This window comes from Streptomyces sp. NPDC030840 (assembly GCF_055572015.1).
The window spans coordinates 1-115343 of sequence record NZ_JBVIEE010000008.1 but is presented as its reverse complement, the minus strand read 5'-3'; the positions used below and the strand labels follow the sequence as shown (position 1 = coordinate 115343).

The 115343-nt window shown below is 71.3% G+C and carries 77 protein-coding genes and 7 pseudogenes (1 of these 84 running past the window's edge); 36 read left to right on the top strand and 48 right to left on the bottom strand.

The window, feature by feature from the left end; translation table 11 throughout:
• Positions 1–145 carry the 5' portion of a hypothetical protein gene (locus ACZ49J_RS19310; RefSeq protein ID WP_467449793.1) on the bottom strand. Its footprint begins 53 nt before the window's first position, so the window shows 145 of its 198 coding nt (coding positions 1–145); the start codon lies at positions 143–145; the stop codon falls past the left edge of the window.
• On the opposite strand from ACZ49J_RS19310, the pseudogene ACZ49J_RS19305 reads away from it, so the two are divergent.
• Positions 98–235: pseudogene (locus tag ACZ49J_RS19305) on the top strand (tyrosine-type recombinase/integrase); the annotation flags it as partial. The gene ACZ49J_RS19310 and the pseudogene ACZ49J_RS19305 sit on opposite strands and share 48 nt — an antisense overlap.
• Before the next feature lie 49 nt (positions 236–284).
• On the opposite strand, the gene ACZ49J_RS19300 reads toward ACZ49J_RS19305, so the two are convergent.
• Positions 285–1784, bottom strand: coding sequence for an FUSC family protein (locus tag ACZ49J_RS19300; protein ID WP_467449753.1), 1500 nt, complete (start codon positions 1782–1784; stop codon positions 285–287).
• A 355-nt stretch (positions 1785–2139) separates the two neighbouring features.
• Positions 2140–2325, bottom strand: coding sequence for a hypothetical protein (locus tag ACZ49J_RS19295; protein WP_468349539.1), 186 nt, complete (start codon positions 2323–2325; stop codon positions 2140–2142).
• 132 nt (positions 2326–2457) lie between these two features.
• Here ACZ49J_RS19295 and ACZ49J_RS19290 point away from each other — a divergent pair, with 132 nt between their 5' ends.
• Together ACZ49J_RS19290 and ACZ49J_RS19285 are read left to right on the top strand one after the other, a co-directional pair.
• A complete protein-coding gene (locus ACZ49J_RS19290; RefSeq protein ID WP_467449421.1) occupies positions 2458–2775 on the top strand; it encodes a hypothetical protein in 318 nt (105 codons plus the stop codon).
• A gap of 313 nt (positions 2776–3088) precedes the next feature.
• Positions 3089–3279: pseudogene (locus ACZ49J_RS19285) on the top strand (hypothetical protein); the annotation flags it as partial.
• Positions 3280–3555: 276 nt separating this feature from the next.
• Here ACZ49J_RS19285 and ACZ49J_RS19280 read toward each other — a convergent pair.
• Positions 3556–3948 (bottom strand): hypothetical protein, encoded by a 393-nt coding sequence (locus ACZ49J_RS19280; protein WP_467449420.1) that lies wholly within the window; start codon positions 3946–3948, stop codon positions 3556–3558.
• 199 nt (positions 3949–4147) lie between these two features.
• Between ACZ49J_RS19280 and ACZ49J_RS19275 the strand changes: the two genes are divergently transcribed.
• A complete protein-coding gene (locus ACZ49J_RS19275; RefSeq protein WP_467449418.1) occupies positions 4148–4756 on the top strand; it encodes a TetR/AcrR family transcriptional regulator in 609 nt (202 codons plus the stop codon).
• Between the two features lie 26 nt (positions 4757–4782).
• On the opposite strand, the gene ACZ49J_RS19270 is transcribed toward ACZ49J_RS19275, so the two are convergent.
• From ACZ49J_RS19270 to ACZ49J_RS19260, 3 genes are read right to left on the bottom strand one after another with little or no spacing between them, the layout of a single operon-like run.
• On the bottom strand, positions 4783–5445 hold the full coding sequence (locus ACZ49J_RS19270) for a TetR/AcrR family transcriptional regulator (protein WP_468349535.1): 663 nt from the start codon (positions 5443–5445) through the stop codon (positions 4783–4785).
• A complete protein-coding gene (locus ACZ49J_RS19265) occupies positions 5438–6865 on the bottom strand; it encodes a salicylate synthase (protein ID WP_467449415.1) in 1428 nt (475 codons plus the stop codon). The genes ACZ49J_RS19270 and ACZ49J_RS19265 overlap by 8 nt, the downstream gene beginning before the upstream one ends.
• Before the next feature lie 55 nt (positions 6866–6920).
• A complete protein-coding gene (locus tag ACZ49J_RS19260; protein ID WP_467449414.1) occupies positions 6921–8552 on the bottom strand; it encodes a (2,3-dihydroxybenzoyl)adenylate synthase in 1632 nt (543 codons plus the stop codon).
• A 324-nt stretch (positions 8553–8876) separates the two neighbouring features.
• Here ACZ49J_RS19260 and ACZ49J_RS19255 point away from each other — a divergent pair, with 324 nt between their 5' ends.
• The 4 genes from ACZ49J_RS19255 (at position 8877) to ACZ49J_RS19240 (ending at position 16319) form a co-directional block, all read left to right on the top strand.
• Complete coding sequence (locus ACZ49J_RS19255; protein WP_467449413.1) at positions 8877–13568, top strand: non-ribosomal peptide synthetase; 4692 nt, start codon at positions 8877–8879, stop codon at positions 13566–13568.
• The gene (locus ACZ49J_RS19250; protein ID WP_467449412.1) at positions 13565–14368 is read left to right on the top strand and encodes a thioesterase II family protein; all 804 of its coding nucleotides are present in this window, start codon (positions 13565–13567) and stop codon (positions 14366–14368) included. Before ACZ49J_RS19255 ends, ACZ49J_RS19250 begins: the two co-directional genes overlap by 4 nt.
• Positions 14369–14494: 126 nt before the next feature.
• The gene (purF, locus tag ACZ49J_RS19245; RefSeq protein WP_467449411.1) at positions 14495–15904 is read left to right on the top strand and encodes an amidophosphoribosyltransferase; all 1410 of its coding nucleotides are present in this window, start codon (positions 14495–14497) and stop codon (positions 15902–15904) included.
• Between the two features lie 49 nt (positions 15905–15953).
• On the top strand, positions 15954–16319 hold the full coding sequence (locus ACZ49J_RS19240; RefSeq protein ID WP_467449409.1) for a BlaI/MecI/CopY family transcriptional regulator: 366 nt from the start codon (positions 15954–15956) through the stop codon (positions 16317–16319).
• Here ACZ49J_RS19240 and ACZ49J_RS19235 read toward each other — a convergent pair.
• From ACZ49J_RS19235 to ACZ49J_RS19200, 8 genes are read right to left on the bottom strand one after another with little or no spacing between them, the layout of a single operon-like run.
• Positions 16299–20327 (bottom strand): type I polyketide synthase, encoded by a 4029-nt coding sequence (locus ACZ49J_RS19235; RefSeq protein WP_467449407.1) that lies wholly within the window; start codon positions 20325–20327, stop codon positions 16299–16301. The two genes, ACZ49J_RS19240 and ACZ49J_RS19235, sit on opposite strands and share 21 nt — an antisense overlap.
• On the bottom strand, positions 20324–24322 hold the full coding sequence (locus ACZ49J_RS19230; RefSeq protein ID WP_467449406.1) for an SDR family NAD(P)-dependent oxidoreductase: 3999 nt from the start codon (positions 24320–24322) through the stop codon (positions 20324–20326). Before ACZ49J_RS19230 ends, ACZ49J_RS19235 begins: the two co-directional genes overlap by 4 nt.
• Positions 24322–25170, bottom strand: a complete 849-nt coding sequence (locus ACZ49J_RS19225; RefSeq protein WP_467449405.1) for an LLM class F420-dependent oxidoreductase — start codon at positions 25168–25170, stop codon at positions 24322–24324. Before ACZ49J_RS19225 ends, ACZ49J_RS19230 begins: the two co-directional genes overlap by 1 nt.
• A gap of 7 nt (positions 25171–25177) precedes the next feature.
• Positions 25178–26773, bottom strand: a complete 1596-nt coding sequence (locus ACZ49J_RS19220; RefSeq protein ID WP_467449403.1) for a type I polyketide synthase — start codon at positions 26771–26773, stop codon at positions 25178–25180.
• Entirely contained in the window at positions 26770–28539 is a 1770-nt protein-coding gene (locus ACZ49J_RS19215; protein WP_467449401.1) for a fatty acyl-AMP ligase, read from the bottom strand. Before ACZ49J_RS19215 ends, ACZ49J_RS19220 begins: the two co-directional genes overlap by 4 nt.
• Complete coding sequence (locus ACZ49J_RS19210; RefSeq protein ID WP_467449399.1) at positions 28524–29036, bottom strand: hypothetical protein; 513 nt, start codon at positions 29034–29036, stop codon at positions 28524–28526. Before ACZ49J_RS19210 ends, ACZ49J_RS19215 begins: the two co-directional genes overlap by 16 nt.
• Positions 29033–29893: a hypothetical protein gene (locus ACZ49J_RS19205; protein ID WP_467449396.1), complete on the bottom strand. Its 861-nt coding sequence runs from the start codon at positions 29891–29893 to the stop codon at positions 29033–29035. The genes ACZ49J_RS19210 and ACZ49J_RS19205 overlap by 4 nt, the downstream gene beginning before the upstream one ends.
• The gene (locus ACZ49J_RS19200) at positions 29890–30519 is read right to left on the bottom strand and encodes a class I SAM-dependent methyltransferase (protein ID WP_467449393.1); all 630 of its coding nucleotides are present in this window, start codon (positions 30517–30519) and stop codon (positions 29890–29892) included. The genes ACZ49J_RS19205 and ACZ49J_RS19200 overlap by 4 nt, the downstream gene beginning before the upstream one ends.
• Positions 30520–30674: 155 nt before the next feature.
• On the opposite strand from ACZ49J_RS19200, the gene ACZ49J_RS19195 reads away from it, so the two are divergent.
• Genes ACZ49J_RS19195 through ACZ49J_RS19185 form a run of 3 tightly spaced genes read left to right on the top strand, consistent with a single transcriptional unit; the run spans position 30675 to position 33719 of the window.
• Positions 30675–31838 carry an MDR/zinc-dependent alcohol dehydrogenase-like family protein gene (locus ACZ49J_RS19195; RefSeq protein ID WP_467449392.1) on the top strand — a complete coding sequence of 388 codons (1164 nt, stop codon included), beginning with the start codon at positions 30675–30677 and terminating at the stop codon, positions 31836–31838.
• Between the two features lie 56 nt (positions 31839–31894).
• Complete coding sequence (locus tag ACZ49J_RS19190) at positions 31895–32947, top strand: 3-oxoacyl-ACP synthase III family protein (protein WP_467449391.1); 1053 nt, start codon at positions 31895–31897, stop codon at positions 32945–32947.
• 34 nt (positions 32948–32981) lie between these two features.
• Positions 32982–33719 carry an SDR family oxidoreductase gene (locus ACZ49J_RS19185; RefSeq protein ID WP_467449390.1) on the top strand — a complete coding sequence of 246 codons (738 nt, stop codon included), beginning with the start codon at positions 32982–32984 and terminating at the stop codon, positions 33717–33719.
• A gap of 37 nt (positions 33720–33756) precedes the next feature.
• Here the strand turns inward: ACZ49J_RS19185 and ACZ49J_RS19180 are convergent, their stop codons facing one another.
• Positions 33757–35346 carry a DHA2 family efflux MFS transporter permease subunit gene (locus tag ACZ49J_RS19180; RefSeq protein ID WP_467449389.1) on the bottom strand — a complete coding sequence of 530 codons (1590 nt, stop codon included), beginning with the start codon at positions 35344–35346 and terminating at the stop codon, positions 33757–33759.
• A gap of 144 nt (positions 35347–35490) precedes the next feature.
• Between ACZ49J_RS19180 and ACZ49J_RS19175 the strand changes: the two genes are divergently transcribed.
• On the top strand, positions 35491–35946 hold the full coding sequence (locus tag ACZ49J_RS19175) for a nuclear transport factor 2 family protein (protein ID WP_467449388.1): 456 nt from the start codon (positions 35491–35493) through the stop codon (positions 35944–35946).
• A gap of 30 nt (positions 35947–35976) precedes the next feature.
• Here ACZ49J_RS19175 and ACZ49J_RS19170 read toward each other — a convergent pair whose 3' ends face one another.
• Positions 35977–36627, bottom strand: coding sequence for a TetR/AcrR family transcriptional regulator (locus ACZ49J_RS19170; protein ID WP_467449387.1), 651 nt, complete (start codon positions 36625–36627; stop codon positions 35977–35979).
• 171 nt (positions 36628–36798) lie between these two features.
• Between ACZ49J_RS19170 and ACZ49J_RS19165 the strand changes: the two genes are divergently transcribed.
• The 5 genes and pseudogenes from ACZ49J_RS19165 to ACZ49J_RS19145 all read left to right on the top strand — a co-directional run bounded on the left by ACZ49J_RS19165 (position 36799) and on the right by ACZ49J_RS19145 (position 40683).
• Positions 36799–38292 carry an MFS transporter gene (locus ACZ49J_RS19165; protein WP_467449386.1) on the top strand — a complete coding sequence of 498 codons (1494 nt, stop codon included), beginning with the start codon at positions 36799–36801 and terminating at the stop codon, positions 38290–38292.
• Between the two features lie 253 nt (positions 38293–38545).
• The gene (locus tag ACZ49J_RS19160) at positions 38546–39304 is read left to right on the top strand and encodes a helix-turn-helix transcriptional regulator (RefSeq protein ID WP_467449385.1); all 759 of its coding nucleotides are present in this window, start codon (positions 38546–38548) and stop codon (positions 39302–39304) included.
• Positions 39301–39459 (top strand): annotated as a pseudogene (locus tag ACZ49J_RS19155) (hypothetical protein); the annotation flags it as partial. The gene ACZ49J_RS19160 and the pseudogene ACZ49J_RS19155, both read left to right, overlap by 4 nt.
• Positions 39460–39586: 127 nt before the next feature.
• On the top strand, positions 39587–39826 hold the full coding sequence (locus ACZ49J_RS19150) for a hypothetical protein (RefSeq protein WP_467449751.1): 240 nt from the start codon (positions 39587–39589) through the stop codon (positions 39824–39826).
• Positions 39827–40326: 500 nt separating this feature from the next.
• Complete coding sequence (locus ACZ49J_RS19145; RefSeq protein WP_467449384.1) at positions 40327–40683, top strand: NADH-quinone oxidoreductase subunit A; 357 nt, start codon at positions 40327–40329, stop codon at positions 40681–40683.
• On the opposite strand, the gene ACZ49J_RS19140 is transcribed toward ACZ49J_RS19145, so the two are convergent.
• On the bottom strand, positions 40647–41423 hold the full coding sequence (locus ACZ49J_RS19140; RefSeq protein WP_467449383.1) for a hypothetical protein: 777 nt from the start codon (positions 41421–41423) through the stop codon (positions 40647–40649). The two genes, ACZ49J_RS19145 and ACZ49J_RS19140, sit on opposite strands and share 37 nt — an antisense overlap.
• A 51-nt stretch (positions 41424–41474) precedes the next feature.
• Between ACZ49J_RS19140 and ACZ49J_RS19135 the strand changes: the two genes are divergently transcribed.
• The 7 genes from ACZ49J_RS19135 to ACZ49J_RS19105 are packed head-to-tail and all read left to right on the top strand — an operon-like array spanning position 41475 to position 48757.
• Complete coding sequence (locus ACZ49J_RS19135; protein WP_467449382.1) at positions 41475–42146, top strand: hypothetical protein; 672 nt, start codon at positions 41475–41477, stop codon at positions 42144–42146.
• Positions 42139–43083, top strand: a complete 945-nt coding sequence (locus tag ACZ49J_RS19130; protein WP_467449381.1) for a complex I subunit 1 family protein — start codon at positions 42139–42141, stop codon at positions 43081–43083. The genes ACZ49J_RS19135 and ACZ49J_RS19130 overlap by 8 nt, the downstream gene beginning before the upstream one ends.
• 41 nt (positions 43084–43124) lie before the next feature.
• Positions 43125–43685: an NADH-quinone oxidoreductase subunit J gene (locus ACZ49J_RS19125; RefSeq protein ID WP_467449380.1), complete on the top strand. Its 561-nt coding sequence runs from the start codon at positions 43125–43127 to the stop codon at positions 43683–43685.
• Positions 43682–43987, top strand: coding sequence for an NADH-quinone oxidoreductase subunit NuoK (nuoK, locus tag ACZ49J_RS19120; protein WP_467449378.1), 306 nt, complete (start codon positions 43682–43684; stop codon positions 43985–43987). The genes ACZ49J_RS19125 and nuoK overlap by 4 nt, the downstream gene beginning before the upstream one ends.
• Positions 43984–45831 carry an NADH-quinone oxidoreductase subunit 5 family protein gene (locus ACZ49J_RS19115; protein WP_467449377.1) on the top strand — a complete coding sequence of 616 codons (1848 nt, stop codon included), beginning with the start codon at positions 43984–43986 and terminating at the stop codon, positions 45829–45831. The genes nuoK and ACZ49J_RS19115 overlap by 4 nt, the downstream gene beginning before the upstream one ends.
• Before the next feature lie 5 nt (positions 45832–45836).
• Positions 45837–47342 carry a complex I subunit 4 family protein gene (locus tag ACZ49J_RS19110; protein WP_467449376.1) on the top strand — a complete coding sequence of 502 codons (1506 nt, stop codon included), beginning with the start codon at positions 45837–45839 and terminating at the stop codon, positions 47340–47342.
• Positions 47339–48757, top strand: coding sequence for an NADH-quinone oxidoreductase subunit N (locus tag ACZ49J_RS19105; RefSeq protein ID WP_467449375.1), 1419 nt, complete (start codon positions 47339–47341; stop codon positions 48755–48757). Before ACZ49J_RS19110 ends, ACZ49J_RS19105 begins: the two co-directional genes overlap by 4 nt.
• A gap of 205 nt (positions 48758–48962) precedes the next feature.
• Here the strand turns inward: ACZ49J_RS19105 and ACZ49J_RS19100 are convergent.
• Positions 48963–49451: pseudogene (locus tag ACZ49J_RS19100) on the bottom strand (FUSC family protein); the annotation flags it as partial.
• Positions 49452–49727: 276 nt separating this feature from the next.
• Here ACZ49J_RS19100 and ACZ49J_RS19095 point away from each other — a divergent pair.
• On the top strand, positions 49728–50204 hold the full coding sequence (locus ACZ49J_RS19095; protein ID WP_467449374.1) for an Lrp/AsnC family transcriptional regulator: 477 nt from the start codon (positions 49728–49730) through the stop codon (positions 50202–50204).
• A 19-nt stretch (positions 50205–50223) separates the two neighbouring features.
• Positions 50224–50919: an HAD family hydrolase gene (locus tag ACZ49J_RS19090; protein WP_467449373.1), complete on the top strand. Its 696-nt coding sequence runs from the start codon at positions 50224–50226 to the stop codon at positions 50917–50919.
• 42 nt (positions 50920–50961) lie between these two features.
• Here ACZ49J_RS19090 and ACZ49J_RS19085 read toward each other — a convergent pair whose 3' ends face one another.
• The 4 genes from ACZ49J_RS19085 to ACZ49J_RS19070 form a co-directional block, all read right to left on the bottom strand.
• The gene (locus ACZ49J_RS19085; protein WP_467449372.1) at positions 50962–54048 is read right to left on the bottom strand and encodes an FAD-binding and (Fe-S)-binding domain-containing protein; all 3087 of its coding nucleotides are present in this window, start codon (positions 54046–54048) and stop codon (positions 50962–50964) included.
• Positions 54049–54135: 87 nt separating this feature from the next.
• Positions 54136–54609, bottom strand: a complete 474-nt coding sequence (locus ACZ49J_RS19080; RefSeq protein WP_467449371.1) for a TIGR03668 family PPOX class F420-dependent oxidoreductase — start codon at positions 54607–54609, stop codon at positions 54136–54138.
• 25 nt (positions 54610–54634) lie between these two features.
• Positions 54635–55276 (bottom strand): phosphoribosyltransferase, encoded by a 642-nt coding sequence (locus tag ACZ49J_RS19075; protein WP_467449370.1) that lies wholly within the window; start codon positions 55274–55276, stop codon positions 54635–54637.
• Between the two features lie 140 nt (positions 55277–55416).
• Positions 55417–56763 carry a lysine N(6)-hydroxylase/L-ornithine N(5)-oxygenase family protein gene (locus tag ACZ49J_RS19070; RefSeq protein ID WP_467449369.1) on the bottom strand — a complete coding sequence of 449 codons (1347 nt, stop codon included), beginning with the start codon at positions 56761–56763 and terminating at the stop codon, positions 55417–55419.
• A 122-nt stretch (positions 56764–56885) separates the two neighbouring features.
• Between ACZ49J_RS19070 and ACZ49J_RS19065 the strand changes: the two genes are divergently transcribed.
• Entirely contained in the window at positions 56886–57833 is a 948-nt protein-coding gene (locus ACZ49J_RS19065; RefSeq protein ID WP_467449368.1) for a methionyl-tRNA formyltransferase, read from the top strand.
• 31 nt (positions 57834–57864) lie between these two features.
• Here the strand turns inward: ACZ49J_RS19065 and ACZ49J_RS19060 are convergent, their stop codons facing one another.
• The 3 genes from ACZ49J_RS19060 to ACZ49J_RS19050 are packed head-to-tail and all read right to left on the bottom strand — an operon-like array spanning position 57865 to position 60947.
• A complete protein-coding gene (locus tag ACZ49J_RS19060; RefSeq protein WP_467449749.1) occupies positions 57865–58737 on the bottom strand; it encodes an ABC transporter ATP-binding protein in 873 nt (290 codons plus the stop codon).
• A gap of 40 nt (positions 58738–58777) precedes the next feature.
• Entirely contained in the window at positions 58778–59902 is a 1125-nt protein-coding gene (locus tag ACZ49J_RS19055; protein WP_467449366.1) for a FecCD family ABC transporter permease, read from the bottom strand.
• A gap of 4 nt (positions 59903–59906) precedes the next feature.
• Entirely contained in the window at positions 59907–60947 is a 1041-nt protein-coding gene (locus tag ACZ49J_RS19050; protein ID WP_467449365.1) for a FecCD family ABC transporter permease, read from the bottom strand.
• A 171-nt stretch (positions 60948–61118) separates the two neighbouring features.
• On the opposite strand from ACZ49J_RS19050, the gene ACZ49J_RS19045 reads away from it, so the two are divergent.
• Positions 61119–79898: an amino acid adenylation domain-containing protein gene (locus ACZ49J_RS19045; protein ID WP_467449364.1), complete on the top strand. Its 18780-nt coding sequence runs from the start codon at positions 61119–61121 to the stop codon at positions 79896–79898.
• A 23-nt stretch (positions 79899–79921) separates the two neighbouring features.
• Positions 79922–80131, top strand: a complete 210-nt coding sequence (locus ACZ49J_RS19040; protein ID WP_467449363.1) for an MbtH family protein — start codon at positions 79922–79924, stop codon at positions 80129–80131.
• Positions 80132–80234: 103 nt separating this feature from the next.
• Here the strand turns inward: ACZ49J_RS19040 and ACZ49J_RS19035 are convergent, their stop codons facing one another.
• From ACZ49J_RS19035 to ACZ49J_RS19005, 7 genes are all read right to left on the bottom strand, one after another.
• Positions 80235–81305 carry an iron-siderophore ABC transporter substrate-binding protein gene (locus ACZ49J_RS19035; protein WP_467449362.1) on the bottom strand — a complete coding sequence of 357 codons (1071 nt, stop codon included), beginning with the start codon at positions 81303–81305 and terminating at the stop codon, positions 80235–80237.
• Between the two features lie 100 nt (positions 81306–81405).
• Positions 81406–83229: an ABC transporter ATP-binding protein gene (locus ACZ49J_RS19030; protein WP_467449361.1), complete on the bottom strand. Its 1824-nt coding sequence runs from the start codon at positions 83227–83229 to the stop codon at positions 81406–81408.
• Positions 83226–84929: an ABC transporter ATP-binding protein gene (locus ACZ49J_RS19025; protein ID WP_467449360.1), complete on the bottom strand. Its 1704-nt coding sequence runs from the start codon at positions 84927–84929 to the stop codon at positions 83226–83228. The genes ACZ49J_RS19030 and ACZ49J_RS19025 overlap by 4 nt, the downstream gene beginning before the upstream one ends.
• A gap of 147 nt (positions 84930–85076) precedes the next feature.
• Positions 85077–85847: a methyltransferase domain-containing protein gene (locus ACZ49J_RS19020; protein WP_467449359.1), complete on the bottom strand. Its 771-nt coding sequence runs from the start codon at positions 85845–85847 to the stop codon at positions 85077–85079.
• A 129-nt stretch (positions 85848–85976) separates the two neighbouring features.
• Entirely contained in the window at positions 85977–87218 is a 1242-nt protein-coding gene (locus ACZ49J_RS19015; RefSeq protein ID WP_467449748.1) for an aminotransferase class V-fold PLP-dependent enzyme, read from the bottom strand.
• A complete protein-coding gene (locus ACZ49J_RS19010) occupies positions 87215–88543 on the bottom strand; it encodes a pyridoxal-phosphate dependent enzyme (RefSeq protein WP_467449358.1) in 1329 nt (442 codons plus the stop codon). Before ACZ49J_RS19010 ends, ACZ49J_RS19015 begins: the two co-directional genes overlap by 4 nt.
• Entirely contained in the window at positions 88540–90042 is a 1503-nt protein-coding gene (locus tag ACZ49J_RS19005) for a Y4yA family PLP-dependent enzyme (RefSeq protein WP_467449357.1), read from the bottom strand. Before ACZ49J_RS19005 ends, ACZ49J_RS19010 begins: the two co-directional genes overlap by 4 nt.
• Before the next feature lie 721 nt (positions 90043–90763).
• Here ACZ49J_RS19005 and ACZ49J_RS19000 point away from each other — a divergent pair.
• The 3 genes and pseudogenes from ACZ49J_RS19000 to ACZ49J_RS18990 form a co-directional block, all read left to right on the top strand.
• Positions 90764–91129, top strand: a pseudogene (locus ACZ49J_RS19000) (Crp/Fnr family transcriptional regulator); the annotation flags it as partial.
• A pseudogene (locus ACZ49J_RS18995) lies at positions 91104–91674 on the top strand (SAM-dependent methyltransferase); the annotation flags it as partial. The pseudogenes ACZ49J_RS19000 and ACZ49J_RS18995, both read left to right, overlap by 26 nt.
• 334 nt (positions 91675–92008) lie before the next feature.
• Positions 92009–93958 carry an APC family permease gene (locus tag ACZ49J_RS18990; protein ID WP_467449356.1) on the top strand — a complete coding sequence of 650 codons (1950 nt, stop codon included), beginning with the start codon at positions 92009–92011 and terminating at the stop codon, positions 93956–93958.
• Between the two features lie 3 nt (positions 93959–93961).
• Here ACZ49J_RS18990 and ACZ49J_RS18985 read toward each other — a convergent pair whose 3' ends face one another.
• The 8 genes from ACZ49J_RS18985 to ACZ49J_RS18950 form a co-directional block, all read right to left on the bottom strand.
• Positions 93962–95260 (bottom strand): hypothetical protein, encoded by a 1299-nt coding sequence (locus ACZ49J_RS18985; protein ID WP_467449354.1) that lies wholly within the window; start codon positions 95258–95260, stop codon positions 93962–93964.
• 62 nt (positions 95261–95322) lie between these two features.
• Positions 95323–96147, bottom strand: coding sequence for an IclR family transcriptional regulator (locus ACZ49J_RS18980; protein ID WP_467449353.1), 825 nt, complete (start codon positions 96145–96147; stop codon positions 95323–95325).
• A 36-nt stretch (positions 96148–96183) separates the two neighbouring features.
• Positions 96184–96912 carry an MBL fold metallo-hydrolase gene (locus tag ACZ49J_RS18975; RefSeq protein ID WP_467449351.1) on the bottom strand — a complete coding sequence of 243 codons (729 nt, stop codon included), beginning with the start codon at positions 96910–96912 and terminating at the stop codon, positions 96184–96186.
• A complete protein-coding gene (locus ACZ49J_RS18970; RefSeq protein ID WP_467449350.1) occupies positions 96903–98102 on the bottom strand; it encodes a M20 family metallopeptidase in 1200 nt (399 codons plus the stop codon). The genes ACZ49J_RS18975 and ACZ49J_RS18970 overlap by 10 nt, the downstream gene beginning before the upstream one ends.
• The gene (locus ACZ49J_RS18965) at positions 98099–99046 is read right to left on the bottom strand and encodes an ABC transporter permease (protein WP_467449349.1); all 948 of its coding nucleotides are present in this window, start codon (positions 99044–99046) and stop codon (positions 98099–98101) included. The genes ACZ49J_RS18970 and ACZ49J_RS18965 overlap by 4 nt, the downstream gene beginning before the upstream one ends.
• Positions 99043–99996: an ABC transporter permease gene (locus ACZ49J_RS18960; protein WP_467449348.1), complete on the bottom strand. Its 954-nt coding sequence runs from the start codon at positions 99994–99996 to the stop codon at positions 99043–99045. Before ACZ49J_RS18960 ends, ACZ49J_RS18965 begins: the two co-directional genes overlap by 4 nt.
• On the bottom strand, positions 99989–101650 hold the full coding sequence (locus ACZ49J_RS18955) for a sugar ABC transporter ATP-binding protein (protein WP_467449347.1): 1662 nt from the start codon (positions 101648–101650) through the stop codon (positions 99989–99991). Before ACZ49J_RS18955 ends, ACZ49J_RS18960 begins: the two co-directional genes overlap by 8 nt.
• Positions 101647–102714, bottom strand: a complete 1068-nt coding sequence (locus ACZ49J_RS18950; RefSeq protein WP_467449345.1) for a substrate-binding domain-containing protein — start codon at positions 102712–102714, stop codon at positions 101647–101649. Before ACZ49J_RS18950 ends, ACZ49J_RS18955 begins: the two co-directional genes overlap by 4 nt.
• A gap of 420 nt (positions 102715–103134) precedes the next feature.
• On the opposite strand from ACZ49J_RS18950, the gene ACZ49J_RS18945 reads away from it, so the two are divergent.
• Positions 103135–104184, top strand: coding sequence for an NAD-dependent epimerase/dehydratase family protein (locus ACZ49J_RS18945; RefSeq protein WP_467449746.1), 1050 nt, complete (start codon positions 103135–103137; stop codon positions 104182–104184).
• Between the two features lie 249 nt (positions 104185–104433).
• On the opposite strand, the gene ACZ49J_RS18940 is transcribed toward ACZ49J_RS18945, so the two are convergent.
• From ACZ49J_RS18940 to ACZ49J_RS18910, 7 genes are all read right to left on the bottom strand, one after another.
• Positions 104434–104892 carry an RrF2 family transcriptional regulator gene (locus ACZ49J_RS18940; protein ID WP_467449343.1) on the bottom strand — a complete coding sequence of 153 codons (459 nt, stop codon included), beginning with the start codon at positions 104890–104892 and terminating at the stop codon, positions 104434–104436.
• A gap of 7 nt (positions 104893–104899) precedes the next feature.
• On the bottom strand, positions 104900–105040 hold the full coding sequence (locus ACZ49J_RS18935) for a hypothetical protein (protein ID WP_467449342.1): 141 nt from the start codon (positions 105038–105040) through the stop codon (positions 104900–104902).
• A 375-nt stretch (positions 105041–105415) separates the two neighbouring features.
• Complete coding sequence (locus ACZ49J_RS18930; RefSeq protein WP_467449341.1) at positions 105416–106972, bottom strand: MFS transporter; 1557 nt, start codon at positions 106970–106972, stop codon at positions 105416–105418.
• 462 nt (positions 106973–107434) lie between these two features.
• Positions 107435–108577, bottom strand: a complete 1143-nt coding sequence (locus ACZ49J_RS18925) for an XdhC family protein (protein WP_467449340.1) — start codon at positions 108575–108577, stop codon at positions 107435–107437.
• On the bottom strand, positions 108570–110696 hold the full coding sequence (locus ACZ49J_RS18920; protein ID WP_467449338.1) for a xanthine dehydrogenase family protein molybdopterin-binding subunit: 2127 nt from the start codon (positions 110694–110696) through the stop codon (positions 108570–108572). The genes ACZ49J_RS18925 and ACZ49J_RS18920 overlap by 8 nt, the downstream gene beginning before the upstream one ends.
• A complete protein-coding gene (locus ACZ49J_RS18915; RefSeq protein ID WP_467449337.1) occupies positions 110693–111685 on the bottom strand; it encodes an FAD binding domain-containing protein in 993 nt (330 codons plus the stop codon). Before ACZ49J_RS18915 ends, ACZ49J_RS18920 begins: the two co-directional genes overlap by 4 nt.
• Complete coding sequence (locus tag ACZ49J_RS18910) at positions 111682–112257, bottom strand: (2Fe-2S)-binding protein (RefSeq protein WP_467449335.1); 576 nt, start codon at positions 112255–112257, stop codon at positions 111682–111684. Before ACZ49J_RS18910 ends, ACZ49J_RS18915 begins: the two co-directional genes overlap by 4 nt.
• Before the next feature lie 273 nt (positions 112258–112530).
• Here ACZ49J_RS18910 and ACZ49J_RS18905 point away from each other — a divergent pair, with 273 nt between their 5' ends.
• The 3 genes and pseudogenes from ACZ49J_RS18905 to ACZ49J_RS18895 form a co-directional block, all read left to right on the top strand.
• Positions 112531–113121, top strand: a complete 591-nt coding sequence (locus ACZ49J_RS18905; protein WP_467449334.1) for a TetR/AcrR family transcriptional regulator — start codon at positions 112531–112533, stop codon at positions 113119–113121.
• A gap of 13 nt (positions 113122–113134) precedes the next feature.
• Positions 113135–114083, top strand: a pseudogene (locus ACZ49J_RS18900) (MFS transporter); the annotation flags it as partial.
• Between the two features lie 203 nt (positions 114084–114286).
• Positions 114287–115343: homoserine dehydrogenase (locus ACZ49J_RS18895; RefSeq protein ID WP_467449333.1), on the top strand; the 1057-nt coding region annotated here is incomplete at its 3' end.

Genomic DNA, 115343 nt, shown 5'->3' with positions numbered 1-115343 from the left:
ACGGCGGCACGGCGCCACGCGGTACGGCGCCGAGCAGCGTCTCGACCGCCGACTCGACGCGCAGGCACGCGACCGTGAGGCGGGCGTCGTGCGAGGCCTTGCCCACGGCATTCCCATCACTGATGTCGCCGAGTGGATGGGACACAAAACAATCGAGGTCACGTACCGGAACTACCGGCACCTCGTGCCGGGCTCCATCACGAGGGCAGCCGGGGTCCTCAACGAGCGGCTATGAGCCGCCTGGCAGAAAGGGTCGCACTGTAGGTCGAGGCTCTTTCTCCCGTTCAGGAATGGGCAAGTGGAGGGCGCGGAGACGGCCCGAGAGACATCGCCAGCTCCGACAGAGCCTTCTCCAAGCCGCGCAGATGCGCGAGGGCCGACTCCGTCTCGTCCTGCTGAGGCATCTCGCCGGAAGCGGACGCGACTCGTCTGCGCCCCAGGTCGCCGGCAGTGAGTGATTCCACCGCTGCCTCGGCGCGCCAGCAGGCAGCGACCAGACGCGCGTCGTGCGACGCGACAGGATCGGCAGCAACAAACACCAAGCCCCGCACTTCGCGGGCGCAGTCGTCGAGCAGCTCAATGACCTGGCGGGCACGGGCCTTCCGAGCACGGAAGGGAGCCAAGGGGTGCATCAATGGAGCAAGTGCCATCCGTACCCGGCCGAGCAGCAGCTCCAGCTCAGCGGCGTGCGGGGCAGGGTCGGCCTTCGGGTCTCCAGCGAGGCGAGCGGTCGCCTCCGCCGTGGCAGCGTGCACGCAGTGGAGTGCCCGCTGGATCCAGGCCTCGTTCGTGGCGTGCGTGGTGACCGGCAGAACCAGGGTCACGGCCAATGCGGCACACAGTGCGCCCACACCGGTCTCTGCGAGACGGAGCCCCAGCAGGCTGGGGTCCAGCACGCCCAGCAGGCCGTAGAGCAAGCTGACCATGACCGTCACCGCCAGCATCATCCAGGAATACGAGACGGCGGCGGTGTAGAAGATGCCGAAGACACAGACGGCAACCAGGGCGGCCGTTGGTGCGGGCGCGCCGTGCAGCGGGATGGCGATCAGCAGGCCGACGGCGATACCGATCACAGTTCCGAGGATCCGGCGGAATCCACGGACCAGGGTTTCGCCGCGAGAAGCCGTGTTGACGAAGATCCACCAGACAGTACCGACGGCCCAGTACCAACGCTCTTCTGAGAGCAGCTGGCCGATCAGAAGCGCTAGAGCCGAGGCAGCAGTGGCCTGGAAGGCTTGCCGGGTGGTGGGCCGCGCCAATCCGCTGCCGGGCAGGGCCGGGGGAGCTGCCGCGGGTGGGGTGTGCCGCTCGATGGGCCAGAGAACGAAGCGCGTGGCGCCGGCCGCGAGGAGGGCAAGGCCCACGGCGGTGTACAGCTCGGGCAGCTGAGCGGGCACCGCGTGCAGGAACTGCGCGATGAAGAAGTTCATGAACGCGAAGATCCCGAGCGCGTGGCCCCGCGGGCCCCAGCGACGGGCATAGACCCCACAGAAGACGACGGCGAGGAACGCGGCGTCACGGGCCGGGGTGATGCCGTGCAGTGTGGTGGCGAGCGCCAGCACGGGGAATCCGGCCATGGGAAGCAGGGCGGTGGTGATCCGCTGGTCACGGACGGTCGCATCGGTGACCGTGAAGAGGGCGAGCAGTGCCGCGAGCCCTCCGGTGATCGATGCGGTGAGCGACAGCCTGCACAGTCCCGAAACGGCGACGGCGGCGGAGACACCGATGACAGCGCGAGTCGCGTTCCGCAGCCTCAGGTGCCCCGGGTCCGGAGCCACGAACATCCTCTTCACGGCGGTGAGCCGCCCCCCTTGCGGTGGTACGCGTCCCGCCCACGGTTGTCCCGGGTGGCGGACAACAAGCAGGCACGACGAGGCACCGCGGTCCGGACCGGCCTCGTCGCCGTCCGGCGCTACGCGGCGCCGCAAGTACATGGATAGGGCAAAGATAACCACCTTCGGGCCCGCTGGCTCAACTGTCCTGCCATTGACTGCGCCAATGGCACAGCTGATCAGTCCTGGATGTCGGCCGATGGTAGGCCAATGGATCAGACGTTACCCAGCCCCAGGGCCGCAGGTGGCCTGCCTCATCCGACACTGGTAGCCACGCGGTAGCCCATGAAGACGTCGCGATCGCGGCTCACAGCGAGCCCATCCCTCCAGCGCCCGTGAACCGACCGTCCATAAACCTCACCCGCACAGGCAGAGGCACGTCCCGATACTCGCCCACCTTGCGATGCTTGAACCGCTCGTACTGACAGGGGGTGCGATTGACCTGTTCGGTAATGCGGCAGACGTCGTCGGCGACGATGGTGGGCCACAGCATCGAGGACCGCATGGGCGACATCCGCTTCGCGCTGTTCCACGTCGCCTACGGGTACGCAGCTGCGTACGGTTTCGCCCTTGCGAACTCGGATTCAGCACTTGCCTCGCCAGCACCGGTCCCGCCACCTCGCCGGTGGACATCGGCACGAAGGGCGGCCGACTGACCTTCTCGTCGCACTTCGACGGCTGGGGCTGTGTCCACCTCTACCGCAACAAGGGCGGCAAAGCGGCCTCCGGCGTCCGGCCCGACCCGGCTTACTTCGCCTACTACGCGGGCGGATTCCGGGTCACGAGGGTCAAGCACGACGAGCTTGTGGAGGTCGGCCGCTTCGCTGACGAGGGCGGCGACAACGTCTGGGGCGCGGAGTCCTTCAACTCCTTCGGGAGGGAGTACGTCGCGGCCTCTGACCGTGACTTCGGGCTCTACATCTTCGAGTACACGGGGCACTGAGCCGATCTGAGCGCGGCGGGGCCCTGATGCAAGACGGCACGCGGGACCCCGCCCCGCACCGGGGCTTCCCTACGACTCCGCCCCGACGCCTACCGCGCCGATGCAGGACAGCCCCCGGACAAGACGACGCGCAGCTTCAAACACAGACCGAACATCTTCTTGATCACGACGATTTCAGCAGCCCCCACCCCACACACCGATCGGCAGGGGCGGCTCGAGGGAGTCAGCGAGAGCTCTCCTACGCGCATGAAGCAGAGCATACCCCCTGGGGGTAAGGCGAAAGCATCAGATGCTGCGGTGAGTTCACGAGCCCGCCGCGCACACGATCCTCGTCGCCGAGGGGACCTGGGATGAGGGGGACTGGGCGGAGCTGGAGGAAACGGATCGCAGGATCACCCGGGCGGGTGGTGGATGGACCAGCGCGACGCAGACTGCGCTGACCTGCTCGAACTGCTCGACGCAGCCACCAAGGCGGACCGCGGAACGGAAAACCCGTTCCGATGACGCCGGCGCACCATGGCCGAGGGTCACCGCCCGGCGAGCAGGTGTCGTACTCAAGTGCGTGGTCGACGTTGACCGTTGGGGCGAAGCGACGCATGTGGTGACTCCCTCCTGGCACACCCCGAGCCCACGCGTGCCAGCCCGATCACAGCCGTCCGGCTTCTTCCGCGTTCGTTGGCGGAGACTGTGCGAGGGATGCCTCCCTCCTGCGATCCGCGCGAGCGCGCGACCTGCGTCGGAGCGCGACGACCAGGGCAGTGATCCCGGCCACGATCCACATCAGGAACCGCCCTGTCCGAGGCGCCCGTCGAGCCACGCCCGGGCCGAGACCGGGCGCTCGGCCGCCAGGGTGGGACAGCCCCACACCTTGTCACCCGACCGGATCACCTTGGCCCGCGCCTCCTGGTCCCCGGTCGGCATCACGAACGCCAGTCCGCGGCAGCGCTCGGCCAGGCCGGGGCGCAACCGGCGCACGGCGCGGACCTGCTCGACCGCGTCACCCTCTTGCGAGCCACCCGGGACACCGGGAGGCATCTCCACCATGGCGGCGAATGGCACTCCCCGCCCCAGGGCTTCGTCAAGGGCCTGAATGACAAGTGCGCGGGCCTCGCCGTGCGGCAGGCCCGCCGCACGAATCTCCACCCGGGGCCATGCCGACCATTCGACAGACATCCTTCTCCCCTCGCCGCCGGAGCGTGGCGCCAGCACGTCGCCATCGAGCCTGGTTAGGTGAACCTAAGTCTTGCGGACACGCGTCCGCAAGTGCCTCGCGTACGGTTCCCTCATGAGTTCTTCGGGTGGCAGGACCGCCGAGGCCAAGGAGGCGGCACCTCAACGACGCGCGTGGGGCAGTCTGAGCCGAGAGCAGATCGTGGCAGCCGGCCTGGAAATCGCGCGCGAGGAAGGTATGCAGGCGCTGACCATCCGGCGGCTCGCAGCGCGTCTGAACGCTTCTCGCATGGCTCTCTACCGGCATGTTCCGAACAAGGAGGCGCTGGTGGACCTGGTCATGGACGCCATCGCCGAATACGACCTGGTACCACACGGAACCGGCGAAGGGCCCTGGCAGGCGCGTCTGCGCTCGATCGCCGACAGCATGCGCCGGGAGCTGACCGCTCGGCCCGGAATGGTGGACGTACTGATGGTTCATGCCCACCACGGTTCCGGCGCGCTGCACCTCGTCGATTCGGTGCTGGCCGTCCTCGCCGACGCCGGCCTCGACGAGCGCCAGGCGGTGCGCCACTACCTGATCTTCGTCGACCTGGTCTTGGGCCGTCTTCATCGGGAACTGCACGGTGACCCCGTCGACAACCACCGCGAGGCCAGTGTGCTCGCCCTGGCCGAGGAAGAGGGATCCGGCGACTATCCGCATCTACGCGCCGCGGCTCATCACCTCAGAGAGATGTCGTCGACGCAGGTCTTCGACGCCGAGCTCGACATGCTCATCCTGGCCATCGACGCCGCCGCGGGCCGCAGATGAGCCCACGCCGGGCGCGAGCCGTGACGTCACGGCTCGCGCCCGGCCACCGGGGACTCGGGGTTCCTCAGCGCGGCGAGCAGGGTGCGCTCCAGCACGGAAGGGGCCTCCTTCGCCCGCAGACGGCGCCCCTCGGTCTCGGTGACCGTGGCGTGCAGCAGGCTGTAGAAGACCGTGACCAGCCAGGTGCGGGGGACGTCGGTGCGGAAATAGCCTTCCTCCTGCCCGCGTGCGATGAGGCGTTCCACTCGTTCCAGGACCTTGCGGTGCTGCCGACGACGACGCGGCTCGCCGACCAGGCCCGCGGAGGCGGTCACGAGGAAGGAATGCTGGTCGAGAAGACGCCAGCAGGAGCGCACCATGCGGACCATCGCCTCATCGGCGGGCCCGGTGTCCAGGTCCTGGGCCTCCAGCGCCATGTCGGCCTCGCTCACGGAATAGCCGAGTACGGCCTCGAACAGATCCTCACGCGAGGGGAAGTGCGCATACAGCGTCACCCGGCTGACGCCCGCGGCACGCGCGACCGCGGTCATGCTCGCATTCGGATCCTGGCGGAAGCACTCGAGTCCGGCCGCGACGATGGAGGTGATGCTCCGCTCGGCGTCGGCGCGTCGTCGAGTGGCTCCGGAGGCGTCGGAGGACGACGCGGACACGCCGCCCTGCTGCACGGTGCGGCTGGGGGTCCTACGCATGCTGGGAGCCTACGGCAACGCCCCCGTCCTCCTCCAGGACGGCCGTCGCGGCCTCATCGGACCCTGCCATCGAGCCGCTCGCCGGCACGAGGTGTCCTGAGACACTGCGCAACTTCTCGCAGGTCTCCTCGAATTCGCGCTCCGGGAGGGAATCGCCGACGATGCCCGCGCCCGCACGCAACCACGTGCGGCCTTCCCGTCGGTAGACGGTGCGCAGGACCAGGGCGGCATCCAGTTCGCCTTCGCTTCCCACCGTCAGGACTGCGCCGCTGTAAAGCCCCCGTGGCTCCGCCTCGTAACGGCGGATCACGTCGTACGCCGCGATCTTCGGCACGCCGGACGCCGTCACGGCCGGGAACACGGCGGAGAGTGCGGACCAGGGGCCTTCCGTGCGGTCGGCGAGGCCACCGGTGACGCGGGAGGCGATGTGCTGGACACTGCCTCGCTGCTTGATCTGCATGAACTCCTCCACCCGCACAGATCCCGGGATGCAGACGGCAAGCATCTCGTCCCAGGCGACCTGTACGGAGATCGCGTGCTCGTAGATTTCTTTGGCATCGGTGAGCAGTTCGGAGCGCAGGCGCGCGTCCCGGTCGGCGTCGCCAGTCAGGGCCCGTGTGCCGGCGAGCGGCTGGGTGGAGACAGTGCCGTCCGCGGCCACCTCGACGACCGTTTCGGGGCTGAATCCCGCCGCCTGCAGCCCGCCGAGATTCAACAGGAAGGACCGCGCCGGACTGTTGGCCCGGCGCCCCGTCACATACGTGCCGACCACATCGATGTCCTGCTGCACCTCGACGGTCCGGGAGAGGATGACCTTCCGCAGGTCACCGCTGCGTATGGCGGACACCGCGGCGGAGACGGCCTCCTGGTAGGAGTCCCGCCCGCGGCCCGTGACATCGACAGGGAGCGTGGACGGCGGCACCGGCCCGGAACCGCGGACACGGCCGGCCAACACAGCACGGACCTTGTCCGCCGCGGCCCGTTCGGTACATCGGATGAGTGCCTCTCCCCCGCGTAAACGCACCTCCACAGCGGGGATGAACAGGTGCAGCAGCGGTTCCTCGGGCGACGTCCCCTCTTTGTCCTGCACGCCGGCGAGAGCGTACGACAGCTCGAACGACGCCCACCCGTAGGCACGCCAGTCGGCGAGCGGCAGGCCTGCCAGCAGCCGACGTACCTGCCGCAGCGGTTCGTCCGTCCACGGCTCGGTGGTCCGTTCCGCACCCGTCAGCAGGACGACACCATCTCGCGAGAGGGTGAGCTCGGCCTCGGCTCCCGCCGCGTAGCACCACTCGTCCTTGCCCTCGTACACCATGTAGTGCTCGTAGGGGCCGCCGCGGGCCAGGCGGGCGGTGAGGAGCAGGGGGTCACCGCCCTGGATCGGCACGGTGTGTTCGACATAGTGCTGCCGCTGGGCCATGGCTGTCCTCCGGTTCGTCAACGGTCTGGTCCGATCGCCGTCGCGCGGTGGGGGGTCATCGGGAGGTGGCGTCCGGCCACGCCACGCCGAGCTGCTCGGCGACGGCCTGGGCGAGCGCGCGCTTGTCGACCTTCCCCACACTCGTCAGCGGGAAGGAGTCGCGGATCTGCACCACGTCGGGGATCTTGTACGCCGCGAGCCCTCGGTTCTTGAGGAAACCGGCCAGGTCGGAGGCCTCCTCGTGACCGGCGCGCAGAATCAGGCAGGCGCAGGTGCGCTCCCCCAGATACTGGTCCGGGACGGGAACCACTGCGGCGTCCAGGACCGCGGGGTGCGCCCGCAGATGGTTCTGCAGTTCGTCGGCGGAGACCTTGTCGCCGCCCCGGTTCACCAGGTCCTTCTCACGACCCTCGACGACGAGCCGACCCTCCGCGGTGCGTCTGACCAGATCGCCGGTGCGGTAGAACCCGTCGGCCGTGAAGGCCCGGAGGTTGTGCTCGGGTGCGCGGTAGTAACCGCGGAGGGTGTACGGGCCGCGGGTGAGCAAGCTGCCGACGCTGCCGGGCGGGACCTCTTGGTCCTCCTCGTCGACGATACGTATCTCGTCGTCGGGGCTGAGTGGGAACCCCTGCGTGGTGGCGGCGGTCTCCGGGTCGTCCCCGCGCCGTGTATAGCTGAGCAGCCCCTCGGCCATGCCGAACACCTGCTGCAGTTCGCAGCCGAGAGCCGGGCCGATGCGCTGTGCCACGTCCGGGGAGAGCCGGGCGCCACCCACCTGGAGAAGTTCCAGGCTTCCGATGTCCGCTGTGCTCCATTCAGCGGCTTGTGACCACAGGGCGGCCAACGGCGGCACCACTGCCGTGACGGTCACTGCGAACTTCTCGATGGCGGCGAAGGCGACCTCGGGGCTGGGTGAGGGAGACAGGGCGACCGCGCCGCCCGCGTGCAGCACACCGAGAACGCCGGGGCAGGCGAGCGGGAAGTTGTGGCCCATGGGAAGAACCGCGAGGTAGACACTGCGCTCGTCCAGACGGCAGACCTCGGCGCTGGCACGGAGGTTGTAGTGGTAGTCGTCGTGGGTCCGGGGGATCAGCTTCGGCAGACCCGTGGTGCCGCCGGAGACGAGGAGCAGCGCCGGTGCGCCGGCGTCGGGCGCGCGCAGCGGGCGCGGGGCGGCGTCGACATGGCGCAGGTCCGTGTACGGTCCGGGTTCGCCCACGACGAACACGTGCCGCAATGAAGGGGACTTGGACAGCACTTCGGCGGCCAGTTCCCGGTAGTCGAAGCCGCCGTGCGGGTCCGTGTCGGGGATGACGTACGCGACGGCGTCCGTGCTCCGGCACAGATGCACGGCTTCGCTTCTGCGATAGGCCGGCAGCCCGAGAACGGGCAGGGCACCGAGCCGGAAGAGGGCGAACAGCAGCGTCAGGAACTCGGGGACGTTGGGCAGTTGGACCACGACTCGGTCACCCGCCCGGACGCCCATGTCCGCCAGTCCGGCGGCGAGCCGGTCGCTGCGGCGGTCCAGCTCGGCGTAGGTCCACATGAGGTCGTCGGCGAGCAGCGCCCGGGCCTCGGGACGCTCGTCCGCCGTGCGGCGCAGCAGTTCGCCCAGCGGCCGTCCCTGCCAGTGGCCGGCACTTCGGTACCGTTCGGCGAATTCCTCGGGCCACGGAACGAAGTCCATGAACAACCCACCCCTAAATCAACTCTTACCCGCGAACCAAACTCTTACTCGGTCGTAAAGTATAGGAGTTCATCGAATGCCCCAGGTCAATAATGAGAAGGTAAACAATCGGCAAAGCAGCAGCAATGAGTGCCCGTTTTCCAGTGGTATTTATCTGCCTATGACAGACAAGTCGGACATACCCCAGACGGGTACTATCCCTTTGAGCACATTCCTTTGATCGCGCCGCATCAACCTCTTACTCTGAGGCGACGAATTTCCCATCCGCGTCCATTCACAAATCGCCTGCAAATCTGTCGGTGAAGCACCGAAGAGAGGACAGCGATGACGCACCACGCACCCGACGCAGCGCGCCAGATCCGCACAGCCGTGTCCGAGGTACTGGGCCTCCCGCCCGACGCCCTGGCCGACGCGGACAACCTGATCTCGCACGGGCTCGACTCGATCCGCACCATGGCGCTCGTCGGACGCTGGCGCTCCGCCGGAGCCGAGGTCGACTACGAAGAGCTGGCCAGGGAACCGACCATCGAGGCCTGGACGAGACTGCTCGCGGAGCGCCTCGCCGGCACCCCGGCGCCGGAGACCGGTCATCGCACCGACGGCGGGGACACGCCGACCGGGGTGAACAGCGACGAAGAGGCCGCCTTTCCGCTCACCCCGGTGCAGCAGGCGTACTGGATCGGGCGCCGGGACGGCCAGCCCCTCGGTGGCAACGGATGCCACGCGTACATGGAGTTCGACGGTCGCGACGTACGCGCCGACCGTCTCGAAGCCGCCGTGCGCACCCTCGTGGCACGCCACGGAATGCTCCGGGCCCGGTTCGGGGACGACGGGACGCAGCGGGTGACGCCCACCTCGCCATGGCCCGGGCTGACCGTGCACGACCTGCGGGAGCTGTCCGCTCACGCGACGGAACGCGCCTTGCTCGAGGTGCGGGAAGAGCTGTCCCATCGCCGGTTCGACGTCTTCGCCGGCCATGTCTTCGACGTTCAGCTGTCCTTGTGTCCCGCAGGGACCACCCGGATCCATGTCGGGATCGACCTGCTCGTCGCCGACGTGCTGAGCATCCAGCAGCTGCTCGCCGAGATGGCCCTGTACTACGCGCAGCCGGCTGCGGAGTCCGATTCCGCGCCGGGAACTCCGTACTCCTTCCACCGCTATCTGACCGATCTCGCCGCACGACGCAGTGCCTCCAAGGAAAAGGCCCGCACCTACTGGCAGAGCCGACTCCCCGACCTGCCGGGCGGGCCGGCACTGCCGCTGGCCGTGGACCCGGATCAGGTGGAGCGGCCCCGGTTCGCCCGTCGACTCGCCAGGCTGACGCCCGACGCGTGGGAGGGATTCTCGCGACGGGCCCGCGCGCACGCGGTGACCCCCGCCATGGCGCTGGCCGCCGCCTATGCCGAGGTCCTGGGAGCCTGGAGCTCCCAGCAGTGCTTCGCCCTCAACCTCCCCCTCTTCGACCGGCAGCCCCTGCATCCCGACGTCGGTGCACTGGTCGCCGACTTCACCAACCTCGTGCTGGTGACCGCGGACACGTCCGACGAGGCGCCGTTCGTCGACCACGCCAGGCGGCTGCAGAGTCAGTTCCAGCGCGACGTGGTGCATGCCGAGTACTCGGCGGTCGAGGTGCTGCGCGATCTGGCACGCGCCCGGCCCGGGGAGCGGGCGGCCGCTCCCGTCGTGTTCGCCAGCAACATCGGATCCGAGTTCATCGGCGAGCAGTTCCGCAGCACGCTCGGTGAGTTCGGCTGGATGGTCTCCCAGACCCCGCAGGTGTGGCTCGACCACCAGGTGTACGAGGACGCCGGGGGGCTGCTGCTGGCCTGGGACGCCGCGGAGGAACTGTTCCCGCCCGGCTTGATGGACACCATGTTCGGCGCCTACGAACGACTCGTGCGGAACCTCGCCACCACGGACGACGCGTGGTCGTCCCCCGTGCCCGCTCTGCTGCCCGACGGGCAGCGTTCCGTCCGGGAACGGGTCAACGACACCCGGGCAGCCGAGCCCGGACGGCTGCTGCACGACGCCGTGGTGGAGACAGCGCTCCTGCACGGGCAGCGCATCGCGCTGCGCTGGGGCACGGACGGACGCATGACGTACGACGAACTCCTGCGGCGTGCTCTGGCCGTGTCACGGGAACTGCGGGGGCACGGGATACGGCCCGGTGAGCCGGTCGGCGTCATCCTCGACAAGGGCTGGGAACAGGTCGTCGCCGTCCTTGGCATCCTGCTCGCAGGCGGCGCCTACCTGCCGGTGGACACCAACCAGCCTCCGGCCAGGCGCGACATCATGCTGGCCGACGCGGCGGTTCGCGTGGTGCTCACGCACTCCCGGTCGGCCGCGGCAACGGGCATTCCCAGCAAGCCCCACACGCTGGACGTCGACACCCTGGAACCGCCGGCCTCCGCGATGGAACTGTCCTCCTCGCCGGCGAGCGGAGACGATCTCGCCTACGTCATCTACACCTCGGGGTCGACCGGCCGTCCCAAAGGCGTGATGATCAGCCACCGCAGCGCGGTGAACACCGTCATGGACATCAACCAGCGGTTCGGAATCACCGACGCGGACCGCGGGCTCGCCCTCGCCGCTCTGGGATTCGACCTGTCCGTGTACGACATCTTCGGCCTGCTCGCGGCCGGTGGCAGCCTCGTCCTGCCCGACCCCGAACGGCGTGGTGATCCCTCGCACTGGGCGGAGCTCGTCGCCCGGCACGGTGTCACGGTGTGGAACTCGGTGCCGGCCCAGCTCCAGATGCTCCAGCACTTCATGGAGAGCGAACCGGAGCTGAAGCTTCCCACGCTCCGGCTGGCCCTGCTGTCCGGAGACTGGATCCCCGTGAACCTTCCCGACGCCGTACGCCGTCGATGTCCCGGCCTTGAGCTGATCAGCCTCGGCGGCGCCACCGAAGCGGCGATCTGGTCGATCTACCACCCGATCGGCGAGGTGCCCCCCGGGTGGCGCAGCATCCCCTACGGCAAGCCGCTGGCGAACCAGACCTTCCACGTGCTGGACGCGTCTCTACGTGATCGCCCCGACCTCGTGCCCGGCGAGCTGTGGATCGGAGGCATCGGCGTCGCCATGGGGTATCTCGGCGACGAACAGCGCACCGCCGAGCGGTTCGTCGTCCGTCCGGCCACCGGCGAACGGCTCTACCGGACCGGCGACCTGGGACGCTACCTGCCGGACGGCACCATCGAGTTCCTCGGTCGTGAGGATTCGCAGGTCAAGGTGCGCGGACATCGGATCGAACTGGCGGAGATCGAGGCCGCGCTGCTCTCCCACCCGGACGTCGGAACGGCGGCGGTCGTCGTGGACGGCGCGGACTCGGCGAACCGGCGTATCGCCGCCGTGGTGACCGGCAGGCGCCGTGAGGACGCCGCCCCGGTCGCCGATGTCGCCGACCGGCTCGCCACAGCGGCCCACGCGGCAGGCGTCCGAGCCGTGGAGCGGGCCGGACTCGGGAACGTCGAGGCCCAGCTCCGGCGACTGAACCACGTCGCCTTCACCGCCATGGCGGCCGCGCTGCGCACCCTGGGAGCCTTCCCACCGGGCGCTGAACCGCCCACAGCGGAACAGGCGGTGCGACGCGCAGGGGTGCCCTCGCGATTCCACCGCATCGTCCGGCGCTGGCTCACGGCGCTCGAAGGCGAGGGCCTGGTACGCCAGGACCCAGCCACGGGCCGCTACTCGCGTCTCATGCCGGCCGACGCCGGGCTGCTCGCCAAGGAACTGCAGCAGCTGGAGACCGACGGGTGCGCACCCCTGTGGCCCGCGCCCGTGGTGCGGTTGCTCACGCAGAGCATGCGGCACCTGCCCGAGCTGTTGCGCGGAGAGCTGGACCAGGTCCGGCTGTTGTTCCCCGACGGTGAGCTGAACTCCGCACGGGCGCTGTACGCGGACAACGCGATCATGCGGTATCTCAACCGTGCCGCGGCCGCCTTCGCCGCCGCCCTCACCGCGGCCGCCGCACCGGGGCGCCCCCTACGCGTCCTGGAAGCCGGAGCCGGCGTCGGGGCCACCACGGACCAGATGGTCGCGGCGCTTCCCTCGAGCACGGGCGTGGAACCCGACTACCTCTTCACGGACGTCTCGCACTTCTTCCTCAACGAAGCACGCGCCCGCTTCGCCGCCCACCCATGGCTGCACTACGGCCTGTTCGACCTCAACGCCGACTTCCGCAGCCAGGGCCTGCGACCGCAGAGCTTCGACCTGATCGTGATCGCGAACGCGTTGCACAACGCACGGGACATCGACACGGCGCTGGCCGGGCTGCGGGGACTCCTCGCGCCCGGCGGCTGGTTGGTCTTCACCGAGCTGACCGTGGACCGGCCCGACCTGATGACCTGGATGGAGTTCCTCATCCAACTCGAGAGCGACACGCCAGGTGAGGAAGGCGACTTCAACGACCGGCGCCGGGGGCGTGACCAGACATTCTTCGGCGTGGACGAGTGGTGCACCGTGCTCACAGAGGCAGGCGCGCAGGCGGTCGTCGTACTCCCCGAGCGCGACGGGGACCTGGGCTCGTTCGGCCAGCACCTGATAGCGGCCACCTTCAAACGGGACCAGGCGGACATCGATCTGGAGGACCTGTACGACCACCTCGCCGCACAGCTGCCCGAGTACATGATCCCCGCCCACATCGAGTCGGTGGAGGCCCTGCCGCTCGGTGCCAACGGCAAGGTCGACCGCAAGACCGTCCTGACCTGGGTCTCCGACGCCCGCCCCGAGGACGCGGTGCGGTCGGCGCCGCCACTGGACGAGCTCGAACTCCGCCTCGCTCGCATGTGGGAGGAACTGCTCGCCGTGCACGGTGTCACACGCGACGACGACTTCTACGAACTCGGCGGGGACTCCCTGCTCGTCGCCCAGTTCATCAGCCGCCTCCGCAAGGAGGTGCCCGCGGCCGGTGCGATCTCTTTCGACGAACTGCTGCGGACCATGGTGCGCCGCCCCACTCTCGCGGCGGTCGCCGAACGACTGCGGCAGGCCGACACGGAGGAGCCGCTTCGATGAAGAGCACGGTCACCGGGCTCACCGGACTCGCACAGAAGTGGCTGCGGTGCCCCCGGCCCCGGCGCCGCCCGCGGCTGCGCATGATCTGCTTCCCCCACGCCGGCGGATCGGCCCGCTTCTTCTACCCGTGGCTGAGGGAGGTGCCTGCCACAGTGGAGTTGCTCGCCGTTCAGTACCCCGGCCGCGACGACCGTCTGGACGAACCTGTTGTGGACCGGATGGAACTGCTGGCCGACCCGCTCGGCGAGGCCGTCGCGGAAGTCGCCGACGTGCCGCTGGTCCTGTTCGGGCACAGCATGGGTGCGTCCGTCGCCTTCGAAGTGGCACGCCGTCTCGACCACCGGTCCCCGGACCTCGTGCACCACCTGTTCCTCTCGGCGCGTCCCGCTCCCTTCACCGCGGCTTCCGCCTCGTCCGTCGAGCCGCGTGACGACGAAGCCCTGGTGAGGGACCTGGCCCAGCTCGGTGGCACGGACCCGACGCTGTTCGACGACCCGGAGATACGTGCCGCACTGCTGCCGGCCATCCGCGGCGACTACCGGTTGATCGAGCGCTACCGCTACCGCCCGGGGCCTCCGCTCTCCTGCCCGACGACCGCCCTGGTGGGCAGCCACGACCCCGAGGTGCCCCACCGGCTCGCCGAGGAGTGGCAGGCGTGCACGACCGGGAGTTTCTCGCTGCGGTCCTTCCGGGGCGGTCACTTCTATCTGACCGAGCGCCGGACCCAGGTGATCGCCTACCTGCTCACCACCCTGGGAGTGCGTGGTGACCTCCGCGGCGGTTCGGCCTCGACACCCTGACAGCGAAGCTGTCGTGCGACCCAGGACCGGCAATCAGCATCCGACCGATGTTCATGGAGGACGTGTGAGCGGGCTCGGCCCAGACGGAAACGAGGCGGAGCGCACACCGGGGAACGGCGGTTCCCGGTGACGGATCCACTGGACAAGCCCCGCGAGTCGTGCGGCGTGGCCGGTGCCTGGGGCCCGGCCACCCCGGTCCTGCGCACCCTGCTGATCGCACTCCAGCACCGGGGCCAGCAGAGTGCGGGCATCGCCGTCCGCCGAGGCCCGGCCATCCAACGCCATGCCGGACCCGGCCGGGTGACGGACGTCTTCCCGGACTCGGAGCCGCATGCGCTGAGGGCCGCGTCCGGCGCCATCGGACACGTGCGGTACGCGACGTCCGGCGGCGCGGGCCTCGACGGCGAGCTGGCCCAGCCGATCGTCACGGGCGGGCCGGGCGGCGCCATCGCGCTGGCGCACAACGGCACGCTCGTGAACATGAAGGGAGCCCGGGCGGCGCTCGGGCTGTCCGCCGGGGCCACGGACACCGCCGTACTCGGCGCACTGCTGGCCTCGGCCATGGAGAGTGGTGCCGTAACCCTGTCCCAGGCCCTGCGCCACGTCCTTCCCGCGATCACGGGCGCGTACTCGCTCGTCCTCATGGACGGCCACCACATGTACGGCGTCCGCGACCCGCAGGCGTTCCGCCCCCTGTGTCTGGGCCGGCTGGCGGACACCTGGCTCCTGGCCTCGGAATCCGCCGCGGTGAGCGCGGTGGGAGGAACGTTCGTCCGGGAACTGGAACCCGGCGAGGTGCTGGAGGTCGGCAGCGACGGCATCCGCAGCAGCCGACTCGACGTGCCGGGGGCACGGCGTGCGACCTGTCTCTTCGAGCACGTGTACTTCGCCCGCGCCGATTCACGCATCGGCGGCCGGAGTGTGTACGAGGCACGATACGCGTCCGGCCGGGCACTGGCCCGCTGCGCGCCTCCTCCCCAGGACGCCGATGTCGTGGTGGCCGTGCCCGACACCGCCCGGGTGGCGGCCGACGGCTACGCCTGGCAGGCGGGGCTGCCCACCGTGCAGGGGCTTCTGCGGCACGAAGGGGTGGGCCGCTCGTTCATCGCGGGTAATCGAGCCCGCCGCGATGCGGCTGTCCGGCAGAAGCTGACCGCCGTATCCTCCGCCGTCGCCGGACGCACCGTCGTCCTCGTCGACGACTCGATCGTGCGGGGCACCACCATGGCCACGGTCGTCGCCCTGCTCCGTGCGGCGGGGGCGCGTGCCGTCCATCTCCGCATCGCCTCCCCACCACACCGGTGGCCCTGCTTCTACGGCATCGACACCGGACGCGGGGACACGCTGCTCGGCGCCGAAGTGCCCTCGGGCCGGCTGGCGGCTCATCTGAACTGCGAGAGCGCTGAGTTCCTGCCGCTCGACGCGCTGCTCGACGCGGTAGGCGGTACCTCCGACACATACTGCACCGCTTGTCTCGACGGCCGGTTCCCCACCGCGGTGAACCTCGCGGACGAATCCACGGTGCACCCGCGGTGACCGCCCCGCCGTACATCGGCTCGTCCCATCGCCATGGAAGGAAGAGAGCATGGGCACTTCACTGCAGGTACGCGTTCTGAACCTTCTCTCCTCCGCCGGACGCCCCATGCCGGGACGGGAGGTGCAGGAGCGGCTCAACGAGGACCGGGAGGAGCGACTCGCTTACACGACGGTCCTGACGGTGCTGACCAGGCTGGTGCAGAGCGGTGCCGCCCACCGCCAGCGCCGTGGACGGCACTACGTCTATCACGCCACGTGCCGGGACGAAGTGGGCCTGGCCGTCCGAAAAGTGTTCACCAGTTTCGGAGTCGACGCGGTGGCCCACTTCGTGGACCAGGCGTACGCCGATCCCGCGCTGCGGGCGAAGCTTCGCCTGGCCGTCGACGGGTCGGCGCTACGACACGAATCCTCCTAGGGTGTCCAGGGCCCGCTCGCTGAGCCGCCGCACCGTTTCCTGCGACAGGCGTCCGCTGTCGTACCACCAGTCGACGTGGATCCGCCCGGACTGCCGGTAGGTGCGCACATCGAGCGCATGGCCCCGGCACACCGCGGGTTCGCCCATGGGCGCCTCGGTCGGCCGCACGAGCTGTAGCGGTGTGCGACGTTCGATCGTCGCGGGGAGCAAGCCGCTGTCGGAGAAGGTCACCTCGGCGGCCGGTAGCGCCCTGAGGGCTGCGGCGGTCTGCGGGTGGAGGTGACGCAGCACGCCATAGTGCACACCGTTGTAGGGGATGTCGTCGAGAGCCTGGCGGGTCTCGCTCAGCAGACCCGCCACATCGGCACGGTGGCGACCCATGACGAGAGGATGCGTCGAGGCGCAGCGGCCCACGGTCCGGCTCAGGTCGATGCCCGCGAAGTCACCGCCGCGGGCACTGGTCGCGATGTCGATGAGGGCGCTCTCGCCATCCGTCTCCGTGGAGAGCGCGTGCGACAGTGCCGCGAGCACCAGGGGTCCCGCGCTCATGCGCCACTGCTTCTGGACCGTTCGCAGCGCGCCCGTGAGACTCGGATCGAGCGTGTTGCGCACCAGGCGTACTGCATGCCGGTCGGCCGGCGCCGTGGCCGTCTGCGCGTCTGCGAGCCTCGCCTCCATGTCCGCCCGGCGGGCCAGGTCCAGCCAGAAGGGGCGTTCCAGCAGCACGGCGTCGTCGAGTGCCCATGTTGTCAGGCAGTCGGACCAGGTCTGCCACGACGTGGCGACCGGGGGCAGATTCACCGGTCGCCCGGCCAGCAGCTGCCGGCACGCGGTCGTGAGGTCCTCGGCGAGAAGGCGCTGCGAGACGAGGTCGGTCACGGTGGCATGCACGAAGAGCACCAGATGACGGGGGCCGTCCTTGCCTGCGTCGACGAGCACGGCCTCCACGGCGGCGCGCTTTCCGGGCACCCGGCCCCGCCGCGCCTCGGCAGCTGCGGCGGCGACCGTCGTCTCGAGGTCGTCGGAGCCGCCTTCCTCTCGCGAGACGAGCGTCAGCAGGAGACCGGCGGGTTCCGCCCACCGCTGCTCCCACAGTCCGGACCGCTCGACCAGCTCGGTGCACAGCGCGTCGTGATGGCCCACGGCTCGCCGGAGTGCTTCCTCCAGCACGTCCGCGGTGACCTCCTCGCCGACCCGCAGGACCAGGGGAACATCGAGGTCTGTCACGACCTCAGGGTCGGTGGTGAGCTCCAGCTGAGCCGGTACTTGAGGGAGCACCTGCGCCTCGGACACCTTCGCGGCAGGAGCGGCCACCGAAACCGGTCCCCTCTCCGGTCCGGCCGGGTGGGGGCCCACCGCGTCGGTCAAGGCACGCAGAGTGGGATTCTGGAAGATCACGCGTGGGCTGAACCGGAGCCCGGCCGAACGCGCACGACCCGAGACCTGCGCGGCCATCACGGAGTCACCGCCCAGCAGGAAGAAGTCGTCGTCGGGTCCGATCGACTCGATCCCGAGCACATCGGCCCACAGCGCGGCGAGGATCTCTTCGGTCGTCCCTCCACCCGCAGCCGGGGACGCGGCCGTGCCCGTGGTCGTCGGCTCCCGCGGACCCAACGGCTCGGCGTCCGCGTACGCCGACTCCAGCCAGTGCCGCTTCCGCTGGAACGGATACCCGGGCAGGGAGGTCCGATGGTGACCCGCCCGCAGAGGAGTCCAGTCCACGGCCACTCCGCGCGTCCAGAGCCGTCCCAGGGCCTCCCGGAAGGCCTCCAGATCGTCACCGTCCTCGTCGGAACCGGAGAGGAGGTGCAGGTCGGCACGGGGCTCGGATCCCGGTCCGGCGTGCACCAGCAGAAGACGTGTGTCGGCGAAGGCCGTGTCGAGGGCCGAATCCCGGCGTGTGGGCGCGCCCAGCGCCGACCACCGACCGCGATCGGCAGCCTCGGCGGGGCTCAGCCAGGTGCCGGTCGCCGCGGAGAGGAGGGGGAGGGTCGGCTCCGCAAGCGTGCTGTCCGTCATGTCCCCCGACCGATTGTCCACGGCTGTGTCGGATGCGCACCGCCGGGCGACGAAGCCGATGGCGTCCGCGAGACTCATCACTCCCGCCACGTGGGCGGCGACGTACTCGCCGACTCCTGCGCCGGCGACCGCCGCCGGGCGCACGCCCCATGCTCCCAGCGTGCGGGCCAGCGCGTGCTGCACGCAGAACGCCCGGGCTTCCGCCGCTTCGGGACTGTCGAGATCGGCTGAGAGCTTGTCGGCGAACAGCCTGGCGCAGTCCTCGAAGTGCCGCGCGAAGAGGGGGTCGCCCGCGCGGAGTCCCGCCGCGACGTTGGGAGGGGCTTCCTCCGCGCCGGAGAACACCAGCATCACGTCAGGTTCCTCCTCGGCGGACTCGCCGAGACTGCCGGCATCGGCCCGCAGGAACGCCGCCGCTGCCTGCGCACCGTCCCGGGCCACCACGGCCCGGCGGTGGCGGAACGCGCGGCGCCCCTCCGCCAGGGTGAGGGCGGCATCGGCCAGGTCCGTCTCCGGCCGCTGCCTCAGATGGGCCGCGAGCCGCGTGCTCATGTCCTCCAGGGCCGGCCGGGTCCGCGCGCTGAGTACGAGCACCTGCGGCTGCGGGTGGACGGCTGCGGGCGAGTGCGCCGCGCGCTGCGGCGCCTCCTCCAGCACCACGTGCGCGTTGGTGCCACCCGCGCCGAGCGAGGTGACCCCGGCGATCCGGGGCCGGTCACCGGCCCACTCGGTCAGCTTGTCCTGGATGAAGAAGGGGCCGTCCGCGAGTTCGAGTTCGGGATTGGGCTCGGTGAAGTGGAGGGTCGGCACGAGCGTGCGGTTCTCCAGGCACAGCACGGTCTTGATGAGGCCGACGACACCGGCCGCGGTCTCGCAGTGGCCCACGTTCCCCTTCACCGATCCGAGTCCGCACCAGGCGGCCTCTTCCGGCCGCTCGCCGAACGCCCGCCGAAGAGCGGCCACTTCGACCGGGTCACCCAACGCGGTGCCCGTTCCGTGCGCTTCCACGTATCCGACACTGCGCGGATCCACCCCGGCGACAGCGAGGGCTTCGCGGATCACCGCGGCCTGCATGTCGACGCTGGGCGCGGTGTAGCCCATCTTCAGCGAGCCGTCGTTGTTGATGGCCGAGCCGCGGATGACGGCCCTGATGTCGTCGCCGTCGGCGAGGGCGTCGCTGAGGCGTTTCAGCGCGACCACTCCGCCACCGCTGGTGAAGACCGTGCCGCTGGACTTCGCGTCGAACGGCCGGCAGTGGCCGTCCTGCGACATCACCGAGTCCAGGTCGCGGAAGTAGCCGACACGGTGCGGGACCTTGACGGACATACCGCCGGCCAGCGCCATGTCGGACTCTCCGCACAGCAGGCTCTGGCATGCCAGGTGCACGGCTGTCAGCGCGCTGGAACACGCCGTCTGCACGCTCAGCGCCGGGCCGTGCAGGTCGAAGGCGTGCGCGATCCGGGTCGCGTAGAAATTGACGTCGTTCGCCGACCACAGCGACATCTGCGCGGAGGACGTCCCCGCGCCGAGCAGGACGCGCGGATCGTGCCGGGACAGCACGTGGTAGGGGTAGTACCCGCACGCGGATCCGGAGACGAAGACGCCGATCGCACCGTCGTGACGTCCGGGATCGCACCCGGCGTCCTCGAGCGCGTGCCACGAGCACTCGAGCAGCAGTTTCAGCTGCGGATCCATGGTGGCCGCGAGGCTGGGCGCGAAGCCGAAGAACTCAGCGTCGAACTCCTCGATCCGGTCGAGGGTTCCGGCCCGTCGCATATAGGTGGAATCACCGAGAACGGAGTCGGGTACGCCCTGTCGACGCAGTTCGGCGTCGTCCAGGGTCTCCAGGCATTCCCTGCCCTCCGTCAGGTTCTTCCAGAAGTCGGCGACGGTGGGCGCCATCGGAAAGCGGCCTGCCATTCCGATGACGGCGATGCCCTCCGGCGGGTCCTCCATGGCGTCCGTGTCCTGTGTACGTCCGGCGTTCATTGCGGCCTTCTCCTCCTCGCCTGCTTCGCCATCCGTGTACGACGGCTCCGGGACCGCTGCTCGGCCTGTTCCCGGGCCCGGTCCGCCGCCTGCCCCTGGGTGTCCGTCAGCTCGGCCGAGATCTCGGTGGCCAGGTCGGCCACGCTTGAGCCCTGCAGGAGGCGGGATACGGGGATGTCGAGCCCGAAGTCCTCCCGGACGGCGTTCTTGATCCGTACGGCGGCCAGGGAGTCGAGCCCCAGGTGGACCAGAGGTTCGCCGAGCGGCAGGGACGTGCCCGTATGCCGGAGCACCGGGCGGATCCGCTCGCTCAGCCGGTCGGTGACCGAGCGACGCATCTCCTTGTGGTTCATACGGCGAAGCGCCTGAAGATCGAACGGGGCTGGACCTGCGAGGTCCCGGGCGAATCCTGAGACGGCCCGTGCGAAGTAGGAGGAACCACGGGTCTCGGGGAACACCGTGAGGTAGTCGTGCCCGAGGCGGACCACACCGGACTGGGTGTGTCCGCCGGTGATCAGTTCCTCCAGCGCGGCGAAAGCCTCACGGGGGCGAATCTTGCCCAGGCCGCTGATCCGTGCGTCGCGCGCTCCGCCGATCTCGGCCCAGGGCCCCCAGTTGACGGACAGCGCGGGTCTGCCCTGTGCGTGCCGCCACCAGGCGATTGCATCCAGGCAGGCGTTGGCGGCTGCGTAGTTGCCCTGTCCGGGCGAGCTCAGCAGCGCGGCGGTGGACGAGTAGCCGATCCACCAGTCGACGCCGGCCGCCGGTGTCGCGAGGTGCAGTTGCCATGCGCCGACGGCCTTGGCCGACCAGACAGGGCCGATCCGCTCGGCGTCGAGGTCGGTGAACAGGACGTCGTCGGTGAAGCCGGCGGCGTGCACGACGCCGCGGATGCCGGCTCCTTCCTCCGCCGCGGCCTCCATCAGCCGACGGGCGACGCCCGGAGCCGCGATGTCACCGAGGACGATCAGGACACGGGCCCCCAGGGCCCGGATCTCCTCGATCTGCCGAATGGTGTCGGGGCCGGGCTCGGTCCGCCCGTTCAGCACGATGCGTCCGGCACCGCGCTCGGCAAGCCAGCGGGCGGTGGCCAGTCCCAGCCCTCCTGTGCCTCCCGTCACGACGTAGGCTCCGTCGGACCTCACGAGAGGGCCTCCCGCAGCGGCGGGCGGGGCCTCGGACAGCGGGGTGAGGCGGGTGACATGGCGTTCACCGTTGCGCCACACCACCTCGTCGTCGGACGCGTCGGCACACAACTCGCGTACCAGGTCGGCCGGATCGGCGTCCGGGCCGAGATCCACCAGGGTGGGCCGCAGGCCGGGGTGTTCGGCGCGCAGGGACCGGGTCATGCCGATCAGACCCGCCTGGGCCGGGTCGGCAGGGGCTTCCGCGAGGGGTGGACAGGCACCACGCGTGACGACGTACAACCGCGGCGGTCGTGCCGTGTTCGCGTCGCGGGTCAGTCCGTTGGCGAGATTTACCAGCTGGAGCAGGCGTTCGGCGTCCGTCTCGCGGGGGCCACCGGGGTCAGCCGACCTCGTGGACTCCCAGCCGATCAGCACTACTCCCCCGACGGACTCCTCGTCCGCCTCGGCGCCGCCTGCCGGCGGGGCGGGGGCGTCCCGCAGCGGCCGCAGACCGGCCCGTTCCATCTGCGTCAGCAGGGCGGTGCGGAACGTCTCGTCCCCTGCACCGCCGTGCACCAGCCAGGGGCCGGACGGCAAGGGGCCCGCGTCCGCCGGCAGCGGGGCCTGCTCGTGCTCGAGCGTGTAGAGCAGCCCGCTCAGGGCCGGGGGAAGGCCTTCCTCGTCGATGTGGCGGAACTCCACGCCCCGGAACTCCGCGACCAGGAGGCCGTTCTCGTCGTGGACGTCCATGTCGGCCATGCAGCCCTGCTCGGTGTCCTCCACCCGGGCCCGGCACAGGAGGCTGTCGGTCAGGTCTCCGGCCAGCCGAAGCCGGCCCACGCCCGTGGGGAGGCAGACGCGGCCGGTGTCCCCCACGGCCGCCAGGGCGATCCCGTGCAGGCAGGCGTCGAGCAGCGCGGGGTGGATGTGCATGCGGGGGTCGGGCTGCGCGGGCGCCGGCCGGCTCACGCGACTCACGGTCAGGGCACCGGTGATCGACAGGTCGGTGAGGCCGGCGAACGCCGGTCCGTGGTGGAGCCCGGCTGCGCGCAACCGCGGGTAGACCTCGGCGGGGCGAAGAACGGGGCCCGTATCGGCGGTCGGCGGCTCGTCCTCAGAGGCGGGTTCCTCTCCGCTGCGCAGAGCCGTCCGCACCGTGGCGTGCACGACGTCCGTGTCACCCTGCCGACTGGTGATCTCCACCTCTGCCTTGCCTTCTCCGATGACCGTGAGAGAGGTCGTCACCGTCACCGGTGCGGCGAGGGGGAGCAGCCTGTGGAAAGCGACGTCGGACAGGACGATGTCCTCCGGTTTCGCCTCGAACACCTGACATGCGGTGGCCAGGGCCATCTCGCAGTAGCCGGTTCCGGGCAGGACCGGCAGCTCGTCCAGCCGGTGGTCGCCGAGCCAGGGGAGCCGCGAGGTCTCGAGCGTCGTCTGCCACACATGACGAACCGGCGTTCCGGGCAGCCGGATGTGCGCTCCCACCAGCGGGTGTGAGCGTTCGGGGGCGGCTCCGGCACGCCAGGCGACCAGCTGGCGCTGCCCATGGTCCCAGGGCGTGGTGGGCAGATCCACCAGTCGGCCCGTCGGGTAGGTCCGGGCCCAGTCCACGTCGATGCCGCGGCAGTGCGCGCGGGCGAGTGCGAGCGATACGGCGTCCTCCGCCGGCGCTTCTCTGCGCAGGGTCTCCCAGACCGCAGTGCCGCTCACCGCCGTGTCGGCGAGCGTGTCGGCGAGGGACCGGACTGCGACAGGGTGGGGGGACACCTCCACAAAGGTGCGCAGCCCGTCCGCGACAGCGGCTTGGACCGCGTCGAGAAAGCGAACCGGTCGGCGTACGTTGGCTGCCCAGTACGCCCCGTCGAAGGCCGGTGTGGACCGCGGGTCCGGCAGGGTCGTGGAGTAGAACCTGACCGAGGGAGCCGTCCCGGCCACATCCACGAGCCGGGCGGTCAGTTCGGGTACGACCCGGTCGGCGAACCGGCTGTGCCCCGCGGCGTTGCCTCCGCGTACCGGATAGGTGGCGATGCCGTCCGCCTCGCAGGAGGTCAGGAATGCCTCCACTGAGCTGTCGTCCCCTGCCACGACGGTGGCGCGTGTCGAGCTGTATACGGCGATCTCCACGCCGGCTTCGGCACGCAGCCTGCGCTCGACCTCCGCGGCGGGCAGCTCCACGACGGCCGTGGTTCCGAGGCCGAACATCCGCCGCTGCATGACGTCGGAGCGCTGAAGGACGACGTGCGCCGCCTGACTCAGGGTGAGGCCGCCGCTCACCACTGCGGCGGCCAGTTCCCCCATCGACTGGCCCATGACGGCCGCCGGCCGGATGCCGCGGTCCTGCAGTACGGCGGCGATGCCCACCTGGGTGGCGAACAGGGCCGGCTGGACGTATGACGCGTCCACCGACGAAAGGTCGTTGTGGGTGAGCAGTTCGCGCAGCGAGCCGCGGTCCTCGGCGCGAAAGACCGGCTCGAGTTCGTCCACCACGGCGCGGAACGCCGGTTCCCCGAGGAGGTCGCGGCCCATCCCCTGCCACTGCGAGCCGTAGCCGGAGAAGACGAACACCACCCCGTGTGGCGCCTGCTGCGGGACGTCGGCCATGACGATTCCCTGCGCACCGTCGCCGGCCGCCAGGGTGCGGAGCCGGTCGACGAGTTGTGCTCGGCCCTGGGCGAGGACCGCGGCGCGCACGGGGAGGTGCGTGCGGCGCCGGGCGAGTGTGTGGGCCACGTCCCCGAGGGATGCGTCGGCGCCGTCCGTCCGAAGCCAGTCGGCGAGCCGGGCCGCCCTTGCGCGCAGTCCCCTCTCCGTCCGGCACGACAGGGCGAAGAGCAACGGACGCCCGTCTGATGCCTGTTCGCTCATCACAGGTACTCGGCCTGTTCGCTCAGCTCGGTGTACCAGTCCAGGAGCGGCAGCACGTCCTCCCTCTCCCCCGGGGGCAGAGTGAAGACGCACCGGCTCACGCCGGCCTCGATGCAACGTGCGACCGCCTCTTCCTCCGGTGGCACCTCCACGACCGTCACCGGAACCGGCCCCAGGCCCAGTTCGGCGGCCTGCTCGTTGAGCTGGGCGACGCGATCCGCGAGGTTCTCGCCCTCCAGGCCGTACATCGGCATCCACTCGGCCCGGGCCTCGGTCACCCGGTCCAGGGCCCTGCCTCCCGTCAGCCCCATGAGGATCGGAGGATGCGGCCGCTGAGCCGGTTTGGGGAGTGACACGATGGGGTCGAACTTGACGAACTCCCCGGAGTACGCGGCCTCGTGCTCGGCCCAGATGGTCCGCATGACCTCGAGGTACTCCATGAGGCGCGTAGTCCGGGTGGCCGGGTCGACCCCGTGGTTGAGGAGTTCCTCACGGACCCAGCCGGTGCCCACGCCGAAGAGGAAGCGGCCCTGTGCGAGGACGTCGATGCTGGCGACCTGCTTCGCCAGGACGATGGGGTCACGTGTCGGCACCACACAGATGCCGGTGCCGATCAACAGCCGGGTGGTCGATGCGGCGATCGCGGACAGCGCCACGAAGGGATCGAGGCCCTGCATCGCCTCCGGGACGACGGGCCCGCCGTCCGGACGCTCGCTCTCGATGTGCACCGGCATATGCGTGTGCTCAGGTACGAAGAGGGAGTCGAAGCCGCGCTCCTCCGCCTGGCGACCGAGCTCCCGGGGGTCGATGGAGAAGTCGGTGACAACGGACAGCAGTCCGAACTTCATGAACACCTCACAGTTGCGGGCGTGCGGATCGGGGCAGGTCGGAGAGGACGGCGTGCGCGTTGGTCCCGCCGATCCCGAAGGAACTCACACCGGCCACCCGCTCGCCCTCGGCGGCGGGCCAGTCGGTGAGCCGGGTGACCACGTCCAGACCCAGGTCGGACAGCGCGATGGCGGGGTTGGGCCGCGTGTAGTGCAGGGTGGCCGGAATCCGTCCGTGGTACAGGGCCAGCACCGTCTTCACCAGGCCCACCAGTCCGGCGGCGGCCTCCAGGTGGCCGACGTTCGACTTGACCGAGCCGATGAACAGCGGCCTGTCCTCGCGGCGGCCACGGCCCAGGGCCTTCCCCAGTGCGCCCGCCTCGATCGGGTCACCGAGGCGAGTCCCAGTGCCGTGTGCTTCCACATAACCCACCGCGGACGACGCGATACCAGCCCTGTCGTACGCCAGGTCGAGCAGAGCCTCCTGGGCGGCCGGGCTGGGGGCGGTCAGCCCGTTGGAACGGCCGTCCTGGTTCATGGCGGTGCCGCGCACCAGAGCCAGCACCCGATCGCCGTCGTGAACTGCGTCCTCATACCGCTTGAGTACGACGCTCACGCACCCTTCTCCGCGCACGGTGCCGTCCGCGTCGGCGTCGAACGGCCGACAGCGCCCGCTGGGCGAGGAGGCGCCGGCCTGGTCGGCGTAGACGGCTCCGCCCGGGGAGAGCAGGACGTTCACTCCGCCGACGACGGCGAGGTCGCTCTCGCCCGTCAGCAGGCTCTGGGCCGCCAGGTGCAGCGCCACGAGCGAGGACGAACAGGCGGTGTCGACCGTGAGGCTCGGGCCCTGCAGGTCCAGGAGGTACGACAGCCTGTTGGCGATCACGCTGAGCGCCGTACCCGGCAGTGACCAGCCGTTGATGCTGGGCAGGTCCTCCATGCGCAGGCGCGCGAAGTCGTCACAGCTGGCCCCGGCGAACACGCCGGTGCGGCTCCCGGCCAGGCCGTCCGCCGGGATGCCCGCGTGTTCCAGCGACTCCCAGGCGACTTCCAGGAACATCCGTTGCTGCGGGTCGAGTTCGGAGGATTCGGCGGGAGAGATGCCGAAGAACTCCGCGTCGAAGCCTTCGATGTCGTCCAGAAAGCCGCCCACCTGGGTGGTGCGGTCGAGCACCGCGGCATGGGCGGGGGACGCGAGCCGGTATGCCTCCCATCGGCTTTCCGGTATCCGGCGGACGGCGTCACCACCGCCGCGGAGGAACTCCCAGAACCGGCCGGGTGAAGTGATGCCGCCCGGCAGCCGGCAGCCGATTCCGACGACGGCGAGAGCGCCGGTTGCGGCTCCCGGGGCGCGTGGCGCCGCATCACCCGCGCTCGCCGTCCCCGGCACCTCTGCGGAACCGTCCTCCAGATGGTCCGACAGCCGGCGCACCGTCGGGTGTTCCCAGATGATGGTCGAGGCCAGGGGCCGGCCGAGGTGCTGCGCGATCCGGCCCGACAGAGCCACCGCGTTGCGCGAGCTGAGCCCGTAGTCCCGGAACGTGCGGTCGATGTCGATCTCTTCGGCTTCGGCCGCACAGAGCCGGGCGAGCTGCTCCACCAGCCACTGCCGCAGCTCGGTCATGAGGCGGCCCGGTCGGCCGCCACGGTCTGCGCGGCCAGCTCTCCGGCGGTGTACATGTCGCGGCAGATGCGGCGGCGCAGCTTCCCGCTGGACGTCTTGGGAATGGTGCCGCGGGTGACGAGGACGACGTCGTACAGGTCGATGTCGTGCGCTTCTGCCACGGCCGCCCGGATGGCCGTGCGCAGCTCCTCGAGACCGACCGTGGCCTCCGGGCGGAGTTCGACGACCACGACGGCGAGTTCACGGTCGCCGGTCTCGACGGGGAAGGCCGCCGTGTGCCCGCGTCGCACCGCCGGACTGACCTGCTCCACGGTCACCTCGATGTCGACGGCGTGGTGGTTGCGGCCGTCCACGATGATGACGTCCTTGGCCCGGCCCGCGATGAAGAACTCTCCGTCGTGGAAGAAGCCGAGGTCGCCGGTGCGCAGCCAGGCGGCTTCACCGTCGAGGACGTTGCGGAAGGTACCGTCGCCGTCCTCACGCTGCCAGTAGCCGTCGCACACGTTGCCGCCCCTGACCCACAGTTCACCGACGTGCCCCGCTGGCGCCTCCATCCCGCTGGCGGGATCGACGACGCGCACGTCCTGGCCCTGGAACACAGGTCCGCATCCGACGAGACGCCGGGCCTCCGGGTCGGTCCCGGCGCGGGGTTCGACTCGGCCGGCGGTCAGCGCCTCGCGGTCGAAGCAGCCCGTCACCGGCTCGGCCTCGGCACTGATGCCGGTCACGATCAAGGTCGCCTCGGCCAGGCCCCAGCAGGGTGAGTGCGCGGTGTGCCGGAAGCCGTGGGGAACGTATGCCTCGGTGAAGCGCTCCAGGGACTGGGCCCGTACGGGCTCGGACGCGTTGCCGAGATAGCGCAGCGAGGAGAGGTCGAGTCCGGCGCGCTCCTGCTCGGGCACCATGTCGACGCACACGTCCAGGCCGAAGTTCGGGATCATCGCGTGGGTGCCCCGGTGTTCTCCGACCATCCTCAGCCAGCGCGACGGGTGCTGGATGAAGGCATAGGGGGTCATCTGCACCGCCGGTATCCCCACGGCGAGCGGGAGGATCAGCGCGAAGACCAGCCCCATGTCGTGGAAGAAAGGCAGCCAGTTGACGACCGTCGAGTGCTCGTCGAAGCGCTGCCGGTCGACGTGCTGGGCGACCGAGACAGCGATGTTGCGGTGGGTGACCTGGACACCGCCGGGCTTCCGGGTCGAGCCGGAGGTGTACTGGAGGTACGCGGCTCCCGCCCGGTCGGTCTGTGCGGGAGTCCACGCGTCGGCGTGCTCGTCGCCCACCTGATCGGCGAGGACGACCGAGGCGCCGGATGCGGGACCCTCGACCGCCGCGAGCGCAGCCTCCACCGGCTGCCGGTGCCGGCTGACCGTGACGGCCACGGACGGCGCGCAGTCCGCGAGGGTCGGGGCCAACCGTTCCGTACGACGCTGGAGATCGGGCGGCAGGAGAGGCACCGGCAGCAGCCCGGCGTAGAGACAGCCGAGGAAGGCTGCCACGTACTCGGGGCCGTTGGGGCAGAGGATGGCCACCCGGTCCCCCGGCTCGGCCAGTTTCTGCATGAGTCCTGCCAGCGCGATCGCCTTCTTGTCGAGGTCACCGCGGGTCAGACGGATGCGCCGGCCTTCCCAGTCGGTGTCGTAGTCGAGGAAGGTCATGGCCAGGGCGTCCGGCCGGGCTTGGGCGAGGCTCCGCACGGCCGGCACGAATCCGCCCTTCAGTGCCTCGATCTCGTCCCGCAGGCCGGCTGTCACGATGTCGTGCACAACAGGTCACCGTCCTTCACAAGCCAGTCGGAGAACGCCGCGAGGTCGGGAAGGATCACCGTCGAGCACGACAGGACAGCCACGTTGTAGCGCATCTCCGTGATCGTGACGACGGTCCGTCCCGCAGTGAAGGCGGCGTACATTTCGGCAGCTGTTCCCATGCTCGGTTCGTGGTCGGGCAGCCACACGACACAGACGTCGCCGGCGGCCGCGAGCCGGGTCATCTCGTGGAAGACGCCGAGGAGTTCGAGCACCTCGGCACCGAGCTCCGCTCGGGTGATCACGGGTGACTCGGCGACCTCGGCGAGTGCGCGGCGCATCTCCGGCACGCGATCGCCGTAGCGCTCCAGGACCAGTTCATGGGGGTCGTGCACGACCGAGGACGGGCGCAGCCTCGTGATCGTCCGGCGCAGCAGGAGCCGGTAGGACTGGTCGGCGGCGTCGATGTCACGGCGGCCGCCCTGCATGACACCGGCCAGGAAGAAGCTTGTGCTCACTCGTCCTCCACTGAGTACTCGGGCCACTTCTGGCCGGGCGGGACGACTCGGTGGTAGATCGCCGCGGCGTCCATGACGTAGTCCGTGACCTCTTCCGTGGTGCCGTCGACGGCATCGGCGATCAGCTCGAGCACGCCGTCGAACTCGGCCGTCCCGGCCCGGCTGACCCGTCCCTGGTTGTCCTTGGCGATGAGGAACGCGGGGTCCACGAGCATCTCCCGGGGCCGTCCGGTGAACGGCAGTACCAGCTCGCCGATCAGGCGTTCCTGGCGGTGCAGCGCGCGGATGGACAGGTTGTTCTGCATCGGTTCGAGGAGCAGGCGTCGCGCGAAGCCGGCGGGGACCGGGAAGGCCGGCAGCTCCGTGGCGAGGTGAAAGGTGAACGCGCGGTGCGTCACCGCAGTGGCTCGCCGGGGGCTGAACCGGGCGTACTCCAGGAGCAGAACTCCGTCAGCCGGCCACCAGGTACCGCTGAGCCGTGAGGGTGCGGGTGTGCCGTCGGCGCGGACCCTCAGCGGATAGGCGTCCGCGCTGGCTCGTACCGCTCCGCCTTCGGCGTCCTCGCGGCGCAGTCGCAGTGGTTCGAGGTGCGGCAGATAGGGATCCAGGACTGTGATCTCCCCGTCACGGAAGTACATCGCCGGGGAGTGCCCGCCCGCGTAGAGATGCGTCGAGCGGGCGCCGCAGCGTTCCTCGACGAGCCGCGCGACCTCGAAGGTCTGCCAGCCGCAGCCGCGCCCAAGACGCCAAGGGGGCGCTCCTGCTCCGTAGTACTCGTGGTAGGAGGCGGCGCTGCTGTAGGGGACGCGGAACTGCACTTCCTCCAGCACCTCGGCGAACACCTTCTGCACGGTCATCGGCGCGTCGCCGTTCCGGTGAAGTAGGGGCCGCTCAAAGGCGGTTTGGGACTGATCGGGACCGGCGGGTCGGAGACGGTCACCTCGAAGCCCAGGGCCTCCATGCGTTCGATCGACCGGCGGTCGGGGCGGCAGCCGAACTGCAGGCGCCGCAGCAGCGGGCTGGCCAGATCCTGGGCCCGTCCGCGCCGGCCGGTGTCCCGAACGTGCTCGAAGAACGACAGCTTTCCGCCGGGCTTGAGAACTCGATGTATTTCGCCCAGGACGCTGTCGAGATCGTCCACCACACACAGCAGCAAAAAGGAAACTGCGGCGTCGAATTCCCGGTCCCTGAAGGGCAGGCGCTCACCCGTCGCATCGACGACTTCCACCGTCGGCACCACATTGGCGATCTTCCCGGATATCTGCGAGCGCATTCCTGATGACGGCTCGACAGCAGTAACGTGGTCCGCCTTGGAATAATAGGGCAGGTTACGCCCGGTGCCCGCACCTATCTCCAGCACCCGCCCGGTCAGGTCACCGACCAGGCGAGTGCGTAACTGCGGTCCGCCGATTTTCTTCTCCAGCCTCTCGGAGAGCAGATCGTACTGTCGGGCGAGCACGCGAGATACGCGACTGTTTCCCATGCCGAGGGACCTTAGTCCGCGCAGTCTGCGCCTTGCAACCAGGAGCCGGTTTTTCTACGAATTCGTAGAACTACGCCTTCGTAGAAAGATAGATGACTGTTGCCGCTATCCGACATCCACCGCTACCGTAATTCGACACGACCAGGGAGGCGCACGTGATTCGTACCGACGCATGGACGCTCCACGCCGGACCGCGGACCAGCGGGCCCGGGAATCGGCCGGCGGGAACTCTGCAGCGTGAATCGTTCACCTTTGCCGAGCCCGGCGACCACGAGGCGTTGGTCGAGCCGCTGTACGGATCCTGGGAAGCCAACATCGAGCACGCGGTGTCCCGGCAGCCCATCGATGTGTGCCACCTGCGGGGCGAGGACCGGGTGGTCCTCGGCAATCTCGGCGTGGTGCGCGTCCTCGACCCCGGAGCCACGCGCTCGGTCAAGGAGGACGACATCTGCCTGGTGATGCCCCTCGCGCGGCGCGACCGTTACGGATACGCGGAACTCGTGTACGCCTATGACGCGCCACACACCATCGGGCTACTCGCAAAGCGCACCAAGATAGATTCGGCCCTGCTCCTGCCGATTCCGGAACAGAGCAAATATTCGCTGCCACAGTGGGCGGCGTACGCCCGGTATTTCACAGCCTGGGACAACTGGCGCGTCGCTCACCAGTGCTGGTCGTCGCAGATGGCGGACGAGGATCCGGCGAATCACCTGGTCTTCGGGTGGGGCGGTGGCGTGGTACTCGCCGAGCTGCTCCTGGCGAAACACGCCGGGTTCCGTGTCGCCATGACCGCGGGCAGCGACGGAAGGCTGGCGGAACTCAGCCGGCTCGGCATAGAGGCGGTGGACCGCCGGCTCTTTCCCCATCTGGCCCACGACCCGGAGCAGCCCCCCACCGATTCCGCGTCGGCGGCTCGCTGTCGCGCGTCCGAGAAGGAGTTTCTGGCCACTGTCGAAAAGCTCAGCGATGGAGCCGGCGTGGCGATATTCATCGACAACATCGGGGCTCCCCTGTACAAGGCAACGGTGAAATCCTTGGCACGCCAGGGCGTCGTGACCACGGTCGGCTGGAAGGAGGGCATGCGCACGTTCCATCTGCGTGCCAGCGAATGCATCAACCGGCATCTTCACGTGAACACGCATGTCTGGCGATTCGACGACAGCGCGAAGATACGCGACTATCAGGAAGACATGGGGTGGATCCCCTCGATCGACCCGGCCGGCATCTACGACTTCGACGAGGTCCCGCAGCTCGCGGAGGACTACTCGACCGCGAAGATCGACTCCTACTTTCCGCTGTACCGCGTGAACCAGGCCTGACGGGTCCGTCTTCCCGTCCGTCGAAGAATCCGTCGAAACAAAAGGGGAGCGCAGCGATGGCGAGGGGCTGGCGGTACGACACCCAGGGCCGGCCGGGGGTGGGGATCAGGGCGATCGGACGCCATCTCCCGGAGCGGATCGTCACCAACGAAGAACTGTCGCAACGTCTGCCGACGAGCGACAGCTGGATCCGCGAGCGCATCGGCATCGAGGAGCGCCGCTTCTCAGCACCCGACGAGTGGTCGTCCGACCTGGGGGCGCTCGCCCTCGTCGACGCCTGTGCGCAGGCGGGCATCCCCGTTCATGACGTGGATCTCGTGATCTGCGGAACGTACACCCCTGACCACATGCTCCCCAACACCGCTTCCGCGATCATGAGCAAGGCCGGCATGCCGGCCGTCCCCGGATTCGACGTGAACAGCGGAGGATGCCCGGGAGCGGTGTTCGCCCTCGACGTCGGCGCGAAGTACGTGGCGTCCGGTGAATACTCCCGCGTCGCCGTGGTCTTGACGGATGTGGGCACCAAGCTCTTCGACCCCGAGGACCGTACGGTAGGCGTCATCTTCGGAGATGCTGCCGCCTGTTACATCCTGGAGCCCACCCTCCCGGGCAGGGGTATCGCAGAAGTGCTTCTGCGCAGCGATCCCGAACACTACTCGGCGGTGTACGCCGCTCGAGAAGCACGCACGGACCAGAGCGGCCGGCCGAAGAAGTCCGCGTTCGGGGACAACTTCACCACGATGCGCGGAGCGGACATCAAGAAGTTCGTCCTCGGCGTGATTCCCGAGTTCGTCCGTGAGTTCACGGCCAAGGCCGGCCTGGAGCTGGACGACATCGACTTCTTCGCGCTGCACCAGGCCAACCTCCATCTCGTGCACGGAGTGCTCGATGCGCTGGGTCAGCCGCGCGCCAAGACCCTGACGAACATCGAACGCGTCGGCAACACGTCGGGGGCGTCGGTTCCCCTGGTGTTGCGCGAGGCAGTCGAGTCGCACCGGCTGCGCCCGGGGCAACTCGCGCTGCTGACCGCATTCGGCGGCGGTCTCAACTACGGAGCGGCACTTGTCCGGTGGTGTGGACCCGAGGACTTCGTTTTACAGCAGGTCTGAACTTCGTCCGATGATCCCGTAAGGAGACCAGCTCTTGGACATCAGCTACGACTTCACCGGACGGACGGTGGTGATCACCGGCGCGGGCCGGGGCATCGGACTGGGCGCGGCCCGCTTCTTCCATGCCACGGGAGCCGTCGTGTGGATGGTCGGCCGTGACGAGGCGCGCCTCAAGGAGGCGTCCGACGGTCTGGACGGCACTCGCTTCGCCCAGGTCGACGTGACCCGGACGAACGAGGTGGAAGGGGTGGTCGCGGACATCATCGCGGACACCGGCCGCATCGACGTACTGATCAACAACGCGGGAATCCTGCGGGACAGGATGCTCTGGAACATCAGCGACGAGGACTGGGACTCCGTGCTCGCGGTACATCTCGGCGGCCCCTTCCGCTTCCTCCGCGCCTGTGTTCCGCACTTCCGCGCACAGGGCCGGGGGCGCGTGATCAACGTGACGTCGTACGCCGGCATGCACGGCAACGTCGGCCAGGCCGCGTACGCCGCGGCGAAGTCCGGCATCATCGGGCTCACCAAGACGGCCGCCAAGGAGCTGGTGCGTTACGGGGTCACGGTCAACGCCGTTTCCCCGGTGGCCGAGACCCGTATGATCACTTCGCTCCCGGACGAGCAGCGGGAAAAGCTCCGGAGCATCATTCCCGCGGGGTATTTCGCACCGGTCACGGAGACGTCGTGGGCCTTGGCCTACCTCGCGTCGGACCGGGCCGGCTATGTGACGGGAACGGTCCTCCCCGTCGACGGCGGGATGTCGATCTGACTCCGAGCCGACGGCGAGGACCAGGCGACAGGACGCCTCAACCGGCCTGCTCCTTCTGAAGATCGGCGCTCGCCTTCTGGAGGCGGGCGGTCTCCGCCCGGCCGGGAGCCAACAGCACCACCACCAGAGCGCCGACGGCCACGAACGCCGCGGAGACCAGCATCGCCAGGTCCAGACCGTCGGCGAAGGCGGCGCGGGCCACGTCGGCCACCCGTGCTCCCGCGGAGCCGCCGATCCGCTCGGCAAGGGCCAGCGCCGCGTCGATGGAGTTCCGCACCGCCGCCAGCGAGTCCGCCGGAAGCTCGTCACCGCGCTCTCCGACACCGGAGCGATACCCACTGTTGAAAGCACTGCCCAGGATCGCGACGCCCAGGGCTCCGCCCACCTCACGAGTGACGTCGTTCAAAGCCGACGCAACACCCTGCTTGGAAGCCGGCAGGGAGGCGACGATCGCGTCGGTGGCCGGTGCCAGACACAGGGCGATCCCCGCCCCGACCACCATGGTGCCCACCACTACAGGTACATAGGAGGAGTCCTTGTCCAGCGTGGCCAGGGTGCCCATGCCCACGGCCATGATCACCATGGCCGCGGGCATCACGACCCGCAGGCCCAGGCGCAGCACCAGCTTGGGAGCGGCAGGTGAGACCACCGCGACCGCAACGGTCATGGGCATCAGAGCGAGGCCCGCCACGAGCGGCGAGTAGCCCTTCAGCCACTGCAGGTACTGGAGCATCACGAAGAAGAGCCCGAAGGTCGCCACGCTGGCCAGTGCGATCCCGAGCGAGCCCGCAGCGAGGGCACCGATACGGAAGAACCGGGGGTCGAGCAACGGATGTTCGACACGCAGCTCCCACAGAACGAACCCGGCCAGAGCGGCGACGCCGCCCACCGCGCCCAGCATGACGGCGGTGTCGGTCCAGCCCCGCTCGGGTCCTTCGATGATCGCGTACACCACAGCACACAGGCCCACGACCGACAGCAGCGCACCGATGACGTCGACGGGTGTCTGTTCGGGGTCCTTGGACGTAGGCACGAAAACAAGGACGAGGATGCCCGACACAATCGCGAGGGCGGTGCTCAGCGCGAACACCGAACGCCAGGAGTACGCCTCCAGCAGGGCGCCGGAGATCAGCAGACCCATGAGCGCACCACCGGCGGCGACCGCCGACCAGATCGCCACGGCTCCCGCCCGCTCCTCCGACGGGAAGACCGTGGTGACGATCGAGAGCGTCATCGGCATGATCATGGCCGATCCGACACCGGCCACCACCCGCAGCAGGATGAGCAGGGTGGGATCGTCCACCAGCATCGCCGCGGCCGACGCCGCACCGAAGACCAGCACGCCCGCGAGCAGCATGCCCTTGCGCCCGTAACGGTCACCCAGCGCGCCGGCCGGCAGAAGGAAGCCGGCGAAGACGAGCCCGTAGGAGTTCATGATCCACAGCAGCTCCGACTGGCTGGCCCCGGTGTCCCGGGCGATGCCCGGCAGCGCCACGGTAAGACCCACGACCATGCTGACGATCATCATCAGCGCGACACACATCACGGCCAGAACGAGCCGCCGTCGCGCCGGCCCCAGCGGCGCGCCGGCCGCGGACGGCGCGGCCGTCCCCTGTGCTTTCTCCACGGTTCCGCTCCTCGTACAGCCTCGCCCGCGTGGGCAGAGAGCTGATGTAAACGATTGATTGAAACGATCGCTTGAAATACGGTACGGGAGCAGACCGACCACCGCAAGCAGCTGCACCGGCAGCCCAACAGGAGGGGTACGCACATGACTTCACAGACCGGCAGGAGTGCGGCCGAGAAGAACAAGGAGACGGTTCGGGCCTTCATCGACGCCCTCAATCGCCGGGACCTCGCCCGGCTCGACGCGCTCCTCGCGGACGACGCGACCTGGACGGTGTGCGCACGGGACGTTCCCGGCGCCGGCACTCATGACAAGAAGACGGTTCTGGACCGCATCCTGCCCAGCGCATACGCGATCTTCGAAGAGGGCGAGCCCACAACAGAGATCACCCTCATGATCGCGGAAGGCGACGTCGTCTCGGCGGAGATGGTCAGCCACGGACGACTGCGCCACGGCGCGGTCTACAGCAACCGGTACTCACACCTGTACGAGATCCGTGAGGACCACATCGTCGCGATCAGGGAATACACGGACACCGACTACGCCGGCAAGATCATGTCCGGAGCCGTCGAAGCCGGGCACTCCCTCGACTTCGGGTGATGAAACACCGGGCCCGTCACGCGGGGCGCATCAGGGCGCCTCAAATACCGCCACCGCGGCGGTCACGAGTCGCTCGACCTCCGCGTCCGGGTCCGCGGCCTCCGCGACGGCCCCGGCGGCAGTGCCGTGCGGGGCCAGGTCGGCCAAGGTGCCCGCCTGATACAGCGCGAGCAGCCCGACCATGGCCCGATAACGGAACAGGACGTCCTCGGCGGACAACGCGGGCAGGGCCCGGGCCAGCTCCTCCAGGTAGCGCCCCTCCACCGTCGCGACCTCCTGCGCGAACAGCCGTCGGATCTCCGGGTCCGGTTCACACATCACCCGACCGAGCAGGCGCGCGACGGCCGGGGAATCGCCGTCCCGGCTCGCCAGATGGGCGCCCGTACGGACGAACGCGCCCACCAGGTCGGCGACTTCGGGCTTGCCGCCGTCGGCCAGGAAGCTGTCCAGCAGTCGCTGCCGATCGTCGTTGACCGGTCGCATGGCGCGGTCCACGACGGCCCGCAGCAGCCCTTCCTTCGAGCCGAAGTGATAGTTGACCGCCGCGACGTTGGCCCCGGCCGCCTCGGTGACCGCCCGCAGCGACGTAGCAGCGTATCCACGCTCCCCGAACAGCCGCTCGGCCACATCGAGGATCCGGCCCCTGGTGCTCGCGGATGTGGATACGCCTTTCTCGCCCATGGCCTCAATCTAAAACGACCGCTTGAAACAGGCAAGCGCCACGTCCGGACAAGCGCGGCCGGCTTCCCGCTCACATCTGCGGACCCCAAGAAACCTTTACGGCGCTGTTCATGTCAGGGCGACTTCGGGCTACCGTAACCTTTACAGCACTGTTAGACATCAGGAGCATCGGTGACCCACGACAGCCCGCCCCTCGACCACGGACACCAGCCGGCAGAGCACCACGGCCACGATCCGGGCCCGCCTGCGCCGCATCGCTGGGCGACTCTGGCCCTGCTGTGCATGGCCCAGTTCCTGCTCATCGTCGACGTCACGGTCGTCAACGTCGCACTGCCCACGGTCGGTGACGAACTCGGTCTCAGCACGGGCCAACTGACCTGGGTGGTAACGGCGTACACCCTCTGCTTCGGCAGTCTTCTGCTGCTCGGCGGACGCGCCGGTGATGTCGTGGGACGCAAGCAGATGTTCCTCGCCGGTCTGGCCCTCTTCACGGCGGCGTCCCTGCTGTCCGGACTGGCGGACGGCGGCGGAACGCTGATCGCGGCCCGCGCCGCGCAGGGAGTGGGCGCAGCGATGATGTCCCCCGCCGCCATGGCGATCATCACGCAGACCTTCCACGGCGCGGAACGCAATCGCGCGCTCGGGGTGTGGGCGGCGATCGGCGGAAGCGGCGCGGCGTTCGGCGTGCTTCTGGGTGGCCTGCTCACCACCAGTCTGGGCTGGGAGTGGATCTTCTTCATCAACGTGCCGATCGGTGCTGTGGTCTTCTTCAGCGTGGCCATGCTGCTCAAGGGGCACACGGTGCAGACCCAGCACCGTCACGCCGACTCGACGAGGAGCGTCGACATCGCGGGGGCGCTCTCGATGACGGCCGCGCCCGGTCTGCTGATCTACGGCCTCGTCCAGTCCCGCGACAACGGCTTCGGCTCGGCCTCCTCCCTGCTGCCCCTCGCGGGCGCGGTCGTCCTGGCAGGTGTGTTCGTGGCGGTCGAGAAGTCGGTCCGGGCACCGCTCGTCCGGCTGTCGGTGCTCGCCCGGCGCAACCTGGTCGGCGGCAGTGTGGTGATGCTCGCCGCCTCCGGCGTGCTGATCTCCATGTTCTTCCTCTGCTCGCTGTACCTCCAGCACGTTCTCGGGCTCAGCGCCTTCAGGACCGGCCTGCTCTTCCTGCCGGTGGCTGTCGTCATCACCCTCGGCGCGCATGTCAGCTCCCTGGCGATCGGAAGGCTGGGCTGGCGCCCCGTGGCGGCCACCGGATTCCTGCTCGGGGCAGCGGGCAGCTTCCTGCTGTCACGCGTGGACGACAGCGGAAGCGCGTGGACACAGGTGCTCCCCGGTTTCCTGTTGGTCGCGCTGGGTCTGGGCGCGGGATTCGTATCCGCCACCACCAGTGCCATGAGCGACATGCCTCACGAGGACATGGGACTCGCGTCAGGGCTGGTGAACACCTGTCATGAGCTGGGCGCAGCACTGGGCGTGGCGGTCATGGCCGTGGTCGCGGGTACGGGCCTGGAGGCCGCCGATGCCACGGCACCGTCCGTGAGCGGCTTCACGAACGCCTTCCTGGCCTGTGCGGTCATCTCACTGGGTGCGGCCGCGGCCGGTGCACTGCTGCTTCCGAAAGGCCGACCCGATCCGGCGCAGGGACCGGTCTTCGCGCACTGAACCGCAGTCCCCTGTCGGTCATGGCCGGCAGGGGACGGTCTGCGGGCACTTCCCGAGCAACAACCGAGCCCCGTCATCCGGTCGCCGACCAATGCCGAGTCCGGACAACGGGGTGAGTTTGGCCAGTTGTTGACCCGGTAAATACTATGCTCCATAGTGGAAAGGCCCAACGGGTGAACTGGCTCATCGTTTGCATCGGGAGGGGAACTACCGTGAGGACTGGCCGTTCCTGTTGTTGTTACTTCCTGGTTTCATGACGCTGGTCACGGGGGACCTCGGCGCAGTGACCGAACAAAGCGAACAGGGAGGACTGTTACCAGGCGACCGCTCCAGCGGTCACATCCTTCTCATCGACCCTGATCCGACCTCCCGGCTCTTGACCCGGAAGATGCTGGAGCAGTGGCGCCCCTCTGGGCCCCTGACTTCTGTGGCCACGTCGACCGACGTTCCCGTCGGTGAGCTGGGTGCCCCGTTGACCCTGGTTGTCTCATCCGGGGTACAGCATCACGACGTTGGTCACCTTGCGGAGCTGCTGACGCGGCCGGACACCCACGTGGTGATGGTCCTGCGGACTCGGGACAGTGAACAGCTCAGAGACCTGGTCGGCTTTCCCGTGGACGCGCTGGTGCACGTCTGGGACCTTCGCGGTCCAGCCGTCGCGGAAGCACTGAGTCACCGGGCGGACGGTACGGTCGCCGTCTCCCGGCAGGCTGTGCGCCAACTCCTTCATCTCGCCGGCCGCTCGAACACATCAGCGCTCGAGACACCATCGCTCACCGCACGCGAGGTCGAGACGCTCACCGGCATGGCAGCGGGCCTCAGCAATCGCCAGATCGCCAGAAGCATGGGCATCACGGAGCACGGCGTGAAGCGCCACGTGGCCCGCATCCTCGCCAAGTTGAACTGCCGAAACCGCACCACAGCCGTGGCGCTGGCTCTGCGCACGGGGCTCGTACCCCATCAGCCGCCCGGGGGATCTTCGTGGACGTACTCGGTTCCCACCTACAAATGACCACGGGCATGCTGCCGATTCAACCTTGCCCCAGTGGGGGGTGGCAGCGCTCAGCGCCTGCTCTCGTCGCCAGGGTGTGCTCCGGCGTCTTCGAGCGGGGCATGACCCTCACGCGCGCCGCCACCGGCAGACCGTTCGCCACCAAGTACGCGCACAGCCTCTTCGGCCAGGACCGCTCCACCGTCGACATCGCCTACCCCGGCGACGTGGTCGCCTGGTCAACTCCCACCACCTTCGGGTGGGCGACACCCTCAACGCGGACCAGGCCGCTGTCTTTCCCCCATCCCGTCCTTCGCGCCCGGGCACTTCGCCGTCGCCCGGCCCGTCGTCGGCCGCTCCAAGCAGTTCCGACGGAGCATCGCCCAACTGGACGAGAAAGGCGTAGTGCAGGTGCTCGTCTCCGATGTGCGCGGCGACCAGGCCCCCGTCCTGGCCGCGGTCGGCCTGATGCAGTTCGACGTCGTCACCGCACGGATGGCAAGCGAGTTCTCCGCTCAGGTCAGGCTGGAGCCGCTGCCGTAGCGCCTCGCGCCGGCCACCGACGCGGCCGGCGCCGAGGCGCTGGGCCGCTCCCTGACAAGGGGCGAGGCGCTCACCCGTGTCCGCGACAAGGCCTGGCTCGCCCTCTTCGGCAACCACTGGCAGGCCGACCTCCTCCAGCGCGAACTCCCCGGCGTCCACCTGAACCGCCTCATCGCCGCTCACGAATGACTGTTCGGCGACATTGGGGCCGACTGGGCGGGCGTGCCCGCCGCGGGCACCGGCTGGACGACCGTCAGCGGGACGTCGCCGGAGCCTCTCCTCCACATGGCCACGAGCGTGTGGGCGGCATCGTGGCAGCCATCATCGGGCTCTGGAGGCCCGAGTGACGCGGGCCACTGCGAGCAGAGCCGGGGGCGCCGACGCGAGGGCGCACAGGGACACAGTGTCGGCCTTGGTGTCGAACGTTCCATACGCCACTAATGCCTGACATGCTGCCCGCGGGGTAGCCGTCTGATTGCGTTCGCCGGGAAGGGGGCCGCATGGAGTCGTCCGGCTGGCAACCGGTCCTGGTTCTCCTCGTACTTGTCGTCGTGGCCATCATGCTGCTCCATGCCGTGTCCATCGCGCTGCGGGCGATCCGCGAGCCGCTGCACACCGGACCGTTCAGTGGAGGGCTCGAACCACGGGAGCACCCCATGTCCCGGTTCCACGTGCGCTGGTATCCGGTCACGATGATCTTCCTCGCCTTCGACATGGAGATGTTGTTCATGTATCCGTGGACGAAGGTCGTCTCGGCCGTCGGTACGCCTGCGGTCGTCGAGATGTTCCTCTTCCTCGGCATCCTGCTCGCCGGTGTCGGTTACGCCTGGCGGGAGGGGGCCTTCCGGTGGAGTTGAGGCGCGGGCTCGCGCGAACGGCACTGTCCCGGCCCGGAGTGCTGCTGGCGGTGACTCCCGGAGCCACCCGGGAGCGGCTCGCCGTCGAGGCCGAACTCGTACCTCGGGGGTGGCGGTCCGTGAGTGCGCCGACGGAGGCGGACCTGCTGGTGGTTCTGGGCGGTCACTACGCCGAGAAGAGTGACGAAGAGAGCGACTGGGCAGCGCATCTGTGGCGTGCCATCCCGGCGCCCAAGGCCCGGGTGACGGTCACAGACGTCAGGCAGGTCACCGAAGCCCTCGATCGCGGACTCGCTGAGCTTCGGCGTGGGAAACCGCCAGGGCACCATCACCACCAGGACGACGCGCACCTCCACCATGGCGAGCACGGGCGCCGCGACCACTCGGCCACGCATGAAGATCACGGGGCTCACGACTCCCACGACTCGGGCCGGGAGCAGGGTGGACACCACGAGCACGGTGGAGGCGCTCAACAGCCCCATCACGGCGGGCAGGACGAGGCGGATCACACGGCGCATGACGCTCATGAACCCCACGGAGCGCCCGAGAGCCGCCACGACATGCACGGGGATCATCACGACGGGCACGGCAGCCACGCGGAGCACGGTGACGGACACGGCGGTCACGACATGCACGGCGGCCATCACGCTCACGCCGGACACGACATGGGCGTCGTGGGCGGCCTGCCCATGGCCGATCGTGCCGACGACCGTGACGGGCTGAGGCTCGACCGGCTCCATGTGCCGCTCGGGCCGGCCCTCGCCGACTGGCCTGCGGGGTTGGTCCTACGCGTGGCTCTGCAGGGTGACATCGTCCAGCAGGTCGGGGTGGAGGCGGAGAGTTCCGCGTCTCCGCATCCGCCGTTCTGGAACGAGCCGTGGCTACGGGCAGTCGGCGGCGAGCACATTCCGCGGGGCGACGCCGCTCGACGGCTGTGCGCCGCTCACCTGGACAGTCTGGGCAGGCTGCTCGCCGTGATGGGATGGGCCGACATGGCCGCCCGCTTCCGGTACGTACGGGATCGCGCCCTGGCCGGGGCGGACGCCGCGGAACTCTCCGGCCTCCTGCGTCCCCTGATCCGCCGGACGGAGCGATCGCGGACCCTGCGGTGGCTGACGACCGGGCTCGGGCCGCTGAGCACTGAACACGCGCACGGACTCGGGGTCACGGGCCCTGCTCTGGTCGCCGGCGGAGACGTGTACGACCGGCTGCGCGTATGGCTCGGTGCGACCTCGCGCGCCGCGGCGGAGTGCGACGACACCGAGCCACTGGAGATGGCCCAGGTCGTCGGGCCGCGCGGACGGCTCGACGGGCCGGTGCCGCCCTCCCAGGCCCTTCTGGACGCCCTGCCGGGCCTGCTGGAGGGTGCCGAGTTCGCCGGTGCGCGGATCATCGTCGCGAGCCTGGACCCGGATCTCGACGAGCTCGCAGATGTGCCGGCGGCGAGGATGCCCAATGGCTGACAGCACACCACTGTGGACGGTCTTCGTCCTGCCGGCCCTCCTGCTCGCCGTCGCTGTTGTCACAGCTGGATTCGACGCCGTACTCGCGGCCGGTGCTCGCGGCGGGCGGGCGGCATCGCTGCGCAAGGTGATCGTCCGCGGGACAGAGCCCGTCAGGGAGGTGCTGCGGCACCTGGTGCAGCAGCCGCGGCGGACGCGCGCGTCCGATGTCCCGCTGGCGCGGATCGGGGCGGCGCTCCTGCCCGTCGCCGCGATTCTCGCTGCCGTCGTACTGCCGCTCGGTTTCCGGTCGGTGAGTGATCTCCCGGAGGGGATCGTCTGGTTCAACGCGATGGAGGCGCTGGCCTGGGCGGCGGTGTGGCTGGCGGGCTGGGGGCCGAACTCGACGCTCTCGCTCATCGGCGGGTACCGGTTCCTGGCTCAGGGGCTGGCGTACGAGCTGCCGCACATGCTCGCGATCACCACGGCCGCGCTCGGTGCCGAGTCACTGCGGGTCGACGATGTCGTCGACACACAGGCCGGGTTGTGGTTCGCGTTGTGGATGCCGGCGGCCTTCGGGATCTATCTGCTCAGTGCCATGGCGATGGCGTTCTGGGGGCCCTTCGACCAGCCCGCCGGGCGGGACGCGGCCGGTGGTGCTGCCGCCGAGCTGTCCGGCGCGGATCGCGTGCTCTTCCTCGGTGGCCGGTGGCTGCTGCTGGTCGTGGCCGCGGCGTTCAGCGTGCCGCTCTTCCTGGGCGGCGGGCACGGGCCATGGTTGCCCGCCTGGGTCTGGACCGTACTCAAAACCGCTGCCGTACTGGCATTCCTGGTCTGGTTCCGGCACCGAGTCCCGACCGTGCGGATGGAGCGCTACGTGGAGCTGGCCTGGGTGGTGCTGACTCCTCTCGCCATCGTGCAGGCGCTGGTCGTGGCCCTAGTGGTGCTCAACCGGTGAAGTCGATGAAGTGCAGGACGAGAGCGAGGTGTCGTACGTAAATGGATGTCGCGGTCTTCTGGGTGCTGGCCGCTCTTGCGGTCGTCAGCGGGGCGATGGTGTTCCGCTTCGACTCCATGGCTCGTGCGACGTTCTCCCTGCTGACCTCGCTGTTGTGCGTCGGCGGGCTCGTCCTGCTGCTGGGGCTGGACTATTTGGGCGTCGTCATCGTGCTGATGATGACCATCGAGATGGCCATCATGGCGGTCTTCATGGTGATGTACATGATGAACCCGGCCGGGCTCATGCCGATGACGATGATGCACAACAAGCGGGGTGCGGCAGTCGTCTGCGGCCTTGTGTTCGTTCTCCTGGCCGCCGGGATTCTGTTGGCTCCCTGGCCCGCACGCCAGGGCAGGGCCTCGGACGACCCGACGATGGATCTCGGTATGTCGCTCATGGGTCCGCAGATGCTGACCATGATGACGCTGGGCATGGCGTTGTTCGCTACGATCCTGGCCACGGTCGTACTGGCCACCCGCCGGGGACGCTACGACCGGCTCGGCGACGATCTGAGGGCACGTCGCGCGGACGATCCCGTACGAGGCGGCGTCGGCCGGTGACCCTGGAACTGTTCCTGCTGCTGGCCGCCGCGCTGTTCTGCATCGGGCTGTTCGGGGCGCTCACGCAGCAGTCGATCGTGATGCTGATGATGGGCCTGGAGCTGATGCTGGGCGGCGTGATCCTGGCCGCCGCGACCGCCTGGCACTACATCGCACCGGCCACCGCTGACGGACAGGTGCTCGCGGTCGTCGCGATCACGGTGATGGCCGTGGAGATGGCGATCGGATTCGCCGTGGTCACCGCCCTGTTCCGGTCGCGTGAGATCGACATGACCGACATGGCGGCGGAGTTGAAGGAGTGAGCGCGCTGCTGTGGGCGCTCGCCGCCGTTCCGCTCAGTGCGGGCGTTCTGCTGATGGTGGTGGGGCGCAGGGCCGACCGGCTGGCACCCGGCCTGGCGATTGCCGTCGCGGCCGCTGCCACCGGGCTCGCCATCGCGGCGGCGTTTCGGCATCCCGCCACGCAGGCACCGTTCCTCGACGGGCTGCCGGTACGGCTTGCGGTGGACGGGCTGTCCGGGCTGCTGGTGGTGACGATCACCGCGGTCACCCTCGTCGTACTTCTCTTCAGCGCCGCCGAGTTCGGGGCAGGCGAGGCACGTGCCCGCTTCTTCGGGCTGATGCTGCTCTTCGCCGGGAGCATGCTCGTCACCGTCACGGCCGCGACCCTCCCGACCCTGCTGATGGCGTGGGAGGTCATGGGGGCCACCTCCTGGGCGCTCATCGGCTACTGGTGGCGCGATCCGCTGCGTACTCGGGCGGCCGACACCGCATTCCTGACCACCCGCACCGCCGACCTCGGCCTCTACCTCGCGGCGGGCGCGGCCCTGGCCGGCGGCCAGGATTCGACGATCTCGCTCGACGGTCTCGCACGCGCCGACGAGCCGTGGCTGTCCTTCATCGCCGCCGGCCTCATCGCCTCCGCCCTGGGCAAGTCCGCCCAGCTGCCCTTCAGTTTCTGGCTGTCCAAGGCCATGCAGGGCCCGAGCCCGGTCTCCGCGCTGCTGCACTCGGCGACCATGGTCGTCGCGGGCGCGTACCTACTGCTGCGGACGGGGCCGTTGCTGGACGCCTCCGGCTGGGGCGATGACCTGGTCGCCTGGACAGGCGCCGCCACCGCCCTCTGCCTCGGGCTGGTCGCCGTGGCGCAAAGCGACCTCAAACAGTTGCTCGCCGCATCGACGTGTGCGCAGATCGGCTTCATGGTGCTCGCCGCCGGAACCGACGCGACCACCGGTGGCACGCTGCAACTCGTCGCTCATGCAGCGGCGAAGAGCCTGCTCTTCCTGGCAGCGGGGGCATGGCTGACAGCGCTGGGCACCCAACGGCTCCCCCAGCTGCTCGGGGCGGCGCGTCACGATCGGACGGTCGGCGTGGCCTTCACCATCGGTGCGCTCTCCCTGGCAGGGATTCCGCCGCTGTCACTCTGGGCCGCCAAGGACGTGCTTCTCGCGGGAGCCCTGGAGACCAGCTTCTCGCTGTACGCCGTCGCCCTGGCAGCCGCCCTGCTGTCAGCGGTCTACAGCGCCAAGGCCTTGTGGTTCGTGTGGCGGCCCGCGGTGCCGTGGCCCGATGCGCGCCCTGTTCCACGCGGTGCCGTAGGGCCGCTGGCCCTGCTGGCTCTGGCGTGCCTCGCGCTGACGCCGGTGGCTTTCCCTCCGCTGCGTGACAGTGTGGGGCGCGTACTGGGGCACGCTGGTCAACCCGAGCCGCATGCTTGGGAGTTCGCTCTGTCCGGGGCTCTTGCTCTGCTCGCGGCAGCAGTCACCTGGGCCTGGGGCACACGCCCGGTGCCGCTACCCGCGCGGGCGAAGTCGGCTATCGCGGACTGGCTGCTCCTCGAGCGCGCGGCTCACGTCCTCCTGGTCGCACCCGTAATGCGGCTCGCACGGGCCGCCGCTGCCTTCGACGACCGGGGACTGGACCGTGCCGTCGACGGTGCGGCCGCTGGCGCCGTACGGTTCGCCCGCTGGACGGACGGCGTCCTGGAACGCGCGGTCGACGGCACAGTGACCGCGGTGGCCGCCGGGACCCGCGCCCTCGGCCGCTGGGCCCGACGCCCGCAGACCGGTCAGCTGCACCAGTACCTCGCCCAGGCCATCGCGGCCTTCACCGTCCTCGCCGTCGTGCTCGTCCTCGTGAGGTGACCCGCGTGCTGACCGTCCTCGTCTTCGTACCCACGGCCGTCGCGCTGCTGCTGTTCACCATGCCTCGTCGTACGACGGCCCAGGTGTTCCGGGCCGTGTGGGTAGTGACGTCCGCGCTCGAACTGACCCTGGTCATCGCCATGTGGGCCGGGTACGAGGCCGACGGCGGCATGCAGTACGAGCAGCGCGCCCGATGGATTCCCAGCGCCGGTGTCGGCTACCACGTCGGTGTCGACGGTCTGTCGCTGCCGATGCTCGCGCTCACCTGCCTGCTGTTCCTGGCCTGTGCGCTGTACTCGCTGCGCGAGGACCGCCGTATCCGCGATTTCGCCGCGCTGTTCCTCTTCCTGCAAACCACCTGCCTGGGTCTGTTCGCCGCCCTCGACCTGATCCTGTTCTTCGTCTTCTTCGACCTGTCCATCGTGGCGATGTACTTCGTCATCGCCGGATGGGGCCACCGTCAAGCGGGCCGCGCCGCGCTGAAGTTCTTCCTCTACACCTTCATCGGTTCGCTCGCCCTGCTGCTCGGCTTCATCGGCCTGTACCTTGCCGCATCCCCGCACACCTTCGACATGGTGGAGCTGACCGAGCAGAACCCGCTGGCCGGGCGCTCCGTCTACGGCGCTCTCGTGCTGCTGGCCGTGGTCGTCGGCCTGGCGGTGAAGACCCCGACGGTGCCCTTTCACACGTGGCTGCCGCCGGCCCACGTCGAGGCGCCAGCGGCCGGATCCGCGATTCTGGCCGGGGTCCTGCTGAAGATGGGCACATACGGTTTCCTACGCATCGCCATGCCGATGCTCCCGGAAGCCTGGCGCCGCTACGCCCTCGTCCTGGTGGTGATCGGCGTCCTCTCGGTCCTGCACGGCGCCCTGGTGGCCCTCGCTCAGACCGACTTCAAGCGGATGATCGCCTACACCTCCGTGAACCACATGGGCTATATCGTGCTCGCCGTCGGTGCTGCCGCAGCGACCGCGGACACCTCCGAGCAGGCCCGCTCTCTCGCCGTCACCGGGGCTGTGACCCAGATGGTCAGCCACGGACTGCTCACCGGCGCGCTATTCCTGCTCGCTGGGGTGCTGTACGAGCGCGGGCGGACGTACGACATGGGTTCCTACTCCGGAGTCGCCGCCGTGGCGCCCGCGTTCGCCGCCATGACCGGCACCGCGGCCTTCGCCTCGCTCGGACTCCCGGGATTCTCGGGCTTCATCGCCGAGTTCCAGATCTTCACCGGGAGTCTCGGGCCGCGCCCGCTGGCCACAGCGCTCTCGGTCCTCGGCATCCTCCTCACCGCCGGGCTGTTCCTGCGTGCGCTCCGGCAGGTCTTCACCGGGCCGCTGCGCCTGCCCGACGCGCCGGGAACACCAAGCGCGTTCCCCGACATCCGCGCGCACGAGAGCGTCGCCGTCGTTCCGCTCCTCGTCCTGGCCGTCGTTGTCGGCGTGGCTCCCCGCTTCCTGCTCGACGTCATCGAGCCGGCCTCCCGGTCCGTCCTGGAGTTGCTCGCCCGATGACAGAGATGAACGAGAACCCGCTCGACCTCCTGCCCGAGGTACTGCTGGCCGCCTCGGCTGTACTCGGACTGCTGCTCGGCTCCTGGCTGCCCCGTGCCCGGCAGTGGCTCGTGGGGCTGTTGGCGGTCATGGCGTGCGTGGCGGGGATCGCCGCCGCGTCGATGGCCGCGGCGGAGCCCGCCCTGACGGCATTCGGCGAAGCATTCTCCGTCGACCCGGTCACGAATTCGTCCCGGATCGTGGTCCTCGGCGGCACGCTCCTCGTACTCGGCGTCTCCTTCCGCCCCCTGCAAAGAGATGCGCGGGAGACCGAGTTCTACGTCCTGGTGCAACTGGCCGCCCTCGGCGCGCTGATGATGGCCGGCGCCCAGGACCTGCTTCTGCTCGCCGCCGGCTACCTGCTGGCGAGCATCCCCTCCTACACCCTCGCCGGATTCCGCAAGGACGGACCGGGCACCGAGGCAGCCCTCAAGTTCTACGTGATCGGCGCCTTGTTGGGCGTACTGATGCTGACCGGCATCACGGTTCTGTACGCGACCGGCCGCGGCACGGGATATCCCCTCCTCGGGGAGGCGTTCCGCGACGCGCCCAGGGCACTGATCGCCACCGGCGCCATAGGGCTTCTGGCCGGAGTGCTGTTCAAGGCCGGAGGCGTGCCGGCGCATTTCTGGGTGCCCGACGCCGTGCAGGGCAGCAGCCCGCCGGTGGCGGCGCTCCTCACCACGCTTCCGAAGATCGGCGCACTCGCCGCGCTCTTCCGCCTCGGCGAGGTGGTCTTCGCGGACAGCACCCTGCCGTGGGCCGCACTCGTCGCCGTGCTGGCCGCCGCGTCCATGACGCTCGGCAACCTCGGGGCGTTCTTCCAGCAGGACGTCAAACGGCTGCTCGCCTACTCCACGATCAGCCAGGTCGGCTACCTGCTCATGCCCGTTGCCGTCGCGGGCCGTTCGGACCTCGCCCAACAGGCGCTGCTGTACTACCTGGCGGCGTACGCGGTCACCAACCTCGGTGCCTTCGCCGTGGTCTGTGCCCTCCCCCGTGCCCACACGGTGGACGACTACCGAGGGCTCGCGAAGGAACGCCCGCTCCTGGCGGCAAGTCTCGTCGTCTGCCTACTGGGGCTCGTCGGTACCCCGCCCACGGCGGTCTTCCTCGGCAAACTCGAGGCGTTCAGCGCGGCATTCGACGGCGGCTACGCCTGGCTCGTCGCTCTTGCCGCCGTCAACACCGTTGCGTCCCTGTTCTACTACCTGCGCTGGATCGTGCCCGCGGTCTCCCGAAGCCTCTCTTCACAGCACCTTGAGTGCGACCGAACGGCGCGCTTCATCGCGTACGCGGCAACGGCGATCTCACTCGGCCTGGGCCTGGCGGGCGGGCCGGTCCTCGACGCTCTGACAGGTCCGATCAACCGCTGACGGGGCCGCTCCCCGGCCCGCGCCGGCAGCACATCAAGGCCCAGCAGGCTTGAGGATGAGCGACTGGTTCCTGGCCTCACGTGCCACCAGTCCAAAGGGCGGGAGTGGAACACAGTGGCCATGAAGCTGAGCGCCGCCGACACATCGGCCCTGAGACATGGCCTCCACCCCAGGTAGGCAGAGCGTGGAGGGGGCGCCACGGCTGCCAGTGTGCGCCGCTCGACGCACCACACGCCGAAGCGCACGGCGGAGGCCACGGCCAGCGAGAGCGTCACCGCCCCGTACAGCTCCGGCAGTTGGCCGGGCACCGCGTGCAGGAACCGGGTGACGAAGAAGGTCATAACGCGAAGATGCCGAGCGCCTGCCCGTGCGGGCCCCAGCGGCGCGCGTACACCCCGCGGAAGACGACCAGCAACCAGATCGCGTCACGCGGCAGTGGGGTCCGGTGGAGTGCGGTCGCGAGGGTGAGGACGGGGAAGCCGACGGCCGGCAGCAGTGCCGTGGTGACCGCCTGGCCGCGCACGCCCGGGTCGGTGACCGTGAACAGCGTCAGCAGTGCCGCGAGCCCGCCCGTGATGGACGCGGTCAGCGAGAGCCCGGCGGACTCGGCGGCGGTCACCGCGACACCGATCCCGGGTACCGCCCGCAGGGAGACCCGCAGCCGGACACGTCCGGGATCCGGAGCCACGAACATCCTCTTCACCGTCGGCAGCCCCCACCCCCCCACCCAGCGACACCGGCACTGCACCACACCTTCAGGCCACGGATTTCGGACAGGAACACGGGGTTCAGACATGGGAATGGCGCCGCGGGCACGGATCCGGCTTCGTTGCCGGTCCTGCGCTGAGCGGCGCCAATGTCTTCCTCAGGGTACGCAACGCCACTGCCATGGCCCAACAGACACCTCGTCGAGTGTGCCATTGGTACAGTACGCCGTGATCGATCCAGGAGACAGAGAGGCCAACGGACCATGGCCGTGGACGAACTCGACACCCGCATCCTGCGACTGCTCCTCGAACAGCCGCGCACCAGCGTGCGCGAGTACGCCCGCATCCTCGGTGTCGCCAGGGGGACGCTCCAGGCCCGCCTGGACCGGCTGGAGCGGGACGGGGTGATCACGGGCACCGGCCCGTCCCTCTCCCCCGCCGCGCTCGGCCACCCCGTTCTCGCCTTCGTGCACATCGAGGTCACCCAGGGCCATCTCGACGACGTGGGCGACGCCCTGGCCGCCGTGCCGGAGATCATCGAGGCGTTCTCGATCACGGGTGGCGGCGATCTGCTGACGCGGGTCGTCGCCCGGGACAACGCCCACCTGGAGGACGTGATCCAGACACTGATCAGCCTGCCGGGCGTGGTCCGCACCCGCACCGAGGTGGCGCTCCGCGAACGGGTGCCGTACCGGGTGCTGCCGCTGGTGGAGTCGGTGGGCCTGGCGGCGCGGAGTTGATCACTGGCACCCTGTGGCCATGAGCAGTCTCGGCAACACCTCGGTCATCTTCGATCTCGACGGAACACTCGTGGACAGCGAGCCCAACTACTACGAGGCGGGCCGGCAGACCCTCGCCGAGCAGGGCATCACCGACTTCACCTGGGCGGACCACGAGCGGTACGTCGGCATCAGCACCTTGGAGACGATCACCCACTGGAAGGAGCGGTACCGCCTGTCCGCGTCCGTCGACGAGCTGCTCGCCGACAAGAACCGCCGCTATCTCCGGCTCGCCCGTGCCTCCACCCGCGTCTACCCGGAGATGCGGGCGTTCGTGGAACTGCTGGCCGGCGAGGGTGTTCCGATGGCCGTGGCCTCCGGGTCCTCGCTGGAGGCCATCGAGGCGATCCTGACGGGTACGGGGCTCGCCGGCCGGCTGAAGACCGTCGTCTCGGCCGACGAGGTGGCCCGCGGCAAGCCCGCGCCCGACGTGTTCCTGGAAGCCGCACGCAGGCTGGGTGCCGACCCGGCCGACTGCGTGGTCCTCGAGGACGCCGCCCCCGGCGCGGCGGCGGCCCACACGGCCGGTATGCGCTGCATCGCGATCCCGTACGTTCCCGCTCAGACCGACGAACCCGCGTTCGCGACGGCGGGGCTGCTGGTGCGCGGCGGTCAGAGCGCGTTCACGGCACGCGAGGCGTTCGACTGGCTCGTACGCTCGGTCCGGCGCGGCTGACCCTCGTGCGCCCGGTTCGGCGCGGCTGACCGGCGACGGCGTTCAGCGCCGCAGCACCCTCGTCGCGGCACCGGCGACCCCGGCCACCGCGCCCGCGGCGGCGAGGCCGGTGCCCGCGAGGGCGAGGGACCTGGCCAGGCGGCCCGGTGGCGCGGGCCGGGCGCCGGGGGCGACGCCGTACGCCGTGCGGGACGGATCGCCGGTGTCCGGGAGGGCGGAGGCGAGCAGTTCCGCGAGGTGCACGGCCTCGTGGCCGCCGCTGTCCAGTTCGTGGATCTGGGTGCGGCAGCTGAAGCCGTCGGCCAGCACCACCGTCTCCGGGGCGGCCTCGCGCAGCCGCGGCAGCAGGACACGCTCGGCGCAGGCCTCGCTGACCTCCGCGTGGCCGCGCTCGAAGCCGAAGTTGCCGGCCAGCCCGCAGCACCCAGACTCCAGGTGCTCGGCGTCCACGCCGGCGCGGCGCAGCAGTTCCTGGTCGGCGTCCCAGCCGAGGACCGCGTGCTGGTGGCAGTGCACCTGGGCGAGGGCCCGCGCGGAACGGTCGGGGACGCGCGGAGGCTCGTAGTCCGGGCTGTGCTCGGTGAGGAGTTCGGCGAGGGTCACCGTCTGCCGTCGCAGCCGGCGGACGTCCAGGTCGCCGGGGAACAGCTCGCCCGCGTCCGCGCGGAAGACCGCCGTGCAGCTGGGCTCCAGGGCCACCACCAGTCCCCCGCCGCGCACATGCTCGGCGAGGTGCCGGACGGTGCGTGCCAGGATCCGTCGGGCCGTGGCGAGCTGTCCGGTGGAGATCCAGGTGAGCCCGCAGCACAGGGGCTCGGTGGGCAGGGTGACCCGCCAGCCCGCGTCCTCCATCAGCTGGACGGCGGCCTTGCCGAGATGCGGGTGGAAGGAATTGGTGAACGTGTCGGGCCACAGCAGGACCGTGCCCCGGGCCCCGTCGCCCTTCGGCTCGTGGCGGGTGAACCACTGCCGCAGCGTCTCGTCCGCGAACAGCGGGAGTTCCCGGTGCCCGACCCCGGCGACGGCGGCGGCGAGGCGGGAGAGCGGCGGCGTGTGTGTGAACGCGTTCACGACCGGGCCGGTGCGGGTGCGGCCCACCGCCTGGGCGAGCGCGGGCAGCCAGCCCATGGTCCAGTCGGAGCGAGGGCGCCGCCACGGGCGTCCCGCGTAGTGGTGGGCCAGGAACTCGGCCTTGTACGTGGCCATGTCGACATCGGCGGGGCAGTCGCTCTTGCAGCCCTTGCAGGCCAGGCACAGGTCGAGGGCGTCGCGGACGGCCTCCGAGCGCCAGCCGTCCCGTACGGCGCTGTCGCCGTGCCCGTCGAGCATCTCGAACAGCAGCCGGGCCCGGCCCCGCGTGGAGTGCTCCTCCTCCCGCGTCACCTGGTACGAGGGACACATCACCGACCCGCCCTCGTTGGTGAGTTGCCGGCACTTCCCCACGCCCACACAGCGGTTGGCGGCCTCGGCGAAGGAGGCGCCGTCGTCCGGGAAGCGGAAGAACAGGTCCTGCGGATCGTACGGGGACCAGTCACCGCCGAGCCGGAGGTTCTCGTCCAGCCTGTACGGCGCCACGACCTTGCCCGGGTTCATCCTGTTCTCCGGGTCGAAGAGGGCCTTGACGCGGCCGAACGCCTCGACGAGGTCCGGCCCGAACATCAGCTCCAGCAGTTCCCCGCGGCTCTGCCCGTCGCCGTGCTCGCCGGAGAGGGAGCCGCCGAACTCGACGACGAGACCGGCGGCGCGCTCCATGAAGCGGCGGTACGCGGCGACGCCGTCCGCGGAGTAGAGGTCGAAGGGGATGCGGGTGTGCACGCAGCCGTGCCCGAAGTGGCCGTACAGACTGGGCCCGGTCTCGTCGGCGTAGCCGAACTCGGCGTAGAGGTCGTGGAGTCGGCGCAGGTAGTCGCCGAGCCGTTCGGGCGGGACCGCCGAGTCCTCCCAGCCCTCGAAGGTGTCGCGGTGGCCGGGCACGTGGGCGGTCGCGCCGAGGCCCGCCTCACGGACCTGCCACAGCTGTGCCTCGTGGGCGGGGTCGTCGAGGAACGCCACCTCGGGGTCGTGCTCGGACTCGTGGAGCGCGTCCAGCATCCGGTGCGCACGGTCGTCGGCCTCGGCGAGCGTGTCGCCGCCGAACTCGACCATCAAGTAGGCGTTTCCTTCTGGGAGTTCGCCGAGCATCCGGGTGTTGAGGTGTTTGAGCCGCTGGTCGCGGACCAGCCGCTCGTCCACGCCTTCCAGGGCGATCGGCTCGTAGGGCAGGATCGCGGGCACGCTGTCGGCGGCGGCGTAGACGCTGGGGAAGCCCAGGACCACGAGCGAGCGTTCCTTGACCACCGGGACGAGTTCCAGCTCGGCCCGCAGGACGGTGACCAGCGTCGACTCGCTGCCGACGAGTAACCCGGCCACGTCGAAGCCGTGTTCCGGCAGCAGCGATTCCAGGTTGTAGCCGGAGACGCGGCGCGGGATGCCGGGGAAGCGGCGACGCGTCTCGTCCGCGTAGGTGTCGCGCAGCTTCCGCAGGCCGCGGTACACGGCCGCCGTGGGGTCGCCGCGGCGCTCGATCCGGGCGTACTCCTCGTCGCTCGTCCTCCCGCACCAGAAGCGGGTTCCGTCGGGAAGCAGCACTTCGAGGCGGGCGACGTTGTCGACGACCTTGCCGGTGCGCTGGGCGGTGGCGCCGCAGGAGTTGTTGCCGATCATGCCGCCGATGGTGCAGTTCATGTGGGTGGCGGGCTCAGGGCCGAAGCGCAGGCCGGTGGGGGCCAGTCGCCGGTTCAGTTCGTCGAGCACGATGCCGGGCTCGACGACGCACCGGCGCGCTTCGGTGTCGACGGACTCCAGGCGTGTGCAGTACTTCGACCAGTCGATCACCACGGCCGTGTTGGTGCACTGCCCGGCCAGGCTGGTGCCGCCGCCCCGGGAGAGCACCGGGGCGCCGTGTTCGCGGGCCACCGCCACCGCCTCCGCGGCGGCCTCCGGGGTGCGGGGGACGACCACGCCGAGGGGTGTCTGCCGGAAGTTCGACGCGTCGGTGGAGTACGCGGCACGACTGCCGGCGTCGAAGCGGACCTCTCCGTCCACGCGTTCGCGCAGCGCGGCGCTGAGCGGCGTCTCCCTCACACCCACGGAGCCCTCCCTGTCTCCCCGCCGTCCTGCCGGGCGGGACGGCGGGTACCCAGGGCGGCCGGGGTGCAAGCACGGCCGGGTGCGGAGTCAGCTCCGCGGGAAGGCCGGGGTACCGTTCTCCGCGGATGCCCGCCATCCGCTCCACCGCAGGACGGTGACCACGATCACCGGGCCCTGCGGGGGCCGGCTCCGGTACTGGGCGTACTTCCGCCGCAGCAGGTCGACGGCCGCGGTGTACTCGGCCCGCGCGTCCGCTTCGGGCGCGTCGGGCGGGACCACCCGGGCGCCGCCGTCGGCCCGTACCCACCACAGCTGGTCCCAGTCCTCGTCGTAGGCGTCCGCGAGCAGGCAGACGGCCGGGTGCACGGCGATGTTGTGCAGCCGCCTGAGCTGCTGGGACCTCTTCGGCTTGTGGTCGACGGCCGTGACGATCGTGTCGTCGCGTCGGGCGAACACGACCGGCACGAGGTGCGGGCGCCCGCCGGAGTCGACGGTCGCCAGCCGCGCGACCCGGGCCTTGGTGAACCACCGCCGTGCCTCGTCGGGCGCCATGTCCGGCACCGTGCCCTCCCCTTCCGTCGCCCCCTCAGCGGCCGTGCAGCGCCGTGAGCACGTCGTCGTCGGTCAGCTGGTCGAAGTTCCGGTACCACTCGCCGACGGCCATGAAGGAGCGCGGCCGGTCGAGGAAGACCACGTCGTCGGCCTCGGCCTCCAGCAGGTGGGCCGCTTCGGGGGCGGCGACCGGTGCGGCCATGACGACACGCTCGGGCTCCCGGCCGCGGACGAAACGCAGGGCGACGCGTGCCGTCGACCCCGTGGCCACCCCGTCGTCGACGACGATCACGGTGCGCCCCCGGAGTTCCGGAGCCTCGCGGCCCTGCCGGTAGAGCGCCTCGCGGCGGCGCAGCTCCTCCCGCTCGCGGTGGACCAGGGGTGCGAGGGACTCCTCGCTGAGGCCGAGCCGCTCCAGGGCGTGCGTGTCGAACAGCGGCGGGTCGTCGCCCACGATCGCGCCGATGCCGTACTCCTCGTGGAACGGGGCGCCGATCTTCCGCACCACGAGGACGTCGAGCGGCGCGTCGAGGGCCCGCGCCACCTCACGGGCCACCGTGACACCGCCGCGGGGCAGGGCGAGGACGACGGGGTCGGGCAGCGCCCCCTTGTCGTACAGGATGCGCAGTTGCTCAGCCAGTTCCTGCCCGGCCTGCCTGCGGTCGCGGAACAGCATGTGCTCCCATCTCCCCTCTGTCCCTCACGGGGAGCATCCCCGTCCTCACGGGGAGCTACGAGATGGTCGTGCCCTTGTCGGCAGTGCCGTGTACCCGCCCCGACGGCTCATACACGGCACTGCCGGACGGTCCGCGGGACCTAGGAGGTGGGGGCCGTCTGGAGACGGCCCGTCGAGCGGCGGGCGAGGAGGGTGGCGCGGATCTCCCCTGCCCGGATCGCGACGGTCGACAGGAGGGTCGACGTCAGGCCGTGGGTGTGCTCGGTGCCGCCCTGGAGGTAGATGTCGGCGGCGACGTTGGGGGCTGTCTCCACGCGGTGGTCGCGTCCGACGCGCAGGGCGTCCTCCTCGTCGCGCAGACAGAGCTTGCCCACCTCGCCGAGGTTGTCGCCGATGCCCTGGGGCTGGTAGCCCGTGGCGTAGACGAGCAGGTCACAGGCGAGGACCTGGCGTTCGCCCGTCGGCAGGAACTCCACCGTCACGCGCACCTCGTCGGCGCCCGCCTCGACCTCGCGGATGCGGGAGACGTTCATCATCCGCAGCCGCTGACGGCCCTGGACCTTCTCCTGGTACATCGTCCGGGACAGCGACTCGATCAACTCCATGTCGACGACGGAGTAGTTGGTGCCGCGGTGGTAGTCGAAGAGCGACTGCTTCACCTCGGGCGGCGCGCCGTAGTACAGGTCGACGGCCTCGGGGTCGAAGATCCTGTTGGCCAGCGGGCTGTCGTCGGCGGGTGTGTAGCCGTACTTGGCGAACACGGAGCAGACCTCGGCGCCGGGAAGGCTGCGGTGGAGGTAGTCGACGGCCTCGGCGGCGCTCTGGCCGGCGCCGAGCACGATCGCCCGGCGAACCGGCCTTCCGGACCGGAGGAGTTCGTCGACCCGTGGCAGTAAATCGCTGTTGTGCCAGACCCGTTCGGACAGTGCGGCGTCGGGCGGCAGGTGCGGTTCGAGTCCGGTGGCCACGCAGATGGCGCGGGTGCGGCGGACGGCCGAGCGGCCCGTGCCGGGATCGCGGCTGGTGACGTCGTAGTAGCGGATCTCGCCGGCCTCGGTGACGGGCCGGACGGAGACGACCTCGGCGGAGTACTCGACGAGGTGGGCGACGCGGGCGGCGGCCCACTCGAAGTAGTCGTGGAACTCTATGCGGAGCGGGAAGAGCGTCTTCTGGTTGAGGAAGTCGACGAGCCTGCCGCGCTCGCTCAGGTAGGACAGGAAGCTGAAGTCGCTGGTCGGGTCGCGCATCGTCACCAGGTCCTTGAGAAAGGACACCTGCATGGTGGCGTCGTCGATGAGCATGCCGCGGTGCCAGCCGAACCGCGGTTGTTTCTCCAGGAATGCGGCGCGCAGCGCCTCCCCCTCACCTGCCGTCGCACTGTGCTCGTGGAGCGCGATCGCGAGTGCGAGATTCGATGGGCCGAAGCCGATGCCCAGTACGTCGTAGACCTCGTCGTCGGAGTCCGGCCCGCCCTGAAACGTCGTCACCGCGTCATCTCCTCCTGTCCAAGGGGAGATACAGCGTTCCCCTAGCTGGAACACAGCCTCCCCCAAGCAGGCCCATGTTAGATAAGGTTAGCCTTACCTAGCAATGGCTGAGGAGGGCTCATATGCGGGTCGTCATGTTCGGGTACCAGACCTGGGGACACCGAACGCTGCAGGCTCTGCTGGACTCCGAACACGATGTGGTCCTGACGGTCACTCATCCGAGGAGTGAGCACGCGTACGAGAAGATCTGGAGCGACTCGGTCGCCGATCTCGCCGAACAGCACGGCGTTCCCGTGCTGTTGCGCAACCGTCCGGGTGACGACGAACTCCTGCGGGCGCTCAAGGAGGCCGAGCCGGACATCATCGTGGCGAACAACTGGCGGACCTGGCTGCCGCCGGAGATCTTCGACCTGCCACCGCACGGCACGCTCAACATCCACGACTCGCTGCTGCCCTCCTACGCCGGTTTCTCGCCGCTGATCTGGGCGCTCATCAACGGCGAGAAGGAGGTGGGTGTCACGGCCCACCGCATGGACGCCGAACTCGACATGGGTGACGTCCTGCTGCAGCGCGCCGTGCCCGTCGGCCCGGCCGACACGGCGACGGACCTGTTCCACCGCACGGTCGACCTCATCGGACCGCTCGTCGCCGACTCCCTGGACCTGATCGCGTCGGGGAAGGCGGTGTGGACGCCGCAGGACCGCTCCAGGTCCAGCTTCTTCCACAAGCGTTCGCCGGCGGACAGCCTCATCGACTGGACGTGGCCCGCTCAGGACCTGGAGCGGTTCGTACGGGCCCAGTCCGACCCGTATCCGAACGCCTTCACGTACCACCGCGGCAAGCGTCTGCGCGTCGTCACGGCGGCGGTCTCCGAGGGCCGTTACGGCGGCACGCCCGGGCGGATCTTCATCAAGGAGGGCGACGGCGTCGTCATCGTGGCCGGCGCCGACGCGCGCTCCGGGCGCCTGCCGGGCCTGGTGGTGAAGAGGGTGCGGACGGAGGACGGCACGGAGTACGCCGCGACGGACTACTTCCGCACGATGGGCGGGTACCTGACGGCCCGTCCGTAGGGCGCACTGGCGCAGGGCACCGCCGGGCGGCTCACCCGGTGGTGCCCGACACGGGTACAGCGGGCGGAGCGTCCGCGCCCTCGTGGTGCCGGCCCATCGGGACGATCAGGGGCGTCCCGCTGACCGGGTCCTCGCCGACCACGCAGCGCAGCCCGAAGACGTCCTGGACCATGGCGGCGGTGATGACGTCGGCCGGGGCGCCCTCGCCCGCGACGCGGCCCGCCTTCATGGCGATGACGTGGTCGGCGTACCGGCAGGCCTGGTTGAGGTCGTGCAGGACCATGACGACGGTGCGGCCCTGGTGGCGGTTGAGGTCGGTGACGAGGTCGAGGACGTCGATCTGGTGGGCGAGGTCGAGGTACGTCGTCGGCTCGTCGAGCAGCAGCACGGGGGTGCCCTGGGCGACCGCCATGGCGATCCAGGCGCGCTGGCGCTGTCCGCCGGAGAGTTCGTCGACGGCCCGGTGCGCGAGGTCGGTCATCGCGGTGGCGCGCAGGGCCTCGTGCACGGCCTCCTCGTCGGTGGACGACCACTGCCGCCACCAGGTCTGGTGGGGCGAACGGCCGCGCCCCACCAGGTCGATGACGGTCAGTCCCTCCGGCGCGACGGGTGACTGCGGCAGGATGCCGAGCTTCTGGGCGAGGGCGCGGGTGGGCATCGAGTGCACGGAGCGCCCGTCGAGGTGGACCGCGCCCGCCTTCGGTGTCAGCAGCCGGGCCAGGGCGCGCAGGAGCGTCGACTTCCCACAGGCGTTGGCGCCGACGATCGCGGTGACCCTTCCGGAGGGGATCACGAGGTCGAGGTCCTCGACGACGACCCGGTCGTCGTACGCGAGACGCAGGCCCTCGGCCCGCAGGTCGGGGCCGTCGGCCGGAACCTCGTGCGTCCGGCGTCCCGGCGGCACGTCGTGCTGTGAGGACCCGTCGTACTTCGATGACACCTTGTCAGCCTCCTGAACCGGCGCGGTTGGCGCGGACGAGCAGCCACAGCAGGACGGGGGCGCCGAGCACACCGGTGACGACCCCGACCGGAAGTTCGGTGCCCGGGACGGCCTTCCGGGCGACGAGGTCGGACACGAGGACCATCACGGCACCGGTCAGTCCCGCGGCGAGGGGCGGCGGGCTCGCGGTGCCGGCCAGCCGCTGGGCCACCTGAGGAGCGGCGAGCGCCACGAACGCGACCGGACCGGCGGTCGCGGTGCCGAACGCCACCAGGACGACGGCGCTCAGCAGGACGGCCACCCGGACGGTCTGGACGCGGGTGCCGAGTCCACGGGCGACGTCGTCCCCGAGCTGCAGGGTGCGCATCAGCCGTCCCAGCAGCAGCGCCGCCGGTACGAGGAGCGCCAGGGTGACGGCGAGCGGGCCGATCTGGTCCCAGGTGCGGCCGTTGAGGTTGCCGACGAGCCAGCCGAGCGCGGCCTGGGCCTGGAAGCGCTGGCCGCGGGCCATCAGGTAGTCGGTGGCGCTCGTGCAGATCCAGGCGACGCCGACACCGACCAGGACGATCCGGTAGCCGGTGGCGCCCCGCTTCCAGGCCAGGACGTACACGAGCAGGGCCGCGACCAGCGCGCCGAGCATCCCGAGGGCCTGGGTGCCGAGGCCCGCGTCCCAGCCGAGCACAATGCCGGCGACGACGGCCGTGCCCGCGCCCTGGGTGATGCCCATCATGTCGGGGCTGGCGAGCGGGTTGAGCGTCATGGTCTGGAGCAGGGCGCCCGAGACGCCGAAGGCGATGCCGACGAGGAGCCCCGCCAGGGCGCGCGGCAGGCGGAGTTCGTGGACGATGAGCTCGGTGGCGGGGTCGCCCGTGCCCACGAGTGCCTTCATGACGTCGGTGAGCGGGAGCGAGATGTCGCCGAGGGACGTCTCCACGCAGAAGGCCAGGAAGGCGGCGGCCGCGAGTCCCAGGCACACGCCCACCAGCCGGGGCCGCAGCACTCCCGACACGGGCGGGACGGGCACCCTGAAGGTGACCCGGCCGGCTGTGCGGCGGACAGCGGTGCGGCGGGCGGGCGGCCCGCCCGTGGGGGCCCGTTCGCCCGGGCCGGGTGCGAGGTGGGTGGTCATGTGCTCACAGCTCCGCGAGTCGTCGGCGGCGGACCAGCGCGATGAAGAACGGGCCGCCGATGAAGGCGACGAGGATGCCGGCCTGGACCTCCGCGGGCCGGGCGACGAGCCGTCCCGCGATGTCGGCGGCCAGCAGCAGACAGGGCGCGAGCACGGCCGACAGCGGCAGCAGCCAGCGGTGGTCGGGGCCGAGGCCGGCCGCCTGCGCGAGGACGCGGGCGATGTGCGGCACGACCAGGCCGACGAAGACCACGGGCCCGATGACCGCGACGGCACCACCGGTGAGCAGCGTGACCGCCACGACGCCCTGGACGCGGACCAGCCCGAGCCTGAGCCCGAGTGACTTCGCGACGTCGTCGCCGAGCGCCAGGCCGTTCAGGGCGGGCGCGCAGGCAAGGGCGAGGAGCGCTCCCACGGCGAGGAACGGCAGGACACGCAGCAGCACCTGGTCGTCCTGGTTGGCCAGTGAGCCCGCGTTCCAGAAGCGGTAGCGGTTCAGGGCGTCCGGGTCGGTGAGGGCGATGGCACTGGTCAGCGAGAACAGCAGGGAGGTCACGGCGACACCGGCCAGGGCGAGTTTGACCGGTGTGGTGCCCGAGCGTCCGAGCCCGCCGAGGACGTACACGAGCACGCTGGTGGCCAGCGCCCCGGCCAGGGCGAACCAGATGTAGCCGTGGACGGAACTGATACCGAGAACGCCCACGGAGAGCACGACGGCGAAGGCCGCGCCGGCACTGACGCCCAGGATGCCGGGGTCGGCCAGGGGGTTGCGGGTCAGTGCCTGCATCAGCGCTCCCGCGAGGCCCAGGGCGGCGCCGGTGGCGAGGGCGAGGAGGGTGCGCGGCAGCCGTACGGACCAGATCACGTTGTCGACACGGGAGTTGGGCGGGTCGCCGAGCAGGGTGTGCCACACCTGGTCGAGGGGGACGCCGAGCGCCCCGTACGCCATCGACAGGGCGCACAGCGCGAGCAGTGCCGCAGCCGAGAGCGCGAGCAGGAGTACTGCGCGGGGGCCTTTCGCCGCCCGGACCGTCGAGGTCCCCACGTGTGAACTTCCTTTGATGAGGCTTGCCTTAACTGTATGACGTGGCCGCTTGGCGTCGCATCCCCCCGGGCACCTTCCATGAGCACCCTGTGAATTAGGTAACCCTTACCTTAGTATGGCGCCGATCCCCGGCCCAGGGCCGGGACCGGTCGGCTGGGGAGGCTCACTGCTGTGTGCGGTTCCGAGGAAGTCCTGACCTACTGGCGTCGGTTGCTCACCCCCCTCCCGCCAGAGGTGTCGCTCCCCGCCGACCGCCCCCATCCGCCCGAGCCGGTCGCCGAGCGGGAGATCCGCACGCTGTCCGGCGTGCCCGAGGAGGCCTCCTCCCCCGTTCTCCTCGCCGCCTTCGTCGCCCTGTTGCACCGCTACAGCGGGGCGGTCGACCTGACGGTCGGTCATGACGGGCTGCTCGTGCGGGTGTCGGTCGACCACGAGCCCACCTTCCAGGAGTTGGTGAGGCGCGTCGGCCAGGCGTGGGAGGAGGCCGCGACCCACCGGATTCCCGTCGGCGTCCTGGTCGACGAACTGCGCCCCCGGCCGACGCGCGGCGGCGGTCTGTTCGTCAACACGGGGTTCGGCACGGCCGAGCGTCCCGCCGGTGAACTGCCCGGCCCCGTCGACGTGTTGCTGCAGGTGAGCGAGGGCACGGCGCGGGTGACGTACCACCCCGGTCTCTTCGACTCGGCGACCGTCGAGAGGCTGCTCGTCCACTACCGGACCCTGCTCACCGACGCGCTGGCCCGGCCCGGCGCACCCGTGGCCCGGCTCGCCCTGATGGGCCCGGACGAGTACCGGCAGGTCGTGCTCGACTGGAACTCCACCGAGCACACGGTCCCCGCGGACACGTGGCCCGCGATGTTCGCCGAACAGGTCCGGCAGCGCCCCGACTCCACCGCCCTGGTCTTCGAGGACGAGCACCTCACCTACGCCGAACTCGACGAGCGCGCCAACCGTCTGGCGCACGCCCTGATCGCGCGGGGCGCCGGTCCCGAACGCATCGTGGCGCTGGCGCTGCCGCGCTCCACGGAACTGATCGTCGCCGAGGCCGCCGTCCTCAAGTCCGGCGCGGCCTACCTGCCGATCGACCACGACTACCCGGCGGACCGGATCGCGTACATGCTCGGGGACGCCGCGCCCGTGTGCATGGTGACGACACGGGAGACCGCCCGGGACCTGCCCGAGCAGGACAGCATGGCCGTGGTCGAGCTGGACTCCCCCGCTGTGGCCGCCGAGTTGGCGGACCGGCCCGCCCACGACCCCACCGACGCGGACCGCGGGGCACCGCTCGGCGTCCACAGCGCCGCGTACGTGATCTACACCTCGGGTTCGACGGGCCGACCCAAGGGTGTCGTCCTCGCGCACAGCGGCGTGGCGAAGCTCGTGGCCACGCAGAGCGAGCGGTTCGGCATCGGCCCGCACAGCCGGGTGCTGCAGTTCGCCTCGCCGAGCTTCGACGTCGCCTTCTGGGACCTGTGCCTCGGGCTGCTGTCGGGCGGCCGTCTCGTCGTCGTACCGGCCGAACTGCGGGTGCCCGGCGCACCGCTCGCCGACTACGCGAACGCGCACGGCATCACGTTCATGATCCTGCCGCCCGCGCTGCTCGCCGCGATGCCCGACGACGTCCACCTCCCGCCCACGGCGACCCTGCTGGCGGGCACCGAGCGCGTCTCCCCTGAGCTGGTGGGACGCTATGCGCGCGGCCGGATGATGTTCAACGCGTACGGTCCGACGGAGGCGACCACCAACTCCACGCTCGGGTTGTGCGATCCGGACATCCCGGCGGGCGCGATCGTGCCGATCGGCGTCCCCGACCCGGGCACGCGGGCCTACGTGCTCGACGCGTACCTGCGGCCGGTTCCGGCGGGGGTCACGGGCGAGCTCTACCTGGGCGGTGCGGGTCTCGCGCGCGGCTATCTCGGCCGGCCGGACCTGACCGCCGAGCGGTTCGTCGCCGACCCGTTCGGCGCGCCCGGCGAGCGGCTGTACCGTACGGGCGACCTGGTGCGGTGGCGCGGTGACGGGCGGCTGGAGTTCCTGGGCCGCGCGGACGCCCAGATCAAGATCCGTGGCTTCCGTATCGAGCCGGGCGAGATCGAGTCGGTGCTGCGCGGCCACCCCGCCGTGGACCAGGTCACGGTGGTCGCCCGGGAGGACCGGCCCGGCGACCGGCGCCTGGCCGCCTATGTCGTACCGGCACTGGACGGGCCCGACGACCGTGTGGAGGAGTGGAAGGACGTCCACGAACTCCTCTACAGCGCCACCCGTTCGGAGGAGTTCGAGGAGAACTACGCGGGCTGGAACAGCATGTACGACGGGCGGCCGATCCCCGTCGAGGAGATGCGCGAGTGGCGGGAGACCACCATCGAGCGCATCCTCGAACTCGCCCCACGAAACCGCGTGCTGGAGATCGGTGTGGGCAGCGGCCTGATCCTCTCCCGGATCGCGCCCGGCTGCCGGACCTACTGGGGCACCGATCTCTCGGCCGAGGCGATCGGGGCGCTGCGCAGCCGACTGGACGGGGAGCCGGCCGCCAAGGTCGAACTGCGCGCCCAGCCCGCGCACGACACGACCGGCCTGCCCACCGGGTACTTCGACATCGTCATCCTCAACTCCGTCGCGCAGTACTTCCCGAGCGCCGGCTACCTCACCGACGTACTCCGCCGGGTCAGCGGGCTGCTCGCCCCCGGCGGCCAGATCTTCCTCGGTGACGTACGCAACCTGCGGCTGCTGCGCACCCTGCGCGCGGCCGTCGAGACGCGACGGGCCGTCGCCGAGGACAAGAGCGCCCTGCGCGCGGCCGTCGAGCAGTCGGTGCGCTGGGAGGGCGAACTCCTGCTCGACCCGGACTACTTCGCCTCGCTCGACGGTTTCGACGCCGAGATCCGGATCAAACGGGGCGTCCACCACAACGAGTTGAGCCGGTACCGGTACGACGTCGTCCTGCGCCCCGGACAGCGCACGGTCCCGCACGAGGAACGGGAGGTCCCCTGGGCCGACGTCGACTCGCTGGCCGACCTGCTGGCGGAGCGTTCACCGCGCCTGCGGATCACCGGTGTGCCCAACGCCCGCCTCGCCGACGACCTGGCGGACCTGTGGCGGCTGGAGGGCAGCAGCGGGGAGACGGCGGCGGGCGCGGACCCGGAAGAGGTGTACGCCCTGGCCGAACGGCACGGCTACCGGGTGGCCCTCACCTGGAACGGGAGCGCCGACGACGGCGCCTTCGACGCCGTACTGGCCCTCGACGGCCCGCCCACCGGCCTGTACCGCACCGCCGGGGCCTACCCCCACGCCAACCGCCCCGCGCCGTTCCGCGATGTGACGGCGCTGATGCGGACCCTGCGGGCGCACGCCGCCGAGTGGCTGCCCGACTACATGGTCCCGTCGGCGTTCGTGCCCCTGCACGCGCTGCCGGTCACCCCGAGCGGCAAGATCGACGGGAAGGCGCTGCCGGTCCCGGACCACGCGGCGATGAGTTCGGGCCGTGCCCCGCGCACCGCCCGGGAGAGGCTGCTCAGCGGCCTGTACGCCGAGGTGCTCGGACTGGACGCGGTGACGGCTGAGGACGACTTCCTGGCGCTCGGCGGCGACAGCATCACCGCGATCCAGTTGCTCATCAGGGCACGCGAGGCGGGGCTGCGGCTCACCACCCGCGACGTGTTCCGGCACCGTACGGTCGAGGCGCTCGCGAAGGCCGCCGTCGAGCGCGGGGAGGACCGGGCCGCCGACCGTCCGCTGGTGGAGGCCGATGAGGAGGAACTGGCCGAGATCCAGGGCGCCCGGCCGCTCGCCGTCGAGGAACTGCTGCCGCTCACCCCGCTTCAGCAGGGCTTCTTCTTCCACTCCGCCGCCGGGGGCACCGACGGCGACACCTATGTCGTCCAGCAGGTCCTCGACCTCGCGGGCCCGGTGGACGGTGACACCCTGCGCCGGGCCGCCGAGCGGCTCCTCGACCGTCACGCGCCGCTGCGGGCCGCCTTCCGGCAGCGTCCGGACGGCACACCGGTGCAGATCATCACGCTCCACGCCGAACTGCCGTGGCGGGAGGTCGATCTCTCCGCCCAGGACGCGGAGGCGCGGGAGACGCTGGGCGATGCCGTGGCCGCCGACGAGCGGGCCGCCGGGTTCGACCTGGGGGCGCCGCCGCTGCTGCGCTGTGCTCTGATCCGCCTCGGTGAGCAGCGGAGCCGCCTGGTGCTGACGTTCCACCACATCGTCGCGGACGGCTGGTCGTTGCCCGTCCTGCACCGCGAGCTGATGGCGTTCTACGGCGTGGACGCTCCCGCGCTTCCCGAGGTCACCCCGTACCGCGCCTTCCTGCGCCGCCTCGGCGAGCAGGACCGCGACGCGGCCGGTGAGGCCTGGCGCACCGCGCTCGCCGGGCTCGACGAACCCACCCGGCTGGTCGGGGCACCGGCCGACGACGCACCGGTACGCCCCGCGCACGTCCGCGTGGAGCTGTCCGAGCGCACCACGGCACGGCTCACCGAGCGGGCCCGTGAGCACGGCGTCACCCTGGGCACCGTGGTGCAGGCCGCCTGGGGTCTGCTGCTCGGCAGGCTGACCGGCCGGGGCGACGTGCTGTTCGGCACCACCGTCTCGGGCCGGGACAGCGAGGTCGACGGCATCGCATCGATGGTGGGCCTGTTCATCAACACCCTGCCCACCCGCTTTTGCTGGGCACCGGGCGAGGCACTCGGGGAGCTGCTGGTCCGCCTGCAGGAGGAGCAGGCACGGCTGCTCGACCACCAGCATCTCGGCCTGGCCGAGATCCAGCGGCTGACGGGGCACGCGGGCGAGGGCGAACTCTTCGACACCCTCGTCGTGTTCGAGAACTACCCCTCCGCCACCGATGTGCGGGACGCGTCGGGCAGCGTGCGCATCACCGGTGACGCGTTCCATGACGCCGTCCACTATCCGCTCGCCCTCGTCGTCAAGCCCGGCCGACAGCTGGACCTGCGGCTCAAGCACCACGCCGAACGGCTGGACGGTGACGCCGTCCGCGCGATCGGCGACCGGCTGACGCGTGTCCTGGAAGCGATGGCCGACGACCCCGCCCGGCCCGCCGCCTCCGTCGAACTGCTGTCGCCCGACGAGGCGTTGCGGGCCCACCCGTGGGGCGAGGAGCGCTCCGTCCCGGCGACGACCCTGGCCGAGGCGTTCGCGGCACAGGTGGCCCGGACCCCGGAGGCGACGGCCGTCGTCTTCGAGGGGGTGCGGCTCACCTACGCGGAACTCGACGCCCGCGCCGAGGCGTTGGCGTCACGGCTGCGGGGCCGTGGTGCCGGGCCCGGGGCGTTCGTGGCGGTCGCCGTACCGCGCTCGGCGGAGCTGATGGTCGCGCTGCTCGGCGTGCTCAAGGCGGGCGCGGCCTATCTGCCGGTGGACCTGGACTATCCGGCCGGCCGAGTGGCGCACATGCTGGCCGACTCGGGTGCGACGACGGTGGTCACGCTGTCGGGCACCGTCGGCCGGCTGCCCGAGAGCGCCGCTTCCCCACTGCTGCTCGACGCCGGGGAGGACGAGCCTCAGGAGGCTCCGGTGCGGCCGGCCGCCCCCGACGACCCCGCCTACCTCATCTACACCTCCGGCTCGACCGGTCTGCCCAAGGGCGTGGTCGTCACCCACCGCGCCATCGTCAACCGGCTCGCGTGGATGCAGGGCGCGTACGGGCTGAACGCCGACGACCGCGTGCTGCAGAAGACCCCCTCCAGTTTCGACGTGTCCGTGTGGGAGTTCTTCTGGCCGCTGCTCGAAGGCGCCGCGGTGGTGCTCGCCCGCCCGGACGGCCACCGCGACCCCGCCTACCTGGCGGCTCTCGTGCGCGGCCAGGGCATCACCACGATGCACTTCGTGCCCTCCATGCTGGAGGCGTTCCTGCAGTCGGAGGAGGTCACCGGTGACCCCACCTGGTCTGCGTCGCTGCGTCGCGTGCTGAGCAGCGGCGAGGCGCTCCCCCTGGCCGCCGCGAGCCGCTGGCACGCCCTGACCGGGGTTCCGCTGCACAACCTGTACGGCCCGACCGAGGCCGCCGTGGACGTCACGTACCACCCGTACGACGAGCGTGAGCCGTCCGGCGGGAGCACCTCCGTGCCGATTGGCCGGCCGGTGTGGAACACGGGCCTGCGGGTGCTGGACTCCTGTCTGCGGCCCGTTCCCGAGGGTGTCCCCGGCGAGCTCTACCTGACCGGCGTCCAGCTCGCCCGTGGCTACCACGCCCGCCCGGGGCTCACCGCCGAGCGGTTCACGGCCGATCCGTACGGGCCGCCCGGCAGCCGCATGTACCGCACCGGCGACCTGGTCCGGCGCCGCGCGGACGGCGTGGTCGAGTACCTGGGCCGCACCGACCGCCAGGTCAAGCTGCGCGGCAACCGCGTCGAACTCGGCGAGATCGAGGCCGCGCTGATGTGCCTGCCCGAGGCGGGACAGGCGGCCGTGACCGTACGGGACAACGCGCTCGTCGCGTACGTCGTGCCGTCGGCGCCATGCGGGGACCTGGACGTCGCCGCGCTGCGCACCGCCCTGGCGGGCTCCCTGCCCGCGCCCATGGTCCCGGACGCCTGGGTCGTCCTCGACGCCCTGCCGCTCACGCCGAGCGGCAAACTGGACCGGGCCGCGCTGCCGGCTCCGCGGGCCGTACGGGCCACCGCGACCCGCGCGCCGGGCAACCCCCGGGAGCACCTGCTCACCGAGATCTTCGCGGCCGTACTGAAGGTGGACGGCGTCGGCGTCGACGACGACTTCTTCCTGCTCGGCGGTGACAGCATCAGCTCCATCGCCGTCTCCAGCCGGGCCCGGCGCGCCGGCCTGGTGCTCGGCCCGCGTGATGTCTTCGAGCACCGCACTCCGGCGGCGCTCGCGGCGGCGGCGACGGTCGTGGAGTCGACCGGCAATGAGGAGACCGCGTCCAGGTTCGCGCTCACCGAGGAGGAGCGCGAACGCGTCGAGCGGCTCGCTCCGGGCCGCGTCGAGGACGTGTGGCCGCTGGCCCCGCTCCAGGAGGGCCTGTTCTTCCACTCCACGTACGACGACGGCGCCCTCGACGTCTACACGGTCCACGAGTCCTTCGACTTCGCCGAGCGCGTGGACGCCGGGCGGTTGCGGGCCGCGACGCGCGCCCTGCTGGCCCGCAACCCCAGCCTGCGCGCCGGATTCAGCAGCGAAGGGCTGCGCCAGCCGGTGCAGTTCATCGTGCGCGAGGTGGCGGACGCCGAGATCCCGCTCACGGAGGTGGACCTGTCCGCGCTGTCCGCAGCCGAACAGGACCGGCGTGTGCGGGAGTTGATGGACGAGGAGCGGTCCCGCCGTTTCGACCTCACCCGACCGCTGCTCTTCCGGATGCTGCTGGTCCGGCTCGGCGACGGGCGCGGCGACCGGCTCGTCGTCGGACGTCATCTGATCCTGTGGGACGGCTGGTCGGCCTGGCTGTTCCTGGACCAGTTGTTCGCGCTGTACGAGAGCGGGGGCGACCCCGCGGGGCTGGCCCGGCCGGGCTCGTACCGCGACTACCTGACCTGGCTGGAGCGCCAGGACGACACCGCGGCGACCCGGGCCTGGCGCACGGCCCTGGCCGGCTTCGACGAGCCCACGCTGCTCCTGCCCGCCGTGTCCGACCGGGGCCTGGAGCCGGTGATCCCGGAGCACCTGGACGCCGTCCTCGACGCGGACGCGGCCGAGCGGCTGCGCGAGACCGCCCGCCGCCACGGCCTGACCCTCAACACGGTGCTCAACGCGGCCTGGGGGCTGGTCCTCGCGAGCGCCACGGGCCGTACGGACATCGTCTTCGGTACGACGGTCGCCGGGCGCCCGAGCGAGGTGCCGGACGTCGAGAACGTCATCGGCATGTTCCTCAACACCGTGCCCGCGCGCATCGCCTTCGACCCGCGCGAGACGGTCCTCGGCCTGCTGCGCCGCGTCCAGGGCGAGCGGATGGAGCTGATGCCGTACGAGTACCTGGGCCTGGGTGTCCTCCAGGCGGAGACCGGTCACCGCCGGCTGTTCGACACGCTGTTCGTGCTGCGCAACGCCGACACCGACGATCGGCTCGCCGAGCTGCGCGAGCGGCACGGGGCCGCGGCGGTCGCCAACGTGGACGCCACTCACTACCCGGCCAACCTGGTGGTCACGCCCGGCGAGCGGGTCCGGGTCACGCTCGCGTACCGTCCGGACCTGCTGGACGGCGCGTACGCGCGGACCCTGCTGGAGCGGTTCGTGCTGCTGGTGGACGCCCTGGTGTCCGACCCGTCGGCAGCCGTGGGCTCGCTGGCCGCGCTGCTGCCCGCCGAGGCCGCCGCGCTGGCCCGTGAGGAGGCCGGGAACCGGCAGCCCGTGCCGCACGAGACGGTGGCGGACATGCTCGCCGCCCAGGCGGCCCGCACCCCGGACGCGACCGCGCTCGTCTTCGGCGCGCGGACCGTCACGTACGCCGAACTCGACGCGGCCTGCAACCGGATGGCCCGTCTGCTGATCGCGCGCGGTGCCGGGCCCGAGAGGGTCGTGGCGCTCGGGCTTCCGCGCTCGATCGACATGGTGGTGGCGCTGTTCGCGGTGCTGCGCACGGGTGCCGCGTATCTGCCGCTGGAGCTGGACCATCCGGCCGAGCGGCTGTCGCTGATGCTCGCCGACGCGCGTCCGCTGCTGTTGCTGTCGACGCGGGCGGTGTCCCGGACCCTGACCGGCGACACCCCGCGCGTGCTGCTGGACGACCCGGAGGTGGCGGCCGGGCTGGAGGGCCTGCCCGACGCGCCCGTCTCGCGGTCCTTCAGCCTGGACCACCCGGCGTACGTGATCTACACGTCCGGGTCGACCGGCCGTCCCAAGGGTGTCGTCACGCCGTACGTCGGTCTGACCAACATGCAGCTCAACCACCAGAAGGAGATCTTCGCCCCGGCGATCGCGTCGGCGGGCGGGCGGCGGCTGCGGATCGCGCACACCGTGTCGTTCGCGTTCGACATGTCCTGGGAGGAGCTGCTGTGGCTCGTCGAGGGCCATGAAGTGCACATCTGCGACGAGGAGTTGCGGCGGGACGCGACCGCGCTGGTGGCGTACTGCGAGGAGCACCGCGTCGACGTCGTCAACGTGACGCCCACGTACGCCCACCTCCTCATCGAGGAGGGCCTGCTGGAGGGGCACCGGCCGCCGCTGGTGCTGCTCGGTGGAGAGGCGGTCACCGAGACGGTGTGGAACACGCTGCGGGACACCGAGGGCACCTACGGCTACAACCTGTACGGGCCCACCGAGTACACGATCAACACCCTCGGCGGCGGTACGGACGACAGCGCGACCCCGACCGTGGGCCGTCCGATCCGCGCCACCCGTGCCCGCGTCCTCGACACCTGGCTGCGGCCCGTGCCGGACGGGGTCGCGGGTGAGCTGTACATCGCCGGTGTGGGGCTGGCCCGTGGCTACCTCGACCGGCCGGGCCTGACGTCCGAGCGGTTCGTGGCCGACCCGTACGGGCAGCCGGGTGAGCGCATGTACCGCACCGGCGATCTGGTGCGGCGCCGCCCGGACGGCAACCTCGACTTCCTGGGCCGCACCGACGACCAGGTCAAGATCCGGGGCCACCGGGTGGAGCTCGGTGAGATCGAGACGGCGCTCGCCCAGCATCCCGAGGTGTCCCAGGCCGCGGTGATCGCCCGCGACGACACCTCCGCACCCGGCACGAAGAGGCTGGTGGGGTACGTCGTCCCGGCCGAACCCGGCGCCGAGGCGCGGGAGTCGGCCGAGCGGGAGCAGATCGGCGAGTGGCGGGAGATCTACTCGGCCGAGTACACCGAGATCGGCACGGCCGTCCTCACCGAGGACTTCGCGGGCTGGGACAGCTCCTACGACGGTGAGCCGATCCCTCGGGAGCACATGCGGGAGTGGCGCGAGGCGACGGTCGATCGGATCCGTGAGCTGCGGCCGCGGCGGATGCTGGAGATCGGTGTCGGCTCCGGTCTGCTGCTGTCACGGCTCGCCCCGGACGCCGAGTCGTACTGGGCGACGGACTTCGCGGCACCCGTCATCCGCAAGCTCGGCGAGGACCTCAAGGCCGATCCGGAACTGGCGCGGAAGGTCGAACTGCGGTGCCAGGCCGCCGAGGTGACGGACGGCCTGCCCGTCGGCTTCTTCGACACCGTCGTCATCAACTCCGTCGTGCAGTACTTCCCGAGCCTGGACCATCTGCGTGAGGTGATCCGGGGCGCGATGGGGCTGCTCGCGCCTGGCGGTGCCCTGTTCCTCGGTGACGTACGGGACCTGCGGCAGGCCCGGGTGTTCCAGACGGGCATCCAGGCCGCGCGCGCGGGTGCGGACACCGAGCCGGAGGCGCTGCGCCGGGCCGTGGACCGGGGGCTCGCCCTGGAGAAGGAACTGCTCGTCGACCCCGACTGGTTCACCACCCTCGGCGTCGGCGTCGACCTGCGCACCAAGGCCGGGCGACACCACAACGAGCTGACGCGGTACCGGTACGACGTGGTCCTGTACGACGGTCCCGCGGGCCTGCGTCTGCGGGACGCGCCCGTGCGGGAGTGGCCCGGGACACGTGCGCTCCCGGCGCTCCTGGAGGGAACGCAGACGCTCCGGGTGCGCCGGATTCCGGACGCCCGTACGGCGGAGGATCTCGCGGCGATGCGGGCGATGGACGCCGGCCGGCCCACGGGCCCGGTCGGGCCGGGCGTGGAACCGGAGGAACTGCGTGCCCTCGGCGAAGCCCACGGCCACCGGGTCCTGACCACGTGGTCGGACGAACCGGGCTTCTTCGACGCCGTGTTCGTACGCGGCGCCGGCGCACCCGTGCGCACGTCCGGCCTCCACCTCCCGCGCGCCGACCGCGGCTCGGCGCCCTACGCCAACACCCCCACCGCCACGCGCGGCAACGGGGCTCTCGTACGACGGCTGCGCGAGGATCTGGGGCAGCGGCTGCCCGGCTACATGGTCCCGGCCGCGTTCGTGGTCCTGCCGGGGCTGCCGATGAACGACAACGGCAAGCTCGACGTGCGGGCGCTGCCGGACGCCGAGCCCGCGGTGACCCTGTCCGAGGGGCGCGGGCCCGGCACCCCCGTCGAAGAGGTGCTGTGCCGTCTGTTCGCCGAGGTACTGGGGCTGCCGCGCACCGGAGCGGAGGACAACTTCTTCGACCTGGGCGGCCATTCGCTGCTCGCCACCCGCCTGATCAGCCGGGCCCGCACCGAACTGGGCGCGGAGCTCGCCATCCGGGACCTGTTCGAGGCCCCGACGCCGGAGGCGCTCGCGTCGCGGGCGGACGCCGGACGGCCCGCCCGGCCGGTACCGGCGCCCGTGACCGAGCGGCCCGCCCGTATCCCGCTGTCGGCGGCCCAGCGGCGGCTGTGGCTGGTCGAGCGGATCACGGGCGGCGGAGTGGCGTACAACTTCCCCCTGGTCTTCCGGCTCCGGGGACGGCTCGGCCTGGACGCGTTGCGGACGGCTCTGCTGGACGTGACGGTCCGTCATGAGTCCCTGCGGACACGGATCCTGGAGGAGAACGGTGAGCCCTGGCAGTGGATCGGTGAGGGCGAGCCCGACTTCCGGGTCGTCGAGTGCTCCGAGGGGGAGCTGGCCGAGCGGATCTCTGCGGCCCAGCGGCGGCCCTTCGACCTGAGCGCCGAACTGCCGGTGCGGGCCGAGGTGTTCCGGCTCGGTCCCGAGGACCAGGTGGTGGCGCTCGTCCTGCACCACATCGCCACCGACGAGTGGTCGGACCGGCCGTTCCTCGCCGACCTGACCCGTGCGTACGAGGCCCGGCGCGAGGGCCGGGCGCCCGACTGGGAGCCGTTGCCGGTCCAGTACGCCGACTACACGCTCTGGCAGGAGGAACTGCTCGGCCGGATCGGCGAGGAGCAGCTCGCGCACTGGACCGAGGCGCTCCGCGGCCTCCCCGAGGAGCTGCCCCTCCCCCTGGACCGGCCCCGGCCGGAGGTCCCGTCGGGGCGCGGCGGCAAGGTGCGCGTGGAGCTCTCCGCCGCCACCGGGCGGGCCCTGCGCGAGCTGTCCGGGGCCACCGGCACGAGCATGTTCATGCTGTTCCAGGCCGCCACCGCGGCCCTGCTGCACCGGCTCGGCGCCGGCGACGACATCCCGCTGGGCTCGCCCATCGCCGGCCGCACCGACGACGCGCTGAACGACCTGGTCGGCTTCTTCGTCAACACGCTCGTGCTGCGTACCGACCTGTCGGACGGCCGTGTCACCTTCCGTGAACTACTCGGCCGGGTCCGGGAGTCCGCCCTGGCCGCCTTCGAGCACCAGGACCTGCCCTTCGACCAGGTCGTCGAGGCCGTCAACCCGCCCCGGGTGGCCGGCCGCAACCCGTTCTTCCAGGTCATGCTCGGCTACCACTACCGGCCCGACGGCGACCCGGACGTGTTCGGCCTGCCGACCGAGTGGTTCGACATGGACACCGGCATGGCCAAGTTCGATCTCCACTTCACGTTCGTGGACGAGTTCGCGGACGACACGGCCCGGGGCCGGCTGACGCTGATCCTGGAGTACGCCCTCGACCTGTACGACGACTCGACGGCCCAGCGGCTGGCCGGGCGGCTGGTGCGCCTGCTGGAACAGGTGGCGTCCCGACCCGACACCGCTGTACGGGAGTTGGAGGTACTGGAGGACGCCGAGCGGCAGGCGGTGCTCACCGGCTGGAACGACACGGCGCACGACGTGCCGGCCACCACCCTGCCGGAGCTGTTCCGCGCACAGGTGGCGCGCACCCCGGACGCCCTGGCCCTGGTTTCCGGTGAACGGCGCCTCACCTACGCCGAGCTGGACGCACGGGTCGAGCGGACCGCGCGGGTGCTCGCCGGTCTGGGCGTCGGCCAGGAGCGCACTGTGGCTGTGGCGCTCCCCCGCTCGGTGGACCTCGTCGTCGCGCTGCTGGCCGTGCACCGCGCGGGCGGGGCGTATCTGCCGCTGGACGACGGCCAGCCGAGGGAGCGGCTCACGCTCATGCTGGAGGAGGCCCGGCCGGTGTGCGTCATCGAGGACGCGCTGCCGGAGGGCCCGGAAGGTGAACTGCCCACGTCCTACGATCCGTCGAGCCCCGCCTACGTGATCTACACGTCCGGGTCGACGGGCCGCCCGAAGGGCGTCGTCGTCCCGCACGAGGGCATCGTGAACCGGCTGCTGTGGATGCAGGACGCGTACACGCTGACGAGCGAGGACCGGGTGCTGCAGAAGACGCCGGCCGGCTTCGACGTGTCCGTGTGGGAGTTCTTCTGGCCGCTGATCACCGGGGCGGCGCTGGTGGTCGCGCGGCCGGAGGGCCACAAGGACCCGGCGTATCTGGCCGGGCTGATCCGGGAGGAAGGCGTCACGACGGCGCACTTCGTGCCGTCGATGCTCCAGGTGTTCCTGGAGGAGCCCTCCGCCGCGCGGTGCACCGGTCTGCGCCGGGTGATGTGCAGTGGTGAGGCGCTGCCGGTCGCGGTGGCGCAGCGATTCCACCAGGTGCTGCCGGCCGAGCTGCACAACCTGTACGGGCCCACCGAGGCGTCGGTCGACGTCACGGCCGTCGAGGTGCTGCCGGGCGACGAACGCGTGGTGATCGGCCGTCCCGTATGGAACACGCGGGCATACGTCCTGGACGCCGGGCTGCGGCCTGTTCCCCCGGGTGTCGCCGGAGAGCTGTACCTGGCGGGTGTCCAGCTGGCCCGCGGCTACCTCGACCGGCCGGGACTCACCGCCGAGCGGTTCGTCGCCGACCCGTACGGCCCGCCCGGCGCCCGGATGTACCGCACGGGCGACCTGGCCCGCCTTCGGTCCGACGGCACGCTCGACTTCCTCGGCCGCACCGACCACCAGGTCAAGATCCGTGGCGTCCGCATCGAGCCCGGCGAGATCGAGACCGTCCTCGCCCGGCACCCCTCCGTCGGCCACGCGGTCGTCGTCCCGCACGACGAGCGGCTCGTGGCGTACGTCGTTCCGGCCCCCGGACAGACCACGGACGCGGAGGTACTGCACGGTCACGCCGCTGCCGCGCTGCCGGAGCACATGGTTCCCGCGGCCTTCGTCACCCTGGACGCCCTGCCGCTCACGCCGAACGGCAAGCTCGACCGACGGGCCCTGCCCGCCTGGGACTTCGCGGCGGGCAGCGGCGCCGGGGGCCGGGGGCGCGATCCGCGCGAGGAGATCCTCTGCGGTCTGTTCGCGGACGTCCTGGGTGTGGAACGGGCCGGTGTCGACGACGACTTCTTCGCGCTGGGCGGCCACTCGCTGCTGGCCATGCGGCTGGTCGCCGCGATCCGCGAGGCTTTCGGGGTCGAGGTGTCCCTGCGCACGGTGTTCGACGCGCCGACGGTGGCGCGGCTCGCCCGCAGTCTGGCCGAGGGTTCCACGGCCGGGGCCCGCCCCGCCCTCACCCCGGGCACGCGTCCCGAGCGGCTCCCGCTGTCCTCCGCCCAGCAGCGGCTGTGGGTGCTGTACCGGGTCGAGGGACCGAACCCGACGTACAACATCCCCTCCGCCTGGCGGCTCACCGGCGACCTGGACGTCGAGGCGCTGCGGGCGGCGGTGCGCGATCTGGTCACCCGGCACGAGACGCTGCGCACGGTGTTCCCCGACGAGGAAGGGCGCCCCTACCAGCGGATCCTCGATCCACGGGACGTCGCGTTCGAGGTGGAGGACGTCGACGCGGCCCTGCTGCCCGAGCGGCTCGCGCAGGCCGGGACGTACGGCTTCGAGCTGGCGAGCGAACCGCCGTTGCGCGTCCACGTGTTCCGCACCGGCGAGCAGGAGTGGACGCTGTCGCTCCTTCTGCACCACATCGCGGGTGACGAGTGGTCTCAGGCGCCCCTGCGCCGGGATCTGGCGCTCGCCTACGCGGCGCGGCGGGAGGGCAGGGCGCCCGAGTGGGAGCCGTTGCCGGTCCAGTACGCCGACTACACCCTCTGGCAGGAGCGGCTGCTCGCCGAGGTCGGCGAGCAGCAACTCGGCTACTGGAAGCGCGCGCTGGCCGGACTGCCCGAGGAACTGGTCCTTCCCGTGGACCGGCCCCGTCCGCTGGAGTCGAGCTACCGGGGCGGCGCGGCCGATCTGTCACTCGACGCCGAACTGGCCGCGGCACTGCGCCGGTTGGCCCGCGACAACGGCGTCAGCGTGTTCATGGTGCTCCAGGCCGCCGTGGCGACGCTGCTCAGCAGGCTGGGCGCGGGCCACGACATCCCGATCGGCAGCCCCGTCTCCGGGCGGACGGACGCGGCACTGGAGGACCTGGTCGGGTTCTTCCTCAACACGCTGGTGCTGCGCACCGACACCTCGGGCGATCCGACGTTCCGTCAGCTGCTGGACCGCGTGCGGGAAACCGACCTGGCCGCCTTCGACCACCAGGACGTGCCGTTCGAGCGGCTGGTGGAGGTGCTCAACCCGGCCCGGTCGCTCGCCCGGCATCCCCTTTTCCAGGTGATGGTGGTGTACCTGGCGCCGGACCGGGACGAGGCCGGGCTGCTTCCCGGGCTGAGCGGCGCCCGGGACGAGGTCGCGAACAGCACCGCCAAGTTCGACCTCTCCTTCGACTTCGTGGAGCGCGGCGACGGCAGCGGCGTCGACGGTGTGCTCGAGTACAGCGCCGACCTGTTCGACCACGCGACCGCGCAGTCCTTCGCGGACCGGCTGCGGCGCGTCCTGCGGGCCGTGGCCGCCGACCCGGACGTGTCCCTCGGGCGCGTCGACATCCTCGACGAGGACGAGCGGCTCCGTCTGTGCGGCGGATGGCACAGCCGGCCGGCCCTCGCCGCGCCGACCACCGTGCCCGCCCTGTTCGAGGAACAGGTGCGCCGGTGCCCGGAGTTGCCCGCCGTGGCCTGCGACGGCATGGAGCTGAGCTTCGCCGAACTCGACGACGAGGCGAACCGCCTGGCGCGCCTGCTGGTCGAGCTCGGCGCGGGACCCGAGCGGTTCGTGGCCCTGGCGCTCCCCCGCACCGCCCGGTTCCTGGTGGCCGTACTCGCGGTGCACAAGGCGGGGGCGGCCTATCTGCCGCTCGACCCGGACGCGCCGGTGGACCGTACGGCGGACGTCCTCGACGACGCCCGGCCGGTACTGGTCCTCACCACACGCGAGTTGGTGAGCACCCTGCCCGCGGGCACCGAGCCGCTCGTGCTGGACGAGCCCGCCACGGCCGAGCGCGTCGCCGCCCGGGAGCCGGCCCCTCTCACCGATGCCGACCGCTCCGGTCCTCTGACGCCTCGCCATCCCGCCTACGTCATCTACACCTCCGGCTCGACCGGTCGTCCCAAGGGTGTCGTGGTCACCCACGAGACCCTCGGCAACCTCTTCCACAGCCACCGGGAGACGCTCTACGCACCGGCGATCGAGGCCACGGGACGGCGGCATCTGCGGGCGGGCCACGCCTGGTCGTTCTTCTTCGACGCGTCCTGGCAGCCCCAGCTGTGGCTGCTGGACGGGCACTGCGTGCACATCGTCTCGGAGGAGGTGCGGCGCGATCCCGAACTGCTCGCCGCGGCCGTGGTGGAGCACTGGTTCGACTTCCTGGAGGTCACCCCGTCGTTCTTCGCGCAGATGGCCGAGAGCGGTCTGCCGCTCGGCGACGACTGCCCGCTCGCGGTCGTCGGCGTGGGCGGCGAGGCCGTACCGGTCGCGCTGTGGCGGCGGCTGGCCTCGCTGCGCGGCACCGAGGCGTTCAACCTGTACGGGCCGACGGAGTCGACCGTGGACGCCCTGGTGGCCAGGGTCCGTGACAGTGAGCGCCCGCTGGTGGGGCGGCCCGTGGCCGGGACGCGGGCATACGTGCTGGACGGGCTGCTGCAGCCGGTGCCGCCGGGGGTGACGGGCGAGCTGTACCTGGCGGGCGGCGGTCTCGCCCGGGGTTACCTGGGCAGCCCGGGGCTGACGGCGGAGCGGTTCGTGGCCGACCCGTTCGGCGGGCCGGGCTCGCGGCTGTACCGCACCGGTGACCTGGCCCGCTGGACCGCCGACGGGTACCTCGACTACCTGGGCCGGGCCGACGACCAGGTCAAGATCCGGGGCTTCCGCATCGAGCCGGCGGAGATCGAGTCCGTGCTCATCGGTCATCCGGCAGTCGGCCAGGCGCTGGTGACGGTACGTCAGGACGGCTCCCGGAAGTTGCTCGTGGCGTACGTGGTTCCGGCGCCGGGTGCCCTCCCGGACCCGGGTGAGCTGCGCGGCCATGTCGCCGCCCGGCTGCCGGACCACATGGTCCCGGCGGCCGTGGTCGCGCTGGACCGGTTCCCGGCGCTCGCGAACGGCAAGCTGGACCGGGCCGCCCTGCCCGCCCCCGACTTCTCCGCCCTGTCGTCCGGACGAGCGCCCGTCACACCGGCCGAAAAGGCGCTCTGCGCGGTCTTCGCCGAGGTGCTGGGGCTGGAACGCGCCGGTGTGGACGACGACTTCTTCGCTCTCGGCGGAGACAGCATCGTGGCCATGCAGCTCGTCGGCCGGGCCCGGGCGGCGGGCGTGCGCATCACCCCGCGCCTGGTGTTCCGGCACCGTACGGTGGCCGCGCTGAGCGCGGTCGCCGAGTCCGCGGGCGCCGCCGCCCCGCGTCCGGAGGACGACGGCACCGGAACCGTGCCGCTCACCCCCGTGATGCACTGGCTGCGCGAACTGGGCGGCCCGTTCGCGACGTACCACCAGTCCGCGCTCGTCCGCACCCCGGCGGAGCTTGACCTGTCCGGTCTGACGGCCGTGCTCCAGGCGCTGGCCGACCGGCACGACCTGCTGCGGGCGACCCTGGTGCGGCCGTCGCGGGACGACACCGAGGAGTGGTCGCTGCACGTTCCGGCGGCCGGTGCCGTCGACGCCGCCGGGTGGATCGACCGGGTGGACGTGTCCGGACTCGACGCCCGAGCGCTCGGCGAGGCCGTCCGGGAGCACGCGCACGCGGCCAGGGCGCTGCTGGACCCGGACGCGGGCGCCATGGTGAGGGCCGTGTGGTTCGACGCGGGCGGCGCTCCCGGGCGGCTGCTGCTGATGGCCCACCACCTGGTGGTGGACGGTGTGTCGTGGCGCGTGCTGCTGCCGGACCTGGCGGCGGCCTGGCGGCACGTCTCCGCCGGGCGGCCGGCGCGGCTCGACCCGGTGGACACCTCGTTCGCGCGCTGGTCGAGGATGTTGTCCGAGCTGGCGCGGGACCCGGCGCGGGAGGCGGAGCTGCCCGTGTGGACGGCCGTGCTGGACGGCGGCGCGGGAACGGAGCCGTTCCCGCTCGCCCGGGAGGCCGATCCGGACCGCGACACCACCGCTACCCGGCGGGAGGTGGTCCTGCGGATGCCGGCCGCGCACACCGGACCGCTGCTGTCGTCCGTGCCCGCCGCGTTCGGCGCCGGTGTCAACGACGTGCTACTGGCGGGGCTCGCGCTGGCCTTCGCCGACTGGCGGCGGCGCGGCGGCGGGTCCGGCACGTCCGTGCTGGTCGATCTGGAGGGCCACGGCCGTGAGGAGGAGCTGGCCGGGGACGACGCCGACCTGTCCCGCACGGTGGGCTGGTTCACGAGCGTCTTCCCGGTCCGGCTGGACACGGGGACGGCCGATCTCGCCGAGGCCTTCGCGGGCGGTCCGGCGGCCCGGGACGTCGTACGGCGGGTCAGCGAGCACCTGGCGTCACTGCCGGGCAACGGTGTCGGCTACGGCATGCTGCGGTACCTCAACCCCCGGACGCGCGAGGTGCTGGCGGCCCGCGAGCCGGCCCGCGTGGAGTTCAACTACCTGGGGCGGTTCGGTATCCCGGAGGAGACGGACTGGTCGTACGCGCCCGAGGAGGACGTGGCCGACATCGGTCCGGAGGCCGCGATGCGGCAGGGCCACGCCCTGGAGATCAACGTGGTGACCGAGGACCGCGCCGACGGCCCCGTGCTCGCCGCCCACTGGGCTTACCTGGAAGGGCCGTTGCCGCGCGAGGCCGTCCAGGACCTGGCCGGGACGTGGTTCAGGGCGCTTCAGGGGCTGATCGCGTGGTCAGAGAACAACCGACAGGCCTGAGGCCATTGAGGAAAGGGAAGAGCATGAGCAATCCGTTCGAGGACCCCGAGGGCGTCTACTCGGTGCTGGTCAACGACGAGAACCAGCACAGCCTGTGGCCGGACTTCGTGGACGTGCCGGCCGGCTGGCGGGTCGTCCACGGACCCGCGTCACGGCAGTCCTGCCTGGAGTACGTCGAGGCCCACTGGACCGACATGCGGCCCCGGAGCCTGGCGGAGTCCATGGGGGGCTGACACCGGGGACCGCGGAGACGGGGGAGGGACCGGCCACGAGCGGTGCTCGCGGACGGCCCCTCCCCGCAGTGCGGGTATCCCTGCACGCGCCCCTGAAACAGCGTCAGGAAGCGGGCTGCTCCACCTTCGTGCCGGCCTCGCCGTCGACGGCCGCCGCCAGTTGCGGGACCAGGCGCTCGATCACGTAGGGCAGGCTGAGGACAGTGCCCATGGACAGGGCGTTGCCGTAGTCGCTGGTCTCGTTGACGTAGACCTCGCGGCCCTCCTTCACCACCTTCAGGTCCTTGTAGGAGGCGTCCTTGTGCAGCTTGGCGGCGTCCTTCGTGACGTCGCCGACCTGCCAGACGATGGCGCTCTGGTCGAGCAGGTCGGTGCGCTCCTTGCTGATGTTGGCGCCGAACTGGTCGCCGATCACCTTGTCGAGGTCCTTGGGCAGGGAGAAGCCCAGGTCGGTCAGGAGGTGCGAGCGCGGGTCCTGGCTGCCGAAGACGAACATGCCCTCGTACGGCGTGGCCATCACCGCGGTGGCGCCCTTGAAACCGGGGTGCTCCGCGGCGGCGGCCTTGATCTTGTCCTCGGTGTCCGCGACCGCCTTGGCGGCCTCCTCCGGCTTGCCGAGCGCCTTGCCGATCGTCTCCGTCTGCTCCTGCCACGGGACGCCGTAGTCGTTGTACTTCTCGGGCTGGGCGACCACGGGGGCGAACTTGGACAGCGACTCGTACTGCTCCTTGGTGAGTCCGCCGTAGACCGCGAGGATCAGGTCCGGCTTGAGAGCGGCGATCTTCTCCACCTGGGGGCCGGTGCCGGTGTCCTTGAGCACGGTCGGCGTCGCGGCGCCGCCGAGCCTGTCCTCTGCCCAGGGGCCGACGGCACCCTTGTAGCCGCCCAGCCACTCGGTGGTGCCGACCGGGGTCTTGCCGAGCGCGAGCACCGAGTCCTGGTCGGTGAGGCCCACGGTGACGATCCGCTTCGGCTCGGACTTGATGGTCGTGCTGCCGTACTTGTGGGCGACCGTGACGGGGAAGGCCGACTCGCCGGAGGAGCCCGCCTCCGTGCCGGCGCCCGTGTCGTCGGAACCTGAGTCGTCGGAGCCGCATGCCGTCGCGGTGACGAGGAGCATGGCGGCGGAGGCGAGCGCGGCGACGCATCGCGGTGCTCTGCGGGAGCGGAACATCGGTGGTGTGATCCTTCGTTCGGTTTCCTGTGGTGCCGGGCGGTGCGGGGGGTGGCCGGGCCTGCGCCGGTGTCGTGTGCTTCTCAGGCGCATGCGCCTCTCAGCCGGTGTCGCGGGGGTCGGCAGGGGCGGAACCGGCGTCGTTCGTGTCCCTGTGGTCCGACCACGCCTTCCAGAGGGCCGCGTACGGGCCTCGGGCGACGCGGAGTTCGTCGTGGGTGCCGGTCTCGACGACGCGGCCCGCTTCCATGACGACGACTCGGTCGGCGGTTGCCGCCTGGCTGAGGCGGTGGGCGACGATCAGCGCGGTGCGGCCGTCCACGGCTCGGGCGACCGCCTTCTCCAGGGCGCGCGCTCCGGCGCTGCCCGCTTCGGCGGTGGCCTCGTCGAGGATCACGAGCGGCGGGTCGGCGAGGATCAGCCGTGCCAGGGCGAGGGCCTGTGTCTGCGCGCCGCTGAGGCGGTGCCCGCCGTCGCCGACCACCGTGGCGAGGCCGTCGGGCAGCGCCTCGGCCCAGGTGAGGGCGTCGACGCGGTCGAGGGCGGACCGCAGTTCGTCGTCGGTGGCGTCGGGTCGCGCGAGGCGGAGGTCGTCGGCGAGGGGGCCCGCGAAGACGTGGGTCTCCTGGGTGATCAGGGCGACCGTGCGGCGGGTGGCGGACGGTCCGAGCTCGGTCGGTGGGACGCCGCCGATGCGGACGGTTCCGTTGGTGGGCGGCTGTATTCCGGCGACGAGCCGGGCCAGGGTCGTCTTGCCCGCGCCGCTGGCGCCGACGAGGGCCACTCGCTCGCCGTGGCGGACCGTCAGGTCGATGTCGTGCAGGACCGGATGCCCCGTGCGGTACGCGTGGCCGACTCCCCGCACGGTGACTTCGGCGGTCTCCGGCACGGCGGGACGGGCCGGCCGCGGGGGCGGGGGCTCGTCGGTGACGCCCACGAGCCGGGCCAGGCCCGCCGTGGCCGACTGGGCGTCGTCGAGCAGGACGAGGGCGGCGTTGACGGGTCCGAACAGGCTGTGGAAGTACAGGGCGGCGGCGGTCGCCGTGCCGATGCTCGCCGAACCGGCGTGGACGAGCCAGTAGCCGGTGACGAGGACCGCGGTGAGCCCGATGTACTCGGCGATGTGCAGCCGGCTGTAGAAGCCCAGGACGAGCCGCACCCCGCGCATGGTCAGTCCCACCAGGGACCAGGACCGCTCGGTGACGCGCTCGATGTGCTCCCGCTCCAGCCGGAACGCCCGCACGGTGGAACTGCCGCCGATGGTGTCGAGGAGTTGCTGCTGCTGGACGCTGCCGGCCGCGCGCTGCTCGGCGTACAGGGGGATCGCGCGGGTGACGTACCAGCGCGCGGTGGCCACCTGCACGGGCACGGCGAGCAGCGCTGCCAGCAGGAACCGCCAGTCGAGCAGGGCGAGGGCGCCCAGGGTGAGCACGATGCTGAGGAGGGAACGGGCCAGTTCCGGCAGCGCGCTCCGTACGGCCTCCGCGATGAGGGACACGTCGGCGGTGACCCGCGCCGTCAGGTCTCCGGAGCCCGCTTTCTCGACCCGCTCCAGCGGCAGGTGCAGGGCCCGTTCCACGAACCGTTCGCGCAACCGGGCCAGGGTCGTCTCGCCGAGCCGGGACACCAGCGACAGGCCGAGCCCGGTGCTGAGGCCCTGCGCCACGGCGACGGCCACGAGGAGGACCGCGGTGGTCGTGATGGCGTCGGCGGACCCGCGGTCGGCGGCGAGGTCGACGATCCGGCCCAGCAGCGGCTGCGTGAGCAGGCCGACGGCGGTGGCGCCGACCAGGACGGCGAACGCGGTCAGCGCCAGTGTCCGGTGGGGGCGCACGAGTTCGGCGACGGCCGCGCGGGTGCGCGCGGGCGTGGCGACGGGCAGCGCCGGTGAGTCGGTGCGGGGCCTCGCCCGGTTGCCGGTCATGTCAGGACCGCCGTCCGGTAGGCGACGCGGTCGTGGACCAGGTGGTCGTGGTCGCCGGTGGCGGCGACGCGGCCGGCGTCGAGGAGGACGGCCCGGTCGGTCACGGCGAGCAGGGCGGGGCTGTTGGTGACCAGGACGGTCGTACGGCCCGTGCGGACGTCCTTGATCCCGGTGGCGATCCGGGTCTCCGTGACGGCGTCCACGGCGGTGGCGGGCTCGTGGAGGACGAGGACGGGGGCGTCGGCGGCCAGCGCCCGGGCGAGGGCGACGCGTTGGCGCTGGCCTCCGGAGAGTGAGCGCCCGCGCGCGGTGACGGCCGTGTCGGCGCCGTCGGGCAGGGAGCGGGCGACCTCGTCGGTGCTCGACGCGGCCATCGCGGTGCGGATGTCGGCTTCCGCGGGTGCGGCGGCGGTGACGTTGTCGAGGAGGGTGCCCTCGAAGAGGTCCGCGTCGTGTTCGGCGACGAGGATCGCGGCGCGCGCCTGAGCCAGGCCGAGCGTGGACAGGTCGGTGCCGTCGAGCTCCACGGCTCCGGCGTCGGGGTCGGCGCGGCGGCCGAGGCAGCGCAGCAGGGCCGATGCGTCGGCGGGGTCGCTCGTGACGATGCCGACGGTCTCGCCGGGGGCGATGTCGAGGTCCACCTCGCGCAGCGTTCCGTACGACAGCCCGCGCAGCCGGAGCCGGCCTTCCACCCGGCGCGGCACGGGCCGGTCGGCCGAGGGGCCGGCTGTCACGGCGGGCTCGGCGCCGAGGACCTCGGCGATGCGGGCCGCGGAGGCACGGCCCTGTGCGAGCTGCGCGTTGACCCAGGAGAACACGGAGAGGGGGCCCATGAGGAAGAGGGCGAGGGCGACGGACGAGACGAGTTCACCGAGGGCGATGTCGCCGCGTGCGGCGAGCCGGCCGCCGACGAGCGCCACCAGGGCGAGGAAGGCGCCGGTGAGCAGGGTGACGACGCCGTTCTGCCAGGCCTCGGCGCGGGTCGCGCGCAGGGTGGCGGTCAGCGAGTCCTGGCTGATGCGGCGGTAGCGGGCGACGGCCGCCGGTTCGGCGCCGATGCCCTTGAGCACCCGCAGCCCGGCCATGAGGTCGGCCGCGACGCCGGAGGCGCGTGCCGCGCGCTCCTGCTCGGTCTCGCTGCGCCGCTCCAGGGGCTTGCTCAGCAGGTGGCCCAGCCACAGCAGCAGCGGGGTGCCCAGCAGGACGAGGAGCCCGAGGGTGAGGGACACGCTCAGCAGGACGACCGCGCTGACGAGCACTCCGGTGGCGGCCGCGATGCCGAGCACGAGGGCCATGGTGACGGCGCCGACCCGCCTTGCGTCCTCGGTGGCGGTGTTGGCGAGTTCTCCGGGCAGCCGTCCGTCGTCGGCGCCGCCCTCCTGGGCGAGGACACGTGCGACGAGTGCCGTACGCAGGTGGTGTGCGGCGGCGAGGGAGGCGCGCTCGCCGATACGGGCGCCGTGGCGGAAGCCGGCGGAGAGACCGACGTAGACGGCGGCCAGGATTCCGAGCCACAGCAGCAGGCCGGAGACGTCTCCATCCACCACGCCCCGGTCGATGGCCAGTCCGATGAGCAGCGGTACCAGGGCCTCGCCCGTCTGGTGGCCCATGCCCAGGACTGCCCCGCATACGACGGCTCGGCGTTGTCCCCCGACCGCGCCCCACAGGACGTCCCGTCCCGGCGGGTCCGTTCGCCTCACGCGTCCTCCGGAAACCGTTCACAGGTGACCCTCATGAAGAATCTAGGTAAGGCTAACCATGTTTCTCGCCGTGGGCCAGTCCCGCGGCGGCTCGGCCTGAGGCGACTTCACCGAGAAACCGGAAGACCGTCCGAAGCCGGCATCGCGTCAGCCCTTGGTCGCGACGAGGACGTGACTGTCTCCGAACTGCCAGACGGGGCAGACGTGTTCGAAGCCCGCCTGCCGCAGCAGTTCGGCGTGGCGGGCGAGCGTCAGGCCGTTGCCGTTGCCGCCGTGGTTGCCGAGCGCCGCCCGACGCCTGCCGCGCCGGTCGAACAGGTCGGCCAGTTCGGGGTCCCGGGCCGCCGCCTTCCACCACGACTCCCAGTCCTCGTGGCCGTGCGCACGGGAGCGTTCGGCGCGGCGGCGGGCGACATGCGCGGTGAGGGCGGAGCAGGGCGGGCACTCCTGGGCGAAGTGGTCGCCGTTGACGACGGCGCCGCCCGGGCGCAGCAGCGCCGCGAGCCGACGGTAGGTCCGCAGCAGGGCCGGCTCGGAGAGGTAGTGCAGGGCGGTGGTCGAGACGGCCGCGTCCAGGGGGCGGCGCAGCCCGAGGGCGTCGGTCCAGCCGTCGTCGCCGATCACGGCCTCCACATAGCGGGCGGCGTACGGGTGGTGGGTGCGGCCGAGTTCGAGCAGCAGTGGGTCCATGTCCGCGGCGACGATCTCGGCGCCCGGCAGGCGGGCGGCGAGCCGGGCGGCCAGGGAGCCGGGACCGCAGCCCAGGTCGAGGAGCAGGGGACTTCGCCGGCCGGCCGTGACGTGCTCGACGACGTCGGCGATCACCGTGAAGCGCTCCTCGCGGTCGAGGGCGTACCGCTCCTGCTGGCGCTCCCAGCGCTCCACCCACAGCTTGGCCGTCGCCATGCTCACGCCCATCGGCCGCGCGTCACCTCACCATCCCGTATGGTCCGCAGATGATCAGGACCCTACAGGTGAAAACGGTTCCCATTCACGTTTTCGGTTCGATGGGGTGACCAAGGAGATGCGCCGAGGCCGGAGCCGGGGTCAGGCCAGCTCGGTGAGTACGGACAGCAGCCGGTCCACCTCCTCCACCGTGGTGTAGGCGTGCACGCTGACCCGCACCGAGCCGTGGGTCGGGTCCGTCTCGTCCGTGCCGGCCTGGCAGAGGCTGTCGGCCCGGACCATGAAGCCGTGGCTGAACAGGATGAAACCGAGGTCGTCCGAAGGGATGTCCCGGTGCCGGAAGGTGACGATGCCGTGGCGCCGCTGCACTGGGGAGTCGGCCGCCAGACTCGCCTGGCAGCCCAGGATCTCGTACGGGGCGAGGTGGCGGAGCCCGTCGGTCAGCCGGGCCGCGAGGGCCGTGCCCCAGCGGGCTGTCCGGTCCGTGCCCGCCGCGTCCAGCCAGTCGAGCGCGGCCGCCAGGGAGGCGATGCCCACGGTGTTGGGTGTGCCCTGCCAGCCACCGGGCCGCAACTCCGGTCCGCGCGCGGGGTCGTTGCGGGCCCACACGGCTCCCGTCCCGGGCAGGGCGAGCGCCTTGTGCCCGGAGAAGACCACGAAGTCCACGTCGAGTTCGGTCACGGACACGGGCAGATGGCCGACGCTCTGGGCGGCGTCCAGACAGATCGGGACCCCGGGACCCACCGCGGCGCGGACGCGGTGCACGTTCATGTCACCGCCGTACACATGGTGGACGTGGGTGACGGCGACGAAGCGCGTCCGCGGCCCGACGACCCCGGCCAGTGCCCGGTGGTCGTAGTCGCCGGACTCCGCCTGGTAGGGCAGCGCACGCACCCGTATGCCGACGCCCCGCTCCGCCAGCAGTCGCTGGGCCTCCAGCCAGGGCAGCAGGTTGGCCCGGTGGTCGGCGTACGGGACGAGAATCTCGTCCCCGTCGGCGAGGTGGGTGGTGAGCCAGTCGCGGGCGACAGTGCGCAGCCCCTCGGTGGTGCCGCCGGTGAAGTGGACGGCCGACCGGCCGGAGTCGGGGTCCGGGTCGCCGAGGAACTCCTTGACGCGTCGCCGGGTCCGCTCGACCAGCGCGGTCGTCCGGTTGGCCCACGGGTAGGCGCCCCGGCCCGCGTTGGCGTTCGACGTCGTCAGGTACGACTGCACGGCGTCGAGCACCGCCCGCGGCTTCTGCGCGGTGGCCGCGCTGTCGAGGTAGGCCAGCTCGGGGTGGGCGGTGATGATGGGGAACTGGTCGCGTACGTCCCGCTGCCAGGCCGCCAGTTCCTTCAACTCGTCGTCCGGGTAGGCCGGTTCGCCGTCGGGCACGGTCAGTCCCGGACCAGGGGCGCGCCCGCGTCGCGCCAGGCGATGATGCCGCCGGACAGGCTGCGCACGTCGGGGTGGCCCATACGGGTGAGCAGGGCGGCGTAGCGGGCGGACTTCTCGCCGACCGGGCAGGCCAGCAGCACCGGCTGCCGTTTGCTGAACGGGAGCCCGCCGCGCAGCAGTTCGCCGAAGATCTCGTCGGCGATGTTGACCGATCCGTCGATGTGCAGCGCGGCGTACGCGTGCGGTCCGCGCAGGTCGACGACGAGTGGCGCCGGGTGGCCCTCGGCGATCCACCGCCGGGCGGCGTCCGTGTCGATGACCGGGGCTTCCGCCCGTACCTCCGCCTCCGTGAGGTGCGCCGCGGAGTTTTTCAGGGGCGGCCGTCCGAGGAGTTCGGGGCGGCGCTGGCGTACGTACCCGACGTAGCTCTCGGCCCGGTCGCAGACGATGAAGACGGCTGTCCGCCGCTCCGTCAGCTCCGCGTCGACGGACCGGAGATGGCGTACCGCCCCGTGGTACGCGGCACCGCCCGTGGGCCCGGACAGCAGGCCGCAGCGGCGGATCAGGGTGACCATGCCGTCGATCGCCTCGTCGGCCGTCACGGACTCGATGGTGTCGTAGGTCGCCGGGTCGAAGAGGCCGACCTGGTGCACCTCGTCGATGGTGCGGATGCCGGGGATGAAGTCCGACTTGTGGGCGACCAGGCCGAGCACCCGTACGTCCGGGTCGTGCTCGCGCAGCACCCGGGCCACCCCGGTCGAGGAGCCGGCGGTGCCCACACAGGCGACGAACCAGTCCGGGGCCCGCCCGTCGAGGTCCTTGATGATCTCCGGGCCCGTACCTGCCGCGTGGGCTTCGGTGTTGCGCGGGTTGAAGTACTGGTCGGTGTGCAGATACGTGCCGCCGGGCTCGGCGAGCGCCTGGTGGAAGCGGGTGAGCGGGTCGTCGGTGTCCGTCGGGTCGAGGCACTCGCTCCGGCCCGGCAGCTCCTCGATCTCGGCGCCGAGGAGCAGGAGCAGCTCCTTGATCTCGGGGATCCGCATGCGGTTGGTGACGCTCTTGAACCTCAGGCCGTGCAGGCCCGCGAGCAGCGCCAGCGCCTTCGCGGTGTTCCCGCTCGACAGCTCCACGACCGTCTCGCCGCGCTCGGCCGCGCCCGCGAGGTGCGGGCGGGCCATGTTCCACGCGGGCCGGTCCTTGACCGAGCCGAAGGGGTTGAGCATCTCCAGCTTGGCGTACAGGTCGATGTGGGTCAGGCCGTGCACGGCCGGGTCGATGCGGACCAGCGGCGTGTTGCCGATGGCCTCGGTGATGCTGTCGTACCTCATGAAGCGGGTCCCCCCGACTGCGTGATCGGCCAGTACTCCTCGTCCGGGCACCACCGCCAGGAGCCGCCGTCCCGCACCACGGCGACCGTGCGGGCGAGGGGCTGCCGCTGTGCTGTGTGGGCGTGGAAGTCCATCGCGTACCCCGCGGTGTTCGCGAACGCGAGGAGTTCACCGGCGCGCGGCAGCCGGGGCAGGTACACCGTGCGGCGGGTGATCAGGTCGGCCTCCAGGCACAGGTTTCCGACGAGGTGGACGCCCACGGGTCCCCTGGGTTCCTCGTCTCCCTTCCCTTCCCCGCCGTCGCGGGACAGCAGCAGGGGATCGACCAGGACGCCGTGCTCCTCCAGGCTCATGTCCCCGGCGTTCATGCCGACGCGCACCAGGTGGTCGCCCGAGCCGGTGGGGCGTACGTCGAGGACGCGGGCCAGGACCGCGCCGCACTGGTCGGCCAGCGCCCTGCCGGGCTGGACGGCCAGGTCGTAGAGGTGTTCCAGCAGGAGCGTGGCCGGCGGGCGGCCCGAGGCGGGGGCGGGCGCGGAGAGGAGATCGTCGAGGTAGCCGGGGCCCGCCGTCGGCCGGTGTGCCGGGTACAGGCCCAGGGCTCCGCGCAGTGTGCCGCCCTCGTTGCGCAGGCCGTAGCCGTGCCCGCGCCAGGTCAGGGCGGGCCGGGTGCCCAGCACGGCGTTCGCCAGCTCGGTCGTGTAGCGCTCCCACTGTCCGGCGTCCTCGACGTAGCCGACGCCGAACCCTCCGCCGATGTCGACGGTCCGCGGATCGAGCCCTCGGGCGCGGAACTCGTCCATCACCGCGACGCAGCTCTCCAGGGCGACGGCCTTCTCCGCCGGCCCGGTCGTGTCCAGGTGGTACGCCACGCCGACCGGTTCGACGGCGTCGCGGTGCCGCTCCAGCACGTCCAGCAGCGCCCCCACCTCACTCATGGGCGTACCGAAGCGGCTGCGCCGGGAGAGCACCTTCACACCGGACACGCCGGAGCCGGTGGCCGTGTCGAACCCGGACAGCCGGGGCAGGACGTCGACTTTCGGCAGTGCGAACTTCCGTACGAGGTCGGCCAGTTGATCGAGTTCGGTGGTCGAATCGGGGTGCACGGTGACACCGGTGCGTGCGGCGAGCCACAGGAAACCGGGGTCCTTGGGGCCGGTGGCGATGATCCGGTCCGGGGTGAACCCGCAGCTCAGGGCGTGCTGCAGCTCGCCCAGCGAGGCGACGTCCACGCCGACCGAGCCCGGGTCGGTGGCGGCCAGGCGCCGCAGGAGGGCACTGGACCGGTTCGCCTTGTGCGCGAACGTCACCCGGCCCGTGAGGTGGTGCTTGCGGTACACGGCCCGGAACCGCTCGGCGTTCTCGGCGATCCGGTCGGGCAGGAGCACGTTGAGGGGCGAGCCCAGCGCGTCGGCGAGTGAGTACAGGAAGGGCGTGGCCTCCAGCAAGGAACTGAGCGGTGGTTCGAGCCGTGGCTGCAGATACAGGGGCACACGCACGACAGGCTCCTCCCCGTGCACGGCCGCCGGCTGCGGCGCCCGGCGTTGGAGAGCCGCTGTCGTCCCTGCGTCGACAGCGGCCCGGACAACCGTTCGGGGACATCATTTCCGCGCACATACGGCTTTAAGCCCGGGTCTCACCGGGATGCACCGGATGCACCTGGACGCACTTCCCGGCACCAACGCCCTCGTGGTGCCGCCCGGGCGCCCCCGTGCGCCTGCGTGTGCGCCTTATAGGCAGCCGTCGCGTGTGCGGGCGCCCCGTGCGCCGGGGTGCGGAGGACCTGGCGACCGGCGCGGGAGGCACGTGTTCGTCGGGAGGTCTGCCCCGCGCCTCGGATCCGCGTATCCGTGGCACGAAGGCGCCCCTGTCACGCTGTTCCCGACCGCCCGCCGTGGCTGTTTGGCTTGACCGGCAGCGCACACAGCCCAGCCGCACACACCGTCACCAGGGTGCCGTCATGGCCTCCCGCTCCCCGGAACCCGTCTTCGACCTCCACCGCATCCGCGACCTCCGCCCCTCCCGGCGCCGCGGGACGCGCCGGCCGGCGCGGTAACCGCCCAGGGAGACCGCCAAGCCTTGTCCGTGGTTCTGCCGCGGCGCGGCCCTCGTCCACGAACGCCCCGTCACTCGCTCTCGAACGCCACGGCTGTGCCCGCTCATGTCCGCATCTCAGCACCTCCGCGTCTCCGCATGTCCGCTCACGTAACGGAAGGGAATGTGTCCGCACCGGAGAGCTCCCCGGCAGGCGCCACCGAGGAGCAGCACTTCACCAGCCTCAGTACCGAGGCGGCGCGTCAGCTCGCCACGACCACCAAGTCCGCACCCCAGATGCAGGCCATCACCTCGCGATGGCTGCTCAAGATGCTGCCGTGGGTGGACGTCAGGGGCGGCGTCTACCGGGTCAACCGCCGTCTTCGGCTGCGGGTCGGCCGGGGGCGGGTGCAGTTCGACCAGAACGGCGCCGACGACATCAGGGTGATCCCCGAGACGCTGACCGAACTGCCGTCTCTGCGCGGGTACTCCGACATGGCGGCCCTGCGGGAGATGTCGGCGAGGTTCCGGGTGCGGGCGCGGTGGGGGCAGTGTCGTGGCCCACCTGCGGTACGGCTGCCACGCCGACGGCGTCACGATCTCCCGGAAGCAGGCGGACTTCGCGGGCGAGCAGGCCCGCAAGCGCGGTATCGACGACCAGGTGCTACCACCACCGCAACATGCTCGACACGGGCCTCGAGTCCGGCGCGTACGCGGCGTCCTGGAACAACGAGTCGACCATGTACGTGGAGCTCGACCTGCCGTTCGCCGAGCACGCGCGGCTGCTGCGCCGCGGCGGACGCTATGTGACGATCACCGGCTGCTACAACGACGCCTACGGGCGTGCCTCACGCGAGGTGTCCCTCATCAACGCGCACTACATCTGCGACATCCACCCGCGCTCGGAGTACTTCCGCGCCATGGCCCGCAACCGCCTCGTCCCTGTCCACGTCGAGGACCTGACCGCCGCGACGGTTCCTTACTGGGAGCTGCGCAAGCAGGCCGGCCACCTGGTCACGGACATCGAGGACACCTTCCTGAGCGCCTATGGGAACGGCAGTTTCCAGTACCTGCTGATCGTCGCCGACCGCGTCTGATTCCGCCGGGCGGCTCCGCACGTCCGCCGTGCCGGCGTCGTCCCCGGCTGCACCGGCACGGCGACGGCGCGGCGGACGGCATGACGCTGTGTATCCGGTTCCGCAGAGGGAGAGCACGGTCGCGCGTGCACGGGTGGGCCGTTTTGATGCGGTTCGTCTGAGAATATGCACACTCGGGAGGAGCTTTGGGCGGTGACCACCCAGTCTTAACGCAAGCTTGACGCCATCGTGGGCCTCATCCACAGGCCCATGCGTCACTCTCCGCTTACGCTGGTGGGCGCCGTCCGGGTGACGGCCGTACCCGCACCGAGCCGCACCTCAGGAGAGCCCGCCGATGGCCACCACCGAACACCCGCCGCCGAGCCGGTTGCGGACGTGGATGCTCGAAGGCCTCTCCGACATGGCGGGGAACCAGCAGGGACCGCATGCCCAGCCCGAGGCCGCGCACAAGGGCCAACGGTGGTGGCGCGTGATGTGCCTGACCGGTGTCGACTACTTCTCCACCCTCGGCTACCAGCCGGGCATCGCCGCCCTGGCGGCCGGCCTGCTCTCGCCGGTGGCCACCATCGTGCTGGTGATCGTCACTCTGGCGGGCGCGCTGCCCGTCTACCGACGGGTGGCCGAGGAGAGCCCGCACGGGCAGGGCTCGATCTCGATGCTGGAACGGCTGCTCACGTTCTGGAAGGGCAAGCTGTTCGTCCTCACCCTGCTCGGGTTCGCCGCGACCGACTTCCTGATCACCATCACCCTGTCCGCGGCCGACGCCTCCACGCACCTGGTGGAGAACCCCCATCTCACCGGTGTGCTGCACGACAAGCAGATGCTCATCACCCTGGTCCTGGTCGCACTGCTGGGCGCGGTGTTCCTCAAGGGCTTCCTGGAGGCGATCGGCGTCGCCGTCGTACTCGTGGGCGCCTACCTCGGACTCAACGCAGTCGTCGTGGTGACGGGGCTCTGGCACGTGGCGAGCGAGGGTCATGTGGTCACGGACTGGTCCTCCGCCCTCACCGCCGAGCACGGGAACGTTTTTGCAATGGTCGGGGTGGCCCTGCTGGTCTTCCCGAAGCTGGCGCTCGGCCTGTCCGGGTTCGAGACCGGCGTGGCCGTGATGCCGCACGTCCAGGGCGACCCCGCCGACACGGAGGAGAAGCCGACCGGACGGATCCGCGACACCAGGAAGCTCCTGACGGCCGCCGCCGTGATCATGAGCGTGTTCCTGATCACCACGAGCTTCATCACCACCCTGCTCATCCCGGAGAAGGAGTTCGAGTCCGGCGGCGACGCCAACGGCCGTGCCCTCGCGTATCTCGCGCACGAGTACCTGGGCAACACGTTCGGCACCGCCTACGACATCGCGACGATCGCCATCCTCTGGTTCGCCGGTGCCTCCGCGATGGCCGGGCTGCTGAACCTGATGCCGCGCTACCTGCCCCGCTACGGCATGGCGCCGCACTGGGCCCGCGCCGTGCGCCCCATGGTGATCGTCTTCACCCTGATCGGCTTCCTCGTCACCTGGATCTTCGACGCGGACGTGGACGCACAGGGCGGCGCCTACGCCACGGGGGTGCTGGTCCTGATCTCCTCGGCGGCCATCGCCGTGACGATCGCCGCGCGCAAGGCCCGTCAGCGGGGCTGGACCATCGCCTTCGCCGTCATCTCCGCCGTGTTCCTCTACACCACGGTCCTCAACGTCATCGAGCGCCCCGACGGCGTGAAGATCGGCGCCTGCTTCATCGCCGGTATCATCCTCGTCTCCCTGCTCTCCCGGCTCGCCCGCGCCTTCGAGCTCCGTGTCACCGGCGTCGAACTGGACGACATGGCACAGCGCTTCGTCCGGGACGTCGCCAGCCGCAGGATCCGGTTCATCGCCAACGAGCCGGACAACAGGGACATCGCCGAGTACCGCGACAAGATCGAGCAGATCCGTCAGGACAACGACCTTCCCGAGCAGGAGGACTTCGTCTTCGTCGAGGTCACCGTCACCGACCCCTCCGAGTTCGAGGCGGGCCTCGCCGTGCGCGGCGAGGTCCTGCACGGCCGCTACCGGGTCCTGACCCTGGAGAGCTCCTCGATCCCGAACGGACTGGCGGCCCTGCTCCTCCACGTCCGTGACACCACCGGCCGGATCCCGCACATCTACTTCGAGTGGACCGAGGGCAGCCCCTTCGCCAACTTCCTCCGCTTCTTCCTCTTCGGTCAGGGCGAGGTCGCGCCCGTCACCCGGGAGGTCCTCCGCGAGGCCGAGCCCGACCGCTCGCGCCGGCCCCGCGTCCACGTGGGGTGAGGATCAGCGGCTGACGACGGTACGCGGACGCGCCGTGTGCGACGTGCGTGCCCTCAGCGCCGCGGGGATGCGGTCGAGCACGGGAAACGGGACCAGGCCGTAGTGGTAGAAGTCGACGGCGTCCGCGCCACCGGGGCCGGTGGCCGCAGCCGTCTTCTCGGCCAGGGCCTCGGCGGAGTCCGTGTCCGGGGCTCCTGGCCGTAGTACGGCCCGCAGCGTGCAGCCGTCCGGCAGGGCGGTGCGGTAGGCGACCGTGTCGGCCGCGACGCGGGCGGGGTCGCGGGCGTAGGCGAGCAGGCCGTAGCCGGGGACGACGGCGCCGACCGCCGCCGGGTCGACGCCGATCCGCCAGGCCTCGTCCGCCGCGAGCGGCCCGGCCGGGAGGCCGTCCGCGTAGCCCTTGACCGCGCCGGTCAGATCGAGGAAGACCAGCCGGGAGCCCTCGGCCGCCACGGCGTCCGCCACCGTCGCGGCGAGCGAGGTGACCGTGTCACTGCGGGTGCGCGCGTACGCGGCGACCGCGTCCCCCGACTCCCCCGCCTTCTCGGCCAGTTCGGCGAGGGTGAGGGGGCCGGGCAGCCGGTCGCCACCGTCCAGGAGCCGTCCCACGGTGCGTGTGGCCGCGGCGCGCGCCGCGGCGGCGTCGACTCCGGCGGTCTCGGCGCGGTCGGTGCAGTGCGGGCAGAAGCACAGGCCCAGCAGGAACTCCTCGACCGGGCCGAGGGGCACGAAGCTGCGCTCGTGGTGGTAGCCGTGGCCGAACGTACCGAAGTGCAGTGACTCGGCCACCACCGCGTCCACGCCCTGGCGGGCCACCGACCGGGCCAGTGCGACGGCGTACGCCCGTACGTCCGGGTGGGCGGGGCACAGGTCGGCGGGGGCGGCCCGGTCGCCGAAGCAGTTCTCCTGGGTGACGCCGGGGTGGGCGAGGCCGAGGGTCGTGTTGTGCAGGAAGACCGTCCAGCCGTGCAGGGCTGCGCCCCGTTCGGCGGTGCGCAGGCGCAGTTCGCGGAGGGGTTCGAGGTCCGCGCCGGGTTGCACCGGCGGGACCAGCCGCGCGCCCTCGAAGAGCTCGGCCGGCGGCGGGAAGTGGATGCCGTCCCGGCGCAGGGTGACCCGGGCCGGCCCGTGCGGGGTGACGTCACGGGCCCGGTGGTAGGCGGCGGCGACGGTGAGGGTGTCGCAGCCGTACGTGCCGATGACCCGGTCGAGGACGGGCTCCACGCCCTCCGCGCGCAGGTCCTCGACGAAGGTGTAGACGGAGGACGTGGACGGGGACGCCGTCCGGGGGCTCGTGGGCATGGCGCTCCTGTCGCGCTTCGATCCGGCTTCGGGTGTGTTCAGTCGGGGCGGGCTCCCGGGAGTCAGCGGCCGCCCGCCCGGTGCTGGCCGGCGTCCCGCGCCCGGGGAGCGCCGAGGACGTGGGAGATCTCCAGGCCGGTGCGGACGACCAGGGGGCCGACCTCGCGGACCCGGGCCGGGGTCATCCGGGTGGTGAGGCCCGAGACGCTGAGGGCGCCGACGGCCGCGTCGGTGTGGTCGAAGACGGGCGCGGCGACGCACCGTACCTCCGGCTCGTTCTCGCGGTCGTCGATGGCGTAGCCCTGGCGGCGGACCCGGTCGAGTTCGGCGCGCAGACGGTCGGGGTCGGTGACCGTGTGCTGGGTGACCGGCGGCATCCCGGCGGCCACGGCGGCGCGGAACGCGTCCTCCCCGTGCCAGGCGAGGATGGCCTTGCCGACGGCGGTGCGGTAGGCGGGGACGCGGCTGCCGATGCGGGAGGCCATGCGCACGTTGGTCTCGTTCTCGACCTTGTCGATGTAGACCACGTCCGGCGGTTCGTACACCACCAGGTGGCAGGTCTCCCCCACCGCGTGCTGGAGGAGGCGCAGCGGTTCCGCGGCGACGGCGCGCAGGTCGAGGGAGGAGAGGTAGGACTGGCCGAGCCGCAGGGTGCCGTGGCCGAGGCGGAACCAGCCGGTCTCGCGGTCGCGGAAGAGCAGGTCACTCTCCATGAGGGGTGTGGTGAGCCGCAGCACCGTGCTCTTGTTGAGGCCGAGGTCCTCCGCGATCCGGGTCAGGGACACGCCGCGGCCGGTACCGGTGCCGGCGTGGTCGCGTATGTACTCGAGGACGCTGAGGGCGCGGCGCAGGGAGGAGGCCTGGTTGCGGCGGGGCGGTGCGGTCATGTCGTGCTCCTCGCCATCACGGTGTGCTGATCGCCATCAGGTGGTGCTCCTCGGCAGCAGGCCGCGGGCGACGGTGTCGCGGGCCGCGTCCAGGTGCCGCCCCGCCCGGGCGAGGGATACCTCGTGGTGGCCGGGGAAGAGCGCGTCGATGTCGAACGTGGCCAGCCGGGTCAGGCTGTCCGCGTACTCGGGCACGCGGCAGTCGTGCAGATTCTGCAGGGAGACGCGGCCTCCGGTGAAGACGCAGTCACCGGAGAACAGGGCCCGGTAGGCGGGCGTGCGCAGGTGGTAGCAGAGGTGGCCGTCGGCGTGACCGGGGGTGGCGACGGCCCGGAGGACGACTCCGCCACCCAGGTCGATCTCGGTGCCGTCGGCCATGGGTTCGACGCTCGGGCAGGGCGGGAAGGCGTAGTCGTCCGGGTAGACCCCGGCGGCCCTGCCCTTGTCCACGCTGAGGCCGAGTTCGTCGCCCTCGGCGATCCAGCGCACGGCCTCCGCTCCGGCGAGCACGCGTAGTCCGGGCAGGTGCTCGGCGAGGGCGGCCGCCCCGCCCGCGTGGTCGGCGTGGCCATGGGTGAGGAGGAGGTGGTCCGGCTCGGTGTCGGCATTCCGCAGGATGGTATGGACCGACCTCCCGGCGCCGGCGTCCACGAGGACACTGCGGCGGCTGCCGCGTACGAGGTAGACATGACAGTCCAGCGGGTCGCTGAGATCGAAACCTGCGGCACCGCTGGCCACGAGAGTGACATGGTCGGTCAGCTGCACGTTGGCTCCCCGGGGCGGTCAAGATGCTTGTCCTGTCCGGTTGTCGAGCCGCTCTCGCCCTCCTGGAGCCGCTCCCCCGTCCCCCGGACCGCCGCGACGACGATCTTCGCAGCCAACTCCACCTCCGCCAACTCCACCGACTCCGCGGCCGCGTGGGCGTCGGTCACGGAACCGGGGCCGAACACCACCGAGGGGATGCCGGCGCGGGCCAGTTTGCTGGCGTCCGTGCCGAAGGGCATGCCCTGGACGGCGGAGGGACGGCCGTGAGCGGTGAGGGCCCGGCGCAGGGCGCTGACGACAGGGGTGCCGGGCGGGGTGTCCAGGGCCGGATCGACCGTGAAGGGCGGATCCGACTCGGCGCCGAGCGCGGCGAGTTCGGCGCGGTCCTGGTGCCAGACGGCGTCCGGGTCCTCACCTGGCAGCGTGCGGCGGTCGACGTCCGCCTCGCAGGTGCCGGGGATGGTGTTGGGCCCGGTGCCGCCCCGGATGCGGGTGACCGTGCGGGTCGCTGGGCCCAGCAGCGGGTGCGGGGCGACGGCCGGGGGTGTGGCGGCGAGGTGGGCGAGGACGGGGGCCATCAGGGAGATGGCGTTGACGGCGTCCTCGGGGCGCGAACTGTGCCCGGCCCGCCCGTGGGTGCGCACGGTGTACCGCACGACGCCCTTGTGGGCGGTGGCGGGGACCAGACCGGTGGGCTCGCCGACCAGCGCGCCGACGACCGGGCGGTCTCCCAGGGTGTCCAGCAGGTGCAGGACACCGCGGTAGGCGTGCTCCTCGTCGCAGACCCCGGCGAGGACGACCGTGTACGACGGCGGCTCGCCACGGGCGAGTTCGGCGGCGGCCAGCAGGAACGCGGCCAGCGGCCCCTTCGCGTCGCAGGCGCCCCGCCCGTACAGCCGGCCGCCGCTGATCTCGCCGTCGTGCGCGGGCACGGTCATGCCGGCCGTCTCGACCGTGTCGAGGTGCGTTTCGAGGAGGACGGCCGCCGCGCTGCGGCCGGGCACCACGGCGACCACGTTGGACCGCCCCGGCAGCACCTCGTGCAGCTCGGCGTGGACGCCGTGGCGAGCGAGCCAGTCGGACACGTACGCGGCGACCGCCGTCTCGCCCCCGTCACCGGCGGCGTCCCGGGGGTTGACGCTGGGGATGCGTACGAGGTCGCGCAGGAGCGGGGCGGCCTGGTCCCTCATGTGCGGCGCTCCCTCGCGTAGACCAGCAGCAGACCGATGATCAGGGTGCCGAGGACGACCTGGCGCAGGCCCTCCGAGAGGTTCCACGAGGTCAGCAGCGCGGTGAGCAGGGTGAGCAGCAGGGCGCCGCCGACCGTGCCGAGGAGGTGGCCGCGTCCGCCGAGGATGGAGGTGCCGCCGAGCACGACGGAGGCGATGGACAGCAGCTGGTAGGGGTTGCCCATGGTCAGCGAACTGGTGCCGGTGAAGCCGAGCAGCACCAGGCCCGCCAGGCCGGCGAGCAGGGCACAGGAGACGTACGCGGTGAACGCCGTGGCGCCGAGCGGTACGCCGGAGGCGCGGGCGGCGTCCTGGCCGGCGCCGAGCGCGAACGCGTACCGGCCCGTCCGGGACATGTGCAGCAGCCAGAAGGCGACGGCCGTGACGCCCAGCCACAGCACGAACGCCCAGGGGATGCCCAGCAGCCGGTTGTTGGCAGCTGAGTCCAGCAGCGGCACGTGCGCCGAGCTGGGCGATCCGTTCGTGTACACGAGCAACGCGCCGGAGAGGACCGTGCCGGTGGCGAGGGTCATCACCATCGGCGGCACCCGCAGCCACACCACACCGGCCGCGTTCACGGCGCCCACGAGCGCGCTCAGCGCGAGGGCCGCCGTGATGCCGGTCGCGCCGCCTCCCGTACCGGAGGCGACCTTGGCGCAGACGACCGCGGACAGGGCGACGACTCCGGACACCGACAGGTCGATGCCGCTCATCATGACGACCAGGGTCTGGCCGACGGCGACGATGCCGAGGAACGACGCGGTCTGCACGAGGTAGCGGAAGTTGGAGACGCTGTCGAAGCCGTGGGCGAAGAGGATCGCCGCGAGCCAGGTGACCGCGAGCACGCCGAACGCCCAGACGGGCCGGCTGCCGCGCAGCGCGGCCACTGACACAAGGCCGCTCATTCGGCCGCCTCCCTCGTGAGGTACGTCTTCAGGGCGAGCGCCACCACGAGGATCACTCCCTGCACGACGAGCTGGTAGAAGGGCGAGATGCCGGTGAACAGCAGCAGGTTGGTGAGCAGGCCGATGACCAGCGCGCCCAGGACCGTGCCGCGCATCCTGCCGACGCCGCCGAAGAAGCTGATGCCGCCGAGGACGGAGGCGGCGATGGAGTTGAGGGTGTAGGGCGTGCCGATCGTCGGGTCCGCCGAACCGGTCTGGATGGCGAGCCCGATCCCGGCGAGCCCGGTGAACGCGCCCGCCAGCGCGTAGCCGCCGATCTTCACCCCACGGGTGTGCAGTCCGCTGGCGTAGGCGCCGTGCTCGTTGCCGCCCACGGCGTAGAGGGCGAGCCCGTGCCGGGTGGTGCGCAGCAGCTTCCAGAGGGCGAGGGCGACGGCGACGGCGACCGCGGGCAGGGCGACGCCGTACCAGCCGTTGTTGTACGCCTCCACGAGCCCGCCCGGGACGTGCCCGCCGGGCTGTGGCAGGACGACGAGTGTGACACCGGTCCACAGGAACGACGCGGCGAGCGTCACGACGATCGGGGGCAGTCCGGCGTAGGCCACCAGGGTCCCGTTGACCGCGCCGGCCGCGACGGCCACGCACAGGGCGAGCACCAGGGCCGTCACCACGTCACCCGCGCTCCGCGCCTCGTAGGTGGCGAAGACGGCCATGGCGAGCCCGAGCACGGCCCCCAGCGAGAGGTCGATCCCGCCGAGCAGCATCACGGTCGTCTGCCCCGCCGCGGCCAGGATCAGCGGCAGGAACTGCGCGGACAGGATGGTGACCGAGGCGGGGGTGAGGAGGCTGGAGTCGTAGTGCTGGTAGGCGACGAGCAGCACCAGCAGCAGGGCGAGCAGCCCGAGGAGGTCCGTGTTGGCCCGGGCCGCGACAGTGATCCGCTCACGCATGGGTCACGCTCCCGGAGGGGTCGGGACGATCGCTGTCGTCGGTCGGGTGGACGAGTTCCTCGGCGAGCAGAACCGTTTTGTCACCGTCGGGGTCATCGCGAGGCGCATCGTCCTGCTCGTCGCTCTCCGTCGCCGTGCCCATCACGGAGGCCCGTACCAGGCGCTCTTCCGTCAGGGCCGGGCCCGAGAGGCGGTCCACGATCCTGCCCTCGTACAGGACGGCCACCTCGTCGCAGAGGCCTACGAGTTCCATGGTGTCTCCGGAGGTGACGAGGACCGCCAGCCCGTCGTCGGCGAGGCGGCGCAGGAGATGGTAGATCTCGCGTTTGGTGCCGATGTCGATGCCGCGGGTGGGTTCGGCGAGCAGGAGCACGCGGGGGCCGGTCGGCAGCCACTTGGCCAGGGCCACCTTCTGCTGGTTGCCGCCGGACAGCCGGCGGGCCTCCTGCGCCGGTGAGGCGGCCTTGATGCGCAGCCGCTCGGTCAGGTCGGCGACCAGCCGCGTCTCGGCCGTGCGGGAGACGGTGGTGAGCCGGCCCGCGGGGGCGAGGGTGCGCAGGCTGGGCAGGGCGAGGTTGTCGCGTACGCTGCGCGCGGTGTGCACGCCCTCGGTCTTGCGGTCCTCCGGGACGTACGCGACGCGGTGCCGGATCGCATCACGGGGTGAGGAGATCCGTACCTGCCGCCCGTCGATCGTGATCCGTCCCGTGTGCCGGGCCAGGCCGAACAGGGCGCGCAGCACTTCGCGCTGGCCCTGGCCCTGCAGTCCGCCGAGGCCGAGGATGCGGCCGGGTACGAGGTCCAGGTCGACGGAGGAGCAGGCTCGGGGGACGGTCAGGTCGCGTGCCTGGAGCAGGGGGGCGACGGGGTCGGCCACCGGGTCGGTGGCGGCCTTCTCGGGGAACAGGTCCGACAGTTCGCGGCCCACCATCAGGCGCACGATGTCGTCGTGGTCCGTCCGCTCCCGCTCCCGGGTCGCCATGACGGCCCCGTCCTTGAGGACGGTCAACCGGTCGCTGACCGCGAAGAGTTCGGCCATGCGGTGACTGACGAGGATCACGGAGCCGCCCTGGTCGCGCAGTTCGCGGACGACACGGAAGACGGCGCCCACCTGGTCCTCGTCGAGCGCCGAGGTGGCCTCGTCCAGGATGAGGAGGCGGGGCTCGCCCGCCAGCGCCTTGGCCAGTTCGACCAGTTGCTGACGGCCCAGCGGCAGGCGGCCGGCCCGGGTGCGCGGGTCGACGTCGAGGCCGACCCGCTCCAGCAGCGGCCGGGCCCGCGCGGCGAGGTCGCGGGTCCGCACCAGCCCGCGCCGGCTGGGCCAGGCGCCGAGGAAGACGTTCTCCGCGACGCTCTGGTGCGGGTTGAGGCTCAGCTCCTGGTGGACGGAGCCGATCCCGGCCGCCCGGGCGCGGTGCGGCGACCACGCCCGGGGTACGGGAGCGCCGTCGTGGACGACCCGGCCGGAGTCGGGCGCGAGGAGCCCGGTGACGAGGGAGAGCACGGTGGACTTGCCGGCGCCGTTCTCGCCGACGAGCGCCAGCACCTCGCCGGGCTCGACCGTGAAGCTCACCTCCTTGAGCACCTGGTTCCCCGCGAACGACTTCGACACCTGTTCCACGCTCAGCAGCGGTGCCATGGTCACAGGTCTCACTTACCGATGAGCTTGTCGATCTCGGACTGCGGAATGTCGTTGATGGGGTACGAGTCGTCCGGCTGGTCCGTCTTCACGTACTCGGCGAGGTTGTCGTCGGTGATCTCGGGCAGCGGGACGGTGACGTCCTGCGGCACCTTCACGCCCTCCTCCTTGGCGATGGCCGCCTCCAGGGCGATCACACCGAGGTAGTTGGGCTGGGCGGTGGCGATGGAGGAGAAGCCGTCCTTCTGCTTGGACTTCCACATCTTCAGGAAGCCGTTGTAGTTCTCACCGGTGATGGGGACGAGCTTCTTGTCCTGCTTGATCAAGGTCTGCAGCGCGGCGGCGGACAGCGCGCCTCCTTGCGAGAACACGCCGTCGATGTCCGGGTTCGCGGAGTAGGCGGAGGCGAAGGACTGAGCGGCGGGGGCGATGTTGTACTCGCTGTGCACATTGCTGACGATCTTGATGCCCGGGTACTTCTTGAAGACCGCCTCGGCACCGGCCCAGCGGTCCTCGCTGACGGCCACGCCGGCCGGGCCGTTCATGGCGATGATGCTGCCCTTGCCGTCCAGCTTCTTGGCCAGCCACTCGGCCATCATCGAACCCCAGGCCTTCTGGTCCGTGCCGACGCGGACGACCTTCTTGCTGGTCGGCAGCGAGTCGAACGCCACGACGGTGATGCCCGCGGACACGGCCTGTTCGAGCGCCGGGTTGAGCGCGGTGGCGGAGCCGGCGTCCACGAGGATCACGTCGTACTTCTGCTGGATCATGGCCCGGATCTGGGAGATCTGCTGCGAGGTGTCGCCGTTGGCGTTGAAGGTCTTGAACGAGGACACCTTGCCCGCCGACTTCAGCTTGTCGACGTCCGTCTGCAGCATCTTCAGGGTCTGCTGCATCCACGAGGGAGTCAGGTAGATGGTCGACCAGCCGACCTTGAGGTCCTTGGCGGCTGAGGCGCTCGCGCCGGCCTTGGCGCTGTCGCTGTCGTTGTCGGACTGGACGTTGCACGCGCTGACACCAACCAGCGCGCACAGGGATGCTGCCACTGCCACCACACCACGTACGGGGCGTGTGTTCATCGTTGCTCCTCGGTTCCCTCGTGAGGTGCCCGGGCCGGGCACGTGGCCCGGGCGGCGGTGAGTAGGGAGCGGACTGTTCACCGAAGCCGCGCCCCGGACGTCACTGGTCGGGGTGGGGGACGCTTCGCCTGGTGAGGACCGGCCTGTTGAGACGGCAACGTAGAGGGGCGCGTGGCCGCGCACCACGTCTGCACCACAGAATTTCGCATTGCACAACACGGCAGCTCGGAGGAGTGTTGTGGGGGCGTTCCGGCGTCATCGGGACGGCACGGAACCGTTACCGTAACGTGCCCCGGGGGTGGGCCTCGCCCCCGCCGCCCCTGACGCCACGGCACGCACCATGACACCCTGCGACCCACAACAACGGTGCGGCACAAGGGAGTGGAGAGCAGCGTGGGCGGAAGCGCGAAGACCCCCGTGATGGTGACCGGTGGCAGCGGCTTCGTGGGCAGTCATCTGGTCCGGAGACTGCTGGAGCGGGGCTACCACGTGCACACCACCGTTCGTTCCGCAGCGAACGCCACGAAGGTCCGGCCCCTGCGCGAGATGCAGCAGGATTTCCCCGGCCGGCTCGACCTCTTCGAGGCGGACCTGCTGAGGGAGGGCTCCTTCGACGAGGCGATGCGGGACTGCACGGTGGTGTTCCACGTCGCGTCACCCTTCTTCATGCCCGAGAAGATCAGGGACGGCCGCAGGGACATGGTCGACCCGGCCCTCCTCGGTACCCGCAACGTACTCGCGAGCGTGGAGCGGACACCGACGGTCGGGACAGTCGTCTTCACGTCCACCGTCGGGGCGATCTTCGGCGACTACGCGGACGTGCTGGAGATGGACGGCCAGGTGCTGTCGGAGGCGTACTTCAACACCACCAGCACAGAGGAGAACAACCCCTACCACTACGCCAAGACGCTCGCGGAGCGCGCGGCCTGGGCGGCGGAGGCGGCCCAGGACCGCTGGCGCATGGTGTCCGTCAACCCCGGTCTGATCCTGGGCCCCTCGCTCACTCCCGCCTCGGAATCCGGCAGCCTGTTCCTCCTGGAGGAGCTCTTCAAGGGCTACTTCTTCTACGGCGCACCGGACTTCAGCTTCACCACCGCGGACGTACGGGACGTGGCCGACGCGCACATCGCGGCGGCGGAGAACCCCGACGCGAAGGGCCGCTACATCATCGCGGCCGAGACGATGACGTCCTTCCACGACATGGCACGCATCATCCGCGCCCGCCACCCCCGCGCCCTCCGCCTGCCCCGCACCGCGCTCCCCCACTGGCCGGTGCGCGTCCTCGGGCCCGCCTTCGGCCTGACGCAGGACTACATTCGCAAGCACCTCGGCATCCGCTTCCGGGTGGACAACAGCAGGAGTGTCCGCGAACTGGGCGTCACCTACCGGCCGGTCGAGGAGACCGTCCTGGATCATTACGAGGCCTGGCGCCGGCAACGGAGCGCCGCCGGGCGCAGCCCGGCAGCCTGAACACCAGCGGCTCCGCCTCGCGCTTCTCGTACCGCGGGGCGAGCGCGTCGCGGACCTGGGCCGGGCGGACGGTGATGTTCCTCGACTGGGCGCCGATCACTACGACGGGCTCGCGGGTGTCACGGACGTACCACCTGCAGGCCGTGGCCCCGCTGAGCGTCACCTCACCGGTGGCGGGCGCGCGCAGCCCCGGCATCCGCCGGCAGCCGGGCCGCGATCCGGGTCGTGCCTGAGGGGGTGCCGGGCCGTTCAGGGGTTCGTCCACGCCTCGGGGTCCTCGGCGAGCCGCTGGACCTCGTCCGGCAGTTTGGCCGTGGCGATGTCGGCCAGGGTGACCTCGCCCAGGATCTTGCGGACGTTGGCGCGTACCGCGATCCACAAGGGGAGCAGCGACTCGGCGGGGCCGACGTAGGAGAGCTCGGGCGGGCGCACGCCCCGTACGGACACCAGCGGTCCGTCCGCCACACGGATGATGTCGGCGATGGCGATGGTGTCCGCGGGCCGGGCCAGCCGGTAGCCGCCCTTGCCGCCGCGCTGGCTGACCACGAGTCCGCCCCGGCGCAGGTCGCCGAGGATGCCCTCGAGGAACTTGTGCGGGATGCCCTGGGCCGACGCGATCACCTCGGCCTTGAGTGACGCGTCGTCACTCACCGAGGCCAGCTCGAGCGCCGCCCTTACCGCATAGTCCGCCTTGGCCGAGATCCGCATGCCCCGATTATCCGTCACCGCCGCGCCGCTTGGTCACCGGCGGCCTGATCTCCCGTGCCGCACGGGCGGCGGCGGCCTCGGCGGCGGCCGCCAGGACGGTGATCTCGGCGTACTCGTCGTCGCCGACGTCCTCGGACGTCCTCGCCACGGGCCGCCCGTACGCCAGGGACTCGACCGCCCGGTCGGCCGGCGCCGACGGCGGTCAGCGCGTACGGATCGTGCGGTGGGCCGCCGCCCGGCCAGGGCCCGGGCGGACCGCTGCGCGGAGCGGTGCGTGGCCCCGCTGTGCTCGCAGGCTCGGAGAGCGGTCTGCCCGCGATGCGGAGGCGGACCGGGGGGCGGGACCGGACGGGCGGCCGGCACGGGCAGGGCCGGCCGAGGAGGGGCCCGACGCCCTCGCATCCTCCCGGCCCGTTCCCTCCCTCGTCCGGGCGCCGCCCGGTCGGAAGGGCCACGGGGACGCGCGGCACGTCGGCGCCCCGCGGCCTTCGCGGCGGCCTTCGCACGGGAAGGCACCCCGGTCTCAGGCCTGGCCTCCCGGGCCGCTGCCCCCCTTGAGGCGTTCGAGGTCCGAGGGTCGGACCTGGATCACGACGAGGGCGATCACCGCGGCGATCACCGCGAAGATCGCCGCCATGACGAAGGCCGCCGAGACCCCGGCGGTGAGGACCTCGTCGGCCCACGGCGGCGGGAGCTCCCCGGAGCGTTCGAAGCGGAGGCGCTCGGCCGGGGTCGCCTGCGACAGGAACCGCGGGATCTGTTCCTCCGCCTCGTTCGTGCTGGCCGTGCCGAACACCGTGACCAGGATGGACAGTCCGAGGGAGCCGCCCACCTGCTGGGTGGCGTTGAGGAGCCCGGAGGCGGCGCCGGTCTCCTCGGTCCGGACGTTGGAGAGCGCCATCAGGGTGAGCGAGACGAACTCCATGCCCATGCCCAGGCTGAAGACGAGCAGCGGGCCGAGGACGCTGCCCGCGTAGGTGGACTGGACGTCGGTCAGGGTGAGCCAGGCCAGGCCCGCCGCCGCGAGGATCCCGCCCACCACCATGAAGGGTTTGGGGCCGAACACCGGCAGGTACCGCGAGGCCAGCCCGGCTCCGATCGCGATGACCGCGCTGACCGGCAGGAAGGCGAACCCGGTGGCCAGCGGGCTGAAGTCCAGCACGTCCTGCACGAAGAGCGTGAGGAAGAAGAACATGCCGAAGATCGCGGCCGCGAGGCACAGCATCATGCCGTAGGTGCCCGCACGGTTACGGTCGGCGAACATGTGCAGCGGCGTGATCGGCTGTCTGGAACGCGTCTCGACCAGGACGAACCCCGTGAGGACGACGACGGCCGCGGCGAACGAGGCCAGCGTGAGCACGTCCCGCCAGCCGTCCTCTCCAGCTCTGATGAACCCGTACACCAGCAGCACCATGCCCACGGTGGACAGCACCGCGCCGGTGACGTCGAAGTGACCGGGGTGACGCTCCGACTCCCTGATCCAGCGGGGTGTGGCGAGGGCGATCAGCACGGCGATCGGCACGTTGACGAAGAGCACCCAGCGCCAGTTCAGCCATTCGACGAGCATCCCGCCCGCGAGCAGCCCGATCGCACCACCTCCCGCCGAGACACCGGCGAACACCCCGAACGCCCGGTTGCGCTCGGGGCCTTCGCGGAAGGTCGTGCTGACCAGGGCGAGGGCCGTCGGGGACGCGATGGCACCGCCGACGCCCTGGAGGGCACGGGCGGCGAGGAGTTGGCCGGAGTTCTGGGCGAACCCGCCGAGCAGGGAGGCGAGCCCGAAGAGCAGTACTCCGAAGACGAAGACGCGCCGTCTGCCGAGGATGTCGCCGGTCCGGCCGCCGAGCAGCAGCAGACCGCCGAAGGTGAGCGTGTAGGCGCTGACCACCCACGACAGACTGGTGGTGGAGAAGTCCAGGGACCTCTGGATGTCGGGCAGCGCGATGTTCACGATGGTGATGTCCAGGACCACCATCAGCTGGCACGAGGCGATCACCAGCAGCGCCATCGCGCTTCCGCCACCGCCGGGTTCCCGGGCGGTGCTCTGGGATGCGGAGGTCGGCTGCGGGCTGCTGCTCATGACGGCGCGCTCTCGGGGGCGAACCCTCGGGAGGGGCCGGTCGGCGGCCCCGTCCGCGGAGTCCTCCGTTCGACCGTACGCCCGCGTCCGGGGTCGTCACCACTCGATCAACGTCACGGCCGCGGGGCGAGATCCCCGGGTCAACCAGGCGCCGGCTCGTCTCGCCCCGGCGCCGGCTCGTCCCCCGGCGGATCGGCCGGGGGACGGCCGCGACGCCGTTCCGGCTGCCCCCGCGGACGCCCTCGCTGCCCGCGCCGGCGCCGCCGTTCCCGCCGGGTGCTCCAGGCCGGCCGAAGCGTCCCGCCCGGACCGCCCAGCGGCCTGCCCAGCAGGCCGCTCATGGCTCTGGCTGCCCGATGGGCTCCCGCCCGCTTGCCGGGGCACGCTGATTGTCCTGCCTCGCCCCGCGAGTGCCGTGACGGCTTCGCGGACCGGCCTGCGCCCCTCGCGTTCCACTCCGCTTCAGGCCGCCGTCACGGCGCCCCGCTCGCCCCCGTCCCGGTGGATCGGCATTGCCGAGCCGGTCAGCGGAACGCCCGTGCCGCCCCTGCGGAGCGCGACGATCTCCGCGGCGATGGACAGGGCGGTCTCCTCGGGTGTGCGGGCGCCGAGGTCGAGGCCGATCGGTGACCTGAGGCGGGCCAGTTCCTCATCGGTCACGCCCGCTTCACGCAGTCGCCGTTCGCGGTCGGCGTGCGTGCGGCGTGAGCCCATGGCGCCGATGAAGGCGGCCGGCATGCGCAGGGCCTCGGTCAGCAGGGGGATGTCGAACTTGGCGTCGTGGGTGAGGACGCACAGGACGGTGCGCGCGTCGGTGTCCGTGTTCCGCAGGTAGCGGTGGGGCCAGTCGACGACGATGTCGTCGGCGTCGGGGAAGCGGGCCCGCGTGGCGAACACGGGGCGGGCGTCGCACACGGTCACGTGGTAGCCGAGGAACTTGCCGGCGCGTACGAGGGCGGCGGCGAAGTCGATGGCGCCGAAGACGATCATGCGGGGCGGCGGCACGGACGCCTCGACGAGGAGGGTGAGGCCCCCGGGGCAGTGGGAGCCGTCCTCCGAGACGTCGAGTGTGCCGGTGGTGCCGGTGTCCAGCAGGGCGCGGGCCTGGGCGAGCGCCGTGCGGTCCAGCTCCGGGTGGCCGCCGAGCGAGCCGTCGTACGTGCCGTCGGGGCGTACGAGCAGGGCCTGGCCGAGGAGTTCGTCCGGGCCCCGGACCACCCGGGCGAGGGCCAGCGGCTCGCTCCGGGCGGCGGCCGAGAGCGCCGGCAGGAACACCTCCCTCACCGGTGCGTGCGCGCCGACGGGTGTGACCAGGATGTCGATGATCCCGCCGCAGGTCAGCCCGACGGCGAAGGCGTCCTCGTCGCTGTAGCCGAAGCGCCGCCGCACGGCCCTGCCGTCTGCCAACGCCTGTTGGCACAGCTCGTACACCGCGCCCTCCACGCAGCCGCCGGAGACCGAGCCGATGGCGGTGCCCTCGCTGTCGACGGCGAGAGCGGCGCCGGGAGGGCGCGGGGCGCTGCCGCTGACCGCCACGACGGTGGCGACGGCGAACTCCCGGCCCTCCTCGGCCCAGCGGTACAGCTCGGCGGCGATGTCAAGCATGTCCGCCTGCCATGAGGACGCGGTCCGGGCGGATGGGCAGGTGGCGGTGGCGTACACCGGTCGCGTGCCACACCGCGTTGGCGACGGCCGCCGCGGCGCCGACGATCCCGATCTCGCCGATGCCCTTGATGCCCACCGGATCCTCCGGGTCCACGTCGTCCACCCAGTCGGCCTCGATGTGCGGTACATCGGCGTGCGCGGCGACGTGGTAGCCCGCCAGGTCGGCGCCATAGTGGCCGCCTGTGGCCCGGTCCCGTACCGCCTCCTCGTGCAGGGCCATGGAGATGCCCCAGATCATCCCGCCGATGAACTGGTTGCGGGCGGTGAGCGGGTTGACGATACGGCCGGCCGCGAAGACGCCGAGCATGCGCCGCACCCGCACCTCGCCGGTGGCGGGGTCCACGGCGACCTCCGCGAACTGCGCCCCGAAGGAGTGCCGCTCCTTTTGGGAGAGGGCGCCGATGGCCGCGGTGGTGTCCGACCGTACGGTGATCCCCTCCGGCGGGATGCCGGTGTTCAGGGCGAGCCGCTCCTTCAGCTCGTCGGCCGCGGCCATGACCGCCCAGGCCCAGGAGCGGGTGCCCATCGAACCGCCCGCGATGAACGCCGGGCCGATGTCGCTGTCCCCGATGCGCACATGGATCCGGTCCGGCGTGGTCTCCAGCGCGTCGGCGGCGACCAGGGTGAGCGCCGTCCGGGCCCCCGTTCCGATGTCCGCCGCGTTGATCCGGACGGTGAAGGTGCCGTCCGCCTCCGCGGTCACGGCCGCCGTGGAGGGACCGGCCCCGGCGCCGAAGGACGCGGCCGCCGTGCCGGTGCCGAGGAGCCAGCGGCCGTCGCGGCGCAGGCCGGGGCGCGGGTCGCGGTCCGCCCAGCCGAACCGGCGGGCGCCCTCCCGGAAGCAGGCGATCAGGTTGCGGCTGCTGAACGGCAGCCCGGAGACGGGGCCCCGTTCGGGCTCGTTGCGTACGCGCAGCTCGATCGGGTCGATCCCGGTCTTCTCGGCGAGTTCGTCGAGCGCGGACTCCAGGGCGAACGATCCCGGTGCCTCGCCCGGCGCGCGCATGTACGTCGGTGTCGGCACGTCGAGCCGTACGACCCGGCTGGCCGTGTGGTGGGCGTCGGCGTCGTACATCGTCCGGGCCGGTCCGGCGCCGGCCTCGATGAACTCGTGCACGGTCGAAGTCGCGCTCAGGGAGCTGTGGTCCAGGGCGCGCAGCCGTCCGTCGGCGTCGGCGCCGAGCCTGACCCGCTGCGTGGTGGGGCTGCGGTAGCCGGCGAGCGAGAACATCTGACGGCGGGTCATGACGACGCGGACGGGGCGCTGGAGGACGGTCGCGGCCATCACCGCGGCCACCTGGTGCGCGCGCAGGCCCTTGCTCCCGAAGCCACCGCCGACGTGTTCGGACCGCACCCGCACCGAGCCCGGGTCGAGGGAGAACATGTTCGCGATCTCGCCCGCGACCCAGGTGGTGCCCTGGTTGGAGTCGACGACCTCCAGTCGCCCGCCGTCCCAGCGCGCGGTCGCCGCGTGCGGCTCCATCGGGTTGTGGTGCTCTTCGGGGGTGGTGTACTCGGCGTCCACGACGACGGCGGACGCGGCGAGTTCGGCCTCCAGATCGCCCTTGCCGGTCACCGCCGGGCCGTAGGCGTCCAGTGGGTACGCGTCCGGGCGGTCGGCGGAGAACGCGACGTCGTGCGGCTCCCGCTCGTAGTGCACCACGAGCGCTTCGGCGGCCTCTCTGGCCTGCTCGGACGTCTCGGCGACGACCAGCGCCACCGGCCAGCCCACGTGCGGCACCCGGTCCTGCTGGAAGACGGCGGCGGTGGGGTCCGGCTTGCCCAGCAGGCCCACGTAGTCGGTGTCCAAGCGGGGGGCGTTCTCGTGGTGCAGCACGGTCAGCACGCCCGGCATGGCGAGGACGGGCGCGGTGTCCACCGAGCGGACGCGGCCACGGGCGGCGCTGGACAACACCAGCCAGCCGTGGGCGAGTTCGGCGAAGGGTATCTCGCCCGCGTACCGGGCCGCTCCCGTCACCTTCTCGCGGCCCTCGATCCGGGTGTGCGCGGTGCCGACGGAGCCCTTGACCGCCCTGGTCCCGGTCGTGGCGGTGGTCATCGGGTGGCCTCCTCGGCGAGTTCGGTCAGGACGGCCACGACGAGGTTGCGCATCAGGGTCACCTTGTATCCGTTGTGCGGCAGGGGCTTCGCGGCGGCCAGTTCGGCGTCCGCGGCGGCGGCGAACGTCGCGGCGTCGGCCGGCGCGCCGGTCAGCGCGCGTTCCGCCGCGCGGGCCCGCCACGGGCGGGAGGCCACCGCGCCGAAGGCCAGGCGCACGTCCCGGACGACGCCGTCGTGGACGTCGAGCGCGGCGGCGATCGAGCCGATCGCGAACGCGTAGGAGGCGCGCTCACGCACCTTGCGGTAGCGGGAGTTCGCAGCCACCGGGGCGGGCGGCAGCGTCACACCGGTGATCAGCGCGCCGGGCGGCAGGGCGGTCTCCCGGTGCGGGGTGTCACCCACCGGCAGGTAGAAGTCGACGAGGGGCAACTGGCCGGGCCCGTCCGCGGTTTCGTACGACACGACGGCGTCGAAGGCGGCCAGCGCCACCCCCATGTCGGAGGGGTGGGTGGCCACGCAGTGCTCGGAGGCGCCCAGGATGGCGTGGTTGTGGTGCTCACCGGCGATCGCGGGGCAACCGCTGCCCGGGGCCCGCTTGTTGCACGGCTTGGTCACATCGGCGAAGTAGCCGCAGCGGGTGCGCTGGAGCAGGTTGCCGCCGACGGTGGCCATGTTGCGCAACTGCCCCGAAGCTCCCGCCAGGACCGCCTGAGTCAGAGCCGGGTAGCGGCGCCTGACCTCGGGGTGTGCCGCGAGATCGCTGTTGGTGACGGTCGCGCCGATCCGCAGGCCGCCGTCACCGGTCGTCTCGATGCGGTCCAGCGGCAGTTCGCGGACGTCGACGAGACGGCCGGGCCGTTCCACGCCCGTCTTCATCAGGTCCACGAGGTTGGTACCACCGCCCAGGAAGCGGGCATCCGGGTCGGCGTCGAGCAGCGCGAGGGCACCGGAGACATCCAGCGCGCGCTGGTAGGCGAACTCCCTCACGCGGCCGCCCCCTCGGTCTCCTCGGCCGTCGCCGCGTCGAGTCCGGCCGCGCGGGCGACCGCCTGGACGATCGAAACATAGGCCCCGCACCGGCACAGGTTGCCGCTCATTCGCTCGCGTATCTCCTCGGCGGTCAGCTCGGGCGGCCCGGCTTCGGGCCGTACGTCGTCGGTGGCGGCGCTGGGCCAGCCCGCCGCGTGCTCCTCGATCACCGCGATCGCCGAGCAGATCTGCCCCGGCGTGCAGTAACCGCACTGGTAGCCGTCCAGGTCGAGGAACGCCTGCTGCACCGGATGCAGCTCGTCGCCCTCGGCCACACCCTCGATGGTGGTGATCTCACGGCCCTCGGCGGCCACGGCGAGCTGCAGGCAGGACACCGCCCGGCGTCCGTCCAGCAGGACCGTGCAGGCACCGCACTGCCCCTGGTCACAGCCCTTCTTCGTACCGGTCAGATCGAGACGCTCGCGCAGGGCGTCGAGCAGGGTCGTGCGGTGGTCGACGGACAGCACATGCTTCTCGCCGTTGATGTGCAGGGTGATGGCGCTGTTCGTCGAGGCGGGCGCTGGGGCCATGATCAGCCTTCTTTCGCGTAACCGGAGCGCGTCCGGGGACGATGTGGCAGGCGGACAGATCAGGAGAGGTATCGGGAGGTGACGTATCAGGAGGTGACCCAAAAAGGAGGAACGGAAGGCACGATGTGGGCGAACGGCCACCGGCTGCCTCCCCCACCCGCCCCCACGGGTAAGGTTGACCTAACCGGACAACTGTCCGCTCACGAAAACGTAACGGACACCTGTCCGGTTCGGCAAGGACGGGATTCGGCCACGAGCCCGCGAGGAGGACGAGTGCGACAGAAGAAGGACGCACCCCCACACGCGCCCCTGCGCTCGGACGCACAGCGAAACCGAGAGCGCATCCTGGAGGTCGCGCTGGCCGAGCTGACACTCTCCGCCGACGCCCCACTGAGTGCGATCGCCAAGAAGGCGGGCGTCGGGCAGGGCACGTTCTACCGCAACTTCCCCAATCGCGAGGCGCTCGTCCTCGAGATCTACCGTCACGAGATGCAGCAGGTCGCCGACAGCGCGGCCGAGTTGCTCGCGACCCGGAATCCCGACCAGGCGCTGCGCGAGTGGATGGACCGCCTCGCCCAGTTCGCCATGACCAAGGCCGGACTGGCGGACGCGATCCGCCAGGCCACCAGCGCGCCGGGAGGCCCGGGCAAGCCGGGGCACACCCCGGTGACCTCCGCCGCCGAGCTCCTGCTCCGCGCGGCGGAGGAGGCCGGCACCATCCGCCCGGGAGTGACAGGGGAGGACTTCCTCCTCGCCATCGCCGGCCTGTGGCAGATCGACCCCCGCCAGGACTGGCGGACACGCACCACCCGGCTGCTGGACCTGGTCATGGACGGCCTGCGGGCCGGAGCGCCCGGGCGCTGAGCGACGCCGGTCCGCGGCCCACCTCGGCACCGCGCTCGGCATGGCGGGATGGATGGTCGTCTTCGTCCTGGGCCTGCGGACCTTCAGCCGGAAGGGCCTCTTCGTGGTCGGCGGCGCACTCGTCGACCTCCCCCACTCTCGGCTTCGCTCGAGCGGGAGGGGCCCCCATCGGCGTGCGCCCGCTGCTCGGCGGCCTGCTGCTCGCCGTGGACTTCCGCACCGCCTGCCTGACCGGAGGCGCCGTTTGCGTCCTCGTCCTTGCCGGGCATATCCGGCTGATGCCGCAGCACATCCCCGGCCGAGTACGCACCCGGCAGCGGGGCGGCACACGCCTACTGCTGCGCGACCACCGCTTCCTCGCCCCGTGCTGCGCCTACAGCACCTACCTGCTCGCCTACAACCAGCTCTCCCTCGCCCTGCCGGACGGGGTGCGGTGCGCGACCGGCTCCCACTCAGCCCCGTCCTGGCTGTTCGCCCTCTCCTCCCTGCTGGTCGTCTGCGCCCAACTGCCCGTCACGCGCTGGGCAGGTGACCGGCTCGGCATGCGCCGCCCGATGATCGCCGGGCTGCTGCTCATCGCGACCGGCTTCGGGGTCGTGGCGGCCGCCCGGCCTGCAGGCTGGACGGGTGTGGCGGGTTGCTGCCCGCCGCCGGCTACGTCGTCCTGCTCACCCTGGTCAGATGCTGGTCGTCCCCGCCGCCCGCGCCTGGGTGCTCGACCTCGCCCAGGCGGCCGCATCGGCCTCTACTACACCGGCGCCCTGTCCTCCGTCTCCGGCCTGATCGTCCTCATCGGCAGCTCGGCCACCGGCTCGCTGCTCGACCTGGGGCTCCCGGCCGCCGTGCCCTGGCCGCTCCTCGCCGCGATACCGGACCTGGCGGTGGGTCTGCTGCCGCGCCGCCCGGAACGTACGGGCGGCGCGGGAGCGGGCGACAGACGTTTTGGCCCTGCTTCGCAGTGAGGATGGGGATCTCGTCGTTCTCAGCCTCCGCCTTCTGCTGGAACGACCCGGGTTCCACCGGGCCTGGGGTGGGCGAATCGTCATCGCACCGTGCAGATCGGCATGCCAGGTGGTCGTTGCGGCATGGAGCAGGTGACAGGCAGGGAAGCGAGGGTCTTCAGCAGCCGCACCGTGAAGGCGGCGGACTGTGAAGGAGCGATCTCATGGGCCGATACGATCTCGCCCTCATCGGATTCGGCGGCGTCAACCGCGCGCTCGCCGAACTCATATCCCAGAGCGGGGAACGCCTGGCCAAGGAGCTGGGTTTCGCCCTGCGGGTGGTGGCGATCACCGATCTGCGGGCCGGTTCCCTGGTGGACACCGACGGAATCGATCTGGCGCCGCTGCTGGCCACCGAGCCCGGGGAGCTGAGCTTCGCGGGCCTGGCCGGCGGCAGCGCGGATCCGCGCAACGAGTGGGTGATCCGCGAGGTCCCGGCCGACATCGTCGTGGAGGCGACGTTCACCAACCCCACCGACGGCGAGCCCGCCCTCTCCCATGTGCGCTGGGCCCTGGAATCGGGCAAGCACGTGTGCACCACCAACAAGGGCCCGGTCGCACTCGCCGGCCACACACTGAAGCAGCTGGCCGCCGAGCGTGGTGTCAGCTTCGAGTTCGAGGGCTCGGTACTCAGCGGCACCCCCATCCTGCGCACCGCCCAGCGCATGTTCGGCGGCCTGGAGATCACAGGCGTCCAGGGCATCATGAACGGCACCTCCAACTACATCCTGGGCCGCCTCGAAGAGGGCATCGAACTGCCGGCCGCCATCACCGAAGCCCAGAACCGCGGGTACGCCGAAGCCGACCCCACCGCCGACATCGAGGGCCACGACGTCCAGCTCAAGGTCATGATCCTCGCCAACGAAATCCTCGGCGCCGACCTGCGCCGCGAGGACGTCTTCTGCGAGGGAATCTCCGCGATCACAGCGGACGAGGTGCGGGACGCCGCCTCCAAGGGGCTGCGGTGGAAGCTGGTCGGCTCCGCCACCCGCCACGAGGACGGCAGCGTCGATGCCCGCGTCGCCCCGCTCGCCCTGCCCGCCCAGCACCCGCTGGCTGGGATCTCCGGCCCCCTCAACGCGGTCGCCTTCCACACCGACCTCCTGGGCACCGTCACGGTCTCGGGGCCGGGCGCCGGGCGCATCGAGACCGCCTACGCCCTGCTGTCGGACATCACCGCCATCCACCAGCGCCACGCCGACGACGACACCGCCCCCACCC

What these genes read in the sequence shown, in the direction of transcription:
- ACZ49J_RS19300 (WP_467449753.1), bottom strand. Translation starts at nt 1,784, where the DNA reads ATGTTCGTGGCTCCGGACCCGGGGCACCTGAGGCTGCGGAACGCGACT.
- ACZ49J_RS19295 (WP_468349539.1), bottom strand. Translation starts at nt 2,325, where the DNA reads ATGCTGTGGCCCACCATCGTCGCCGACGACGTCTGCCGCATTACCGAA.
- ACZ49J_RS19280 (WP_467449420.1), bottom strand. Translation starts at nt 3,948, where the DNA reads ATGTCTGTCGAATGGTCGGCATGGCCCCGGGTGGAGATTCGTGCGGCG.
- ACZ49J_RS19270 (WP_468349535.1), bottom strand. Translation starts at nt 5,445, where the DNA reads ATGCGTAGGACCCCCAGCCGCACCGTGCAGCAGGGCGGCGTGTCCGCG.
- ACZ49J_RS19265 (WP_467449415.1), bottom strand. Translation starts at nt 6,865, where the DNA reads ATGGCCCAGCGGCAGCACTATGTCGAACACACCGTGCCGATCCAGGGC.
- ACZ49J_RS19260 (WP_467449414.1), bottom strand. Translation starts at nt 8,552, where the DNA reads ATGGACTTCGTTCCGTGGCCCGAGGAATTCGCCGAACGGTACCGAAGT.
- ACZ49J_RS19255 (WP_467449413.1), top strand. Translation starts at nt 8,877, where the DNA reads ATGACGCACCACGCACCCGACGCAGCGCGCCAGATCCGCACAGCCGTG.
- ACZ49J_RS19250 (WP_467449412.1), top strand. Translation starts at nt 13,565, where the DNA reads ATGAAGAGCACGGTCACCGGGCTCACCGGACTCGCACAGAAGTGGCTG.
- ACZ49J_RS19240 (WP_467449409.1), top strand. Translation starts at nt 15,954, where the DNA reads ATGGGCACTTCACTGCAGGTACGCGTTCTGAACCTTCTCTCCTCCGCC.
- ACZ49J_RS19235 (WP_467449407.1), bottom strand. Translation starts at nt 20,327, where the DNA reads ATGAACGCCGGACGTACACAGGACACGGACGCCATGGAGGACCCGCCG.
- ACZ49J_RS19230 (WP_467449406.1), bottom strand. Translation starts at nt 24,322, where the DNA reads ATGAGCGAACAGGCATCAGACGGGCGTCCGTTGCTCTTCGCCCTGTCG.
- ACZ49J_RS19225 (WP_467449405.1), bottom strand. Translation starts at nt 25,170, where the DNA reads ATGAAGTTCGGACTGCTGTCCGTTGTCACCGACTTCTCCATCGACCCC.
- ACZ49J_RS19220 (WP_467449403.1), bottom strand. Translation starts at nt 26,773, where the DNA reads ATGACCGAGCTGCGGCAGTGGCTGGTGGAGCAGCTCGCCCGGCTCTGT.
- ACZ49J_RS19205 (WP_467449396.1), bottom strand. Translation starts at nt 29,893, where the DNA reads ATGACCGTGCAGAAGGTGTTCGCCGAGGTGCTGGAGGAAGTGCAGTTC.
- ACZ49J_RS19200 (WP_467449393.1), bottom strand. Translation starts at nt 30,519, where the DNA reads ATGGGAAACAGTCGCGTATCTCGCGTGCTCGCCCGACAGTACGATCTG.
- ACZ49J_RS19190 (WP_467449391.1), top strand. Translation starts at nt 31,895, where the DNA reads ATGGCGAGGGGCTGGCGGTACGACACCCAGGGCCGGCCGGGGGTGGGG.
- ACZ49J_RS19175 (WP_467449388.1), top strand. Translation starts at nt 35,491, where the DNA reads ATGACTTCACAGACCGGCAGGAGTGCGGCCGAGAAGAACAAGGAGACG.
- ACZ49J_RS19170 (WP_467449387.1), bottom strand. Translation starts at nt 36,627, where the DNA reads ATGGGCGAGAAAGGCGTATCCACATCCGCGAGCACCAGGGGCCGGATC.
- ACZ49J_RS19160 (WP_467449385.1), top strand. Translation starts at nt 38,546, where the DNA reads ATGACGCTGGTCACGGGGGACCTCGGCGCAGTGACCGAACAAAGCGAA.
- ACZ49J_RS19145 (WP_467449384.1), top strand. Translation starts at nt 40,327, where the DNA reads ATGGAGTCGTCCGGCTGGCAACCGGTCCTGGTTCTCCTCGTACTTGTC.
- ACZ49J_RS19140 (WP_467449383.1), bottom strand. Translation starts at nt 41,423, where the DNA reads ATGGAGCCGGTCGAGCCTCAGCCCGTCACGGTCGTCGGCACGATCGGC.
- ACZ49J_RS19130 (WP_467449381.1), top strand. Translation starts at nt 42,139, where the DNA reads ATGGCTGACAGCACACCACTGTGGACGGTCTTCGTCCTGCCGGCCCTC.
- ACZ49J_RS19125 (WP_467449380.1), top strand. Translation starts at nt 43,125, where the DNA reads ATGGATGTCGCGGTCTTCTGGGTGCTGGCCGCTCTTGCGGTCGTCAGC.
- ACZ49J_RS19105 (WP_467449375.1), top strand. Translation starts at nt 47,339, where the DNA reads ATGACAGAGATGAACGAGAACCCGCTCGACCTCCTGCCCGAGGTACTG.
- ACZ49J_RS19095 (WP_467449374.1), top strand. Translation starts at nt 49,728, where the DNA reads ATGGCCGTGGACGAACTCGACACCCGCATCCTGCGACTGCTCCTCGAA.
- ACZ49J_RS19090 (WP_467449373.1), top strand. Translation starts at nt 50,224, where the DNA reads ATGAGCAGTCTCGGCAACACCTCGGTCATCTTCGATCTCGACGGAACA.
- ACZ49J_RS19075 (WP_467449370.1), bottom strand. Translation starts at nt 55,276, where the DNA reads ATGCTGTTCCGCGACCGCAGGCAGGCCGGGCAGGAACTGGCTGAGCAA.
- ACZ49J_RS19065 (WP_467449368.1), top strand. Translation starts at nt 56,886, where the DNA reads ATGCGGGTCGTCATGTTCGGGTACCAGACCTGGGGACACCGAACGCTG.
- ACZ49J_RS19055 (WP_467449366.1), bottom strand. Translation starts at nt 59,902, where the DNA reads ATGACCACCCACCTCGCACCCGGCCCGGGCGAACGGGCCCCCACGGGC.
- ACZ49J_RS19040 (WP_467449363.1), top strand. Translation starts at nt 79,922, where the DNA reads ATGAGCAATCCGTTCGAGGACCCCGAGGGCGTCTACTCGGTGCTGGTC.
- ACZ49J_RS19035 (WP_467449362.1), bottom strand. Translation starts at nt 81,305, where the DNA reads ATGTTCCGCTCCCGCAGAGCACCGCGATGCGTCGCCGCGCTCGCCTCC.
- ACZ49J_RS19030 (WP_467449361.1), bottom strand. Translation starts at nt 83,229, where the DNA reads ATGACCGGCAACCGGGCGAGGCCCCGCACCGACTCACCGGCGCTGCCC.
- ACZ49J_RS19020 (WP_467449359.1), bottom strand. Translation starts at nt 85,847, where the DNA reads ATGGGCGTGAGCATGGCGACGGCCAAGCTGTGGGTGGAGCGCTGGGAG.
- ACZ49J_RS19010 (WP_467449358.1), bottom strand. Translation starts at nt 88,543, where the DNA reads ATGAGGTACGACAGCATCACCGAGGCCATCGGCAACACGCCGCTGGTC.
- ACZ49J_RS18990 (WP_467449356.1), top strand. Translation starts at nt 92,009, where the DNA reads ATGGCCACCACCGAACACCCGCCGCCGAGCCGGTTGCGGACGTGGATG.
- ACZ49J_RS18985 (WP_467449354.1), bottom strand. Translation starts at nt 95,260, where the DNA reads ATGCCCACGAGCCCCCGGACGGCGTCCCCGTCCACGTCCTCCGTCTAC.
- ACZ49J_RS18980 (WP_467449353.1), bottom strand. Translation starts at nt 96,147, where the DNA reads ATGACCGCACCGCCCCGCCGCAACCAGGCCTCCTCCCTGCGCCGCGCC.
- ACZ49J_RS18970 (WP_467449350.1), bottom strand. Translation starts at nt 98,102, where the DNA reads ATGAGGGACCAGGCCGCCCCGCTCCTGCGCGACCTCGTACGCATCCCC.
- ACZ49J_RS18965 (WP_467449349.1), bottom strand. Translation starts at nt 99,046, where the DNA reads ATGAGCGGCCTTGTGTCAGTGGCCGCGCTGCGCGGCAGCCGGCCCGTC.
- ACZ49J_RS18960 (WP_467449348.1), bottom strand. Translation starts at nt 99,996, where the DNA reads ATGCGTGAGCGGATCACTGTCGCGGCCCGGGCCAACACGGACCTCCTC.
- ACZ49J_RS18950 (WP_467449345.1), bottom strand. Translation starts at nt 102,714, where the DNA reads ATGAACACACGCCCCGTACGTGGTGTGGTGGCAGTGGCAGCATCCCTG.
- ACZ49J_RS18945 (WP_467449746.1), top strand. Translation starts at nt 103,135, where the DNA reads ATGGTGACCGGTGGCAGCGGCTTCGTGGGCAGTCATCTGGTCCGGAGA.
- ACZ49J_RS18940 (WP_467449343.1), bottom strand. Translation starts at nt 104,892, where the DNA reads ATGCGGATCTCGGCCAAGGCGGACTATGCGGTAAGGGCGGCGCTCGAG.
- ACZ49J_RS18930 (WP_467449341.1), bottom strand. Translation starts at nt 106,972, where the DNA reads ATGAGCAGCAGCCCGCAGCCGACCTCCGCATCCCAGAGCACCGCCCGG.
- ACZ49J_RS18925 (WP_467449340.1), bottom strand. Translation starts at nt 108,577, where the DNA reads ATGCTTGACATCGCCGCCGAGCTGTACCGCTGGGCCGAGGAGGGCCGG.
- ACZ49J_RS18920 (WP_467449338.1), bottom strand. Translation starts at nt 110,696, where the DNA reads ATGACCACCGCCACGACCGGGACCAGGGCGGTCAAGGGCTCCGTCGGC.
- ACZ49J_RS18910 (WP_467449335.1), bottom strand. Translation starts at nt 112,257, where the DNA reads ATGGCCCCAGCGCCCGCCTCGACGAACAGCGCCATCACCCTGCACATC.